Consider the following 113786-nt stretch of genomic DNA (forward strand, 5'->3'; position numbering starts at 1 on the left):
CCGTCCCCGGCTCCGGTGACACGGACGGAACCAAGGCCGTCCCCGGCTCCGGTGACACGGACGGAACCAAGGCCGTCCCCGGCTCCGGTGACACGGACGGAACCAAGGCCGTCCCCGGCTCCGGTGACACGGAGGGCGCGAAGACCCGCCCTGGGCCCGACGCGGGCGGCAGCAACGCCCGTCCCGGCGCCGACGCCGGGTCGGCCGAGGGGGGCCGGGCGGCCGACGCCGGGTCCGCCGAGGGAGGCCGCGCGCAGGCCGCCCAGAAGCCCGCCGGGACAGCCGGAGGTGGCCGCGCGCAGGCCGCCCGGAAGCCCGCCGAGGCGGCCGAGGTGACGCACATCGACGAGCTGGAGGGCGACGAACCGCTGCTCCCCGCGCGCGTGCACCGTCCCTCCGATCTGATGCGGCTGCTGGTGGGGGTTCTCGCCATCGCCGTACTGCTGGCGATCGCCGCGTTCGCCCACGGCACCACCTCGGGCCTCGAACAGGACATCAACAAGGGCACCGGGCAGGCACCCGACCTGCTCATCAAGATCGCCGGCCTGGCGTCCAGCATCGCGATCCTGCTCGTGCCGGTCGCCTTCGCGATCGAGCGGCTGATCAAACGGGACGGGCTGCGGATCGCCGACGGCGTGCTCGCGGCGGTCCTCGCGCACGGAGTGACTCTCGCCACGGACCTGTGGGTCGCCAAGGGCGCCCCGAACTCGCTTCAGGAGGCGCTCACCCAGCCCTCCCCCGGTGACATCCACGCCCTGACCGACCCGGTGCACGGCTATCTCGCCCCGGTCATCGCCTACATGACGGCGGTCGGCATGTCCCGCAGACCGCGGTGGCGCGCGGTGCTGTGGATCGTGCTGCTGCTCGACGCCTTCTCGATGCTGGTCACCGGCTACACGACACCGTTCTCGATCGTCCTGACGGTGCTGATCGGCTGGACCGTCGCCTACGGCACGCTGTACGCGGTCGGGTCGCCGAACGTCCGTCCCACGGGACGCACGCTGATGGCGGGCCTGCGGACCGTCGGCTTCCATCCGGTGAGCGCGGCCCGCGAGGAGGCGGCGGAGACCACCGAAAACGGCGACCGCGGGCGGCGCTACTTCGTCACCCTGGAGGACGGCCCACCGCTGGACGTCACGGTCGTCGACCGTGAGCAGCAGGCCCAGGGCTTCTTCTACCGCCTCTGGCGCAACCTGACACTGCGCGGCTTCGCCACCCGCAGCAGCCTGCAGTCGCTGCGCCAGGCGCTGGAGCAGGAGGCGCTGCTGGCCTACGCGGCCATCGCGGCCGGCGCCAACGCGCCCAAGCTGATCGGCACCTCCGAGCTCGGCCCGGACGCCGTGATGCTCGTCTACGAGCACACCGGCGGACGCACGCTGGACTCCCTGTCCGACGAGGAGATCACCGACGAGCTGCTGCGCAACACCTGGCAGCAGGTACAGGCCCTGCAGTCCCGGCGCATCGCGCACCGCAGGCTCGCCGGCGACGCGATCTTGGTGGATCGTTCCGGCAGGGTGATCCTGACGGAACTGCGCGGTGGCGAGATCGCGGCCGGCGATCTGCTGCTGCGCATGGACATCGCACAACTGGTGACGACGCTCGGCCTCCGGGTCGGCGCCGAGCGAGCCGTGGCCTCCGCGGTCGGCGTCCTCGGCCCGGACGCGGTCGCCGTCTGCCTTCCGATGCTGCAGCCCATCGCGTTGACCCGCTCCACGCGGGCTACCCTGCGCCGGCTGGCCCGGGAGCGGGCCCAGCGGGAGCGCGAGGCCGTCCTGCAGGCCTCCCGGCAGGCCAAACAGGCCCGCCTGGAACAGGCCTCGGATGACGACGGCGGACCCGTCGCCCTGGAAAAACCCGACAAGCCCGACAAGCTCGACAAGAAGGCCGTCCGCGCGCAGGCCCGGGCGGAGAAGCGAGCCATCGACGAGGCCCTGGACGAGGCGCGTGAAGAGGACCTGCTCACACAGATCCGCCACCAGGTACTGCGGATCAGGCCGCAGGCACCGGTGGAGCCGGCCCGGCTTGAGCGGGTGCGGCCGCGCACGCTGATCAGCTTCATCGCGGGCGCCATCGGCGCGTACTACCTGCTGACCCAGCTCACCCATATCGAGTTCGGCACGCTGTTCTCGCACGCCCAGTGGGGCTGGCTGGTGGCCGCGGTGCTGTTCTCGGCGCTCAGCTACGTCGCGGCGGCCATGGCCCTGCTGGGGTTCGTGCCGGAGCGGGTGCCGTTCCTGAGGACGGTGGCGGCGCAGGTCGCCGGGTCGTTCGTGAAGATCGTGGCGCCCGCCGCGGTCGGTGGCGTGGCCCTGAACACCCGATTCCTGCAGCGCGCGGGAGTGCGGCCCGGTCTCGCGGTGGCGAGCGTCGGCGCGTCACAGCTGTTCGGGCTGGGCTGCCACATCCTGATGCTGCTGTCCTTCGGCTACCTGACCGGCACCGAGAAGACGCCGTCGCTTTCGCCGTCCCGTACGGTCATCGCGGGTCTGCTGACCGTCGCGGTGCTCGTGCTCGTGGTCACCTCGGTGCCGTTCCTGCGGAAGTTCGTCGTCACCCGCGTGCGGTCGCTCTTCGCGGGCGTCGTGCCGCGCATGCTCGACGTGCTGCAGCGGCCGCAGAAGCTCGTCACCGGCATCGGCGGCATGCTCCTGCTGACCTTCTGCTTCGTGATGTGCCTGGACGCGTCGATCCGGGCCTTCGGTGACAACTCGACCTCGCTCAGCATCGCCAGCGTCGCCGTCGTCTTCCTCGCCGGCAACGCGCTCGGTTCCGCGGCCCCGACCCCGGGCGGCGTGGGGGCGGTCGAGGCCACGCTCACCGTCGGTCTGATCGCCGTCGGCCTGCCCAAGGAGGTGGCCGCACCCGCGGTGCTGATGTTCCGGCTGCTCACGCTGTGGGTGCCGGTGCTGCCGGGCTGGCTGGCGTTCAACCACCTCACGCGGAAGGGTGCCCTGTAGGCCGGGTGCCGGGCGTACTTCCAACGGTCCACGCCCCGCGCGGGTTGCCGCGTACGGCGTGAGGATGGAGGTATGCAGAATCCCCCCGGGCTGCGCGCCGCCTCCCTGACTGCAACCGCTCTCCTGCTGTCCTCCCTGTTGGCGAGCTGCGGGGGCAGCGCAACGCCCAGAGACGGGGATCTGTCCGCCCAGAAGCTGAACTGGACGGACTGCCCGGCTCCGTCCGAGTCGCAGGGCGGCGGGGCCGCGCCGTCCCCACTGCCGAACGGTGACAAGTGGCAGTGCGCCACCATGAGGGCGCCCCTCGACTGGAACAATCCCAAGGGCGACACGATCGGCATCGCGCTGATCCGGGCGAAGGCCACCGAACCCGGCAGGCGCATCGGTTCGCTGATCTTCAACTTCGGCGGCCCGGGCGGCTCGGGCGTCACCACGCTGCCCGCGTTCGGCCAGGACTACGGCGCCCTGCGCACCCGCTACGACCTGGTGAGCTTCGACCCGCGCGGGGTAGGACGCAGCGCGGGTGTCAGATGTGAGAGCGACGCACAGCTCGACCAGTACTTCCAGCAGGACGCGATCCCCGAGAACGCCGCCGAACGCGCCTCGTTCGTGAACAACACCAGGCAGTTCAACGCGGCCTGCGGGAGGAACTCCAAGGCGGTCCTTCCGCACGTGCGCACCACCGACGCGGCCCGCGACATGGACCTGATGCGACAGGTCCTCGGCGACAAGAAGATGCACTACTTCGGCATCTCCTACGGCACCGAACTCGGCGGTGTCTACGCCCATCTGTTCCCGACACACGTGGGCCGGGCCGTCTTCGACGGGGTCGTCGACCCCACGGAGGATCCCGAGCAGGGCGCGCTGGGACAGGCGAAGGGTTTCCAGCTCGCGCTCGACAACTTCGCTCAGGACTGCACCTCGAAGAGCACCGAGTGCCCGATCGGCAGCACACCGCAGGATGTCAAGGACCGCATCGCCAAGCTGCTCAAGGACCTCGACAGCAAGCCCATCCCCGGCGTCTTCCCGCGCCGGCTGACGCAGACCGCCGCGACCAACGGCATCGCGCAGGCCCTGTACTCCAAGGACTTCTGGCCGTACCTCACCGAGGGTCTGGAACAGGCCTACGCAGGTGACGGCAAGGTCCTCATGCTGCTGTCCGACTCGTTGAACGGCCGCAGCGAGAACGGCGAGTACAGCAACCTCACCGCCGCGAACGCCGCCGTCAACTGCTCCGACGAGAAGCCGCGGTACAGCCCCGCGTACGTGCAGCAGAAGCTGCCCGAGTTCCGCGCCGCCTCTCCGGTGTTCGGGGACTTCCTGGCCTGGAGCATGCTCAGCTGCACCGACTGGCCCGTGGCCGGTTCCGCCGACCACCCCGATGTGAGCGCCCCCGGTTCCGCGCCGATCCTCGTGGTCGGCAACACCGGCGACCCGGCGACGCCGTACGGGGGCGCGAAGAAGATGGTGGACGCCCTGGGCAACGGTGTCGGAGTCGAGCTGACCTACAAGGGTCAGGGGCACGGCGCCTACGACAGCAAGAACAAGTGCGTGCAGGCCACGGTGAACAGCTACCTGCTCGACGGAAAGGTCCCGCCGGCTGGCACGGTCTGCTCTTAGCCCACCGCGATCCGGCAGCAAAACCACAGGTCAGACGGTTATCCACAGGCTTCCGTGGGGTCGGCCGATCCTGCCTACCATGGCCTCAACGCTTCCCGCGACCGACGTGCGGAGCGTTCATGAGGGGGGTGCGCATGTCGCGTTTCGTACGGCTGACGGCCGCGGTCGCCGCCGCGGTGCTGCTGACCGGATGCAACAGCGGATCGTCCCGGGGAGGCGGGAGCGAGGGCAAGGGCCGGTCTGCTCCCGCGCCCACGCCGCCGACCGCCGGCGCCGCCGGGACCTCGCCCGCCCTGCCGTCCTCGCTCACCTCGCAGCGGCTCGACTGGGGCCGCTGCAAGGCCACTTCGAACTCGCCCGCGCCGGGCGGCGACTGGCAGTGTGCCACGCTCAAGGTGCCGCTGGACTGGGCACGGCCGGACGGCGGGACGATCGGCCTCGCCCTCGTCCGTGCCAGGGCCACCGGCGGCGACCGTACGGGCTCGCTGCTGTTCAACTTCGGCGGCCCGGGCGGCTCGGGCGTGGCCGCGATGCCGTCGTACGCCACCACGGTCGCCGCCCTCCGGCAGCACTACGACCTGGTGAGCTGGGACCCGCGCGGGGTCGCCTCGAGTGAAGGAGTGCGCTGCCGCAGCGACCGGCAGATCCAGGCCGCCGAGAGTATCGACGCGACGCCGGACACCCCGGCCGAGGAGCGGGCGTATCTCCAGGACGCCACGGAGTTCGGCAAGCAATGCCAGAAGGCCATGGGCAAGCTGCTGGCGCATGTGTCGACGACCGACACGGCCCGCGACATGGACCTGATGCGACAGGTCCTCGGCGACACGAAGACGCACTACTTCGGCATCTCCTACGGCACCGAACTCGGCGGTGTGTACGCCCATCTGTTCCCCACACACGTGGGCCGGATGGTACTGGACGCGGTCGTCGACCCGACCGCCGACTCGGTGGGCCACGCGCTGAACCAGACCAGAGGCTTCCAGCGGGCGCTGGACGACTACCTGACGTCCACCGGGCAGGACCCGAAGCAGGGCTCGCAGAAGATCGCGGCCCTGCTGAAGAGGATCGACGCCGAGCCGCTGCGCACCTCGTCCGGGCGCAGACTGACGCAGACGCTGGCGCTCACCGGCATTGTCCTGCCGCTGTACAGCAGGGACAGCTGGCCCACGCTCACCAGCGCCCTGGCCGCCGCGCAACGCGGTGACGGCACCCAGCTGCTGTCCCTAGCCGACACCTACAACGACCGCGACGCCTCGGGGCACTACGGCACGACGACCCAATCGCAACGAGTCATATCGTGCCTGGACGACAAGCAGCGACCGACGCCCGCCCAGGCGAGGCGACGACTTGCACAGTTCGAGAAGATCTCACCCGTGTTCGGCGACTTCATGGGCTGGGACACGGCCGGCTGGTGCCACGACTGGCCGGTGGCCGGTCAGTACGACACTCCGGAGGTCAGTGCGCCGGGTGCGGCGCCCATCCTGGTCGTCGGCAACACCGGCGACCCGGCAACCCCGTACGAGGGCGCGCGGAAAATGGTCGACGAGTTGGGCAGGGGCGTCGGCGTGGAGCTCACCTGGAAGGGCGAGGGCCACGGCGCTTACGGCAGCGGGAGCGACTGCGTCGACTCCACGGTCAACGCCTATCTGCTCAAGGGGGCGGTCCCCCAGGACGGCAAGGTCTGCTCATGACAGCGGGACGGACAGTCGGCGTCCGCTGCCGGCGCACCAATTGGACGGACCCTGGCAGGACGCCAGGGCACAACGCTCGACGTCAAGTGGCGTGCGCGGCGCGACCTTGCAACCGCCCTCGGCTGCCGCGGCAGCCGTCACCCTGCTCGATGTGCAGATGGATCGGACCGCGAAGAACGGGACTGGGCCGGTACGGCGGCGGGTCGGCGACCAGCCGGGGTCGCTCGAGCCGGCGTACCAGCTCGGTCAGCGCGATCTGGGTTTCCCGCCGGGCCAGCGGCCCGCCGAAGCACAGGTGGATGCCGCTGCCGAACCCGAGGTGCTGGTTGTCACGCCGATCGGGGTCGAAGCGGTCGGGATCGTGGAAGCGCTTCGGATCGCGGCTGCCCGAGGCCAGCATGAGGATGATCCGCGAACCCTTGGGAATGACGGTGTCGGCGACGGTGATGTCGCTGTAGGCCGCTCGCCAGGGAATGATGTGCACGGGGGGCTCGTAGCGCAGCAGTTCCTCGACCAGCGGCACGATGAGGTCCGGTTCGTCGCGCAGTCGCTGCAGCACCTGCGGGTGGCGCAGCAGCGTCAGCATGCCGTTGGTGATGAGGTTGACGGTGGTCTCATGGCCGGCGATGAGCAGCAGTCTGGCGGTGGCGACGATTTCGTCGTCGGTCATCCGACCGTCGGGCCCGTCGTCGTTGGCCAGTCGGCCCAACAGATCGTCGCCCGGCCGGCCGTGGCGGTGTTCCACCAAGCCGCCGAGGCACTGGCGCAGGTCCTCGCGGGCCTGTACGCCCTTGTCCAGTTTCTCCTTCGGGTCGGTCTTGGGGTTGTAGTCGTTCGAGTTCATGATGTCGTTCACCCAGAGGTGGAACCTCGGCTCGTCCTCGCGTGGCACGCCGAGCAGGTGGCAGGTCACGGTTACGGGGAACCGGAAGGCGAAATCGTCGACGACGTCGATCTGCTCCTTGCCCGCCAAATCGTCGATCAGGCTGCCGACGGTGGCGGTCAGGAAGCCTTCCAACCCGGTCACCAGCCCAGGGGTGTGCGGGGGGCCGAAGTGACGCATCGCCATACGCCGCAGGCGATCGTGCTCGGGCGGGTCCATGTGGATGAAGGACGACGTGGGCTCGGCTGAGGGCGGACGCAACAGGTTGCGCAAGTCGGAGCTCAGATGGGGGTCATTCAGTATGTCCGTGATCTCACGATGGGTACTGATGACGTAGCTGCCGTCCTCCTGCCGGGCCACCGGCATCCGGCGCAGTTCGGCATACAGCGGGTACGGGTCGGCCCGGGCTGAGTAGTCGAAGATTCGTTGCAGCGTGCCGGGCGTCTCGGTCGTGGTCGTCTGGCCTTCCTCCTGTCGATGCCGGTGCACGGCCGTGACGCGGCGCTCACCCGGGGCATGGCCTGTGACGACCACGGTGGCGCCCTGATCGAGCAGGGTGGTGCTGGGGAAGTCGACGGGCACCGGCTTCGTGTCGGCCGACTGGTCCGGCGTGGGGCAGGGGGGCGGGAAAGGCGCGGCCGTCTCGATCAACCGTCGATAGTGGCCCAGCCACTTGGCGTTGTTGAAGCTCACGGCAGCCGTGACGCGGCCCCTGAAGCCGTATGCGGTGACGAAACGGTGGTCGTCCAGCGATCCGTGGGTGACGACCACCTCGTCGGCGAAGGTCGGCACGCCGACGGACTTGATGTTGACACCGAACTGGATCGACCAGAACAGCGGGATGGACAGGTGGGGCCGGCGGTCCGCCTGGGCGCTGACCATGTTGTGCGCCGCGACCTCGGCCTGCTCCACGGCGTTGACCCAGTGTTCCATCGAGATGAGCCGGTACTCGTAGATCGGGTTCGGGTAACGTGCCACGTCTCCCGCGGCGAAGACGTCGTCGGTGACGCGGCCGTTGATGTCGAGGGCCCGGCAGCCCGTGTCACAGGTGATTCCCCACACGCCCGCCGCCAGTCCCGACTCCCGCAGCCACTCGGTGTTGCGGATGCTCCCGAGTGCCACCACCGCCACGTCGGCGTCGACCGTGCTGCCGTCGTCGAAGTGGGCACGGCGAAACCGTCCCTGCGCGTCGCCCTCAAGCCGGGTGACCTTGACGCCGCAGCGCAGGTCGACGCCGTGAGCGCGCTGCATGTCCGCCGCAACCTCACCGATCACGGCACCCAGCGCCCCGGCCAGCGGGGCCGCCCCGAGTTCGGCGACGGTCACCGGGATGTCCCGCTCGCGGCAGACGGAAGCGATCTCGGAGCCGGTGAACCCCGCGCCGATGACCAGGACCCGGGAGGGCCAGGCTGCCAGGGCCTGTTGCAGACCCTCGGCGTGCTCGCGCGTACGCACGACGAACACTCCGTCCAGGGCCGCCTCGCTCTCGACGAACCAGGGCCGCGCCCGTACCCCGGTGGAGATCAGCACCCGGTCGAAGGGAACCTCGCGTCCGTCGGCGAGACGCACGTGGTTCGTCGCGAGGTCCAGCCCGCCGGCGGGCACGCCCAGCAGCCACTCCGCATCGATCTCACGACGGCGCGGCAGCGTGGTGCCGTCGGCCGGCACCCACCCGGTCAGTACCTGCTTGGACAGAGGAGGCCGGTCATAGGGTTCGCCCAGCTCGTCACCGATCATGGTCAACGATCCGGCGAAGCCCTCGTCGCGCAGAGCCTCCGCGGCCCGCAGCCCCGCCAGTGACGCCCCGACGACCACGATGCGGCCGTCGCGCTTGAACGCTCGCAGATCGTCGGCGCTGGTCATGACGGCGACGCCTCCACCGGTACGTCCCGCCCCTCCAACCGGTCGACGAGAATCGCCTGGACCGGGCAGGCCGCCGCGGCACGCAACACCTGGTCGCGCTGGGCGTCGTCAGGGTTCGGGTCGTACATCAGCGCTTCCTCGCCGTGCATCCGGAACACGTCCGGAGCCAGAAACGCGCACTGCGCATATCCCTCGCATCGGGAAAGATCAACGACCACTTTCACCCCGACCTCCGCAGGGAGTGGGAGCTGTAGACCCTCAAGCCGGCGCCACTCCGGCGCGCAACGAAGGGGGATTCGGCCGCTGCCCACCCCTGCGAAGTGCGAGGGGGTGCACCGCGCTCGTCGGGTCCCTATGGAAAGAATCAATATCGCGGCCAAGGCGATCGGCGCCTGCCAAGGGCGATCCTTGGTTGCGGCTGCATTTGGTTACGTAAGCGGCGCTCTTTTGGATTGCCGTTTCAAGGAAACCGTGTGGCGCGGTGCGCCGGAATGCCGTCAGGGAATCGGCGGTGCACCCTCCGTCGTGGCCGGCTGTCGTCGGCTGCGGCGCAGCGAACCTCGTTCTGGGCCGTGCGAGGCCAGCCGACGCCGACCGGCAACGACAGAAGCCCACGGCATCCGAGCAGCTCAGAGCCGTGGGCTTCGGCAGTCCCGCTGGTCAGCGGGACCCGTGCTTAGTAGACCGGCTTGTGCGGTTCGATCTGGTTGACCCAGCCGATCACGCCACCGCCGACATGGACGGCGTCCGCGAAGCCGGCGGACTTCAGCACGGCGAGGACTTCCGCACTGCGGACACCCGTCTTGCAGTGCAGGACGATCTTCTTGTCCTGCGGGAGGCCCTCCAGGGCGGTGCCCATGAGGAACTCGTTCTTCGGGATCAGCCTGGCGCCCGGGATGGAGACGATCTCGTACTCGTTCGGCTCGCGGACGTCGATGATCTCGATGCTCTCGCCGTCGTCGATCCACTCCTTGAGCTGCTTGGGAGTGATCGTGGAGTCGGCGGCCGCCGCCTGGGCCTCTTCGGAGACGACGCCGCAGAAGGCCTCGTAGTCGATGAGCTCGGTGACGGTCGGGTTCTCGCCGCAGACCGCGCAGTTGGGGTCCTTGCGGACCTTGACCTGGCGGTACTGCATCTCCAGGGCGTCGTAGATCATCAGACGGCCGACCAGCGGCTCACCGATGCCCGCGAGGAGCTTGATCGCCTCGTTCACCTGGATGGAGCCGATGGACGCGCACAGCACGCCCAGCACGCCGCCCTCGGCGCAGGAGGGGACCATGCCGGGGGGCGGGGGCTCCGGGTACAGGCAGCGGTAGCAGGGTCCGTGCTCGGACCAGAAGACGGAGGCCTGGCCGTCGAAACGGTAGATCGAGCCCCACACATAGGGCTTGTTGAGCAGCACGCACGCGTCATTGACCAGGTAGCGGGTCGCGAAGTTGTCCGTGCCGTCGACGATCAGGTCGTACTGGCCGAAGATGTCCATCACGTTGTCGGCTTCGAGCCGCTCCTCGTGAAGGACCACGTTCACATAGGGGTTGATGCCCTTGACCGTGTCACGTGCGGACTCGGCCTTGGAGCGGCCGATGTCGGCCTGGCTGTGGATGATCTGGCGCTGCAGGTTCGACTCGTCGACCTCGTCGAACTCCACGATGCCGAGGGTACCCACGCCCGCCGCGGCCAGGTACATCAGCGCCGGCGAGCCCAGGCCGCCGGCACCCACACAGAGCACCTTGGCGTTCTTCAGCCGCTTCTGCCCGTCCATCCCGACATCCGGGATGATCAGGTGGCGGGAGTACCTGCGGACCTCGTCTACGGTGAGCTCGGGGGCCGGCTCGACCAGGGGTGGCAACGACACGGGGACTCCGTTGGTCGGTCAATCACTACAGTTGTTCTCCTGGTAACACTGCCACGGCCTTCTTCATTCCGAGACACCCGTTCCGACCCGCGAGACGATCTCGTCCCAGTAGCCGGGCAGGGCCTCCCAGGGGTCGGCGCGGCCGCCCCGGGAGGTGCGGTCGGTGAACCAGATCGTGGCCGCGCCCTGCCAGCGGGCGATCCGCAGCGCCTCGTCGAGATGCCCGCGCGGGACGCCGTGCACGAAGTGGCAGAACCGCTGGGGCGGGTGGTCGGCGGTCCACTCGGCGACCTGCGACCAGCGGTAGTCGCTCCACGGGCCGGAGTAGGTCACCAGCTGGTCGGCGTACTCGGCGTAGCCCGGATGCGGGTGGATGCCGTGGCCGAGCACGACATGGGCGTCGTCGCACAGCGTGCGGAGCGTGGTGATCACGCTCCGGGTCCCGGCCAGGGCCGCGCGGTCGGCAGGGCAGCGGTCCAGGAGGAAGCCGTCGACCTGATACCACTCGGCATACCGCCGCGCCTCACTGATCAGGTCGCTGCCGACCCGGGCGCCGCGCGCGGTGTCGAGGCGGCCGAGGACCCGGATGCCCCCGTTGCGCAGCCGCCCCGCCGCCTCCAGGCAGTGCGGGTCGAGTCGGACCCCGGGGCCGTCGGCGACGTCGAGGACGACCCAGTGCAGAGGTGTGCCCGGATGCGTGAGCTCCGCCCACTCCGCCTGGGCGACCAGGGGGTGCGCACAACCGGGAACACCGAAGCCGGTGCGGACGTCGGTGCCCGGTGTGCCCGTCGGCGTGCCGGTCAGATACGGCATGCCGCCTCCATCCAGATGTCGGCGAGGGACTCTTCGAGGTTGATCCGGGGCCGCCAGCCGAGCCGGTCGCGGGCGGTGCGGACGTCGGCCTGCTGCCAGTTGCCGCAGCCGTCGGGGTAGGGGTAGGCGACCGGGGCCGGGTGGTCGGAGTCGGTGCGGGGATGCCCGATGACGGGCCTGAGGTGGCCGCCGGGCGGTCCGTCCAGCTCGTTCAGGGCGCCCCCGTATCCGGCGACGCGTGCGAGGACGGCGGCGGCGTCGCGCAGGCGGACGGCACGGCCCGAGCCGATGTTGATGACGCCCTGCGCCGCCGAGAGGGAGGCGGCATGGACGGCGCGGGCCACGTCGCGGACATCGACGAAGTCGCGCTGGATGCCTAGGCCCCCCAGCTTGAGTTCGCCGTCGCCGGACTGCATGGCGCGGCGCATGGCCTCGGCGAGCCGGCCGAGCGGGGAACCGGCCGGTGTACCGGGCCCGGCGGGTGAGAAGATGCGGAGCACCACGGCGTCCAGGCCCGAGCCGAGGACCAGCTCGGTGGCGGCGAGCTTGCTGACCCCGTACGGGCCACCGGGGCGGGGCACCGCGTCCTCGGCCGTGGAGGACCCGGGCTGGCTCGGGCCGTACTCGGAGCTGCACCCGATCTGCACCAGGCGGGCGCCGCAGCCGCTGCGGCGCAGGGCCTCGCAGACGGTGGCCACGGCGACCGTGTTGTGCCGGGTGAGTTCGCGGGCGCCGCCTCGGGTCGCCCCCGCGCAGTTGATGACGACGCCGGGGTGGACCGCGTCGAGGAACCGGGTGAGCGCGCCGGGGCTGCCGGTCGCGAGGTCGAAGCGGACGTCGGCGTCGTCGCCGCGGCCGAGCGCGGTGAGCTGGACGGCCGGGTCGGCGAGCAGGCGGTCGGCGACGAAGCGGCCGAGGTATCCGTTGGCTCCGATCAGCAAGACCCTCATCGGGCGGCTCCCGGGGTGTGCGCTCCGGTGGCTCCGGATGCTCCGGATCGGGAGGTGGTCATCTGGTGTTCTCCTTCAACGGGGTGTTGCGGTTGGCTCCGGCGGTGCGGCCGGGTGCCTGCGGCCGGTCGGGGCCCGGCTCTGCCCGCGACTGCGGCCCTTGGAACGAGCGCGTCGCGTGGCCCGTGGCCCGCTCGGGGGGCGCGCCGCGGGCAACTTCGGGGACGCCGGGGTCGGCGGGTGTGTGTCACTGCCGCCCCTGCGCGTGGGCCGAGGCCCTGGTCAATGTGCGGGTCGCGGGGATCAGGAGGGCCAGGGCCGCCGCTCCGCAGGCGAGGGTCGGGACCCCACCCGGGCCCACGGCGCTCGTGACGGCGCCGACCGGCTCGGCCAGGAAGCCGCAGCCCGGGAGGCGGGCGGAGAAGACCGTGGCCAGGGCTGCCGCCTCGATCCCGGCCGCCACGGCCAGGGCGGCGGCCGGGGCGCGGGTGGAGCCGTGCAGGGCGAGGAGGCGGGCGAGCAGCAGCAAGGCCCCCAGACTGAGAGTCCGGGCATAGCCCGCGGGCTGGTGCAAAGCCGCGCCGCACACGGCGGTCAGCACCGCCAGCGCGGCCAGGAACAGGGCGAAGGTGGCGAGCAGGAGCGGCCGTACGGAGGCGGCGAACTCCTCCAGGCCGCGGCTGACCGCCAGCCTGCGCCGGGCGCCCGCGGCCAGGAGGTGGGCGGTCCAGGCCGCCGGCGCGCAGGCAAGGGCGAGGGCCAGTACGGGTGCGGTGGCCACGGGCCAGGGGCCGGTCGGATCGCCGTTCGGCGGCGCGTCGGGGCCGCCGCCGAGGGCCGCGGCGAGCAGGCCGTCGCCGAGGAGGGCATAACCGAGGAGGGCGTAGCCGACCAGCCAGCACGTCCGGGTGCGGGCGCCGGGTGCGGGGAGGCGGGACGGCGCGCGTCCTGCGGTACTCAGCGGACCGTGGCGAAGCACGGCGCGCACGCCAAGGGCCAGGCCGAGCAGACCGGCCGCGGCCACCGCGGCGCGCGGGCGACCCTCGGTGAGGCGCAGCCCGGTCACGGCCGCCGCGCACAGCGCGCCGGGGAGCAGGCCGATCAGCGCCCGGTGGGCGTGGACGTGGGACGGCGCCACGGACTCCGGGGGCGGTGCCGTCTCCGTGTCCCGGGGAACCCGGGCGTACATCTCCTCGGCCAGGGAGAAGACGTCACGGTGGCGGAAGCGGGCGGCGGTCCGGTCGGTGACTCCGTGTGCCTCCAGGGCCGCGGCGATCTCCAGGGGGTCCACGGCCCGTTCGCACAGGAGCCGGTGGCGGTGCATCAGGGTCTTCACGGGGTCCACGCCCCCGCGTCGGACGCCGGCGGCGGGCCTCCGAACGCCATCGGCGGGCGATCGAGCTCCCTGGGTGACATCGGGCTTCTGCCCGGCGCCGGCCCCCGGCGTGGCGCCGGCCCCCAGCATGGCGCCGGCCCCCAGCGTGCCGTCGGCTCCCGGCGTGGCGTCGGGGATTCGGGGCGGTTCCGCGCACCACTCCTGGGAACATGCGTCTCGTGCGCCGGGGCTGATCGGGGCCCCGGGACGGTCCCGCTCCTTCGGGGCGCTCATCGGGCGGCCTCCGAAGCGGTCACGGGGGCCGTGGACCGTGCCGATAACGCGTCGGCCGCCCGGCCGGGGCCGCCGCGGGCCACGACGTGGGCGCCGGGCACCGCCCAGCGGCCGGGTACGTGGGCCTCGGCCGGGGTGGCGAACGGGAGAGGTTCACCACTGTCGTCGAGGACGACGCGCCGGACCGGGCAGTGCGAGACGATCTCCAGGTAAATGCCGTGAAATGCCGTGATGTTCTGCTCGACGGTGAACAGTTCGAGCGCGCGGGCGCGGGCGGCGGCGCCCAGGCGCATACGGCGCTCGGGGTCGCGCAGCAGAGACACACACGCCTCGGCGAGCGCCCGCGGGTTGCGCGGCGGCACCACGAGTCCGGTGCCGCCGATGGCCTCCACGACCGCGCCGACGTCCGTCGAGACGGTCGCGCGGCCGCAGAACATGGCCTCGACGAGGCCGACGGGAAAGCCCTCGACGACGCTCGACAGGACTACCACGGCGCCCGCGGCGTACGCCTCGGCGAGGGTGGGGATCTCCGGGCCGCCGATCTCGTCGAAGGACACCGGGTTGCGACCGACGGAATGCGGGCTCTCGGCCTCGTCCGGGAAGAGCTGGGCGGCCAGCGCCCTGCAGTGGTCCAGGTAGGCCGCACCGTCGGAGTCCGCCGCCGAGCCCATGATCCGCAGCCGCGCCTTCGGCTCCTCCCTGCGGATCTCCGCGAAGGCGTGGAGCAGGGACATCAGGTCCTTGGCGGGTTCGACACGTCCGACCCACACCAGCGTGTGGGGGTCGGACGCCTCCGGCGACTCGCCGACCTCGGTGAAGGGGGAGGCGTCCATGCCCGGGTGGACGGTGCGCAGTTTGGCGCGGTCGGCCCCGCAGTGTTCCTGCCAGCGGCGGGCGTGCGCGTTGCCGGGGGTGAGGACGGCGGCCTGCCGGTAGGTCTCGGCCGCGAGTCGGGTGTGGAAGGCGGCGAGCAGGGCGCGGGCGGCCGGTGCGGTGCCGTCGGCGCCGGAGGTCAGGTAGTGCGAGCGCAGCGGTACGCCGTACTCGGTGACGAGCAGGGGGACACCGCAGAAGTGGTGGGCGAGCAGTCCGGGCAGCGCGGCCGTGCCGCCCGCGGCCGTGTGGCAGAGGTCGGCCGCGCCCAGGCCGTCGTCCTCGTACCAGTCGAGCGAGAGGGGGCGCAGCGCTCGTTCCAGGTGCGTGGCGACCACGAGCAGGTCCGGTACGCGCGCCTCGCGCACCGCGCGCCGGGCACCGGGCGCACGACAAGCGCGTTCCAGCGCGCGGACGGCGGATTCCGAGCGGGGGGCGCCGGCCAGTCCGCCCTCGTCGCGGGCGAGTTCGGCGAGCGCGTACAGGGCGCTGCCGAAACGGTCCGCCTCACCATCCGGGCCGCCTCGCCCGACGGTGTCGCCGGGATCGACGCCGCTTCCGGCGCAGAGCACCGCCGCCAGTTCGGCGTAGCACTCGGCGAAGCGCCGGCGCGCGCGGCGCCCACGCAGCCATCCGTCGCCGGTCACCGCCCCTGCGACGCCACCCTTCGGACGGCCTCGCCAGATGTCGTCCTCGGCCGCCCACAGGGGTGCCGTACGGATCCGGCTGACCTGCGGCGGGAGCGGGACCCAGCCCTCGTCCTCCTGCTGCCGGCTGCGGCTGAGCGCGTAGATGTCGAACTCGTGCCGCCCGAGCCCGCGCACGAGCCGGTCGCACCAGAGTCCGGCGTCACCGCGCACATACGGATAGCCACCCTCCGTCACGAGTCCGATGCGCACGAGCACACCCCCGATCTGTCCCGAATGGGAGCCGCCGTCGCACCGGCGGCTCGCAGCGGGACGAACGTATGCGGACATGAGGGTGGCGCGACGGACGGTTGTCCATCGCGCCACCAAAAGGGGTGAACGGTCGTAACTTTCCCGCGCAGGCCGCGTTCCGTCGCACTAGAAGATCATTTGGACACGGGACGTCACGTCACGGCCGACTCCCGCCGGCCAACTCCGGCCGGGCAGCGCGCCGCAGGGCAGCTCACCGCTGGGTGCCGACCTCCGGATCAGGGGCCGGTACGGCGGCCAGGAGCTGCCGGATGCACGGACAGCGGTCGGAGTGCGCCCCTTGGAGCCCCACGTGCTCCCAGCAGCTCCAGCAGCTCCAGTAGCTCCAGCACGCGCCCTGAACGCGCTGGGCGATCAGGGCGCGTCCACCCGTGGAACGCGACCCGGGTGGCCGGGCGTCAACTGCTGGGGTAGGGCCAGGCGTTGGGCAGACAGTGGATTCCGTCGTGGTCCAGGAACTTCGTCTGCTGCTGCATGACCGGCGCCAACTCGCCGTTCTTGTCGCAGGTGACGTGGCCGTGACCGAGCCGGTGGCCGACCTCGTGGTTGATCAGCATCTGCCGGTAGGCGTACATCTTGTCGCCGTAGGTCTTCGAGCCCTGCGCCCACCGGTACGCGTTGATCATCACGCGCTCGGTGGCGGCGGAATCGCACGAGACGTTGTCCTCGGTGGTGTCCAGGCCGGACTTGGCGCACCACTTGGCGGTGGTGCCGGGGCTGGCGAGGGTGATCACGAAGTCGGGTTTGCCGGAGTAGATGCGTTCGAAGGTGCGGGCGCCGTCGTGGGCCCAGCTGCGGTTGTCGTTGAGGGTCTTCTGCACGGCCTCGGCGAAGAGCTCGCCGTCGAGGCCGAGCCCCTTCTCGACGTCCACGCGGTAGGTGTACTTCTGCCCCTTGCCGGGCGCCCTGTCGAAGCCGGGCACCGCCTCGAACTCTCCCGACCCCATGAGGCTCGGGCTGAGCGGGTACTTCGTGTTCATCTTCTGCGCGTACGACAGCGTCGACAGGCCCGGCGTCGCGGACGGGGCCGCTTGGTCGTCCGTGCCCGCGGTGCCGCGGGCCTGGTCGGTGGCGGGGTGCGACTGCACGCCGGTGCCGGTACGGCCGTCGGCGACCTGGCCGGCGACGACGACGGCGAGCGCCGTGGTGACGGCGGCCGCCGCGATGCCGGTGAAGGTGCGCCCCTTGACGCCCTTTTTCCGCTCCGGTTCGCCGGCCGGCGGCGCGGTGCCGCCGGCTTCCACTTCGGCGTCCCGTTCGAGGACGTGCGGATCCGCGGAGTGCACGGCGCCGCGTGAGCGGGGCGCGAAGACGTCGTCGTCCTCGTCGAAGGCGTTGAGGTAGTCCTGCCGGGGGCCGGTGCCGGTGGGCGATGCCTGCCGCTGCCGGGGTATGGAGGGACCCGGTCCCGCGGGACCGGTGCGGGCGGCACCGGACCGGGGCGCCCCGAGCCCGCCTGCGCCGCGCGCCCCCGACTCACCCCAGCCGCCCCCTGCTTCCCGCTGCTCCGGATGCCCGCCACGGGCATTCGGAAGACCCCGCGCGGGCGTGCCGTCGGGCAGCCGGGGAATGCCATGGGCGGGGGTGCCGTCGGACAGCCGGGGAATTCCATGGGCGGGCGTGCCGTCGGGAAGGCCGACAAGCCGCGGCATGCCGTGAGCGGGCGTGCCGTCCGCCGGGCGCGGCACCCCACGGGCAGGCGTGCCATCGGCCAGGCGCGGCACCCCCTGTGCGGGCATGGCGTCAGGCCGGGTCCGTGCCGGTCCCGGCAGTGAGCCCTTGCGTTCTGCGGTCGCGTCCGCGGTGTCGCCCTTGGGGGCGGGCCCGCGACGGCTGTGGCGTCCCACCTCGCCCCTCAGCCTCCCGTACCCACGCCGGAGGTCCCGTCATCGGACTCCGTACCGGCAGCCCCGCTGCCCGCCCGCGCGGTCGCGGACCGGCCGTCGTCCCTCACCCGGGCGCCGAGGGCCTCGGCGTCCTTGGCCGCCCGATCGTCCAACTCGCCCGTCTCCGCCAGGAGTTCCCGGAAGGCGGTCGCCACCGTGTCCGAGTACTCCATCATCGCCACGTGGCCCGCGTCCGGCAGGGTGAGCAGGCGGGAGTCGCGGAAGGCGCGGGCCGCCCGGTGGGCCATGCGGAAGCCGACGAGCTGGTCACGGCCGCCGTAGATCAACAGTGTCGGCGCGAGAACCCGCTCGGCCTGACGCCACAGCCCGTGCTGGCCGCCCAGCGTGTACGCGTTCACGATGCCGCGCGCGGAACGGGCCATCGCGTCCCAGAAGTAAGGCAGCTGCAGCCGCCGCTCCATCTCCTCCACGGCGTGACGGAAGCCCTCGGGCGTGACCCGCCCCGGGTCGCCGTAGCACAGCGCCATGACCCCGCGGACCCGCTGCTCGGCCGTCCACTCCCTGGTGAGCCGGGTGAAGAGCGGGGCCACGCCCGGCACCGAGAGCAGCACCGTCGGCACGGCGGAGCGCTGCACGCGAAGCTCGGGCAGTGCGGGCGAGACCAGCGTGAGCGTCCGTACGAGGTCGGGCCGCAGCGCGGCGACGCGCGTCGACACGGCGCCGCCCAGCGAGTTGCCGAACAGGTGGACCGGTCCGCGCTGCGAGGCGTCGAGATAACGGATGACCGCGCGCGCGTGCCCGGTGACGGAGTAGTCGCCGTCGTCCGGCGGCGGGGAGTCCCCGAAGCCCGGCAGGTCCACGGCCTCGCCGTCGACGGTCCCGTCGAGCAGCGCCATGAGAGCCGACCAGTTCTGCGAGGAGCCGCCGAGCCCGTGGACGTACAGCGCGGGCGGCAGCCCCTCCCGCGCGGGGGGCCTCGACCGCACCGTCAGGGAGATGCCCGGGAGTCCCATCGACCGCAGCTGTTCGCCGTCCGCGACCCTGACGGGTGCCACCCTGGGGAGAACATTGGCGGGCGACACGGAGGGCAGCTCGGTCGAAGACATGTGCCAATGTTACGAGACGATCACATAGTGGTTCATGTGTTCGCCGTCACAGACGATGCGCGGTCAAGGCCGGGGAACCCGGCCCGCGACGCCGTCGGAAGACGCGAAGTTGCCGTACCGGATCGCATAGCGTCCAGATCGGGTGTCTCCTACGCTCATACAGAGGGCACCCGCATGTAGCCCCTGCTTTTCCAGGGACGTTCGTAGGAAGGGAGCCCAGCATGGCACTCGACCCCACCGATCGTCGGCTCGAGACCCCCGATCCCGAGCTGGCCGAGGAGCTCGAAGACAACGACACCACCACGGAGATCGACGTCGAGGCCCCCGAGAACGACGTTGCCGAACAGCATGCGGACATCGCGCCGCAGGACCGCGACGACCCCCTCGAGAACCTGGATCCGGCCCGCGCGAACGAGGCCGACCTCATCGAACAGGCGCGCGTCGTGTCCCTCGACGAGGACGACTACCTGTGAGGCACCGGGTGATGTCCGCGATCGCCGTACAGGAGGGACCACTGGTGAGCAAGAGCAGAATGCCGGTATGCCCGGCTTGGGTATGTTTGAAACTTTCTGTGCCGCTTTCGCTGCTGTCCGGTCCGTGAAATTCTGCGCTCGCACCGCGCACACCACGGTTACCGAAAAGTACGATGGCGGCGCGGCGCACACCGCATGTGGACGACTTTGGGAGGCGGCGTGACAGCCATCGAGCAGACAGAGGCGGCACGCCCGCGGGGTACGCGCCTGCCGCGCCGTGCCCGACGGAACCAGCTGCTGGGCGCCGCCCAGGAAGTGTTCGTGGCGCAGGGCTACCACGCGGCCGCCATGGACGACATCGCCGAGCGCGCCGGCGTCAGCAAACCGGTGCTGTACCAGCACTTCCCGGGCAAGCTCGACCTCTACCTGGCTCTGCTGGACCAGCACTGCGAGTCGCTCATCCAGGCCGTGCGCAACGCCCTGGCGTCGACGACCGACAACAAGCAGCGCGTGCGGGCCACCATGGACGCGTACTTCGCGTACGTCGAGGACGACGGCGGGGCGTTCCGGCTGGTCTTCGAGTCGGACCTGACGAACGAGCCCGCGGTGCGCGAGCGCGTCGACAAGGTGACGAACGAATGCGCCGAGGCGATCTGCGACGTGATCGCCGAGGACACCGGTCTCTCGCGCGCCGAGTCGATGCTGCTCGCCTCCGGCCTCGGCGGCCTCGCCCAGGTGGTGGCCCGCTCCTGGCTGCACAGCGACCGCAGTGTCCCGCGCGACCAGGCGGTGCAGCTGCTGACGTCGCTGGCGTGGCGCGGCATCGCGGGCTTCCCGCTGCACGGCAGCGAGCAGCACCACTGAGTCCGCCCGGCCGACGGGTTTGTTCGCGTGGGCTGCCCGCTCCACGGGTTTGTTCCCGTGCGCTGTTCGCTCCTGGCGTTCCCCGCCGCAGCGTGTACCTCCCCTCACCGGGCTAATGTGTGCTGGGTACGGCGCGGAAGGTCGCGCACTTCACTGACCGTCGGAGGGACATAGCCGTGGAGGTCAAGATCGGCGTGCAGCACGCGCCCCGCGAGATCGTTCTGGAGAGCGGTCAGAGTGCCGAGGAGGTCGAGCGGGCGGTGGCCGAGGCGCTGGCCGGGAAGTCGCAGCTGCTGACCCTGGTGGACGAGCACGGTCGCAAGGTGCTGGTCCCGGCCGACCGTCTCGCGTACGTCGAGCTCGGCGAGCCGGCCCCGCGCAAGGTGGGCTTCGGCGCGCTGTAGTCGCTGCGGTCAAGGACGAGGAGAGGGGCCCGGCGGTCGCGACCGCCGGGCCCCTCCCGCTTCCCTTCACAGCCGGGGCACAAACGGCCCACAGGCGAGGGTTGCATTCCGCAGGTCAGGGGTATGACGCGCTTGGACCGTCAGGCACCGGCCGACCGTGTGGGAGGGACCCAACATGTTCTTGGAAGCGATCGGCTCCGCCGTGCTCGGTCTGCTGCTCGGGTGGGCGGCGCTGCACCGCCTGTCCCACCGCCTGCCGTCCCGCCCGCTGGTGCTTTCGACCGGCGTGGCCGGCGCCCTCTTCGGTGACTTCGTCACGCACAGCGCGCTGGGTGCCGGCAGTCTCCTGCCGAGCCTGCTCGGCGCGGCGGTCGTCTCGGCCGCGTCCCTCTCCCTGCTGCTGCGCCCCGCGGGAAGACTCCGCCGACGATCGGCACCGGCCTGATCCGGCGCCGATCGCGGCGTCGCCCCTGATCCCGGCCGATCCCGGCCGATTGCGTCCGATTCCGGCTGGTCCCGGTTGATCCCGCGTTCCGGACCCGAGCAATCCGATCCGCCGGAGCGGCCCTGGCCCTAGGCGGCCAGCCCCAACGCGGCCATCCGCTTGGTGTGCGCCTCGGTGATGCGGGAGAACATCCTGCCGACCTCGGCGAGGTCGAAGCCGTCCGCGACGCCGCCGACGAGCATCGTGGACAGCGCGTCGCGGTCGGCGACGACCCGCTGGGACTGCGACAGGGCCTCACCCATCAGCCGCCGCGCCCACAGCGCGAGCCGACCGCCCACCCGCGGGTCGGCGTCGATCGCCGCGCGCACCTTCTCCACCGCGAATCCGGCGTGTCCGGTGTCGTCGAGGACGGCCAGGACGAGGTCACGGGTGTCGGAGTCGAGGCGGACCGCGACCTCACGGTAGAAGTCGCTCGCGATCGAGTCGCCGACGTACGCCTTGACGAGTCCCTCCAGCCAGTCCGAGGGCGCGGTCTGTTTGTGGAAGCCGTCGAGGGCGGCGACGAATGGCTCCATCGCGCGGGTCGGTTCCTCGCCGATCTCGGTGAGCCGGTCGCGCAGCCGCTCGAAGTGGTGGAACTCCGCCGAGGCCATCTTGGCCAGTTCCGCCTTGTCCGCGAGGGTGGGTGCCAGCTTGGCGTCCTCCGCGAGCCGTTCGAACGCGGCCAGCTCCCCGTAGGCCAGCGCACCGAGCAGGTCCACGACCGCGGCGCGGTAGTGCGGGTCGGCGGAGGCCGTCGCCCAGTCGCGGGCAGCGTCCCCGGAGCGTTCGGCGGATGCGTCGGAGGCGTTGGCAGGCTTGTCAGAGCTCGTCATGAAGCGCACAATAGCCCGCTCGCCGCGCCAGGGAAGGACCTGGTCAACCAGTGTGACGGCGACTACGTGACCAAATCGGCCATCGCATGTGCGCGATTCCGAGGTATGGTGGTAATGCGCCTGCTGGGTGGGTCGATAGGTTTCGACGTGCCTCGACAGGCCGCACGCATGAGGATGCCCGGTCGGTGGCCCGATCGGCTCCGACCCGACAGCCCTCCCCGGCCGTACGCCACCGTGCGTAGGACGACCGGAGGGACACCCTCAGCGGTACGAGCGCTAGAGCGTCGGCAGAGGTCCCGTGCCATACGGCTTGCCCGAGCGGTTTGCCCGTACGGCCGCCGACGTCCCCCCGGCACGGTCAGACACGACCCCCGCGCTCGCCTCGCGCCGCACACACAGAAGAGGCAGCACCCTGACTACGACTTTCCGACAGCTCGGAATCCTTCCGGAGACCGCCGAGGCCCTCGAAGCCGTCGGCATCACCACTCCCTTCCCCATCCAGGAGATGACGCTGCCCGTGGCCCTCTCGGGCACGGACGTCATCGGCCAGGCCAAGACGGGCACCGGCAAGACGCTCGGCTTCGGCCTTCCGCTCCTTGAGCGCGTGACCGTTCCCGCCGACGTGGAGGCGGGCCGCGCCCGGCCCGAGGCCCTCACCGACACCCCGCAGGCGCTCGTCGTCGTCCCCACGCGCGAGCTGTGCACCCAGGTCACGAACGACCTGCTGACCGCGGGCAAGGTGCGCAACGTACGCGTCACCGCGATCTACGGCGGCCGCGCGTACGAACCCCAGGTCGAGGCCCTGAAGAAGGGCGTCGACGTGGTGGTCGGCACCCCGGGCCGCCTGCTCGACCTGGCCGGCCAGAAGAAGCTGAACCTCAAGCACGTCAAGTGCCTGGTCCTCGACGAGGCCGACGAGATGCTCGACCTGGGCTTCCTGCCCGACGTCGAGAAGATCATCGACATGCTGCCGGTCAAGCGCCAGACCATGCTGTTCTCGGCGACCATGCCCGGCGCAGTCATCGGTCTCGCGCGCCGCTACATGTCCCGGCCCACGCACATCCGCGCCACCGCGCCGGACGACGAGGGCGCGACGGTCGCGAACATCAAGCAGTTCGTCTACCGCGCGCACAACATGGACAAGCCGGAGATGGTCGCCCGCATCCTTCAGGCCGACGGCCGCGAACTGGCGATGATCTTCTGCCGCACCAAGCGCACGGCCGCCGACATCGCCGAGCAGCTCCAGCGGCGCGGTTTCGCCTCCGGCGCGGTCCACGGCGACCTCGGGCAGGGCGCCCGCGAGCAGGCGCTGCGCGCCTTCCGCAACGGCAAGGTCGACGTCCTGGTCTGCACCGATGTCGCCGCGCGCGGCATCGACGTCGAGGGCGTGACCCACGTCATCAACTACCAGTCCCCCGAGGACGAGAAGACGTATCTGCACCGGGTCGGCCGTACGGGCCGCGCGGGCGCCAAGGGTACGGCGATCACGTTCGTCGACTGGGACGACATCCCGCGCTGGCAGCTGATCAACAAGGCGCTGGAGCTGGACTTCAACGACCCGGTGGAGACGTACTCGTCCTCCCCGCACCTGTTCTCCGACCTCGGCATCCCCGAGGGCACCAAGGGCACCCTGCCGCGCTCGGAGCGTACTCGCGCCGGACTGGACGCGGAGGAGCTGGAGGACCTCGGCGAGACCGGTGGCCGCGGCGCACGCGGTCGCGGTGGCCGGGGCGACCGGAGCGAGGAGCGCACCGCCGACCGTGAGCGCCCGGCGCGCACGCCGCGCCGCCGACGCCGGACGCGCAACGGTGCGCCGGTGGACTCGGCGTCCGGCGAGGCGTCGGTGGAGTCCACGCCGACGACCGGTGAGACCGGGGCTGTGCAGGAGCCGGACGCGACCCGCACCCCGCGCCGCCGTCGGCGCATCCGCGGCGGAGTGCCGGCTCAGCCGGTGGCCGCCGAGGCGGTGCCGGCCGAGGCCACGTCCGTCGTCGAGCCGGTCACGGCACCCTCGACCGGGGACGAGCGGTCCGCGCAGACCGCACAGGCCGCGGTGACGACGGCGGAGGGCCCGGCCCTCGACGCCCCCGAAAGCCCGGCGAAGCCGCGCCGCCGCCGTACCCGCAAGTCGGCGGAGCAGGTGGCCGCGACGCCGGAGGCCCCGGCGGCGGCCGCGGCCGAGGCCCCGGAGCCCACGGAGACGGCGGTTGCCGAAGCGACTCCGCGCCGTCGCACCCGTAAGACGTCGGAGCCCGCCGAGGCCGCCGTCGCAACGGCCGAGGGCGCGGAGGACTCCGCACAGGAGGCGAAGCCGCGCCGGACCCGCAAGAGGGCAGCGGCTGCCGCCGAGGCGGCGGCGGACGCGGTGGACACGGTGGAGACCGCCACCGAGGCCAAGCCGCGCCGCCGTACCCGCAAGGCGACCGCCGAGACCGTCGTCGCCGACACCACGGCACAGATGGCCGAGGAGACCGACGCCGCCGCCCGGTCGGCCGCCGATCCCGCGGCGACCGCCCAGGCCCAGCCGCGCCGCCGCACGCGGAAGGCCGCTGAGGCGCCCGCGCCGACGGAGGTGGCAGAGGCCGCCGTCGACACGGCGGAGGCGGTCGAGGCCAAGCCGCGCCGCCGTACCCGCAAGGCCACCGTCGGGGCGCAGGCCCCGGAAGCCCCGGGTGCTGCGGACGCCGCGGGCGCTGCGGAGACCTCGCTCGCCAAGCCGCGCCGCACCCGCAAGACGGCTGCCGCCGAGGCCGCCGCCGACACGGCCGAGGCCGTGGAGGCCAAGCCGCGCCGCACCCGCAAGGCCACGGCGGAGACCGCGGTCGAGACGGCCGAGGGTGCCGAGGCCAAGCCGCGCCGCCGGACCACCCGCAAGACGGCTGCCGCCGAGGTCGCCGTCGACACGGCCGAGGCCGCGGAGGCCAAGCCGCGCCGCACCCGCAAGGCCGCTGCCGCGCCCGAAGCGGCGGCGGACGTTGCTGACGGTGCCGCTGAGGCCAAGCCGCGCCGCCGTACCCGCAAGGCGACCGCCGAGACCGTCACCGCGGAGATCCCGGCGCAGACCACCGGGGAGCCGGAGACCAAGCCGCGCCGCCGGACACGCAAGGCCGCGGAGGCGGGCGAGGCGAGCGGCGATGCGGTGGAGGCGAAGCCCACGGCGCGTCGGACCCGGAAGACGGCGGCCGCGGTGGAGTCCGCGGAGGCCTGATCCGGCACCGTACGGCTCCGGAACTCGCACGACCGGACGGCCCGGCCCACCTCAAGTGGGCCGGGCCGTCTGCGTATCCGAGTCCTGCCCCGCATGCCGCCCGGCGCCCGGTTGTCGGCCGCACGGCCCCGCCGCCCCCGGGGCATGAGCCATACGACGCATGAGCCATACGCGGCATGAGCCATACGGCGCACCAGGCACACCCCGGTTGCCCCCGCCCCAGCCCGATATCCACCCCGTCGCCCGCACCGCCCCACACCCGTCGCCCGCACCGCCCCACACCGTCAACACCCGCCGGACGCGGGCTCGGTCACCTTCCGGCCAACGTGCCCTCGCCCTCCCCCGTGTGCCGCCCCGACACCACCCGGGCGCCCGGTGCCCGATAGCCTCGACACATGAGCAGGCCGCCGACCTTCGTTCCGCCGCCCGGTGCCCGGGCCTACCGTCTGCGCACCGCCCGGGGCGAGTTCGCCGTGGTGGACGCGCCTGTGGCCGCCGGTGCCGAGCCCAGGGGCACCGCGCTGCTGCTGCCGGGTTTCACCGGCAGCAAGGAGGACTTCAACCCGCTGCACGGACCGCTGGCGGCGCGCGGGTACCGGACCGTGGCCGTGGACGGGCGCGGGCAGTTCGAGTCGGACGGTCCGGCGGACGACGAGTCCGCCTACGCGCAGGAGGAGCTCGCGCGGGACGTGCTCGCGCAGGTCGAGGCGCTCGGTACTACCGTGCACCTGCTGGGGCACTCGCTCGGCGGGCAGATCGCCCGTGCGGCCGTGCTCGTCGACCCCTCCCCCTTTCGCTCCCTCACCCTCATGGCCTCGGGACCGGCCCAGATCTCCGTGCCACAGCAGCAGCGCGTGAAACTGCTGCGGGACGCGCTCGCCGTGATGTCGATGACCGAGGTGTGGGAGGCCATGCAGGCCATGGAACCTCCGGAGGAGACCGACACCGGCGCCGAACTCGACGCCGGCCTCGACGACCGGGAGGACCTGCGCCGCCGCTGGCTGGGCAACAAGCCCGCCCAACTCATCGCCACGGGCCGACAGTTGTGCACCGAGCCGGACCGGATCCCCGAACTCGCCGCGGTTGCACTGCCGTTCCATGTGCTGTCGGGAGCCCGGGACGACACCTGGCCGGTGCCGGTCCTCGACGACATGGCCCTGCGGCTCGGGGCGCGGCGGACCCTGGTCGAAGGGGCCGAGCACTCCCCCAACTGCGACCAGCCGCTCACCACGGCCCGGTCCGTGGCCGACTTCTGGGACAGCACCACCGCATAGCCCGGACCGGCACTGCCTCGGCGAGTCCCGCGGAGGCCGGTCTAGTGTCCTGCGCCGGAAGTTCCCAGGCAGTTCCGGCTGAGCCGCGGACGGTCAACGCGCCTGGTCGGCAGCGTGAATCCGATCACCGAGACGAGGGAGATCCACCGACGGACTTCAGGCGCAGGACACTAGTACTGCGTCTGCAGGTGCTCCCAGAAGCCGTCGCGCAGCGCGCGGCGCAGGTCCGCCTGGCCGCGCAGGGAGTACTGCAGGATGCCCTCGGCCTCCACCAGCAGGTCCTGGTCGACGGAGCCGGGCAGGTAGGGGTGGCCGGGCAGCAGCTCCACCAGCGCCTCGCGGCCGCGCGCCGCCAGCCACTTCGCCGCGATCTGCGCGCCCACGAAGCGGACGTCCTCGCGGGTCGGCCGGGCCGCGCCCGTCGCGTCGTAGGCGGGGGCCGTGCGCCGGGAGACGTACGGCTTGAAGAAGTCGAGGTCGAGGGTGCGCTGGCTGTCGACCTCCCACAGCAGCGGCTCGGCCTGGTTGCGGCCCTCGGGCGCCTCGATGCCCCACAGGTGGACCCGGGCTCCGTAGCCCTGGGCTGCCTCCACCGCCGACACCAGGTCCTCGTCGCCGCCGAGCAGCGCTGCGTCGCTGATGGCACGGTGCCGGGCCAGTGACTCCAGATCCGAGCGGATGAGGGAGTCGACGCCCTTCTGCTGGTTGTTGGCGTTGAGGTTGCCCAGGCGGACCTTCACGTCCGGCAGTTCGGCGATGGACTGCTGCTCGGCGGTGTGGATGCGGCGCCGGGCGCCGTCGTACCAGTAGACGCGCAGCAGCCGGCTGTCGGCGAAGACCGTGCGGGCCCGGTCGATGAGCGCGTCGATGAGCCCCTCGGCGTCCAGGTCGAAGGCGCGGCGGTCCTCCGTTCCGGCCACCAGCCGTCCCGCGGCCGCGTAGAGATAGCCCGCGTCGACGAAGATCGCATGGGTCGAGGGTGTCTTCGCCACCTCGGCGAGCATGCGCTCCAGCAGCTCGTTCGTGCGGTCGATGCGGGCACTCAGCGCCGCGAGGTCGTCGTTCATTGCCTCTATTGTCCCGGCGGTCACGCTGCGAACACAACCGGTCCCGGTCGGTCCCGCCAGCCTCCCCTACCGGTCGGTAACTAGATGTTCGAGAATTTTCATTAGCGTAGGGAATGTTTGTAACACTCAGCCCGTTGAATACGTACGGAACAGGGGGCACCGCCGCCCCGTGCGCCGTCCACTCAGTAATTCTCCTCAGGAGGATGACCAGACGAAGGGAGAAGCCATGCGCTTCGAAATCATGCGACTCGACGAGGTCGACGGTACCCCCGTGGACAGCACCGTCGTGGACGCCGCCTCCGTCAACCGGATCGTTCAGCAGGCCGCCGCGGTCGGCCAGCGGCTCTGGATCCGCCCGGCAGAGGCCTCGGCCTCGTAAGGAGCGGTTCCCCCCACACGCTTCACAGGCCCCGTACGGCAGTGCTGCCGTACGGGGCCTGTGCGTATACGGAGTTCAGGAGCCGTGGACGACCTGCAGGACGCCGTTGATGATCTGCTGCACGGCGATCGCGGAGAGCATCATGCCGGCCAGCCGTGTCACCAGGACCACGCCGCCGTCCTTGATCACGCGGATGATCAGCAGCGAGTACCGCATCACCAGCCACAGCACGACGTGGATGGCCACGATCGCGGACCACACCGACACCTGCGTGCTGACGCTGTCGGCCTTCTGCACGGCGAGGATCACCGAGACGATCGCGCCGGGTCCCGCCAGCAGCGGCATGCCCAGCGGGACCAGGGCCACGTTGACGTCCTTGGTCTGCTTCGGCTCGTCGGTCTTGCCGGTGAGCAGGTCCAGCGCGATGAGCAGGAGCAGCAGTCCACCGGCGATCATCAGGGCCGGCACGGACACGCGCAGGTAGTTCAGGATCTGGTGGCCGAGCACGCCGAACACGGCGATCACACCGCCCGCCACACAGACGGCCTGGAACGCCATCCGCTTCTGCATCTTGGCAGGGCGCCCCGCGGTCAGCGCGAGGAAGATCGGGGTGATCCCGGGGGGATCCATGATGACAAAAAGGGTGAGGAAGAGAGAGCCGAAGACGGCAACGTCGAACATGGGTGAGGTAAGGCCTTGCGCGTGAGGTACGGGAGGTGGGAGTGGGCGGGGTGCGGCTCAGGCTCCGCCGGCCCCCGGGACGGGAAACGCGCCGGTCGCCCGCCGGGTGATCTCCCCGTACACCTCGGGGTCCGTCGTGAACTCCCCGAGCGAGACGGTCTTGCGGCTGCCGTGGTAGTCGCTGGAGCCGGTCGCGAGGAGTCCGAGCTCCTTGGCCAGCCCGCGCAGCCGGGCGCGCGTGTCGGGCTCGTGGTCCATGTGGTCGACCTCGATGCCGTCGAGACCGGCGGCCGCCATCTCGGCGATCGCGGACTCCGGCACCGTACGGCCCCGCTTGGCGGCCGCCGGGTGCGCGAACACACAGACCCCGCCGGCGCCCTTGACCAGCCGGATCGCCTCGAAGGGATCCGTCTCGTGCTTCTCCACGAAGGCCCGGCCGCCGTCGGCCAGCCACTGCTCGGTGAAGGCGTCGCCCACCGTCGGTACGACGCCGAGCTCGACGAGGGCGGAGGCGACGTGCGGCCGTCCGACCGAGCCGTCACCGGCGATCCGGGCGACCTGCTCCCAGGTCACCGGCACGCCCAGCGCGTTCAGCTTGGCGATCATGCCCTTGGCCCGCGGCACCCGGTCGTCCCGGACCAGCTCGCGCTCGGCGAGCAGGGCGGACTCCTCGGGGTCGAAGAGGTAGGCCAGCATGTGCATGCTGATGCCGTCGATGCGGCAGGACAGCTCGGCGCCGGTGACGAGGGTGAGCCCCTCGGGCAGCGCGGCGATCGCCTCGGCGTACCCGCGGGTGGTGTCGTGATCGGTCAGCGCGACGACGTCCAGACCGGCCGCGGCGGCGTGACGCACCAGCTCGGCCGGGGTGTCCGTACCGTCGGAAGCCGTGGAGTGGGTGTGCAGATCGATGCGCACGACGCTGACTCCAGGCGGTGACGGGACGGGAGGGGACACCCAAGGATAACGGGAAACGGGGGATGCCCTGTCACACCCGCCCAGGCCGTGCGCCCCCTACACCGCGACCTGCCATGCACTCCTACGTCGCGACCGGCCACGCACCCCTGCACTGCGACCCGCCACGCGCTCCTGCACCGCGACCCGCGATGGGTCCCTGCACGGCGACCCGCCCGGCCCTCGACTCCCTACGGATGCAGCAGCCGCGGCGACAGTGCCCCGAACGGCACCAGCTCGACCTCGGCGCCCGCCTCCCGCAGGTCCGCCAGGACCAGTTCGTCGTACATCAGCAGACCCGACTGCTCCGGCCACACCACTGCCCACAACCACAGCCCGCGCGCCTCGCCCGCGAAGACGGCGCGGTCGTTCGGGGTGCCCGACACATGCCAGAGCGGGGTCGGACGGCCACCGGCCAGCACCTTGGCGTCCGGCGGCTTCTCGACGTTCAGATACGGGCCGGGATCCGGGCCGTCGAGGCCCGCATAGCGTGCGCCCAGTCCGACACCGAGTTCCTCGGCGACCAGGATCAGCTCGCCCATGCCACCGAGCGGGCCGGGGCCGGAGCAGGCCACGGCCGTGGCCCGGCCCCCACTGCGGTCGTCACCCGCACTGGCCACCCCCGTGAACAGCCAGCCCACCGGGAGCGGCCAGGGCATCCACACCGGCACGTGAGTGCGATGCACCACGACACTGAGCGCCTCGACGCTGGGCGGGATCACGGGCTGCACCGGGTGCACGGTCCCGTGCACATCGCACTGCCAGGAATCGCTGAAGAGTCCGGGAGCCCTGACCCGGCCACCACACTTCGGGCAACTGGGTTCGCCCCTCATAGGGCCCCACGGTCCTACCCCGACTGCGCCACGTCAAGGACGATCACCCGTCCGGACGGAACGGTCCCGCCATCCCCTGCCGGACAGGACTGGATGTATGTTGCATTAATTAGCTGCCCTAACTTACTATTTGCATGCACCAACTGTCGTCCGGCCGGATGGGAGAACGCATGGACACGGACCCCTTGGACGCGGGCGCCGGCGGCATCCTGCGACAGCCGAAGGCTGTCTGGGCGACGGCCGGCGCGTCCGTCGTCGCCTTCATGGGCATCGGACTCGTCGACCCGATCCTGCCCTCCATCGCCAAGGGCCTGAACGCCACGCCCAGCCAGGTCTCGCTGCTCTTCACCTCGTACTTCCTGATCACCGCCATCGCGATGCTGGTGACCGGCTTCGTCTCCAGCCGGATCGGCGGACGCAGGACCCTGCTGCTCGGCCTCGCCTTCGTGGTGGTCTTCGCCGGTCTGGCCGGCACCTCGGGCTCGGTCGCGCAGCTCGTGGGCTTCCGGGCCGGCTGGGGCCTCGGCAACGCGCTCTTCGTCTCCACGGCGCTCGCGGTCATCGTCGGCGCCGCGGCCGGAGGCAGCGCGGCGGCGATCCTGCTGTACGAGTCCGCGCTCGGCCTCGGCATGGCGTGCGGTCCTCTGCTCGGCGCACTGCTGGGCAACGTCAACTGGCGCTACCCGTTCTTCGGCACCGCCACGCTGATGGCGATCGGCTTCCTGTGCATCACGGCGTTCCTGAGGGAGCAGCCCAGGCCCGCCCGCAAGACCTCGCCGCTGGACCCGATCAGGGCGCTCGGCCACGGCGGCCTGGCCTCCGCGGCCGTCTCGGCGTTCTTCTACAACTACACGTTCTTCACCGTGCTGGCCTTCACGCCCTTCGTGCTGGACATGACCCCGTACAAGTCGGGAGCGGTGTTCTTCGGCTGGGGCGTGCTGCTCGCCGTCTTCTCGGTGCTCGTGGCGCCGCGCGTGCAGAAGCGGTTCGGGTCGCTGAAGGTGCTGGGCGGCTCGCTGGTGCTGCTGGCCGTCGACGTCGTGGTCCTCGGCTACGGGGACCACACCACCGCCGTGGCCTGCACGGTCCTGTCCGGTGCCTTCATCGGGGTGAACAACACCGTCTACACCGAACTGGCTCTCGGGGTCTCGGACGCGCCGCGCCCGGTGGCGAGCGCGGGCTACAACTTCGTGCGCTGGTTCGCGGCCGCGGCGGCGCCCTGTCTGGCGCCGAAGATCGAGGAGTGGAGCGACCCCCACATCCCCTTCGTGGTGGCGGGGGTCACCGCGGTGCTGGGCGCGCTCGTCGTGGCCGTACGGCGGAAGGCCCTGAATCACGAGGCGGAGGAGCTGCAACCGCGGCACGCTCTCGAGGACGGCGTCGCGGTCTTCGCCAACTGAGCCCACGGCGCGGCCGGTTGGTGAGATCGGTCACTCCAGCGGGACGGATCTGCGGGTGGGATCCCTCAGGTCCGTGCCGTTCGACAGCCAGCGCTCCTGGAGCGCCTGCGCGCCGTGCACCCGCTTCCAGGCGGCCTCGTTCCCAGTCATCGGGAGCAACGGCAGGAAGCGCACGGGATCCAGCGGCTCGTCCAGCTCCAGGTCCTCGACCAGACCGCCCGGCTCGGCCACCAGCACCGAGGTGAAGGCAGCGCCGGGCCACAGCGGCTCGCCCACGTCGAGCGAGCTGCCGGGAGCCACCACCAGGCCCTCGACCTGCGGGGACGCGGCGAGAACGGCGAGCGGACGGAGCACCTTGTCGGTGTCGGCGAGACCGGCCCGGACGGAGAGGACGAGCTCCGCGCGGGGGCCCTTGACCGGGTCGGCGAGCATCGCCGTCGGGTCCGTCATGGGCTGCGCGGACATGCCGAGGGTGGCGTACCGGACGATTCCCCCCTGCTCCGACGCGCTGAAACGCTCGCTGAAACGGAGCACCTCGATGCGGTCCGTACCGAGGAAGGTGACCGCGGCGCGCGCGTCCGGCTCGCCCAGCGCGGAGCGCAACCGGGCCTCGACCAAGGGAAGAACATCAACCATGTGGCGAGCATAGAACTCGTCAGTACCGGGCAAAGCGGCGCCTTGACACGTCAGTCGGCTGATACTCTTGGCCGGTGGTTCGGGGCAGCATGCAGAAGCATCGCGAATCGGGTCCCGACGCCGATGATTTTCCCCTGACGGGGCACCCTTCAACAAGGGTATCGATCGTCCCTCACGAGGGACCGGCCGGAGGAGGTGGGGCTGCGATGGACCGAAGTCGACCGTGCAGTACCGCCCGCTCTTCCGCCCGTTGATGTAGCTGCTCTGGCTCTGGCCGGCTGCCGCCTCTCATTTTCGTGCTGTCATGCCGTCATGCCGTGATACGGAAGAGCGCTTCGTTTCGTTTGCCTGATCTGCCTGATCTCAGCCGGTAGCTGACTCAGCAGCGAAACACGCCATCGCGACGGTGCGGTGCTCCCCGCTTTGTGGACGTGCCAAACATCCGCAGTCAGGACGTCCTCATTCCGGGCAGTTCCAGTCGTCGTAGCGACCTCTCGTTTCGTTGCTCGTCGCTCGTTGCGAAGGAGCCCTGCCATGTCGATGATCCGTGACCTGCGTGCCGTGGTCCGCCCGTCCCGCCCGGAGCCGCGGAAGGACAACGGCACGTACGACACCACGCGCGACCCGTCGACGCCCTCCGCCGTCGTCGACTGCGCCGTCTACCGCGACGGCGCCCGCGTCGAGACGCCGGGGCCGCTCGGCCCGCACGAGGCGATGCGCCTGGTGCGGCGCGACGGGGGCTTCGTGTGGATCGGCCTGCACGAGCCGACCGATGACGAATTCGCCGGTATCGCACGGGAGTTCGGACTGCATCCGCTGGCCGTGGAGGACGCGGTCCAGGCACACCAGCGCCCGAAGCTGGAGCGGTACGACGACTCCCTGTTCACCGTCTTCAAGACCATCCACTACGTCGACCACGACCAGCTCACCGCCAACAGCGAGGTGGTCGAGACCGGTGAGGTCATGTGCTTCACCGGCCGGGACTTCTTCATCACCGTCCGGCACGGCGGCCAGGGCTCGCTGAGGGCGCTGCGGCACCGGCTGCAGGACGACCCCGAACTGCTGGCCAAGGGGCCCTCGGCCGTGCTGCACGCGATCGCCGACCACGTCGTCGACGGCTACATCGCGGTCGCGGACGCGCTGCAGGACGACATCGACGAGGTGGAGACGGAGGTCTTCTCGCTCGGGCGGAAGGGCACGCCGCGCGGCACGGACGCCGGCCGGATCTACCAACTCAAGCGGGAGATCCTGGAGTTCAAGCGCGCGGTGGCGCCTCTGCTGCGGCCCATGCAGCTGCTGAGCGAGCGGCCGATGCGGCTGATCGATCCGGACATCCAGAAGTACTTCCGGGACGTCGCCGACCACCTGGCCAGAGTGCAGGAGCAGGTCGTGGGCTTCGACGAACTGCTGAACTCGATCCTCCAGGCCAACCTCGCCCAGGCGTCCGTGGCGCAGAACGAGGACATGCGCAAGATCACGGCCTGGGCGGCGATCATCGCCGTTCCGACGATGGTGTGCGGCGTCTACGGCATGAACTTCACGTACATGCCCGAACTGCACTGGAAGTACGGCTACCCGGTGATCATGGGGATCACGGTCGTGATCTGTCTGGGCATCCACCGCACACTGAAGCGCAACGGCTGGCTGTGAGCGGGCTCGCTACCCTTCTGCCATGACTAGCGAGCTGCTCGACCAGGCCCTCGTCGAGGAGGCCACGAAGAAGTCCGGCCTCATCTGGGTCCGGGGTGCCGGTGCCCCGGCCGCCCGTGCCCTGTGGCATGTCTGGCACGAGGGCGCGGCCTGTCTGGTCGGCGACGGGCCCGGCGAGCAGCCGCTGCCCGGGCTGGCCGAGGGGGCCACGGCCGAGGTGACGGTGCGCAGCAAGGACAAGGGCGGTCGGCTGGTCACCTGGACCGCGAAGGTGGTGGAGCCGGCGCCGGGGTCCGAGGCCTGGGAGTCGGCCGTCGCCGAGCTGAAGGGCAAGCGGCTCAACGCGCCCGACGGTGAGGCCATGACGCAGCGGTGGGCCCGTGAGTGCCGCGTGCTGCGGCTGGAGCCGACGGGTGACCTCGCGCCGCTGCCCGACGGCTCGCTGGCCGAGCCGCCGCTGCCGACACCGGCGACGACCCGCCGGCCGATCCCCGCGGGGCTGCCCCGGCTGCTGCTGAAGAAGCGGCGGCGGAAGTAGCCCGAGGGGCCGGAGGACGCCGCGGCAGGCAGACGGGGGCGGTGGGAAAGAACGCGGCAGGCCCAAAGGGGCGATCGGAAAGGGCGCGGCAGGCACAAGGGCCCAGTGGGGAAGGGCCCAGTGGGGAAGGGCGCGGTGGGGAACGGCGCGGTGGGGAACGGCGCGGTGGGGAACGGCGCGGCAGGCAGAACGGCGTGGTGGGAAAAGGGGCGGCTATGACGTCGGCAGTTGTCTGCCGTAGTCGACCGTCTCACCCTTCTCCGGCTCCGCCAGGGGGAAGTCCTTACCCCAGTCCGTAAAGCTCAAAGTCCCGGCGCCACCCGCCCGTACCAGGCGGACGGGGTAGGGCCGGCCCTCCAGGGACACGTCGAGGGTGCCGCCGGAACCCTTGTCGCCGGTGATCCGGATGGTGCGGATGCCGGACTGCTCGTGATGGCCGTCCGTGGCCAGCGAGCCGTGCAGCGTCAGCAGTCCGTCGAGGAGGACGTTCTTGTCCGTGAAGCCACTGAACCGCTTGTACGAGGGGTCACCCTGGGGCACCTTGACGTACTTGCCGTCGAGCTTGTCGGCGGCCCCGGTGCCCGTCCCCTTTCCGTCGGCGTGGTCCCAGAACTCGGCGTCGGCCTTCAGATACAGCTGCGCCCCGATCCGCAGCAGTCCGAAGGTCACCCCCTGCGAGGTGACCGATCCGGAGCCGCCGTCGGGCTTCAGGCGCATGTCGAGCGCGTACGTGCGGCCGTTGCTGACCACGTTCCCGGACAGGTGCACGGTGTCGGCGGAGTCCGCTGCGGCCCGGGTCCGGGACTGGATCTGGGCGGCAGGCAGCTTGCCCACCCCGTTCGTGCCGGCGTCGGGGTCGCCCGCCGAGCACGCCGTCAGACCTGTCCCCGTGACGGCCAGCGCGCACAGCGCGCTCGCCAGCGCGGCCCGGCGGATACGGCCCTGGGGAATAGCGGTCACAGGCGGCGCTGCCTTTCTGACGGACGTCCTGAGCGGCGTACGGCAGCGTACCGGGGCTGCCCGGTCCCAGCGGAGCCAGTCGGTCCGCAACGCTCACCAGGACGTATACGAACAGGACGGGCTAGCCTGAAGCCCACCTGAGCGGGCAATCGGGAAAAGACCCCCACCGGCACCACCACACATCTCGCACATCACCGAGCACGCAAAGGAGGCGCAGCCATGGCAGCGGGCGCCCCCCGGATCTTCGTCTCGCACCTTTCCGCAGTCGCCGTCTTCGATCCGACCGGCGACCAGGTGGGCCGGGTCAGAGATCTGGTCGTCATGCTGCGCGTCGGGCGCCGACCGCCCCGCCTGCTCGGGCTGGTCGTCGAACTCGCCACCCGGCGCCGCATCTTCCTGCCCATGACCCGGGTGACGAGCATCGAGTCGGGCCAGGTCATCACCACCGGCGTGCTGAACGTCCGGCGCTTCGAACAGCGGCCCACCGAACGGCTCGTCTTCGGCGAACTGCTCGACCGGCGGGTCCAGCTCGTGGAGACCGGGGAAGAGGCGACCGTGCTGGACATGTCGGTGCAGCAGTTGCCGGCCCGCCGGGACTGGGAGGTCGACCGGGTCTTCGTCCGGAAGGGGAAGAAGGGCGGGGCCTTCCGGCGCAGCAAGGGCGAGACCCTGACGGTCGAGTGGTCCGCCGTCACCGGCTTCTCCCTGGAGGAGCACGGGCAGGGCGCCGAGAACCTGCTCGCCACCTTCGAGCAGCTGCGCCCCGCCGACCTCGCCAACGTGCTGCACCACCTCTCCCCCAAGCGACGCGCCGAGGTCGCGGCCGCCCTCGACGACGACCGCCTCGCCGACGTGCTCGAAGAGCTCCCGGAGGACGACCAGATCGAGATCCTCGGGAAGCTGCAGGGGGAACGCGCGGCCGACGTCCTGGAGGCGATGGATCCCGACGACGCGGCCGATCTGCTCGGCGAGCTGCCCAAGGAGGAACAGGAGCGGCTGCTGGGGCTGATGCAGCCCGCCGACGCGGCCGACATGCGCCGGCTGATGTCGTACGAGGAGCACACGGCGGGCGGCCTGATGACGACGGAGCCGATCGTGCTGCGCCCGGACTCGACGATCGCCGACGCCCTGGCCCGCGTCCGCAACGCCGACCTGTCGCCCGCGCTCGCCGCCCAGGTCTACGTCTGCCGTCCGCCCGACGAGACCCCGACCGGCAAGTACCTGGGCACGGCCCACTTCCAGCGCCTGCTGCGCGACCCGCCCTACACCCTGGTCAGCTCGGTCCTGGACGACGACCTGCAACCGCTGGACCCCGACGCCCCGCTGCCGGTCGTCGCCGGGTTCTTCGCCACGTACGACATGGTCGCGGCGCCCGTCGTCGACGAGGCCGGGTCGCTGCTGGGCGTGGTGACCGTGGACGACGTACTGGACCACATGCTGCCGGAGGACTGGCGGGAGACGGAGTTCCACCTGGACGACGAGGGGGCGGCCACCCATGGCTCCTGAGCGCGAGAGCACCCGAGAGCGCCTGCCGGCGGGCGCCACGGCCGCCCCCCGGCCCCGGACGGCCCGGCTGGACCAGCCGCGCCCGCCGAGGCGCCGGATCCTGCCGGAGTGGGACCCGGAGGCCTTCGGACGCCTGTCCGAGCGGATCGCCCGCTTCATCGGCACCGGGCGGTTCCTCGTCTGGATGACGGTCGTGATCATCGTGTGGGTGCTGTGGAACATCGCCGCTCCACGCCACCTGCGCTTCGACGAGTACCCGTTCATCTTCCTGACCCTGGCCCTGTCCCTCCAGGCCTCCTACGCCGCCCCGCTGATCCTGCTCGCGCAGAACCGGCAGGACGACCGGGACCGGGTCAACCTCGAACAGGACCGCAAGCAGAACGAGCGGTCGATCGCCGACACCGAGTACCTGACCCGCGAGATCGCCGCGCTGCGCATGGGTCTGGGCGAGGTGGCGACCCGCGACTGGATGCGCTCGGAGCTGCAGGACCTGGTCAAGGAGCTGGAGGACCGGCAGGTCGACGGACATCGCCGGCACGGCGTATTCCCGGCAGAACAGCCCCGCGGACGTGACATGGGCGACCGCTGACGGGGGTCCCGGGTCCGCCGCGGGGCGCCGTACCATCGTCTTTATGGCTACGGAAGACGCGGTGCGCGAAGCGCTGGCGACGGTGAACGACCCCGAGATCAACCGACCCATCACCGAGCTCGGGATGGTCAAATCGGTGGAGATCGGCGCGGACGGTGCGGTCGCGGTCACGGTGTACCTGACGGTCTCCGGTTGCCCCATGCGCGAGACGATCACCCAGCGCGTCACCGAGGCGGTCTCCCGCGTGGAGGGCGTCACCCGCGTCGACGTCGCGCTCGACGTGATGAGCGACGAGCAGCGCCGGGAGCTGGCGGCCGCCCTGCGCGGCGGCCAGGCCGAGCGCGAGGTTCCGTTCGCCAAGCCGGGCAGTCTGACCCGGGTGTACGCGGTCGCCTCCGGCAAGGGCGGGGTCGGCAAGTCCTCGGTGACGGTGAACCTGGCGGCGGCCATGGCGGCCGACGGCCTGAAGGTGGGCGTGGTCGACGCCGACATCTACGGCCACAGCGTGCCGCGCATGCTGGGCGCCGACGGCCGCCCGACCCAGGTCGAGAACATGATCATGCCGCCGTCCGCGAACGGCGTGAAGGTCATCTCCATCGGCATGTTCACCCCGGGCAACGCGCCGGTGGTCTGGCGCGGCCCGATGCTGCACCGCGCGCTCCAGCAGTTCCTCGCGGACGTGTACTGGGGCGATCTGGACGTGCTGCTGCTGGACCTCCCGCCGGGCACGGGCGACATCGCGATCTCCGTTGCCCAGCTGGTCCCCAATGCCGAGATCCTGGTCGTGACGACGCCTCAGCAGGCGGCCGCGGAGGTGGCCGAGCGGGCGGGCTCCATCGCGGTTCAGACGCATCAGAAGATCGTGGGCGTCGTGGAGAACATGTCCGGTCTCCCCTGCCCGCACTGCGGTGAGATGGTCGACGTCTTCGGCACCGGTGGCGGCCAGGCGGTGGCGGACGGGCTGACGAGGACGACGGGCACCTCCGTCCCGGTCCTCGGCAACATCCCCATCGACGTCCGCCTGCGCGAGGGTGGCGACGAGGGCAAGCCGGTGGTGCTGACCGATCCTGACTCCCCGGCGGGCTCGGCCCTGCGCGCGATCGCGGGGAAGCTGGGGGGACGGCAGCGTGGGCTTTCGGGGCTGTCCCTCGGGATCACCCCGAAGAACAAGTTCTGAAATCGCGCATCTGTGAACTGCGGCTCCGTCGCCGGCCAACCCGCTGACCAGCGACGGAGCCGTCGTCGTCGGTCATCGTTGGTCATCGCTGAGCTCCGTCGCACGGCCCGCAGACTGCCCGGAGACCGTGGTCGCTTCGTGGGTCTCGTGCGCTGGGTAGTCCCGCACTTCATAAAGTGAGCCACGACCCCGAAGGGCCGGCGGCCGCGGTGGGGCAGGTCGTCGAGCGCTACGACGACTCCGCCGACGGCCGCCCGTAGCGGATGGTCGCCCTCGGCCACCCGGCTCCCGCCGTGACAGAAGGAGGATCGGATGATGGAAGACCGCGTACGCAGATAGCCGCGTAACTGGCTGGTGGAGGGGTGCGAGGAGAGAAACCCGCCCGAGCAGGTTTCCGTGCAGGACGTCGCTCTGGCCCGGGAACCAGAGGGCCACTAATGGTTCAACGCGGTGCGCGCCGCGCGTCTGGCTTTCTGCTTCGGAATTGCAGCCAGCGGCGCGCTCGTATTCCTGGACGGGCGCGGCGCCTGGAATTGGATGCGCATCCAGTACGAACCCACCAGGATTCCGGAGCTCGTTGGGTGCCGCCGTACTGATCCGGCAACAGCTAGCCAAGATCAAGGAGGTGCCCAGGCGCCTCTCACGCCTGGGCACCTCCTTCGCCCTAGGCGTATGCCGCGATGTCCTTGATCATGGCGAAGCCGAGACCGTACGCGCTCATGCCTCTGCCGTACGCCCCGACGTGCACGCCCTCCTGGGTCGACCCGGCGAGCACCCAGCCGAACTCGGACTCGCGGTAGTGGAAGGGCGCGAGGACGCCGTCCACGGGCAGGGAGAGTGACGACCACGCCGGGCCGGACAGGTCGTCCGCCAGGGCCCACGCCGTCTCCGTCTGCTGATCCAGCCAGTCGTCCCGCAGGCTGTGGTCCATCTGCCCGGGCCAGGTGAAGGACAGCAGTCCCACCCCGGCGAGCCATGCCGCCGAGGACACCGAGGTGGCCTCCAGCAGGCCCGTGCCGTCCGCGCTGCGCCGGTCGGGGCTGGCCGCGACGGTCACCACGACCGCGAACTTCTCCTTGGGCTCGTCCAAGGACCCCGACACGAACTCGTTGCGTACCGAGGGCTCGTCGCCGTGGCCGATCGACCCGTGTTCGACGGATCCGTCGGCCGAGGTGCCGACCTGCATCAGCCAGCGCGGCCCCGTGAAGGCCTCGTCGAGGCCGTACCACGGGAAGGGCGCCAGCAGGTAGCCGTCAACCGTACGCCGGGCGGAGGGGACCTGTTGTCCACCCTCCGCTGCCGGCGCCTGTGCGACTGCCCGACTTGTCGTCTCCATGTGCCCGGACGCCTCCTCGCTCTCGTCGGACCGGGTCGGCCCGCCCCCCTTCGGGCGTACTCGTCCGGTCCGCACAACAACTCGGCAGCATATCGACCCTGCTTCGGGCAACCGGGAAACCACCCGGCGCGTGGGTCGCGCGGACAACGGGTTCAGGCCGCCCACGGCGTGCGAGTGGTATGAAACGCGTCACGTTCACGACCGCCGCACGCCCGCTGACGTGCGGCTCACCGCCCTGCGTCACTCAGGTGGCGTCCGCGTCGAAGGGAGGGCGCTCGTCGTGGTCCGTGCCCTCGGGCTTCTTGGTCATGTCGACCCGATTGCCGGAGCCCGCCGCCCCCGAGGACGACGAGGCTGCCGACGAGGAGGCCGGGGAGTCGGACTCGCGGCTGTACACCGCGTCCGTGACCTCGGCCATCTCCTTCTTCAGGTCGAAGCCGTTGCGGATCTCCTTGAGCCCCAGGTCCTCGTTGTCGAGCTGCTTGCGGATGAACGTCTTGGGGTTGAGGTCCTCGAACTCGAAGTCCTTGAACTCGGGGCCGAGTTCGCTGCGGATGTCGTGCTTGGCGCTCTCCGAGAACTCACGGATCTTCCGGATCGTACGCGTCACGTCCTGGATGACCTTCGGGAGCTTGTCCGGACCGAACACGAGCACCGCCAGGACGATGATCGTCACCAGCTCAAGCGGTCCTATGTCATTGAACACCTGAAGCTCCTTGCGATGTCCTCGGTCCTCGGCCCTCGGGTGGTCGGTGCGGGTCTTCCGTGGTCCGGGCCGGGTCCACGGTACCCGGCGTACGTGTCCGACCGGTACCGTCCCGAGGTGTCCGTGTGCGTGTACACGGCGGGTTTTTCACCTTGTTTGCCATGCGTGGCAATGCCTTGGGGCCTTGCCCGTGAGGTTTCCGTCAATCGCCGCCGAACGGGGCGTTTCCCCCGGGTGGCCGTCCGGGTGGTCGCGCGGGGCGCCGGGCGAGTCACCCGCTGCTCGAGGAGCCGAGCACGAGAAACACCTTCCGCTCCAGTCCGCCGCGTTCGACGGTCAGTTCCAGGCGGTCGCCGGGACGGTGCGCGCGGATCCTGACGATCAGCTCCTCGCCGGACTGGACACGCCGGCCGTCGACCGCGGTGATGAGGTCGCCGGCCTTGATGCCGGCCTTGGCGCCGGGGCCGCCCGGGGTGACCGGGGAGCCGCCGCTGCGGCCCTTGGTGCCGACCCTGGCGCCGTCACCGGTGTAGTTCATGTCGAGGGTGACGCCGATCACCGGGTGGTCGGCCTTCCCCGAGTTGATCAGCTCCTCGGCGACGCGCTTGGCCTGGTTGACCGGAATGGCGAAGCCGAGGCCGATGGAGCCGGCCTGGCCGGTCTGCAGGTCGGAGCCGCTGTCCGCGGAGCGGATGGCGGAGTTGATGCCGACGACACGGCCCTGCGTGTCCAGGAGCGGGCCGCCGGAGTTGCCGGGGTTGATCGGGGCGTCGGTCTGCAGGGCGTCGACGTACGACACGTCGCTGCCGTCGCCCTTGTCGCCGCCCGCGGTGATGGGCCGTTCCTTGGCGCTGATGATGCCGGAGGTGACGGTGTTGGCGAGGTCGAAGGGGGCGCCGATGGCGACGACCGGGTCACCGACCTGAACGTTGTCGGAGTTGCCGAGCGGCATGGGGGTCAGGCCCCGGACGCCGTGCACCTGCACGACGGCGAGGTCGTAGCCGGTGTCCCGGCCGACGATCCTGGCCTTGGCGGTCTGGCCGCCGCTGAAGGTCACCGATATGTCGCCGCCGGAGGCGGCGGGCTCGACGACGTGGTTGTTGGTGAGGATGTGGCCCAGACGGTCGAGCACGAAGCCGGTGCCGGTGCCCTTCTCGTCGGAGCCGCTGACATGCAGGGTGACGACGCTGGGCAGCGCGCGGGCGGCAATTCCGGCGACGCTGTCCGGGGCGCGTCCGGTGGGTTCCTTTCCTGCCTGCGGCAGCTGCACGGCGCCCACCCCGCCGTTGCGTTCAATGTACGCCCCCAGGAGTCCGCCGAGCCCGCCGGACACCAGCGCGAGTGCGAGGGCCCCGCCGAGGAGGACCCGCCTGACCCGCCTGCGCCGCTGCGCCCGCGTGAGCACCCGGGCCCCGCTCTGCTGAAGGGGGGCGGGCAAGGGGGTGGCGGCCCAGGGGTCGTACCGCTGCCAGGGATCGGTAGTGGGCGGGGTGTCGGCGGTGGGGACGGAGTCGGAAGCAGGCACAGCAGGTGACGGCCCCGACGCCAGCGGGGCTGCGGGGGGCGGAACGGGGGTTGAATGCGCCGCGGGCGGCGGGACCGGGGCGGTCGGCACCGCGGGCGGCGGAACAGGAACCGACGGCACCGCAGGCGGCGGAACAGGGGTGGACTGCGCATCGGGGGGCGTCGCGGCCGTTGTGCCCGGCGAGGACGTCACCGCGGGGTGCTGCACCGGCGGGGCGGGCGCCCAGGGGCCCGGCTCGCCGTAGGGCGGGGTGTTGTACGGGTCCGGGTCGTGCAGGGGCCTGGGCGGCTCGGCGGGCGGTGCGACGGAGCCGGTGGCACCGTCCAGGGGCTCGACGGAGCCCGGCCCGGCGGCGTCCTCAAGGGCGCCGGCCGTCCCGGAGTCATTCCCGGTGCCGCCGACCACCGCACCGGGCTGCGCAAGCTCGAAGTCACCGTCGGCGGACAGCGCATCGCCGCCCGGGCGCCCCGCAGGCCGTTCGAGCTCGTAGTCGCCGTCGGCCCCGACATCGGAGCCACCGGCAGCGACATCCCCGGCCACCGATTCCGGGCCGGAACCCGGAGCGGCCGGCGCCCCCTCGGCCACCGCCGAACCGGACACGGCACCCTCGGCCACGGACGGACCCGGCACGGCACCCTCAGCCACCGCCGAACCGGACACGGCACCCTCGGCCACGGACGGACCCGGCACGGCACCCTCGGCCACCTCGGCCACGGACGGACCCGGCACGGCACCCTCGGCCACGGACGGACCCGGCACGGCACCCTCGGCCACCTCGGCCACGGACGGACCCGGCACGGCACCCTCCGCCAGGGACGGACCCGGCACGCCGGATGTGGTGCTCTCCGTCTCGGCGGGAGGGACCGGCCTGGGTCGGCTCCACCACTTCGGCCGAGTGGACTTGGTGGGCTTGCCCTCGTTCATGCTCTCCCCGCAGCTGGCCTCGGCACGGCTGTTCGGCGGATGCCGCGCGTCGTCGACTCCGCGCCCACCTGTGTCATGGGCGCAACCTCCCTGGATTCAACCAGGTTCCCGGGCCGCCGCGCAGAGGCCGGTCAGTGCGCCGTGCGCGAGGAGGCCGAGGAGGTGGAGGTGGCTGAGGAGGTGGCAGCCGGTGTGACGGCGGGAACGGGTACGGCCAGGACACCGGGCGCCGTGATCACCGGTGTCGAGGACCAGGACGTCAGGTTGATCGGTGAATTCGCCGTGAGCGGTCGTATCAGCGGGGACACCAGCGCGGCACCGGCGACCACGGGGGTGGTCAGCGTGCTCATGATGTCCTGGGTCTGCCCGGCGCCGCGGGACGGCATTCCGGGCAGCAGCGGTGCGGACAGGGCCGTCGGCGCCGCAGGGATGCCACCCGAGGACCGCTGCCCCTGTGCCAGCAGCGGGCCACCGGAACGGCGCCGCAGGGTCTCGGGGGACGTCGCCGCCCCACCGCCTGCCGTACGCGCCGGAGTGACGTTGCTGCCCCCGGTGCCGCTTCGGGTGTCCGCGCCCGCGTCGCCCGGCATGCCTGTGGTCACCCCGCCGAGGGCGATTGCGGCCAGGGACACCGCACCGGCGGCGACGAAGGCGAACCGCATCCCGCGCGAGGCCGACCGCTCACCGTCGCCGCGGCCGACGGGGTGGATCCGGAAGCCCGCGTCCGAGGAGACCGCCGTGGCATCGGCGCCGTGCGGCCCGGCGGGAACGTAGCCGAACTCGAACCGCTCGTCCCGCCGTACTCCGAAGATGCCGGACCGCCCCGGGAGCGGGCCGGAGAATCCCGCGCCGTCGAGCGGCGAGCCCCCGCCGTCCGGGTCGTCCCCGGGGAGCCCCTGGAGGCGGGCCAGGAGGCTCGCGGAGGGGGGTGGTGGGGCGGCCTCCGCGAAGACGTTCTTCAACCGTCGCTGCGCGTCGACCTCCGCCTTGCACTTCGGGCAGGTGGCCAGGTGCGCCAGGACGCGCTCACGCGTCTCATGACCGAGCTCTCCGTCCACCAGGGCGGAGAGGCGGTCTCCCAGATGCTGTTCCGCGAGGCGGCTCGCGGCCGGGTTCGGTCGTGATCCACTCACGCGCTCGCGCCCCCTCCCCCCAGTGCGGGCACGCGGGGCACGAAGGTGCGCCGCTCGGCGCGGGCCTCGGCGCGGGCCTCGGGCGATCGGTGCGCCAGGGCCTTGCGCAGCTGGGAGCGGCCGCGGTGGATGCGGGAGCGGACCGTGCCGAGCTTGACGCCCAGGGTCGCGGCGATCTCCTCGTACGACAGTCCCTCGATGTCGCACAGGACGACCGCGGCGCGGAACTCCGGGGCGAGGGTGTCCAGGGCCTGCTGGACGTCCGCGTCGAAGTGCGCGTCGTTGAAGAGCTGCTGCGGGGTGGGTTCCCTGCTGGCCAGCCGCTCGGCCGCGTCCTCGCCGAGCGCGTCGAAGCGGATGCGCTGCTTGCGGCGGACCATGTCCAGGAAGAGGTTGGTGGTGATGCGGTGCAGCCAGCCCTCGAAGGTGCCCGGGGTGTAGGTCGACAGGGAGCGGAAGACGCGGACGAAGACCTCCTGGGTGAGGTCCTCGGCGTCGTGCTGGTTGCCGGTGAGGCGGTAGGCCAGGCGGTAGACGCGGCCGCTGTGGGTGCTGACGATCTCCTCCCAGGTGGGCGGAGTCCACGCCTGCCCGTCCGCGTCGGTGGAGAAGGTCGCGGTCTGGGCGAAGCCGGCGGCGTGGCTCGGGTCAGCAGCGGTGTCGTTCACGGATTTCGGCCTGCCCGCCGATCCGAGAAAGCGCCTTAGCACTCCTCCCCGATCCACAGGCGCAGCCGCACCTCCCCTGTCGGCTCTGGTGGTGTCCAGTGGAGCCCCTACCATAGCCACCTCGCCCGTTAGCTCCGGATAAGCGGTTTTACGAGAAATTGATACGCGCTGGCACGGCTCGTACGGCTGCGTCAGCACTTGCTCGGCGTCCTGATCCATCTCATACCCCCCGTCGCGTCCCCCCACCACTCGCTCACCCCTTCAAACGACCGGTCCCATCTGCGGGTTCCCGACGCCAACGGATACAGTCACGCCCAGGCAACCATGGGGACGGGAGAGGGCCATTACCGGCAACCGGCAGACGAGCTGGGCGTTCGCCGACGCCTATGTCGCCGAGGACGACGCGCTGCGCTGGGCCCGTGACCGGGCCCGTGAGTCAGGGCTGCGCTCGGTGTCGCCCGGCGCGGGCGCCGCGCTGCGGATGCTCGCTGCCACCGTGGACGCCAAGGCGGTCGCGGAGATCGGTACCGGTACCGGCGTCTCCGGGATCCACCTGCTGCACGGCATGCGGCCAGACGGGGTGCTGACCACCGTCGACCCCGAGCCGGAGCACCAGCAGTTCGCCCGGCAGGCCTTCCGCGCGGCCGGCTTCGCCAGCAACCGCGCCCGCTTCATCCCGGGCCGCGCCCTCGACGTCCTCCCCCGTCTCGCGGACGCGGGCTACGACCTCGTCTTCTGCGACGGCGACCGGCTGGAGTTCCCCGACTATCTCGCTGAATCGTTGCGCCTGCTGCGCGCCGGAGGCCTCGTGGTGTTCGAGGGTGTCTTCGCGCACGGGCGCACGGTGGACTCCGGGCCGCAGCCCACGGAGGTGCTGCGGCTGCGGGAGCTGCTGCGCACTGTCCGGGAGAGCCCCGACCTGGTGCCGTCACTGCTGCCGGTGGGCGACGGGCTGCTGTGCGCGGTCAAGCGCTGATCCGGGCCTGCGCGCGACCCGCACCGCGGCCCCGAATCGCAGTCCGGCCGCAGCCGTGAACGGCAGCTCGGAGAACCGCTGTGAACAGCCGGGGCACGGCACGCGTATCCCTGAAAAACAGCAGGCCCCGGCACCGCGTACGATGCCGGGGCAGCTGAAAGGGTATGGTCGCTTGCGCGTCAGCCGACGACCTTCTTGAGGGCGTCGCCGAGCGCGTCGGCCTCGTCAGGGGTCAGCTCGACGACGAGTCGACCGCCGCCTTCGAGCGGAACGCGCATGACGATGCCCCGCCCCTCCTTGGTCACCTCGAGCGGGCCATCACCCGTCCGCGGCTTCATGGCCGCCATGCTCGTTCCCCTTCCTGAAACCCAGCTCATCGTCAAAGCCGACGGCCCACTGAGAGGGCACGCGATCCTTGCCCAGGACACGCGACACCGGCATCGAACACATTGCTTCCAAGCCATTATCCCGCATCTCAGGACCCGATGACCAACATCAGTCGGCATCGCTTGGGCAACGCGCGCGAGCAAAACCACTCAATTCGGCGATGGGGCTGCGATACTGCGCGACCGCGCGGACGTCCGCCGGACGGAAACGGGTCCGGATTCTTTGACGCAGGTCACATGTCCGGTCCGACCCTTCGCCGGTGATCTCCGCCATGCTGGCCTTCACACGAGGACGTACCGAGCGGTACGCCGGAGCCGCACACAGAGGGGACGCCATGGCCGACACCGTGCTGTACGAGGTGAGCGACGGGCTCGCGACGATCACGCTGAACCGCCCCGAGGCGATGAACGCGCTGAACGTGGCGACCAAGGTCGCCCTCCGGGACGCGGTCCAGGACGCGGCGTCCGACGACGGGGTACGGGCGGTGCTGCTGACCGCCGCCGGGGACCGGGCGTTCTGTGTGGGACAGGACCTCAAGGAGCACATCGGGCTGCTGGCCGCCGACCGGGAGAGCGGCTCGGGACAGACGATGAGCACCGTACGGGAGCACTACAACCCGATCGTGCGGGCGCTCGCGGAGGCACCGAAGCCCGTGGTGGCGGCGGTGAACGGGGTCGCGGCCGGGGCCGGCTTCGGCTTCGCGCTCGCGGCGGACTACCGGATCGTGGCCGACACGGCGGCCTTCAACACGTCGTTCGCCGGTGTCGCGCTCACCGCGGACTCGGGCATCTCCTGGACCCTGCCGCGGGTGGTCGGGCCGGGGCGGGCCGCCGACCTGCTGCTCTTCCCGCGGAGCATCTCCGCGCAGGACGCCTACGAGCTGGGCATCGCCAACCGGGTCGTGGCGGCGGACGGGCTGCGCGCCGAGGCCGAGAAGGTGGCGCGGGCGCTGGCGGAGGGGCCGACGGTGGCGTACGCGGCGATCAAGGAGGCCGTGGCGTACGGGCTGACGCACTCCCTGGAGGAGACGCTGGAGAAGGAGGACGAACTGCAGTCGCGGGCGGGGGGCTCGGAGGACCACGCGATCGCGGTGCGGGCGTTCGTCAACAAGGAGAAGCCGAAGTACCTGGGCCGGTAGTCGTCGCCGCAGGCAGACGTCGCGCCGTCGCGCGCAAGCAGTCGTCGCGCGGTCGATGGGGGTGCGGTCCCCTGGAGCTGCACCCCCGGACCCCCATCGGGGCTACGGGCTGTTTCTGACGGCGCAGTCCTCCAGGTGATCATTGACCAGTCCGCACGCCTGCATCAGCGCGTACGCCGTGGTCGGGCCGACGAAGCGCAGGCCCCGCTTCTTCAGCGCCTTCGACAGCGCCGTGGACTCGGGAGTGACCGCGGGGACGTCGGAGAGGGTCCTGGGGGCGGGGCGGGTGGCCGGGTCGGGGGCGTGGGACCAGATCAGGGAGTCCAGCTCGCCGGGGGACCACTCGGCCAGCACGCGCGCGTTGGCGAGGCTCGCGTCGATCTTGGCCCGGTTGCGGATGATGCCCGGGTCGGCGAGGAGACGCTCGCGGTCGGCGTCCGTGAAGGCGGCCACCGCGGAGATCTTGAAGTCGGCGAAGGCGACGCGGAAGCCGGGGCGGCGGCGCAGGATGGTGATCCAGGACAGACCGGACTGGAAGGCCTCCAGGCTGAGGCGTTCGTAGAGCGCGTCGTCGCCGTGGACCGGGCGGCCCCACTCCTCGTCGTGGTACGCCACGTACTCCGCGGCGGACAGGGCCCACGGGCAGCGCAGGGCGCCGTCCGGGCCCGCGACGGCGGCGGTCACTGTTCGTCCTCCTGCGCGGGCTTGTCCAGGCGCGCGTGGGCCGCGGCGGCCTGGGCGCCGGCCAGCGCGGACTCAAGGTCGGCGATGCGCGCGTCACGCTCGGCGAGTTCGGCTCCGAGGCGGCCGAGGGCGTCGTCCACGTCCGCCATGCGGTAGCCGCGGACGGTGAGCGGGAAGCGGAGGCTCTCCACGTCGGCCCGGCCCACCGGGCGGTCCCGCGGCAGCGGGTCCTGGAGGCGCTCGGGCGCCGCCTCCGGCAGCGGGCCGGTGCCCTCGCCGCCGCCCACCACCGCGAGGGTCACCGCGGCGACCACGACGGCGAGCGCGACGACCAGGAAGAAGAACATAACCATCGCTGGGGTCCCCACGGAGTCTGTCGTATGTGTCAGGGTCCGATCGTGCCATGCGAGGCTGACAGTCAGGGTCGCAGGCGGCCCAGGACCGGGACGGACCCGGGACGGACCCGGACGGACTAGGAGAGGTCACAGGGGATGCTCAGGCTGGGCAGGCGTGAATTCGGCGCGCACGAGCCGGTGATCATGGCGATCGTGAACCGGACCCCCGACTCCTTCTACGACCAGGGGGCGACGTTCCGTGACGAGCCGGCCCTCGCGCGCGTGGAGCAGGCGGTCGCCGAAGGGGCGGCGATCATCGACATCGGCGGCGTCAAGGCCGGCCCCGGGGAAGAGGTGACGGCCGAGGAGGAGGCGCGGCGGACCGTCGGTTTCGTGGCGGAGGTCCGGCGGCGCTTCCCGGACGTCGTGATCAGCGTGGACACCTGGCGGGCCGAGGTCGGCGAGGCGGTCTGCGAGGCCGGGGCGGACCTGCTCAACGACGCGTGGGGCGGGGTGGATCCGCGGCTCGCGGAGGTCGCGGCCCGGTACCGGGTCGGTCTGGTGTGCACGCACGCGGGAGGGGCCGAGCCACGGACGCGGCCGCATCGGGTGACGTACGACGACGTCATGGCCGACATCCTGCGGGTGACCTCGGGGCTGGCCGAGCGGGCGGTGGCGCTGGGGGTGCCGAGGGAGTCGGTGCTGATCGATCCCGGGCACGACTTCGGGAAGAACACGCGGCACAGCCTGGAGGCGACGCGGCGGCTGGGCGAGATGGTGGCGACCGGGTGGCCGGTGCTCGTGTCTCTGTCCAACAAGGACTTCGTGGGCGAGACCTTGGACATGCCGGTGAAGGAGCGCGTGCTGGGGACGCTGGCCACGACCGCGGTGTCGGCGTGGCTGGGGGCGCAGGTGTACCGGGTGCACGAGGTGGCGGAGACCCGGCAGGTGCTGGACATGGTGGCGTCCATTGCGGGACACCGGCCCCCGGCGGTCGCCCGGCGGGGCCTCGCCTAGCCAGGCCGATGCCCTGCCGTCCCAGGGGCTTCGCCCCTGGGATCCCGGCTTTCGGTCGGGCGTGGCCCGGAGGTCCGTGTCAGCGGCCCGCCTCCTTGGACATCAGGGCGACGGCCTCGTCCACGTCGTCCGTGACGTGGAACAGGGTCAGGTCGGCCTGCGTGGCCTTGCCCTGGGCGACCAGCGTGTTCTTCAGCCAGTCCACCAGGCCGCTCCAGTACTCGCTGCCGAAGAGGACGATCGGGAAGCGGGTGACCTTCTGGGTCTGGACGAGGGTCAGGGCCTCGAAGAGTTCGTCCAGGGTGCCGAGGCCTCCGGGCAGCACCACGAACCCCTGGGCGTACTTCACGAACATCATCTTGCGGACGAAGAAGTAGCGGAAGTTGAGGCCGATGTCGACATAGGGGTTCAGGCCCTGTTCGAAGGGGAGCTCGATGCCCAGGCCCACCGAGGTGCCACCGGCCTCGCACGCGCCCTTGTTCGCCGCCTCCATCGCGCCCGGCCCACCGCCCGTGATCACCGCGAAGCCCGCCTCGACCAGGCCCCGGCCCAGCCGGACCCCCGCCTCGTACTCCGGTGAGTCCACCGGCGTCCGGGCCGAGCCGAACACACTGATCGCGGGCGGGAGTTCGGCCAGGGTGCCGAAGCCCTCGATGAACTCCGACTGGATGCGCAGGACGCGCCAGGGGTCCGTGTGCACCCAGTCGGTGGGAGCGCGCTCGTCCAGCAGTCGCTGGTCCGTGGTGCCGGCCTGGACCTGCCTCCGCCGCCGGAGGACCGGCCCCAGGCGCTGTTCCTCCGGTGGCTGCTTCTTGCCCTCCGGGTTGCCGGTAGCCATGTGCGCTCCCTCCGTTTGCGGTGTTTCCGCCTCAGCGTAGATCCGCGCGGGTTACGGAGGGGGGACCTGCGCATGTCCGCCGTGGAGCGCCACGTCCCAGCCCTGCACCGGTCGGGCTCCGGTCAGCGCGTGAGCCAGGTCCTCAGGCGCTCCTCCCCCGCCAGGATCACGGCGGTCTCCACCCGTTCGTCCCGTTTGTGCGCCAGGAGCGGGTTTCCGGGACCGTAATTGACCGCCGGGACGCCCAGCGACGAGAAACGCGCCACGTCCGTCCAGCCGTACTTCGGCCGCGGGGTGCCGCCGACCGCCTCGATGAACGCCACCGCGGCCGGGTGGTTCAGGCCCGGCAGCGCTCCGCCGCTGTGGTCGTCCACGACGAACTCCGCCACCCCGCAGTCCGCGAAGACCTCGCGGACGTGGGCAATGGCCTCCTCCTTCGTACGGTCCGGGGCGTAGCGGAAGTTGACGGTCACGACGCACTCGTCGGGGATGACGTTGCCCGCCACGCCGCCCGAGATGCCCACCGCGTTGAGGCCCTCGCGGTACTCCAGGCCGTCGATCACCGGGTACCGCGGCTTGTAGTCCGCCAGCCGGTCGAGGATCGGGGCGGCCGCGTGGATGGCGTTCGAACCCATCCAGCCGCGTGCCGAGTGGGCCCGCTCCCCCTTGGTCCGCAGCAGCACCCGCAGCGTGCCCTGGCAGCCGCCCTCGACCTGGCCGTCGGAGGGCTCCAGCAGGACGGCGAAGTCGCCCCGGAGCCATTCCGGGTGTGCCTCGGCCACGTACTTGAGGCCGTTCAGCTCGGCCGCGACCTCCTCTTTGTCGTAGAAGACGAAGGTCAGGTCGCGGTTGGGAGCCGGGACCGTGGCCGCGATGCGCAGTTGCACCGCGACGCCCGACTTCATGTCGCAGGTGCCGCAGCCCCACAGGACCCCGTCCTCGTCCAGCCGCGAGGGCACGTTGTCCGCGATCGGCACGGTGTCGATGTGGCCGGCGAGGATCACGCGCTCGGAGCGGCCCAGGTTCGTGCGGGCGACGACGTTGTTGCCCAGGCGGTCGACCGTCAGGTGCGGGAGCGCGCGCAGCGCCGTCTCGATCGCGTCGGCCAGTGGCTTCTCGCTGCCGCTCTCCGAGGGGAAGTCGACGAGCTGCGCGGTGAGGCGCGCGGCGTCCAGGGTGAGGTCAAGCGTGGTATCGGCCATGGCGTCGACCCTAACGCGCCGAACCTTCCTCAGGCCGCCGCGCATTGTCCACACCGGGCTCAACCGCCCCAGCAGCCTCCAGTACCTTGTAGGCGTGCCAGAGCCGTCCCCCACCCCCAAGCGACACGGCCGCCTCCTCCGGTTCGGGGCGGCCCTCGTGGTCCTGCTCGCCGTCGCGGGCTACCTCACGGTGCAGTACCTCACCGGTGGCACGGGAGCTCCGGGCTGCAAGGTCGTCTCCGGCAAGGGCGACGGCGCGTCCTACGAGTTCACCCCGGAGCAGGCGGTGAACGCGGCGACGATCGCGGCCGTCGGCACCGGGCGCGGCATGCCCGAGCGGGCCGTGACCATCGCGCTGGCGACCGCCCTGCAGGAGTCGGGCCTGCGCAACATCCAGCACGGCGACCGGGATTCCCTGGGTCTGTTCCAGCAGCGGCCGTCACAGGGCTGGGGCACGCCGAAGGAGATCATGGACCCGACGTACGCGTCGGGCGTCTTCTACGAGCACCTGGCCAAGGTGCCCGGCTACTCGCGGCTGCCGCTCACCGTGGCCGCACAGCGCGTGCAGCGCAGCGGCTTCCCGCAGGCGTACGCCAAGCACGAGCCGGACGCCGTGCTGCTGGCCGCGGCCCTCACCGGGCGCTCCGCGGCGACGCTGACCTGCTCGGGGCGACCGGCCGCGACACGGGCCATGGGTGCGGACGCGGTGCGGGCCGCGCTCGTACGGGACTTCGGACGGGACGTGGTGCAGGAGGCCGGTGCGGAAGTCGGGGACGGCGCCTCGCCGACGCCCACGACGAGCACGGCCTCGGGCGCCGAGGAGCGGACGGTGACGCTGCCGGTGCCGGCCGACACCGGGACCGCCGGTGCCGGGCGCAGTGCCGGGCAGCGCGGCTGGCAGCTCGCGCACTGGGCGGTGGCCAATGCCACCGCGCTGCACATCCAGCGGGTCTCGTTCGCGGGGCGGGAGTGGACCGCCGGCATCACCGACAGCCGGTGGCGCGCGACCGGAGCCGACAGCTCCGGCGGGGCGGAAAGGGACTCGACCGCCGTCCGTATCGTCACCGCGCATTAGTGCGGGCTTTCACCCGGCGGGGTTATGTGCGGCATGCCGAGTCGGCCATGCGGGCAGGTATTCGCGGGGTCCCCCGGTCGGCGCCGAACCCTTGGGAAACAAGGGGCCGTAAGGATTCGGCAGTCTTTCACGCCGGGTATTGTTTGCCCGTTTTTATCCACAGCCGATAATGCGACGCATTGCCAACTCTTTACGCTGGTGCGCCGCAACCTTCGCGGGCTTCGAGCGGTAGTCACTGCGTCCGAGCCCGGTCGAGCAACTTCCGGGCAAGGCAGCACACTTCACGTTCCCTCCGTCGAAGGAGCAACATGTCCCTCCCCCTGACCCGTCGGATCGCCCGTGCCGCGCTGCTCGTCGCTGCGGGAGCGGCCGCCGGGGTCGGTGCGGCCGGCTCCGCCAGCGCGGCCACCGAGCTGCCCGCCACCCCGAACCTGAGCGGGCTGTCCGCCCTGGACGGGGCCAGCGTCGGCAACAGCGTCGACGGCACGGCGCAGCACGTCACCGGGGTCGCGGGCGACGCCGGCGGCAAGGCGGTCAAGCAGACGCTGCCGACCGCGGGCAAGACCGGTGGCAAGGTCGTGAAGAAGGCGGCGCCTGCCGCGCAGAAGGCGGCCGGGGACACGGCCGGGGTGGCCGGGGGCATCCTCGGCGACACCGCCCAGACGGCGACGCAGAACGCACTGCCGGCGGACCCGATGGCCAAGCACGGGCTGCCGACGGACTCGGTGGCCAAGCACGGACTGCCGGCGCAGAATCTGCCGGCGCAGGCTCTGCCGGTGAAGGGTCTGCCGGTGAAAGGTCTGATCGGCTGAGGCCGACCGAGGCAGCGGACGGGGTCCAGGGTGCACCTGGGCCCCGTCGGTCTGTCCGGGCACCTGCGCCTGCCGGCGCGGGGCCCGCGCCCGCGCCGGCAGGCACAGGACCCACATCCGCATCGGCAGGCGCGCGGGGCCAGGCCCGCGCCGGCAGACGCAGGGGCCAGGCCCGCGCCGGCAGACGCAGGGCCCATGCCCGCGCCGGCAGGCGCGCGGGACCCATGCCCGCGCCGACCAGCGCAAGGCCCGCGCCCGCGCCGGCAGGCACAGGACCCACGTACGCATCGGCAGGCGCAGTGCCCACGTCCGCGCCGACCAGCGCAAGGCCCGCGCCCGCGTCAGCAGGCGCAGGCCCCATGTCCGCATCGGCAGGCGCGCGGGGCCGCGGGCCGTGCGGCACGGCGGGTGCTGGGGTGGCGGGCGGCGGTTACGCCAGCCTCTCCACCGCCGCCCGGATCCGCTCGTCCGTCGCGGTCAGGGCCACGCGTACGAACTTCTCGCCCGCCTCGCCGTAGAAGTCGCCCGGAGCCACCAGGATGCCGCGTTCGGCCAGGTCGGCGACCGTGGTCCAGCAGGACTCGTCCCTCGTGGCCCACAGGTAGAGGCTGGCCTCGCTGTGCTCGATGCGGAAGCCCTGGCGGAGCAGGGCCTCGCGCAGGGCCGTGCGGCGGGCGGCGTACCGGTCCCGCTGCTCCCGGACATGGGCGTCGTCGCCCAGGGCCGCCACGACCGCCGCCTGCGTCGGCGACGACGTCATCATGCCGCCGTGCTTGCGGATCTCCAGCAGGGGCCCCAGCACGGCCGGGTCGCCGGCCAGGAAGGCGGCGCGGTAGCCGGCCAGGTTCGAGCGCTTGGAGAGGGAGTGGACGGAGACGATGCCCTCGTACGAGCCGCCGTTCACGTCGGGGTGAAGGACCGAGACCGGGTCCGCCTCCCAGCCCAGCTCGATGTAGCACTCGTCGGAGAAGACCAGGACACCGTGCTCGCGCGCCCAGGCCACGATCCGGGTCAGCTCCGCCTTGCCCAGCACGCTGCCCGTCGGGTTCGACGGGGAGTTCAGCCACAGGAGCTTCAGATTCGTGGGGTCCAGCTCCGTCGGGTCGTCGTAGACCTCGTGGTCCGCCCGGGCCAGGCGGGCGCCGACCTCGTACGTGGGGTAGGCCAGGCGCGGGTAGGCGACCTTGTCGCCGGGGCCGAGGCCCAGCTGGGTGGGGAGCCAGGCCACCAGTTCCTTGGAGCCGACGATCGGCAGCACGTGGCGGTGGGTGACGTTCCGGGCGCCAAGGCGGCGCTCGACCCAGCCGGTGATCGCGTCGCGCAGTTCGGGCGTCCCCCAGACGGTCGGGTAACCCGGGGAGTCGGCCGCGGCGATCAGAGCCTTCTGGATCAGCTCGGGGACCGGATCGACCGGGGTCCCGACGGACAGGTCGACGATTCCGTGCGGATGTGCGGCGGCCGTCCTCTTGTACGGCTCCAGCTTGTCCCAGGGAAAGGTGGGAAGCCGGTCGGAGACTGCGGACACGGGAATCAGGCTCACTTTCTGGTACGGCAAACGCCTCGGTCCCGTGCGGCCGTCGGAGCGCTCGAAGGCGATCAGGCCGTACGGGACCGAGGCGGCGCGGTGTTGCGGGCCGCTTACGGGTTACTCGCCCTGCGGCGGCAGCGCGGCGATCAGCGGGTGGTCGCGCTCGATCAGGCCCAGCTTGCTGGCACCGCCCGGCGAGCCCAGCTCGTCGAAGAACTCGACGTTCGCCTTGTAGTAGTCCTTCCACTCCTCCGGGACGTCGTCCTCGTAGAAGATCGCCTCGACCGGGCAGACCGGCTCACAGGCTCCGCAGTCGACGCATTCGTCCGGGTGGATGTACAAGGACCGCTGGCCCTCGTAGATGCAGTCGACCGGGCACTCCTCGATGCACGCCTTGTCCTTCACGTCGACACAAGGCTGCGCGATGACGTAGGTCACGCTGTCGTTCCTCCTCGATAGGGCGCTGGCGGGCCTCCACAGGCTCCGCCGCCTGGCGCGCGGGAGCGCGGCGTCGTCGATGCCCGCCCCTAGTATCTCCGTTCTTGGGCATGATCCGAACAGGAGGGGTGAACTGACCTGTGGAAATCTCTGCGACGGGGCGCCTTGAGGTCCGTATCACCGCTGCTGACGTGGGCAAACGAGTCTCCGTACGGCGCTTGAGCGAACCTGGAGCACCGGGTGAGAAGTTCACCGACACGGTGGGTGTTCTCACATCATGGAACGACGGTGTGCTGCTGATCACACAGAAGAACGGGGAGGTCGTCCAGATTCCGGAATCCTCCCTGGTCGCGGGCAAGGTGGTGCCCGCGGCCCCGGCGCGCCGCCGGGGGCCGGCCGCCTCGTACGAGGAGCTCGCGCGCGTCGCCGCACGGGCCTGGCCGCCGGTGCGGAGCGAGCGGCTGGGCGAGTGGGAGCTGAGGGCGGCCGGCGGGTTCACCCGGCGGGCCAATTCCGTCCTGCCGCTCGGCGATCCCGGGCTCCCCCTCGACGAGGCGCTGGTCGCCGTACGACGCTGGTACCGCGAACGCGGGCTGCCCGCGTACATCCAGACCGCCACCGGCGCCGAGGGCACACAGGAACTGCTGTGCGCGGAGCTGGAGCGGCGGGGCTGGGTGCGCGAGGTGACCGCGGAACTGTGGATCGGGGCACTCGCACCGGTCGCCGACCGGGCCGGGGGCTCCGGGGTCGTGCTGTCCCGCACGGCCGACGAGGCGTGGCTTGCCCGGTACCAGCGCAAGGGGGTGAGCGAGGTGGCCCTCAAGGTGCTGGCCGGCGGTCCCTCGGTGTGGTTCGCGACCGTGCCCGGTGCGCCCGGGCAGGCGCCCACCGCGATCGGGCGGTGTGTCGTCGACGGGCGGTGGGCCTCCTTCGCCGCGGTCGAGGTGGATCCCGGACAGCGTCGGCGGGGGCTGGCCACCGAGGTGATGGCCGCACTCGCCCGTCAGGCGCTCGACGAAGGCGCGTCGGCCGCCTGGCTGCAGGTCGAGACGGACAACGCCGGGGCGCGGGCGCTGTACGCCGGGATGGGCTTCGCGCCGCACCACACGTACCACCACTACCGCGAACCGGGGACGAATCCGGGGACGGAACCCGGAACCTCCGGCGCCGACCGGTAGTAGCGATCGCCGTGAAAGGGCACGAGCCAGATATGCGTCGCCCCTGTCCCCCATCGCCCGAGCGGTCCGCCGAGCTGCGCCGGCGGTTCGCCGAGGAGGCGCGCTCGGAGCGGCCCGACCTCTCGGCGCTGTGCCTGCTGGTGGGCGCGGAGGCGGACGGGACGCTGGACGAGGCGGGCATGGACGCGGCGCAGATGGAGCTGGACCGGCTGGCGGGGCAGTTGCCGTACCGGCCGGGCGACCCGCGTGCCTGGGCGCAGGCGCTGTGCGAGCTGCTCGGCGAGCGGTACGGGTTCCGCGGCTGTGCCGCGGACTACCAGCGCCTGGAGTCCTCGCTGCTGCACCGGGTGCTGCTGCGTCGGCGCGGGCTGCCCATCCTGCTGTCGGTGGTGTGGATGGAGGTCGCGCGGCGGGCGGGGGCGCCGGTGTACGGGGTGGCACTGCCCGGGCACTTCGTGATCGGCTTCGGAACGGCGGAGGAGCAGGTGCTCGCCGATCCGTTCGACGGCGGACGGGTGCTGACGGGAGCGGACGCGGAGCTGCTGGTCGTGGGGGCGACCGGCGCGCCGTTGCATCCGTCGATGCTCGTGCCCGCCGCGCCGCTGGAGGTGGTGCTGCGGATCCTGAACAACATCCGGGCGTGGGCCACGGCCCGGCCCGAGCGGTCGGACGTGGCGCTGTGGGCGGTCGAGCTGTCACTGCTGCTGCCGTCGCACCCGGCGCGGTTGCGCTACGAGCGGGCGCAGGTGCTGGTGCAGCGGGGGAACTTCGTCGAGGGGGCCGCGGAGCTCGATGCGTACGCCGAGGTCGTGGCGGAGGTGGATGTGATGACCGCCGAGCGGGTGCGGGGGATGGCGCGGGCGGCGCGGGCGCGGCTCAACTGAGGGCTGCGTTCGCCCCAGCGCCGTAGGGGTTCCGCCGGTCGGGCGGGTGCGGGGTGCGTCGTGGCTTTTCGCGCAGTTCCCCGCGCCCCTGCAGGGCAGGCTAGAGCCACCCCTTCTCGCGGGCGATCCGTACCGCTTCCGTTCGGTTGCGGACCGCGAGTTTCTGGATGGCTGTCGAGAGGTAGTTGCGCACCGTGCCCTGGGACAGGTGGAGGGCGGCGGCGAGTTCCGCGTTGGTGGAGCCGTCGGCCGCGGCGCGCAGGACCTCGCGTTCGCGGTCGGTCAGGGGGTTGGCGCCCTCGGCCAGGGCCGCGGCGGCCAGGGTGGGGTCGATGACCCGCTCGCCCGCGAGGACCTTGCGCACCGCTTCGGCGAGTTGGGCGGCCGGGGCGTCCTTGACCAGGAAGGCGTCGGCGCCCGCCTCCATGGCGCTGCGCAGGTAGCCGGGGCGGCCGAAGGTGGTCAGGACGACCAGCTTGACGGCGGGCACCTCCTTGCGGAGCCGCGCGGCCGCCTCGATGCCGGTACAGCCGGGCATCTCGATGTCCAGCAGGGCCACGTCCACGCCGTGCGCGCGTGCCGCCGCCAGCACCTCGTCCCCGCGTGCCACTTGGGCGACGACCTCGATGTCGTCCTCGAGGCCGAGCAGGGCTGCCAGTGCCTCACGGACCATCGACTGGTCCTCGGCGAGGAGGACCTTGATCGTGCTGCTCATGCCCGGGATCCTATGTGGACCGGGACACCGGTTGGGACGCGGGCGACGAGACGGAAGCCCTGCCCGGCCCGGCCGGCCTCCAGCATTCCGCCCGCCTTCTCGAGGCGTTCGGTCAGGCCGGTCAGGCCGTTGCCGGGTGCGCTGCCGGAGCCGCCCGAGCCGTTGTCCTCCACGGACAGTTCCAGCACCGGCCCGTCCAGGGTCTGGCGGCGCACCACCTCCACGACGCAGCGCCGGGCGCCGCTGTGCCGTACGACGTTGGTGACCGCCTCGCGCAGCGCCCAGGCCAGGGCGGACTCGCTCTCCTGCGGGATGCCGGTGAGGTCGGGTTCGGTGGGCAGTTCGGCGGTGACCCCGGCGGCCGTCAGGGCGACCTGGGCACCGGCGAGTTCGGCGGACAGGCGGGGGCGGCGGTAGCCGGTGACGGCCTCGCGCACGTCGACGAGGGCCTGACGGCTGACCTGTTCGATGTCGGCGACCTGCTGGGCGGCCTTGTCGGGATGGCCGGGGAGCATCCGGCCGGCCAGCTCGCTCTTCAGGGTGATCAGGGAGAGCGAGTGGCCGAGGAGGTCGTGCAGGTCACGGGCCAGGCGCAGCCGCTCCTCGTTGGCGGCGAGCTGGGCCACGGTGGCCCGGGCCTGGCGCAACTCCACCGTGGTCCGCACCAGTTGGCCCACGCCGGTCATCGCGAAGCCGATCAGCACCACCAGCAGGAACAGGCTCTTCGCCTCCTCCACGTCGGTGCGCAGGCCGACCAGCATCAGCACGGCGCCGGTCGCCGGGACCGCCCAGTACGCCGCCCGGACCGGCAGGGTCGCCCCGCAGGCGACGGAGACGTAGCAGAAGAGGCCGAGCCAGGCCGGTCCCAGCGTGAGGCACAGGACGACGGCCAGTACCCCGAGGAAGGCGACCAGGACGGCGATCACGGGTCCCGGGAACGGCCTGCCCATGTTCCTGAAGACCAGCGCCAGGTAGGCCCCGACGAAGACCGCCAGGCCCACCGAGCCGGCCGCCGTGCCCGCGGGCGTGTGGCGGCCGGCGACCAGGTCGTGGACCGGGGCGCTGAGGAAGACCAGCCACACACCGATCCAGATCAGCTTGCGCAGCAGTTCCCGCCGGTTGCTCGGGGGCTGCCCCATGCGCATCAGGTGCTGGGGGTCTTCCGACTCGTCCTCGGTCATGGTGCTCACGCCTTCAGCGTGTCCTTCCGGTACAGCCAGGCCGCGCCGCCCGCGAACAGGGCGAAGAAGACGGCGAGGATGGCGATGTCCTTGGCGTGCGGGGCCTGGCTCTGTTCGATGGCCTGCCCGAGAGCAGCGTACGCGTGCGTGGGGAGCCACTTGGCGATGTTCTGCAGCCACTGCGGGAAGGTGGTCGCAGGCATCCACAGGCCGCCGAGCATCGACAGGCCGAAGTAGATGATCATCGTGATGGGGCGGACCGCGTCGCCGGTGGCGAGGTAGCCGATGGCGACGCCGAGTGCGGCGAAGACGAGGCTGCCGGCCCAGATCGCCCCGGTGAGGGCGAGCCACTGCCAGGCGTCCAGTCGTACGTGCTTCACGGCCGCGGCGACGACGAAGACGATGACGATCGACGGCAGACTGACCACGGCGGCGCTGGCGGTCTTGGCGAGGACGTAGCCGCGGCCCGGCAGGGTGGTCAGGCGCAGCTGCCGTACCCAGCCGCTCTCGCGCTCCTTGGCGATGCGCTCGCTGTTGCCCATGAGCACGGCGGTCAGGGCGCCGAAGGAGGCCATGGAGACCATCATGTACGTCGGGATGGTCAGACCGGTGCCGTCGACCTTGGTGACGCTGTCGGCCTTGCCGGCGATGAGCAGGAACAGGACCGAGGGGTAGAGCACGGAGAAGATCAGGAACTTGCGGTTGCGCAGGGCGCGGGCGAGTTCGAGCTTGATCAGGCTGTTCACGACTGCTTGGCCTCCTCGGCCTCGGTGATGGCGACGAAGGCCTGCTCCAGGCCGAGCCCGGCGACTTCCAGGTTGCGGGGGTAGACGCCGAGCCCGTAGAGGGCGTGGACGGTCGCGTCGGCGTCGGCGGACTGGATGCGGACGGTCTGGCCGGAGACGTCGATCGAGCTCAGGAAGGGCAGGCCGCGCAGGGCGGTCTCGTCGATCCTGCCCTCCAGGTCGAAGCGGACGCTGCGGGCGCCCGCCTTCGCCTTGATCTCGGCGGCCGTGCCGTCGGCCAGCAGCCGGCCCCGGTGCAGCACCAGCACGCGGTCGGCGATGGCGTCGGCCTCTTCCAGGTAGTGCGTGGCGAACAGCACCGTACGTCCCTGGTCGGCCTGTTCGCGCATGGTGGCCCAGAAGGCCTGGCGGGCGGAGACGTCCATGCCGGTGGTCGGCTCGTCCAGGACGATCAGGTCGCTGTCGCCGGCGGTGGCGAGGGCGAAGCGGACGCGCTGGGCCTGGCCGCCGGAGAGCTTGTTGACCTTGCGGTCGGCGATCTGGGAGATGCCGGCCCGGGCCAGCACGTCGGTGACCTTGTACCGCTTGGGGTGCAGGTCGCAGGCGAGCCGCACCAGCTCGGCGACGGAGACGTCCTCCATCAGCCCGCCGCTCTGCAGCATCGCGCCCACGCGGCCGGCGACGATCGCCTCGCGCGGGCTGGTGCCGAAGACGCCGACCGTGCCGCTGTCGGCCTGCTTGAGGCCGAGCAGCAGGTCGAGGGTGGTGGACTTGCCGGCGCCGTTCGGTCCCAGCAGGGCCACGGTCTCCCCCGGGTGCAGGGCGAGCGTCAGCCCGTCCACGGCCCGTACGTTTCCGTAGCTCTTGGTCACCTGGTCGAACCCCACCACCGTGGTCGCGGTGGTGGTCTCCGCTGTCGTTGTCATGACCCCCATCCTGGCCGCGCGGCCGGGATGCCCGGCAGTGTCGGCGGTCCCGACTGCCGGATGACAGATGTCATATGCGCGACATGACACGCGAGAGGCCGGCCGGTACGGCACCGGCCGGCCTCTCGTGTGCGGTGTTACTGGCTTGGGTTGTCTGCGCCGATGACGCCCACGCGGTTGGTGGTGCTCTTCAGGGCCGTACGCAGGGCGTCGATCACGTCGGTGACCGTGACGGCGGTCTTCTGGCCGGTGCCCCGGGTGAGGAGCACGCCGTCGAAGGTGCTGCCGTAGAGCTCCTTGAGGGCCGCCTGGTTGTAGTACTCGACGAGTTTGCCGTCAATGGCCTTGACGCCGAGGAACTTCCACAGCGACTTCTGCGGGCTGAACGCCACCGAGTGCAGCCCGTCGGCGGTCTTCACCGTGACCTTCCCGGACATCGCCGGTTCGGCGAACGTCTTCATCATCCGGTCGACCTCCGCGTTGGAGACCGTCGGCTGACGGGTGGTGGTGGGCAGGCTCACCGGTCCGGCCGTGCCCGTCTCCACCTCGGTGCGGTACGCCTGCTGGACCGTCTTGACGGACTGGGCGACGTCGATGCCCTTGCCCGTCCTGCCGTAGACGGCGACGGCCTTGCCGGGCTGGAACTTGATGGTGCCGTCGGACGTCGAACCGCCGCCCGGGACGTTCTGCAGGGCGACCTGCAATTTCTCCTCGTCGGTCGGCATGACCGGGTCGACCGCCCGGTGGTTGCCGAACAGCGAGCCGATCACGGAGATCGGGTTGTAGTCGCTCTTCGCCGCCGCGCTGGCCGTCTGCTGGGTGTCGAACTGGAGCCCGGCCTGGTTCGGCTTGAGTGTGACGGTCCTGCCCTCGACCGACAGCTTCAGCGGCGCGTTCACCCGGCCGCCGAAGGCGTCGTCGAGCTTCTTGACCGCGTCGTCGCGGGTGCCGCCGCCGATGTCGACACCGAGCACCGTGGTGCCCTTGGGCACGTCGGAGTGGTTCATCAGCAGCCCGGCGCCGTAGGCGACACCGGCGACGATGATCACGCCGCCGCCGAGCAGGGGCAGCTTGCCGCGGCCCTTCTTTTTCTTCGGCGCCCGGGCGGCCGCGGTGCCGCTCTTCGGGGTCGGCTCGGGCAGCTTCGGGGGTGTGTGCGGCACCGGCCCGTCGGTGCCGGCGCCCGCCCCGAACGGCGAGTTGGTGCCGGACGGGATGACGGGGATGCCGCTTGTGACGGTGTGCCCGGAGATGTTGTCCGGACGGGCGCCGTAGCCGGGCGTGCCCGGCTCGGGGGCCGGCTGCTGCGGGGTCAGGACCGCGGTGTCGTCGCTCATGCCGCCGGGACGTGCGGTGGGCGCACCGGGAGCCCCGCCCGGGCCGCTCGCGGCCGCGCCGCCGACGGGCGGCAGCAGCGGCCCGTCGCCGGTGACGGGACCGCCGGTCGGTCCCGCGGGTCCCTGCGGGCCGCCCGGACCGCCGTGGGCCCCCGGCCCGTTGAAGCCGCTGGGACCGCTGGGGCCGCCCTGACCGCCGTAGCCGCGCTGGTCGTTCTGGCCGGCCCGGCCGTGTCCGCTCTCCGAGAAGTACGGCAGGTCGTCGCGGCGCGGCTCGCCACCGGAGCGCGAGTCGTCGGCACCCGGGCCGTCGGAACGCGACCGGCCGGAACGCGGGCCCGCCGCCAGCGCCTCGGTGACGTCGAAGGAGCCGGTGCCGCCGCCGTGGCCCGGGGCGACCGGGCCGCCGGTGGCACCGGGCAGCCCGGCGCCGTTGGTCGAGCCCGTCCGGGCGCCGCCCGGCACGTTCATGGCGCCGAGCACGCCTCCGGGGCGGCCGGCGCCCGGACGGGTACCGCCGGAAGCGCCCGTGCCGGAGGAGCCCGGGCCCAGGGAGCCGGAACCGGCACCCGAGCCGGCCGCAGGTGTGCCCGAAGCGCCGGGCAGCCCGGCGCCGTTGGTGGAGCCGCCGCCCTGGCCGCCCTGGCCCGGCGTCGACTTGCGCGGCGCGAACCAGTCGCTGGTCGGCTTCTCCTCGGCGGGTGCCGCGGGCTCGGCGGGCGGCTCGACGGTGCCGGTGGAGCCGGTGGCGGCCGGCGCCTGCCGGTCGCCGCCGTCCTCACCCGCGCCCTCGGCGTCCGTCACGGGTTTGCGCACGACGACCGGCGGAATCGGCCGGGATCCCGGGATGTTGATCCGGATCCGGGTCGTCAGCGTGGTCTCGGTCTTGCGTTCCTCCGGCTGCGTGGCCGAACGCCCGGCGTCCGTACCGCCGTCGGAGACCGCCGGGATGCCGTACGGCGGGGTCCCCGAGGGGTAAGCGGCTCCGCCGCGCCCGTTGGGCCCGGAGGACGGAGTGTCAGTTTCACGACTCAAGGCAGGTTCTCCCGGTTGGCTCCGCCGCCCGACACGACCTCAGACGGTGGGGTTCCCCCCGGCGCTCGAGCAGAGCCGAGAGCCAGGGGGAGGCTCGGCGGCGCGCACCACCATACTGGCCGTATCCGGCGCGTATCCCAGGACCGCTGGGGAAAACCGCACCGGACCCGCACGCGCAAGGTGGGCAGAAGTGGTACGTCACTTGCCAAGTCGGGCGTCGTCGCCACCGGGTCGCCGCCCCGCACCCAGGGTGGCGCAGATCACAGCGACGGCCATGCCGCCGAGCAGGAAGAGATAGGAGCCGCCGGCGGCGGCGAAGAGGAAGTCCCCTTCGGGGCGGCTGGCGGTGAGCAGGACGACGGCGATCACCCACCCGGCGGCGGGCGCCACGGCCCCGCCCCGGCTGCCGGCCGCCCGGGCGCCGCCCAGGAAGAGCCCGGCGGCACCCGCGAGGGCGAGCAGCAGCCCGCCGGGGAACCACGCGCCCTGCACCAGCGCCCCGGCGACGGCGACCGCGGCACCGAGCACGAAGAGCGCGAAGTAGCCGGCGACGCGCCCGGCGGAGGGCGGCTTCAGCGGCTGGGCCACCAGGGGGCCGCGCTCTGCCGGGCTCACGGCGCCGCTCCGGTTCCGGCGAACAGGTCGGTCTCCTTCTCCCGGGGCTTCCCGGGCTCCCCGGGCACGCCGGACTCCCCGGCGCGTGCTCCGCGCACCAGCTCGTAGTACTCGGTGGTGAAGACCGGCTGTGCCAGCTCGTTGGAGAGCGCGAAGTACGATCCGGCGATCTCGATCTGCGTGGCGTGCGCGCGCATCGCGGCGGCCTTGGCGGCGGCGTGGGCGGTGCCGTCGATCTCGGTGGTGACGCGCTCGTCGTCCACCACGCCGGGGACGTCGTCGACGGCGGCCGCCTTGGCGAAGGGCAGGCCGGGCAGCTCGTCCTGGAGCCGGGCGAAGGCGGCCTCGGCGACGGAACGCGGCATGCGGTTCCAGTAGACCTTGGCGATGGGCCAGGGCTCGCCGAGGTCGGGGCGGACGGCGGCGTCGGCGGCCAGGTCGACGGCGCGCATCGCGATGCGGTGGGCCTGGACGTGGTCGGGGTGGCCGTAGCCGCCGTGGTCGTCGTAGGTGACGAGGACCTGCGGGCGTACCTCCCGGATCACGGCGACGAGGTGCTCGGCGGCCGTGCCGGCGTCGGCCTGCCACAGGCAGTCCGGGTCGTCGTTGTCGGGCAGGCCCATCATCCCGGAGTCGTGGTAGCGACCGGCTCCCCCGAGGAGGCGGAAGTCCTCGACCCCCAGCTCGCGCATCGCGGCGGCGAGCTCCTGCCGGCGATGGGCGCCGAGCGCGGCTCCGGTCAGGTGACGCAGCTCGGGCGGGATGACCTCGCCCCGCTCACCGAGGGTGCAGGTGACCAGGGTCACCCGGGCGCCCTCGGCCGCGTACCGGGCCATGGTCGCGCCGTTGTTGATCGACTCGTCGTCCGGGTGCGCGTGCACCAGGAGCAGACGCCGGTCGGGCAGTTCCGTCATGGGTCCCACCCTACGAGGAGCCGGGCCCGCATCCGGCACGTCCGCAACTCCCTCCCGGACGAGTTCAGGCTTCGGGGTCCTGAGCTCTCTCGTCCCGGTATCGCGGAAGACCGTCCGTCGGAATCGTCCAGTCGGCAATGGTGACGTCCTCGCCGTAGACGAAGTCCTTGCGGGTGGCGTAGCGGGGGCCGTCGGGGGTGGGGTGGATCTCCGTGAAGACGGCGCCGGTGCCGGTGCGGGGGTCGAAGACCGCGTAGGCCGGGACACCGATCAGCGGGTAGTCGCGCGTCTTGCCCACCCAGTCGTTGTCCGGGTTGGAACGGGAGACGACCTCGATGGCCGCGATCAGCGTGTGCGGGTCGAAGCTGCCCGGCACCTCCATGTCCGCCAAGGCGATCACCATCACGTCGGGGCGGCGCATGATGCCCTCGGACTCGTCTTCGACGTCGGGCTCCCCGGTGTGAGCGACGATCTCCTCCGGCATCACCTTTTCGAGGCGCTTGCGCAGGTGCAGAGTGGTCAGCTCGTGCGGACCGATGGGCGCCATCATGTCGTGGACGATCCCCTTCTTGGTGATCTCGAACTTGCCCGGACAGGTGTCGGTGTCGTCCATCGACCGGACGACGTCCCGCATGGCCCGGTAGATGTGCGAGGCGCCCTGGCGCGCGTCGTCCGGTGCGATGGTCATGGGGCTCGCTCCTCGTCTGTGCCCAGGGGCAAGGATCGTCGCTCTCATGCTAGGCGGCCTCCGGAAGGTCGGTTCGGCAGTCGCGGCAGCGACCGGGTTCGGGCGCGCGGAAGGCGCGGTCGCAGCCGTCGCAGGGCTGGAGCGGGTGCCGCACGGGCGGCGGGGCGGCGGGTGCGCGGAAGGGTGGTGGGGGCGGCAGCTGGGTGCTGAGGCGGTGGGCCAGGAGGGCGGCGGGCCGCCGTAGTCCCCCAGGGGGGAGGTCGGCGGTCAGTGCGTGGCGTACGGCCGCGGGTCCGGCCTCACGCTCCAGCCAGGCGGCGACGCCTGGGGCCAGGTGTGTGGTGTCGCACGTGGAGAGGAGCAGCCGGGAGTCGTGACGGCGCGGGTCCGCGAGGAGGTCGGTGGCGGACTGGAGGAGTGCGGGGGCAGCGTACGCGGGGCGGGGTACGGCCGGGAGGGGCTTGCGGGGTGCGCCGGGCGCGGGCTTCTCCGGGGTCGCCGCGCGGCGAGCGGCAGCGGAGCATTCGGGCCCGGCCTCGCGGCGGTGTCCGGGTGCGTTCAACGGCCGTCCGACCTCCGATCCGAAACAGGGGCGGATCCTCGAACTGCGTTATGGCACCATCCGGGCGCAGGCTCTCCCGCCTGGGGAGTCATTGGCCCTCATCGAGCAACTGCTGGGAGAGACATGATCCGCAAGGCCTCCGCCGGTGTCACCCACGAACTGGCTTGGTTCAAGAGCAGTTACAGCGACGGCCCTGAGGGCGACTCCTGCGTAGAGATCGCCCCCACCCCCACCACCATCCACGTCCGCGACTCCAAGAACCCCGCCGGTCCCCGGCTCGTGCTGACGCCGGAGGCCTGGGGCGCCTTCGTGCCGTACGCCAAGCGCTGACGTTCGTTCAGGGCCCCCGTCAAGGCCGGTAATCTTTACCGATCTTCACATGGGGGGTTTGGTGGGAACGAAAGCGACCGTTGCGAAGGCTGCGCTGGTCTGCCTGGCGATGGGTGTCTCCGTGGCCGGCTGCGCGAACGACACCACCGCGGAGAAACCCTCCGCCGGACAACTGCTCGACAACGCGAACCACACGATGAGTGCGCTCAGGTCGGTGACCATCGACACGCACACCGGCGCGACCGCCATGGACGGCTACTACAACCATGTGACGACCGACCTCAAGAGCACGTGTGCGTCCACGACGACCTGGAGCACGGGCGGCGCCCGCTTCGACCAGATCCGGATCGGCGGGACGGACTACATCCGCCCGAACCGCGCCTATCTCGAACTGGCGGGCAAGAAGATGGCCGGTACGAAGGAACAGAGCCGCTGGATCAGGACCCCGGCCGACGAAGCCGACGAGAAGGACGGAGTCACCGACTGCAAGTGGCCCTTCGCGTCCTTCGGTACGGCGACGAAGGGCGAACCGACGAAGGTCGACGGCAGCCCGGCGATTCCGTTGGTGGTGACCGACAAGGCGGACGAGGGGGGCTCCTACACCTTCTACGTCGCCACCGAGGGCAAGCCGTACATCCTCAAGGTCGACTACAAGAGCGCCGCGCGTCGGAGCACCACCTCGTTCAGCGCCTTCGACAAGCCGTTGGAGGTGCGGCCTCCGGCCAGGGCCGACGTGTTGGACGGGAGCGCCGCCGGACACTGAGTCCGGCGCCCGCCGGCGCTGTCGGGCGCGGCGTCAGAACTTGATGCTGCCGATCATCCCCGCGATGTTCGTGGTCAGCTGGTGGATCGTGGGAGCGACCGTGGAGGAGGCCAGGTAGAACCCCAGGAGCATGCACACGATCGCGTGCCCGGCCTTCAGCCCGGACTTCCTGATCAGCAGGACGACGATGATCGCCAGCAGCACCACCGCCGAAATCGAGAGTGCCACGGCGGCTCACCTCCAAAGATCCCAGGACGCGGGGGTGTCGGGGGTCGGACGACGGGGGCAGATGATTCCACACGGATGAATCAACACAACGGGCAGCAGGTTCTTACCCACTATGCGCTATTGATCATAACTATCCGTACGTGCGCATCGGTCGGCGCACTGCCGCACAAGGGGGCGCATGGCCAATATGGTCGGGGCATGACGACCGAGCCTGTCTCCTTCCCCCGCCGGCACGCACGGACGCAGCGGTTCACGCTCGGCGCGCCGCGCGCGTTCACCGTGGCTCCCGACGCGTCCCGTGTCGCGTTCCTGCGCTCGAACTCCGGCACGGACCGGGCGAATGCGCTCTGGGTCCTCGACCTCGAAGACGGCCGGGAGCGCGTGGCCGCCGACCCGCGCGCCCTCCTCGGCGGCGCCTCGGAGCACCTCCCGCCCGAGGAGCGGGCGCGCCGTGAGCGCAGCCGCGAGGGCGGTGCCGGGATCGTGGGCTACGCCACCGACGCGGCCGTCGAGTTGGCGGCCTTCGCCTTGTCGGGGCGGCTTTTCGCGGCGGAACTGAGGGCCGGGACGGCCCGCGAACTCCCGGTCCCCGGGCCGGTGATCGACCCGCGCCCCGCCCCGGACGGACGGCACGTGGCCTATGTCACGCAGGGTGGGCTGCGGGTGGTGGGCGCCGAGGGCGACGGCGACCGGGCGCTGGCGGAGCCGGAGTCGGACCAGGTGTCCTACGGGCTGGCCGAGTTCGTCGCGGCCGAGGAGATGGACCGGTCGCGGGGCTTTTGGTGGTCGCCGGATTCGGACCGGCTGCTGGTGGCGCGCGTGGACGAAACGCCGGTCGAGCGGTGGTGGATCTCCGATCCGGCGCATCCGGAGCGCGAGCCGCAGCGGGTCGCGTACCCGGCGGCGGGCACCGGCAACGCGGACGTACGGCTGTTCGTGATCGGCCTCGACGGGATGCGCACGGAGGTTTCCTGGGACCGCGCCCGCTACCCGTATCTGGCACGAGTGCACTGGTCAGCGGCGGGTGCGCCGCTGCTGCTCGTGCAGGCCCGGGACCAGCGCAGCCAGCTGTACCTGGCCGTGGAGCCAAAGTCGGGTGCGACCCGGATGGTGCACGCCGACGAAGATCCAACATGGCTTGAACTTTTCCCTGGGGCGCCCTGCTGGACCCCGTCCGGACAGCTGGTGCGGATCGCGGACGAGGGCGGCGCGCGGGTGCTGGCGGTCGGCGAACGCCCGCTGACCGGGCCGCAGTTGCACGTCCGCGCGGTGCTCGACGTCTCGGCCGAGGACACGCTGGTCTCCGCCTCGGCGGGCGAGGAGGCGGCCGACCCGGAGACCGGCGAGGTGCACGTCTACCGGGTCAACGAACTGGGCGTGGAGCGCGTCTCGCAGGAACCCGGCGTGCACTCGGCCGTGCGCGCCGGGGGCGTGACCGTGCTGGTCTCCGCCGGCCTCGACCGTCCGGGCGCCCGGGTGCAGGTGCTGCGCGGAGGCGCACCGGTGGCAGCCATCCCCTCTTACGCAGAAGATCCCGGTTTGTCCCCGCGCGTGACGCTCACCCAGGGGGGCGCACGACGAATCCCGTGCGCCGTGCTTATGCCTACGGACTACCCCGGTGACACTCCTCTCCCGGTCCTCATGGACCCCTACGGTGGTCCGCACGGCTCCCGTGTGGTGGCCGCGCACAACGCGCATCTGACCTCGCAGTGGTTCGCCGACCAGGGCTTCGCGGTGGTGGTCGCCGACGGCCGCGGCACTCCCGGCCGCTCCCCCGCCTGGGAGAAGGCGGTCCACCACGACTTCACCGTCAGCCTCGACGACCAGATCGAGGCGCTGCGGGACCTCGCCAGGACCTACCCGCTGGACCTGTCCCGGGTGGCGATCCGCGGCTGGTCCTACGGCGGCTATCTGGCGGCCCTGGCCGTGCTGCGCCGCCCGGACGTCTTCCACGCGGGCATCGCGGGCGCCCCGGTCGGCGACTGGCGGCTGTACGACACCCACTACACCGAGCGGTACCTGGGCGACCCGGCCGCCGAGCCGGAGTCGTACGCGAGGAGTTCCCTCGTCACCGACGAGGGGCTGTCCCTCCCGGCCGGCCCGCACCGCCCGCTGATGATCGTGCACGGCCTCGCCGATGACAACGTCGTGGTCGCCCACGCCCTGCGCCTGTCCTCCGCCCTGCTCGCCGCCGGCCGCCCGCACGAGGTGCTGCCGCTGTCCGGGGTCACCCACATGACCCCGCAGGAGCAGGTCGCGGAGAACCTGCTGCTGCTCCAGGTGGAGTTCCTCAAACGCTCACTGGGACTCGGCTGAGCCCGCGCACGGCAACGAGCCGGGGCGACATTCGTCGCCCCGGCTCGTCCACGGCACCCGCACGGCCGTACGCTGTTCAGCCTGGCGCGTCCGTATATCGGTACCGCTTCGGCCGAGTTGCCTGTTTGTTAACGCAGTTGCTCCGCATTTGCCTGGCTACGGCAGGCCGCTGTTGTGCTCCTCGGGGGGCACCACCTGCTTCTCCTCCGCGAAGTGGCACGCCGAGTCGTGCGCCGCGGGCCCGGTGGTGAACCGGAACTCGGCCGGCACCGCCAGCGCCGGCACCTCCAGCGCGCACCGCTCCCGCGCCTTCCAGCAGCGGGTGCGGAAGCGGCACCCGGAGGGGATGTTGGTCGGGGACGGCACGTCCCCCGAGAGGATGATCCGCTCCCGGCGCTCCCGGGCCTCCGGGTCGGGCACGGGCACGGCGGACAGCAGTGCCTGGGTGTAGGGGTGCGTGGGATGGTCGTAGATCTCGGTGCCGGTGCCGGTCTCCACGATCCGCCCGAGGTACATGACCCCCACCCGGTCGGAGATGTGCCGCACGATCGACAGGTCGTGGGCGATGAAGACGTAGCTCAGCTCGAACTCCGACTGCAGCCGCTCCATCAGGTTGATCACCTGTGCCTGCACCGACACGTCCAGCGCGGACACCGGCTCGTCGGCGACGATGATCTCGGGGCGCAGGGCGAGCCCGCGGGCGATGCCGATGCGCTGGCGCTGCCCGCCGGAGAACTGGTGCGGGTAGCGGTTGACGTACTCCGGGTCGAGGCCGACCACGTCCAGCAGTTCCCGCACCCTGCGGCGTCTGTCGCCCTTCGGGGCCACCTCCGGGTGGATCTCGTACGGCTCGCCGACGATGTCGCCCACCGTCATACGCGGGTTGAGCGAGGTGTACGGGTCCTGGAACACCATCTGGATGTTGCGCCGCACCGCCTTCAGCGCCCTGCCGGACAGGTTGGTGATGTCCTCACCCTTGAACCTGATGACGCCCGCCGTCGGCCGCTCCAGGTGGCACAGCAGCTTGGCGACGGTGGACTTGCCGCAGCCGGACTCCCCGACGATGCCCAGGGTTTCGCCCCGGTCGAGGGTGAAGTCGACGCCGTCGACCGCCTTCACCGACCCGATCTGCTTCTTGAACAGGATCCCCCGGGTCAGCGGGTAGTGCTTGACGAGCCCGCTCACCTCCAGGATCGGCTCAGCCATCGAGGCACTCCCTCCAGAAGTGGCAGGCGCTGCCGCGACTGTCGGAGACGTCGTACAAGGGCGGTACGTCCGTGCGGCACACGTCCCGGGCCATCGGACAGCGCGGGTGGAAGGCGCAGCCCGGCGGGATGTGCACGAGGTTGGGCGGCAGACCCTTGATGGCGTAGAGCTCCCGGCCCCTCAGGTGCAGGCGCGGGATCGACTCCAGCAGGCCGCGCGTGTACGGGTGCGCGGGCCGCTTGTAGATGTCGTGGACCGGCGCCGACTCCACGATCCGGCCCGCGTACATGACCGCGATCCGGTCGGCGACGTCGGCGACGACGCCGAGGTCGTGCGTGATGAGGACCAGGCCCATGCGGTACTCGCGCTGAAGGTCCGCGAGCAGGTCCATGACCTGGGCCTGGACCGTGACGTCGAGGGCGGTGGTGGGCTCGTCGGCGATGATGAGCGCCGGTTCCAGCGCCATCGCCATGGCGATCATGATGCGCTGGCGCATACCGCCGGAGAACTGGTGCGGATAGTCGCGCACCCGCTGGGCGGCGGCCGGGATGCGCACCCGGTCCATCAGCTCGACGGCCCTGGCCCGCGCGTCCCGGCGCGACATGCCCCGGTGCACGACGAACATCTCGCCGAGCTGGTCGCCGACGCTCAGCACGGGGTTGAGGGCGGACAGCGCGTCCTGGAAGATCATCGCCATCCCGGCGCCCCGGATCCCGCGCCGCTCCTCCTCCTTCAGCTTCAGCAGGTCCCGGCCCTGGAAGAGGATCTCGCCGCCGGTGATCCTGCCGGGGGGCGTGTCCAGGATGCCCATGACCGCCTGCGCGGTGACGGACTTGCCGGAGCCGGACTCCCCCAGGACGGCGAGCGTCTCTCCGGCGTCTACCTGGCAGGTGACGCCGTTGACGGCGTGGGCGACCCCGTCCCGGGTCCGGAACTCCACGTACAGGTCGCGCACTTCGAGCAGCACGGCGGTTCACCTCAGCTTCGGGTCGAGGGCGTCGCGCACCGCGTCGCCGAGCATGATGAAGGCCAGGACCGTGACGGCGAGCGCGCCCGCGGGCCACAGCAGCGCGTGCGGGGCGTTGCGGACGTAGGGCGAGGCGGCGGAGATGTCGATCCCCCAGGACACGCTCGGCGGCTTCAGTCCGACACCGAGGTACGACAGGGTCGCCTCCAGCGCGATGTACGTGCCGAGCGCGATGGTCGCCACGACGATCACCGGTGCCACCGCGTTGGGCGCGATGTGCCGCAGCAGGATGCGGGAGTTGGAGGCGCCCAGGGCCCGGGCGGCCTGGACGTAGTCGTTCTGCCGGGCGGTGATGACCGAACCGCGGGCGATGCGGGAGATCTGCGGCCAGCCGAGCAGCACGATGAACCCGATGACCGGCCAGACGGTGTTGCTGGGCACCACCGACAGCAGGACCAGACCGCCGAGGACGACCGGGATGGCGAAGAAGATGTCGGTGGTCCGGGACAGCAGGGAGTCCGACAACCCGCCGAAGAATCCGGCCAGGGCTCCAAGGACCGAGCCGAGCAGGGCGACGCCGAGGGTGGCGCAGACGCCGACGGTCACGGACGTACGGGCGCCGTAGACGGTGCGCGTGTAGACGTCGCAGCCCTGGCCGTCGAAGCCGAACGGGTGGCCGGGCTGGGGGCCCTCCTGGGACTTGGCGAGGTCGCACTGCAGGGGGTTTCCGGAGGCGATCAGGGACGGCCAGACCGAGATGACGACCAGGAAGCAGATCACCAGCGCCGAGACGACGAAGACGGGGTTGCGGCGCAGGTCTCGCCAGGCGTCGGACCACAGGCTGCGGGGCTTGCCCGCCGGACCCGTGCCCTCCGGGCCGCCCGGGGTCCGTTCCAGAGTCGTCGCCTCGCTCGCCGCGAGGTCCATCGCACCGCCCATTCCGGTCCCGGCGATGGCGCCTTCGGGCTCGTACGGCGGCTGCTCAGGCATAGCGGATCCTCGGGTCGAGTACGGCGTAGAGGAGGTCGACGAGCAGGTTGGCGACCAGGAAGACCAGCACGAGGATCGTCACGAAGCCCACCACGGTCTGCGTGTTCTGGCGGAGGATGCCCTGGTAGAGCTGGTAGCCGACACCGTGGATGTTGAAGATGCGCTCGGTGACGATGGCGCCGCCCATCAGGGCGCCGATGTCCGTGCCGATGAAGGTGACCACGGGGATGAGCGAGTTGCGCAGCAGGTGCCGGACGACCACACGGCGCCTGGGCAGGCCCTTGGCGACGGCGGTACGGACGTAGTCGGAGCGCCGGTTCTCGGCGATGGAGGTGCGGGTCAGGCGGGTGACGTAGGCGAGGGAGACGGAGGCGAGGACCAGGCCCGGCACGATGAGCTCGCCGAAGGTCGCCGCCGGGGAGACCGACGGTTTGATCCACCCCCACTGGACACCGAGCAGCAGCTGGAGCAGCAGGCCGGTGACGAAGGTGGGTACGGAGATGACGACCAGGGTGAGGACGAGGACCGAGGTGTCGACCGGCCGGCCGCGGCGCAGCCCGGTCAGCACACCCAGGGTGACACCGATGACGATCTCGAAGACGATCGCGACGATCGTCAGCCGGATGGTGACGGGGAACGCGGTCGCCATCAGCTCGGTGACCGGCTGGCCGTTGAACGCCGTCCCGAAGTCGCCGGTGAAGAGGTTCCCCATGTAGGTCAGGTATTGCTGCCAGAGCGGCTTGTCGAGGCCGAACTCCCTCCTCAGCTGGGCGGCCGTCGCCGGGTCGCAGGTCCGCTCGCCGCACAGGCCCGCGATGGGGTCACCCATCACGTTCACCATGAGGAAGATCAGCAGCGTGGCTCCGACGAACACCGGGATCATCTGCAGCAGCCGCCGTGCGACGTAGCGCCCCATGGCGGCTCAGCCGACCTTGATCTCGTTGTAGACGGGGACGCTGAAGGGATTGAGCGCCACGTGCGATAGCCGGTCGGAGTAGCCCGCGCTGCCGTTCTGGTACCACAGCGGGATGGCGGCCATGTTGTCCCTGACGACGCCCTCGGCCTGCTGGAAGAGCCTGATCGCCTTGGCCTTGTCGGACTCGGCGTTGGCCTCGTCGACGAACCTGTCGAACTGCTTGTTGGACCACTTGCCGTCGTTGGAGGAGGCGTTCGTGTAGTACAGCGGCTGCAGGAAGTTCTGGATGAGCGGGTAGTCCATCTGCCAGCCGGCCCGGAAGGGACCGGACATCTTGTGCTGGGAGATCTGGTTGCGGAAGTCGGCGAAGGTGCCGATCGGGTTGCCGACGCAGGCCTTGTCGTTGCCGAGTGCGTTGTTGATGGAGTTGCACACGGCGTCCACCCACTGCTTGTGCGAGCCCGAGTCCGCGTTGTACGTGATCTTCAACTGGCCGCCGGGAATCCCGCCGCCCTCCTGGATCAGCTTCTTGGCCTGGGCCGGGTGGTACTCGCAGGCGCTGCCGCACAGGCCGGCCTGGTAGCCGCCGTCGGTGCCGAGGACCGGGGAGGTCCAGTCGGTGGCCGGGGTGCGGGTGCGCCGGAAGATGGTGTCGGTGATCTGCTTTCGGTTGATGGCCATGGACAGGCCCGTGCGGACCTTCTGCGCCCCGCTCGTGTTCCACTTCGGGTCGTAGTACGGGAAGGCCAGCGTCTGCAGGATGCCGGCCGGGGTGTTGATGTAGCGGCCGTCCAGGTCGGTCTTCACGTTCTTGAGCTGGGTGGCGGGCACGTCGTCGACCAGGTCGAGGTTGCCGGCCAGTACGTCGGTGTAGGCGGTGTTGCTGTCGGTGTAGACCAGGAGGCTCACACCGTCGTTGCGGGCCTTGTCGGCGCCGGGGTAGCCGTTCCACTTCTTCAGGGCCATGGCGGAGCCCTTGGTGTACGAGTCGATCAGGTAGGGCCCGTTGCCGATCGGCTTGTCGATCCAGGCGGAGTGGTGGGTGAAGAAGGCCGTGGGCAGGGGATCGAAGGCCGCGTAGCCGAGGGTGTCGGGGAAGGTGGAGAACTTCTGGTTGAGCCTGACGGTGAAGGTCCTCGGGCCGGTGACCTTCAGGCCGGACAGGGTGTCGGCGGTCTGCGGGCCGCTGTCGGGGTGGACCTTGTCGTAGCCCTCGATGTAGCCGAAGAAGTACGCGTTCTTCTGGTTGTTCCTCAGGCCGGCGCCGTAGTTCCAGGCGTCCACGAAGGACTTGGCGGTGACCGCCTCGCCGTTGCTGAACCGCCAGCCGTCCCTGACGGTGATGGTGAAGTTGCGCGAGTCCGTGGTCTCGATCTTCTCCGCGAGCATGTTCTGGGCCTTGCCGGTCCTCGGGTCGTACCGCTTCAGGCCGCGGAAGACCATGTCGAGGACCTTGCCACCCTGCACCTCGTTGGTGTTGGCCGGCTCCAGCGGGTTCTGCGGGTCGCCCCAGGAGGATGTGAGCACCCCGGCGCCACCGCTGCCCGCGCTGGTCCCGCAGGCGGTGGCCACCAGCACCGCGGCCGCCGCACAGGCGGCCCGCCTCGCGTGCATGGCTCCACGCATGGGGTGCCTCCTCCAGGTGCGCTGCCGCCGGCGCCGCGACACCGATGCCTTACGGTTACATATCAGCACATAAGCCGCACATCGCATCGCTGCCCCACCGGAGTGGGCGCCACTCCAGCCGGATGGAGGCCCCTGCCGGAACACGACGAGGGGCGCCGCGGGCCGTCTCCGGCTCGCAGCGCCCCTCGGTGTCGGTCGTACGGGTTCAGCCCGCGTGGACGACGTCCTTCTCCTCGGCGAAGTGGCAGGCCGACTCGTGGGCCGCCGGGGTGTCGGCGCCCTTGAAGCGCTCGGGGACGGCGAGGAGCGGGACCTCCTCGGCGCACCTGTCCTGTGCCTTCCAGCAGCGGGTGCGGAACCGGCAGCCCGAGGGCGGGTTGGCCGGGGACGGCACGTCGCCGGTGAGGATGATCCGCTCGCGGTGCTCGCGGGCGTCCGGGTCCGGCACGGGGACCGCCGACAGCAGCGCCTGGGTGTAGGGGTGCGTCGGGTGGTCGTAGATCTGCTCGTCCGTGCCGATCTCGGCCATCTTGCCGAGGTACATCACGCCCACGCGGTCCGAGATGTGCCGGACGATCGACAGGTCGTGCGCGATGAAGATGTAGGAGAGGTTGAACTCGTCCTGCAGCCGCTCCATCAGGTTGATGACCTGCGCCTGGACCGACACGTCCAGCGCGGAGACCGGCTCGTCGCAGATGATGATCTCGGGGTTGAGCGCGAGGCCGCGGGCGATGCCGATGCGCTGGCGCTGACCGCCGGAGAACTGGTGCGGATACCGGTTGATGTACTCGGGGTTGAGGCCGACGACGTCGAGGAGCTCCTGGACGCGCTTGCGGCGGTCGCCCTTCGGTGCCACCTCCGGGTGGATGTCGAACGGCTCCCCGATGATGTCGCCCACCGTCATACGCGGGTTGAGCGAGGTGTACGGGTCCTGGAACACCATCTGGATGTTCCGGCGCACGGCCTTCAGGGCGCGTCCGGACAGCCGGGTGACGTCCTGGCCCTTGTAGAAGATCTCGCCGGCCGTGGCCCGCTCCAGGTGCATCAGGAGCTTGGCCACCGTCGACTTGCCGCAGCCGGACTCGCCCACGATGCCCAGGGTCTCGCCCTGGTAGAGGTCGAAGGAGACACCGTCGACGGCCTTGACCGCGCCGATCTGCCTCTTGAACAGGACGCCCTGGGTCAGCGGGAAGTGCTTGACCAGGTTGCGCACCTGAAGGATCGGCTCACCGCGCTCGACCGGCGCCTCGATGGCGGCGACCGCCTCCTCCTCGGAGTGCGCGTCCACCACCTCGACCTCGGAGACGTTCGGCGTGGCGTCGGCCGGCTCTTCCGTCTTGCTCGGCTCAGCCATGGATCGTCTCCTTCCAGAAGTGGCACGCCGAACCGCGTCCGGGCAGTTCGGTGCCGTCCGGCTCGGTGACCGGATGCAGGGCCGGAATCTCCGTACGGCAGATGTCCTGGGCCTTGGGGCAACGCGGGTTGAAGGCGCAACCGGCGGGAATGCGCAGTAGGTTGGGCGGCAGGCCCTTGATCGCGTACAGCTCCTGGCCCTTCTGGTCCAGGCGCGGGATCGAGTCCAGCAGACCACGGGTGTACGGGTGCGCGGGGCGCTTGTACAGCTCGTGGACCGGGGCGGTCTCCACGATCCGGCCCGCGTACATCACCGCGATCTTGTCGGCGACGTCGGCGACGACCCCGAGGTCGTGGGTGATGAGGATCAGGCCCATGTTGTACTCGCGCTGAAGGTCCGCGAGCAGGTCCATGACCTGGGCCTGGACCGTCACGTCGAGGGCCGTGGTCGGCTCGTCGGCGATGATCAGGTCCGGCTCCAGGGCCAGCGCCATGGCGATCATGATGCGCTGGCGCATACCGCCCGAGAACTGGTGCGGGTAGTCGTTCACGCGGGCGGCCGCGGCCGGGATCTTCACCCGGTCCATCAGCTCGATCGCCTTGGCCTTGGCCTCCTTCTTGGACAGGCCGAGGTGGATGCGGAACATCTCGCCGAGCTGGTAGCCGACGGACAGCACCGGGTTCAGCGAGCTGAGCGCGTCCTGGAAGATCATGGCGATCCGGCGGCCGCGGATCTTGCGGCGCTCCTCGGCGGACATCTTGAGCATGTCCTGGCCGCGGAAGAGGATCTCGCCCTTCGGGATCTTCGCCGGCGGCATGTCCAGGATGCCCATGATGGCCTGGGCGGTCACGGACTTGCCGGAGCCGGACTCGCCGAGGACGGCGAGCGTCTCGCCCGCGCTCACGCTGTAGTTGACGCCGTTGACGGCCTTGGCCACGCCGTCGCGGGTGTGGAACTCGACGTGCAGGTCGCGCACTTCGAGCAGCGGTCCCTCGTGGGCCTCGCCCTCGCGCGGGGCGGGGACGGGTGATGTGTCTTCGATGATCGTCACGTACGCCTCCCTCAGCGCAGCTTCGGGTCGAGGGCGTCGCGGACCGCGTCGCCGAGCATGATGAACGCGAGCACGGTGAGGCTCAGCATGGCGCTGGGGAAGAACAGCACGTGCGGCGCGGTACGGATGACCGTCTGCGCGGACGAGATGTCGTTGCCCCAGGAGACGGCGCTGTCCGGCAGACCGATGCCCAGGAAGGACAGGGTCGCTTCCAGCGAGATGTAGCCGCCCAGCGCGATGGTGGAGACGACGATCACCGGGGCGACCGCGTTCGGCAGGATGTGCCGCAGCAGGATCCGCCAGGTGCCGGCGCCGAGCGCCCGTGCCGCCTGCACGAAGTCCTGCTGCTTGACGGTGATCACGGAGCCGCGCATGACGCGGGTGATCTGGGTCCAGCCGAGGAAGACCATGGCGGCCACCACGGTCCACACCGTGCGGTGGGTGAAGGCGTTCAGGACGACGATCGCGCCGAGCAGCAGCGGGATGCCGAAGAACACGTCGGTGACGCGGGACAGCAGCGAGTCGAGCCAGCCGCCGTAGTAGCCCGCGAGCATGCCCGTGACGCTGCCGAGGAGCGCGACACCGAGGGTGGTGAAGGTGCCGACGATGATCGAGGCGCGGGCACCGTACATCGTGCGGGAGTAGACGCTGCGGCCCTGGCCGTCGTAACCGAACCAGTCCGCCTGGCCGATGTGGCTCCAGTTGGGCCCGGTCAGGTAGTGGTGGACGAGGTCCGCGTGCTTCGGGTCCACCGAGGTGAACAGGCCGGGGAAGGCGGCGATCGCGATCAGCAGAAGGATCAGCACCGCCGAGATGACGAAGAACGGGTTGCGGCGCAGATCCCGCCAGGCGTCGGACCAGAGGCTGCGCGGCTTGTCCTGGGAGGGGTTGGGGGCCGCCGCGGTGGCGACGGCGTCCTCCAGGGCCGTTTCGGTCGTGAGTGCCTCAGACATAGCGGATCCTCGGGTCCAGGACGGCGTAGAGCAGGTCGACGAGGAGGCTGGAGACCAGGTAGACGATCACCAGGACGGTCACGATGCCGACGACGGTCGTGTTGTCCGACTGGTTGATCGACCGGTACAGCGTGTTGCCGATGCCGTGCACGTTGAAGATGCCCTCGGTGACGATGGCGCCGCCCATCAGGGCGCCCAGGTCGGTGCCGAGGAACGTGACCACGGGGATCAGCGAGTTGCGCAGCAGGTGGACGCCGATGACGCGGCGTCGCGGCAGGCCCTTGGCCACGGCCGTGCGCACGTAGTCGGCGCGCAGGTTCTCGGCGATGGAGGTCCGGCTGAGCCGCGCGACGTAGGCGAAGGACAGCGAACCGAGGATGACACCGGGCAGGATCAGCTGACTGATGTCGTTGGAGTCCTGCACGGTCGGGGTCACCCAGCCGAGCTGGTTGCCGAAGACCGTCTGGGCGACGTAACCGAGCACGAAGATCGGGATGGAGATCAGCAGCAGCGTCAGCACCAGTACGATCTTGTCGTAGAACTTGCCGCGGTTGAGGCCGGACACCAGGCCCAGGACCAGACCGACCACGATCTCGATGGTGAACGCGACCAGGGCCAGCCGGATCGTCACCGGGAAGACCTCGGACATGACGTCCACGACCTTGCGCCCGGTCACGAAGCTCGTGCCGAAGTCCCCCTTGAACACGTTGCTGATGTAGTGCCAGTACTGTTCGAGGACCGGCCTGTCGAGCCAGTACTCGTGCTTCAGCCGTGCCATCGCCTGAGGATCGGCCGGTCTGTCGCCCCACAGCGCCCGGACGGGGTCACCGGGCAGGGAATACACCATCAGAAAGATGAGCAGAGTGGTCCCGAAGAAGACCGGGATCATCTGGAGCAGTCGCCGCGCGACGTAGCGCCCCATCGAGCCTCCATTGTGAGCCGCTCCGGCGGCCGCCCCCGCCGCGTTCTCCTTGTGGGGGGTGCGGGGCGGCCACCGATTGCGAACGGTGGGGCGCCCGCGGCCTGCGCGGGCGCCTCGGTGAATCGACCGTTGCGGCCTGTTACTTCTTGTAAACCTCGACGTCCGCGAACACCGGCTTGGCGAAGGTGTCGTAGCTGACGTTCGTGACGTTCTCGGAGTAACCCGCGTTCGTCTTGTAGTACCACAGCGGGATGGCCGGCATGTCCTTGTACAGGGCCGCCTCGGCGTCCTGGTACAGCTTCACCGACTCCTCGAGCGAGGAGGCCTTGTCCGCCTTGGCCGCCAGGGTGTCGAACTCCTTGTTGGAGTAGCCGCCCTCGTTACCCGCGGCGGTGGTGCCGTACAGGTCCTTCAGGAAGTTGGCGTTCAGCGGGTAGTCCTGCACCCAGCCGGAGCGGTAGAGGCTCTGGACCTTCTTCTTGGTGCGGACGTCCAGGGCCGTCTTGAAGTCGGCCTTCGCGTCGCCCTCGCACTTGACGCCGGTGTTCTGGGTGATGTTGGCGCACACGGCCGTCACCCATTCCTTGTGGCCGCCGTCGGCGTTGTACAGGATCGAGATGCTGGCGTTGGTGCCGCCCGCCTCCTGCACCAGCTGCTTGGCCTTGGCCGGGTTGTAGGTGCAGGCATCGCCACAGGCGTTGGGCTTGTAGCCCTCGACGGTCGGCGGGACGAAGCCGGTGGCGGGCTCACGCGAACCGGCCAGCACCGTCTTGGTGATGGTGTTCCGGTCGATGGCCATGGACAGGCCCTCGATGAACTTCGCGCGGTCCTTGATGTTCTTGATCGTCGGCGCGTACTCGGCGACGGCGATGGTCTGGATCGCGCCCTGCGGGGCGTCGACCGCGCGCTTGCCCAGGTCCTGGTGGTACTTGGTCATGTCGGTCGGCGCGACCTGGTCCAGCACGTCCAGGTTGTTGGAGACGGCGTCCTGGTAGGCGGCCTCGGAGGTCGTGTAGAACTTGAAGTCGATGCCGCCGTTCTTGGGCTTGGGGCCCGCGTAGTTGGCGTACGTCTTCACCAGGAAGTCCTGGTTGTGGTTCCACTTGACGAACTTGTAGGCGCCGTTGCCGACGGGCTCCTCGCCGTACTTCTTCGGGTTCGTGTAGAAGACCTTGGGCAGCGGGTAGAACGCGCTGTAACCCAGCTTGTAGGTCCAGTACGGAACCGGGGTGGCCAGGGCGACCTTGATGGTGGAGTCGTCCGGGGTGGTCAGACCGGACATCTTGTCGGTCTTCGGGGCGCCCTTGTCCGGGTGGACGTCGGTGTAACCCTTGATGTCCGAGAACCACGAGGCGTTCTGCTGCGCGTTCTTCGGGTTCGCGCCCCAGTTCCAGGCGTCCACGAAGGAGTGCGAGGTCACCTTCTCACCGTTGTGGAAGGTCCAGCCCTGCTTCAGCTTGATGGTGTAGTGGCTGGCGTCGTCCTGCTTGATGGACTCGGCGACGAGGTTCTCGAGCTTGCCCGTCTTGGGGTTGTAGTCGGCGAGGCCGCTGAAGAGGGCGTCGGTGATGTGGCCACCACCGGTCTCCATGACGTTGGCCGGCTGGATGGGGTGCTGCGGCTCGCTGCTCTGATAGCTGAACACGCCGTTGGGGTCGACTGCCTTCGACTTCCCGCTGTCCGAGCTGCCCCCACCACCACAGGCCGTCGCGCCCAGCGCCACAACCGCGGCTATCGCAACCCACTTGGCGCTCTTGGCACCACGCATGGGGCTCCTCCTCATGAGTCCATTGGTTCACCGCATAGGGGGACACATGACACATCACCGTCACCGGTGCCTGAAATGGTCAGGTGTCCCCCACGCTCGTGAGTCGGCGCCTCCAGTAGCGCGTGACCCGTCATCCGAGCTCTACGCGCCTAACTATCTGCCATGCGAACCGGAGCGAACCACACCTGCAAGGTCTCGGTTCGATCACACCTGCCGCGTACTTCTTCCAAAATCCGGACAAAGGGTTTGGTGAAAGATCCCTGCGAAACGGACTTGTTACACAACTATCGGGCAGGACTGTCCGAATAGCGGACGGAGCGGCGAAAAAAATCAGTTGCGCTCAGGGGCGGAGCATGCTCTCTCGACGCCTCGGCGCAAGGACAGACCGTCGTGATGGATCGGTAAGCCGCAGATTCCGGTCACTGTAACAACGCCACATGGCCGGGCAGAGGCCTGCGAGAGAGCTGACACACGGTTATAGGGAAAACCCTGTGCGGCTTTTCGGCCCGCCGACGAGAGGGGGCCCACCCGGCGTGCTGCCAGGAGGGCCCCCCTCGTGTCGGCCGCGCGGCGGCCGTGCGTCAGCCGTGCTTGGCGCGGCTGGCGGCGCGGGCGCGCTCACGCTGGTCGAGGGCGACCTTGCGGATACGGACCGCCTCCGGGGTCACCTCGACGCACTCGTCGTCCCGGCAGAACTCCAGGGACTGCTCCAGGGAGAGCTTGCGCGGCGGCACGATCGACTCGGCCACGTCGGCCGTCGAGGACCGCATGTTGGTGAGCTTCTTCTCCTTGGTGATGTTGACGTCCATGTCGTCGGAGCGCGAGTTCTCGCCGACGATCATGCCCTCGTACACCTCGGTGCCCGGCTCCACGAAGAGCACACCGCGCTCCTGCAGGTTGGTCATCGCGAACGCGGTGACGGCACCGGAGCGGTCGGCGACCAGCGAGCCGTTGTTGCGGGTCTGCAGCGGGCCGAACCACGGTTCGAAGCCCTCGTGGATGGAGTGGCCGATACCGGTGCCCCGGGTCTGGGTCAGGAACTCGGTGCGGAAGCCGATGAGGCCGCGGGAGGGCACCACGAACTCCATGCGGACCCAGCCGGAGCCGTGGTTGGACATGTTGTCCATCCGGCCCTTGCGCACGCCCATGAGCTGGGTGACGGCGCCCATGTGCTCCTCGGGCACGTCGATCGTCATGCGCTCGACCGGCTCGTGCACCTTGCCGTCGATCTCCTTGGTGACGACCTGCGGCTTGCCCACGGTCAGCTCGTAGCCCTCGCGGCGCATGGTCTCGACGAGGATGGCCAGCGCGAGCTCGCCGCGGCCCTGGACCTCCCAGGCGTCCGGACGCTCGGTCTCCAGCACCCGGAGGCTGACGTTACCGATGAGCTCACGGTCCAGGCGGTCCTTGACCTGGCGGGCGGTGACCTTGCGGTCCTTGACGACGGCCTTCGCGTCGGCGCCCTTGCCGGTGCCGCCGCGGCCGACCAGCGGCGAGGTGTTCGTACCGATGACCATGGAGATCGCGGGCTCGTCGACCGTGATCAGCGGCAGCGCGACCGGGTTCTCCGGGTCGGCCAGCGTCTCGCCGATCATGATGTCGGGGATGCCGGCGACGGCGCAGATGTCACCCGGGCCGGCCTTCTCGGCCGGCTTGCGGGTCAGGGCCTCGGTCATCATCAGCTCGGAGATCCGCACGTTCTGCACGGAGCCGTCACGCTTGATCCAGGCGACCGTCTGGCCCTTGCGCAGCTCGCCCTGCTCGACGCGCAGCAGCGCGATACGGCCGAGGAAGTTGTCGGCGTCGAGGTTGGTGACGTGGGCCTGGAGCGGGGCGTCCGCGTCGTAGCTCGGGGCCGGGATGTGCTCCAGGATGGTGGAGAAGAACGGCTCCAGGCTGGTGGAGTCGGCCGGAACCGTGCCGTTGTCCGGCTTGGTCAGCGAGGCGATGCCGTCACGGCCGCAGGCGTAGACGATCGGGAACTCGATCTGCTCCTCGTCCGCGTCCAGGTCGAGGAACAGGTCGTACGTCTCGTTGACGACCTCGTCGATACGGGCGTCGGGACGGTCCGTCTTGTTGATGCAGAGAATGACGGGCAGCCGGGCCTGGAGCGCCTTGCGCAGCACGAAGCGAGTCTGCGGCAGCGGGCCCTCGGAGGCGTCGACGAGCAGCACGACGCCGTCGACCATCGACAGACCGCGCTCGACCTCGCCGCCGAAGTCGGCGTGGCCGGGGGTGTCGATGATGTTGATGGTGATCGGGTCCCCGCCGGCCTTGGGGTGGTACTTCACCGCCGTGTTCTTGGCGAGGATCGTGATGCCCTTCTCACGCTCCAGGTCGTTCGAGTCCATGACGCGGTCGTCGACCTGCTCGAGCTGGTGGGCGGCGAAGGCACCGGCCTGCTTCAGCATGCCGTCGACGATGGTCGTCTTGCCGTGGTCGACGTGGGCGACGATAGCGACATTGCGGATGTCGTGACGCGTAGCAGTCACAGCCATATTGCGGCGTACTCCCGGAGTGTGAGGAAGGCTCCGCGTACGTCCTCGGTACGCGCGCCCTGCCGGGCTTGACATGCCACGGCCTCACCCCATGGTACGGGGCTGCTGCCACTGAGGCCTGCCGGGTGGTGTCGGGGCAGGTCAGTAGGGCTTCAGGGCAGGTCAGTAAGGCTGGTGGGAGGGGCTCGGGGACGGCTTCGCCCCCTTCTTCAGGAAGCCCATGTCCTCGAAGACCGGAGTCTGGAAGCCGAAGGCGCCCACGTTCGCCAGGGTCCTGCGCACGGCGACGAGCTGGGGGCGCTGGTAGAGGGGGATCGAGCCGGCGGAGGCCCAGATGCGGGCGTCCGCCTTGCGGATCAGGTCCCGCTCCTCGCCTTGGTCCAGGGTGGCGACGGCCTGGTCGAAGAGCTGGTCGACCTGGTCGGTGCCGACGCGGGTGTAGTTCTGCTGGACGCTCAGGGAGCCGTCGGCGGCCGGGACCGGCTTGGCGTAGATCGGGCGGGCGTCGGTGGCCGGGAAGGCGCTCGCGGGCCAGGAGTACAGCGCCAGGTCGTACTGGCCGGAGGCGATGTGGTCCTTGAAGTAGCTCTCGTCCGCGACCTTGGAGATCTCCGTGCCGATGCCGACCTTGGCCAGCATCGCCGAGATCCGGTCGGCGACCTTGCGCAGCGTGTCGGAGCCGGGGCCGGAGGGGAGCACGAAGCGGAGCGCGAGCGGCTTGCCGTCCTTGGCCAGCGGGCCGACGGCCGGGCCGCCCGCCGGAGCGGCGGTGCCCTTCGGGGCGTACGCGCCTGGGACCCCTCCGTGTGTCAGGTGGTCCTTGGTGTACTGCTTGCCGTCCTGTGCGAGCTGCTTGGCGCCGCCCTCTCCGGTGGCCTGCCCCTCCTCGCTCTCGTCCCGGCCCGGCTTGCCGGGGTGTTTGCCCGTCCCGTCCTTGTGGTCCCGCGCTTCCTTCTGCCCGTCGGCGTCCCGGTGCGCCTTGTCGTCGTCCTCGCCGACGATGTACGTGCCGTCGTCGCCGCCGTCGGACTGGTCCTTGGCCGCGTGTCCCTCCGGGCCGGCCGCCTTCTCGCCCTTCTTCTGCTGCTTGATGGGACCGCCGGCGACCCAGCCGGCGTCCGCGAGCAGCGCCCGCGCCTGGCCGGTGTCCTGCCCGCCGAGCGCGCCGCTGTTGTCGGCGTAGGCGGCCTGACCGGGCATGGCCAGGTGGTTGCCGACCGGGACCGCGGGCAGGCCCAGCGGCTTCAGGACGATCTGGGCGAGCTGCGCCCGGTCCAGGGCGCGGGCCACCGCGTGCCGTACGCGCTCGTCGGCGAGCGGCCCGTCGGAGCCGTTGAGGGCGAGCTGGGTGTAGGCGGGCGCCAGGGACCTGCGCACCTGGACCTCGCGCAGCGCCTGCTGCTGCCGCAGCAGCTTGGTCAGCTCCTTCTGCTCCTTCTGCTCCTTCTTACGGGCGCCGAGCTCGAGGTCGGCGGCGTCCTCGTCGGAGCCGTGCACCAGGGCCCAGGAACGCAGCGCCCTGGCCGCCTGGCGGCCACCCGCGCCCTTGAGGGGGGAGCCTCCCTGCGGGCCGTCGGCAAGAGTGATGCGGTCGGCGTCGGCGGGTTCGACGTCGGCCACGTCCACGGTGCCGTCGGCGAGCGCGGTGATCCGCTTGTCGCGCGGAACCGCATGCAGCACGATCCCGGACAGCTTGGCCGGGTGGCCCCACCAGCGCGGGTTGCGGGCGAGGACGACGTCCTTGGCCTTGGTGTCGATCTTCTGCACCGTGAACGGGCCGGCGGTGACCTTCAGCTTCTTGCGCGCCCCGTCGTTGAAGGCGTCCGGGGTGCCCATGACGTCCTTGGGGTACAGCGGCGAGAACAGCGCCTGCCAGTCGGCGTAGGGCCGGCTGAAGGTGACCCTGACCTCCAGGTCGTTGGCCCCGCGCTCGATCTTCTCGATGCGGTCGTAGCCGGCGTTGTGTGCGGTCCAGTAGGTGGAGTCCCGGCCGGACAGGGCGCGCCACTGGGCGGCGAAGTCGGCGGCGCCGATCTCACGGCCGTCGCTCCACACGGCCTGCTGGTTGAGCCGGTAGACGACGACCTGCTTGGGCTCGGTCTCGACCACCCGGGCGGACTCCAGGTAGTCGGGGTCGCGCTGCGGCTGCCCGGTGGCGTCGAGCCGGTACATGGTCGGCAGCACCGCCTGGGCGACCCGGGTGGTACCGCCGTCGGCGTCCGCCTGGAAGGTGTTGAGCGTCTCCGGCATGGCGTCCACGGCCCAGCGCAGTGTGCCACCGTCGGCGACCAGATGGCGGGCGGCGGACGCGACGTCCTGACCGGCCGGCGGCTTGGTTCCCTCGTCGTCGGAGCCGCAGCCGGACAGGAGGGGCACCGCGAGCGCACCCGCGGCGAGGAAGGCGAGCGAGCGCGTGACCGCGCGCGGTCCGACACCGTCGTGGGACATCTGTGCTACCTCCGAGGAGCCGCTCCCGCCGGTTGACACGGGTGCAGTCTGATCACATTTGGCGGTATTTTGGAGTTGATCAGATCTATGGCCCCACTGAAGAGGAAAGGGTTCGCCAGCCGAGGGCGACACGGCGGCCCGGGCCCGTAAGGTCACCCGTGCGGCGCAACGTGCGCCCCCGGCGCGCACAGAGCGCGTGCGGGCGTGCGTACTGGGTGTGCAATCCGCCAATCGCTGCACATCCTCTTCCCACCGGCAGGTGTGACGCGCAACACTCGCAGGCGCATGAACGTTGCCGCTTGGGCCTGTGTGGCCCGTGGAAGTGAGGTCACGTCATGTCCGTGCACGACGACCTGACGTCAGTACAGCGCGCCCTCGATGATCTGTTCCGGTCGGTGGGACGGCTGGAGCAGCAGCTCGGCGGCGGGCTGGAGATACGCCGCGTACGCACCGACGCCGATCACCTGCGCGAGAGCGTCGCCCTGCTGCGCGAGGTCTCCGAAGGCCCGGGCGCGGCGAAGCGTCCCGCGCTCGTCACCATCTCCGACGCGCCCTACGACATCTCCCTGTGGACGGACTCGGACGACGAGGGTCTCGGCGCCCGCGACCGCCACGCACCCTGACCCGACCACGAGTGAGCCGACGGGGCGCGCCGGAGGCGAGGGGCCGGGCGCGTGGAGGCCCGGCCAAAGTGCGGTGAGCACGGCCGGCCCCTCGACACCGGCTTCGGCGCCCCGGCGGCGAGTCCCCAGAGGAAGGTGCGCATTGGCCACTGGTACGGAACCACCCGGCACAGAACCCCATCCGCTCCGCGGCGGCGTACGGTCCCCGGCGCGCGCCGCGATCGAAGCTCCGCACCTGCGGACCGACCGCTGGTGGCTGGCACCGGCGGCCACCGCCGCCGGCCTGCTGGCCTTCGTCGTGTACTCGACGTGGCGGGCCTTCGCGAACGCGGACTACTACGCGGCGCCGTACGTCTCGCCGTTCTACTCGCCCTGTCTGGCGGAGAACTGCCGGACCATGCACGCCGGCCCGAACGCGGCGCTCTTCGGCAGCTGGTGGGCCATCTCCCCGGCGATCATCATCCTGATCTTCCCGCTGGGCTTCCGCCTGACCTGCTACTACTACCGCAAGGCCTACTACCGCGGCTTCTGGGCGTCTCCGCCCGCCTGCGCGGTCGCCGAGCCGCACCGGACGTACACGGGTGAGACCCGCTTCCCGCTGATCCTGCAGAACGTCCACCGGTACTTCTTCTACGCGGCGATCCTGGTCGCCGGCGTGCTGACCTACGACACCGTGCTGGCCTTCCGCGACCCGCACTACCGCTGGGGCCACATGGGCCTGGGCACCCTCGTCTTCCTGGTCAACATCGTGCTGATCTGGGCGTACACGATCTCCTGCCACTCCTGCCGGCACATCGTGGGCGGCAAGCTCAAGCACTTCTCGAAGCATCCGGTGCGCTACCGGGCCTGGCAGTTCGTCGGCAGGCTGAACGCCCGCCACATGCTGCTGGCCTGGTCGTCGCTGGTGAGCGTGGCGCTCGCCGACTTCTACGTCTACCTGGTCGCCTCCGGCGCCTTCGACGATCCCCGTTTCTTCTGACGAGTTCTGATGAGTGAGGCCTTCTGATGTCCGTGGTCGATCGGCAGGAGTGGGACGTCGTCGTGGTCGGCGCGGGCGGCGCCGGACTGCGCGCCGCGATCGAGGCGCGTGAGCGCGGGGCGCGTACGGCGGTGATCTGCAAGTCGCTGTTCGGCAAGGCGCACACGGTGATGGCCGAGGGCGGCATCGCGGCGGCGATGGCCAACGTCAACGAGCACGACAACTGGCAGGTCCACTTCCGCGACACCATGCGCGGCGGCAAGTTCCTCAACCAGTGGCGGATGGCCGAGCTGCACGCGCAGGAGGCGCCGGACCGGGTCTGGGAGCTGGAGACCTGGGGCGCGCTGTTCGACCGGACCGGGGACGGCCGGATCTCCCAGCGCAACTTCGGCGGCCACGAGTACCCGCGTCTGGCGCACGTCGGCGACCGCACGGGCCTCGAGCTGATCCGGACGCTGCAGCAGAAGATCGTGTCCCTGCAGCAGGAGGACCACCGGGAGACCGGGGACTACGAGTCCCGGCTGAAGGTCTTCCAGGAGTGCACGGTCACCCGGATCCTCAAGGACCAGGGACGCGTCAGCGGGGTCTTCGCCTACGAGCGCGAGACCGGACGGTTCTTCGTGCTGGAGGCACCCGCCGTGGTGATCGCCACCGGTGGCATCGGCAAGTCCTTCAAGGTGACGTCGAACTCCTGGGAGTACACCGGCGACGGGCACGCCCTCGCCCTGCTCGCCGGGGCCCCGCTGCTGAACATGGAGTTCGTGCAGTTCCACCCGACCGGCATGGTCTGGCCGCCGTCGGTGAAGGGCATCCTGGTCACCGAGTCGGTCCGTGGCGACGGCGGCGTGCTGCGCAACTCCGAGGGCAAGCGGTTCATGTTCGACTACATCCCCGACGTCTTCAAGGAGAAGTACGCCGAAACGGAGGACGAGGCGGACCGCTGGTACGACGACCCGGACAACAACCGGCGTCCGCCGGAGCTGCTGCCGCGCGACGAGGTCGCCCGCGCGATCAACTCCGAGGTGAAGGCGGGCCGCGGCTCCCCCCACGGCGGGGTCTTCCTCGACGTGTCGACGCGGATGCCCGCCGAGGTCATCCGGCGCCGGCTGCCGTCGATGTACCACCAGTTCAAGGAGCTGGCCGACGTCGACATCACGGCGGAGGCGATGGAGGTCGGGCCGACCTGCCACTACGTGATGGGCGGCATCGCGGTCGACTCCGACACGGCGGCGGCGCGCTCGGTGCCGGGGCTGTACGCGGCCGGGGAGGTCGCGGGCGGCATGCACGGCTCCAACCGGCTCGGCGGCAACTCGCTGTCGGACCTGCTGGTGTTCGGCCGCCGGGCGGGCCGGCACGCGGCCGAGTACGCCCAGTCACTGGCGTTCGCCCGGCCGCCGGTGGACGACACCCAGGTCGACACGGCGGCCGCGGAGGCGCTGCGGCCGTTCTCCGCGGAGAGCGAGCAGCCGGCGGGCGGGCCGCCGGAGAACCCGTACACCCTCCACCAGGAGCTCCAGCAGACCATGAACGACCTGGTCGGCATCATCCGCCGCGAGGGGGAGATGGAGCAGGCACTCCACAAGCTCGCGGAGTTGCGGGTACGGGCGCGGCGGGCCGGGGTCGAGGGCCACCGCCAGTTCAATCCGGGCTGGCACCTCGCCCTGGACCTGCGGAACATGCTGCTGGTCAGCGAGTGCGTGGCGCGGGCCGCGCTGGAGCGCACCGAGTCGCGCGGCGGGCACACCCGGGAGGACTTCCCCTCGATGGACCGCACGTGGCGCCGGGTCAACCTGCTGTGCCGGCTGACCGACCCCACGGGCGGCCTGGCGGCCACGGACCCGGTCCGCGGCCAGATCACGCTGTCCCGGGAGACCACCGAACCCATCCGCTCCGACCTGCTCGCCCTCTTCGAGAAGGAGGAGCTGGTCAAGTACCTCGCCGAAGAGGAGCTGTACGAGTGACCAGCTACGAGGCCCGCTTCAAGGTGTGGCGGGGCGACGCGCAGGGCGGGGACCTGGAGGACTTCCGGGTCGAGGTCAACGACGGAGAGGTGGTGCTGGACATCATCCACCGCCTCCAGGCCACCCAGGCGCCGGACCTGGCGGTGCGCTGGAACTGCAAGGCGGGCAAGTGCGGGTCGTGCTCCGCCGAGATCAACGGGCGGCCGCGGCTGATGTGCATGACGCGCATGTCGGTGTTCGGCCGCGAGGAGACGGTCACCGTCACCCCGTTGCGGGCCTTCCCGGTGGTCCGGGACCTGGTGACGGACGTCGGCTTCAACTACCAGAAGGCCCGGGAGGTGCCCTCCTTCGTGCCGCCCGCCGGTGTGGGCCCGGGCGAGTACCGCATGTTCCAGCAGGACGTTGACCGGTCGCAGGAGTTCCGCAAGTGCATCGAGTGCTTCCTGTGCCAGGACACCTGCCATGTGGTCCGCGACCACGAGGACAACAAGACGGCGTTCGCGGGCCCGCGCTTCCTGATGCGGGTCGCGGAGCTGGACATGCACCCCCTGGACGCCGCCGCCGAGACCGGCCTCGACCGCAAGAGCACGGCCCAGGACGAGCACGGCCTCGGCTACTGCAACATCACCAAGTGCTGCACCGAGGTCTGCCCGGAGGGCATCAAGATCACGGACAACGCGCTGATTCCCCTGAAGGAACGCGCGGTGGACCGCAAGTACAACCCGCTCGTGTGGCTGGGGTCCAGGATCGGGAGACGGCCGTCGTAGCGGAGGGCCGACCGGTCAGGACGCGCGTCCGGGGCGCTGGGACATCCACTGCAGGGCCAGCCCCGCCATGAACGCGACCCAGCCGAGCAGCGGCAGGGGGCCGAAGGCCCGGGCGAGCGGGCCCAGGAACATGTAGAGGGCGAATCCGGCCGCGCCCAGCAGCGCACCGTATCCCCACAGCCTCGGCCGCAGAACCCTGCTCCGGGCCCACGGCGGCACCCAGCCGTACGCGATGTTCGCAATGCCCGCCAGAGCCAGCAATGTCGCGAGCACCGCGGCCGTCACCACCATGAACATGTGCATGAAGAACATGGTCCCACGCAGGCAGGCGTCATGACGATGCGACCCAGCCTTTGCGGTACGCGGTCCAGTCGTCCTCCGTGGCGGCGAAGTCCACGTACAGGGCGACGCCGAAGCGTTCGCGGTCGGCGGCGGTGCGGGACAGGCCCAGCCGGACGCCGCGGACGGCGGCCGGGACCGTCTCGGCCGCGGCGCGACGGCCGAAACGGTTCTCGTGGTAGAAGGGCAGGCCCATGAGCAGGTCGGTCGAGGGCGGGGTGACCTCCAGCGCGAGCGAGGTCTGCTGGGCGACATAGCCGCCGTACAGGCTCTGCAGCGGCTGCATGGTGTCGTACGACATGACGGCGATCTGGTCGACGCGGCGGGCGACCTGGCCGAAGTACGCCTGCGACCACCACTTCGGGTGTCCGGTGAGCGTGCCCCAGAGGGAGTGGAACGCCGGGAGCGGGTCGATCTGGTGGGCGGCGACCGACAGCGGCACGCCGTGCGCCCGGGTGACCTCGTGCAGGGCGTCGAGCAGGGCGAGGTAGCCGGGGTCGCCGGAGTGCAGCGGCTCCAGGTCGAAGTGGGCGCCGTCGAAGCCGGCGGACAGCACCTGGCGGGTGGAGGCGACCACGGCGGCACGCGTCGCGGGCCGCTCCAGACGCAGCCCGTCGGGGCTCTCGCTCGCCAGCCTGTCGCCGAGCCAGGCCTGCACGCGCACGCCGGGCAGCGCCCGGTGCACGGCCGGAATCAGCCAACGCGCCTGCCGATAGGCCGACTCGGGCAGCGTGCCGTCGTCCTCCAGCGGCCCGGCGTGCACATACAGGTCCCGTATCCCGGTCTGCCGCAGGCGTGCCGCCAGCGCGGCGACATCGCCGTCTCCCTTCCGGCCGTCGACCCAGGCATGTCCCAGCCAGATCGCGTCCCGGCTCCTGGTGTACGTCCCGTCGGCCGGGTCGCCCGTGTAGTTCACGCGCAGTGCGGCCTCACCGGCGAGCAGCGGGACGAGCAGCACCAGAACGAGCCCGAGGGCGACGCGTCCCGCCCGGCGCAGACGCCGACGGCGGGCCGGCCCGCGCGCCGCGTCCGGACCACCGCCGTCCCGCCGCTCGTCGCCGGTCCCCGCGCCGGGGTCCGGCGTGCCGCCGCCGGTGGCGGATCCGTCGGGCGCGGGCTCCGCCTGCGGCTCCGTGTCCGTGGTGTTTTCCATCCCCTTGTCCCCTCGCACATCGCCGTGTCCCGCCCGCCCCACCGCTGACGCGGCCCCGGTCGCGTTGCCGCCCGGGCCGCCATACGCTCCCAAACGTGACGTCATCCCAGTTCCGGGCGCCCCGGCGGCGGCGCGTGACCGCACCCATGGCGGTGCGGGTGGCGCACACCGTGCTGGGCGGAGCGGCCGGGATCGTGTGGCTGGTACTGCCGGGAGTGACGATCGACGCCGAGGCGGCGGTTGCGTCCGCCCGGGCCGGCCCGGCCACGTGCGCCGCCGCACCGCAACAGGACGAGACGTCGACCACCGACCTCGTCCTGCCGCTCGTCGCGGTCGGGGCGGCGGGCGTGCTCGCCGGGTACGGGTACGTACGGCGGACCCGGCGGGCAAGGACCCGTACGACTCCGGGCGGCGGACCCGCACCGCCGCAGGCACCCTCGCCCGACGGGGAACTGGACCAGCAGGCACGGGAGTTGCTGGTCCGGGCCGACGACTGGGTGCGCACCAGCCGGGAGGAACTCGCCTTCGCCGAGGCCCGGTTCGGCGCCGCGGCCGTCGCACCGTTCGCTCAGGCGGTGCGGGAGGCCGAGGCGGAGCTGGCGGCGGCCTTCCGGATGCGCCGGCGATACGACCAAGGCGTTCCACGGGAGGCGACGGCCGGGCGGCAGATGCTCGCCGGCATCGTCGGCCGCTGCGAGGAGGCGGGCCGGCGGCTGGACGCGCAGGCCGCGGGGTTCGACCGGCTGCGTGACCTGGAGGGGGCCGGGGGCGAGGCGCTGGACATCGCGGAGTCACGGTTCCGGGAGCTGGCCGGGCGGACGGGGTCGGTGGAGTCGGCACTCGCCTCGCTCGGCAAGCGGTACGGGTCTTCGGCCGTCACGTCCGTCGTGGGACACGGCGAACAGGCCAAGGAGCGGCTCCTGTTCGCCACGGCCTGCCTCAACCGGGCCCGGCAGCGGGCCGATGCGGGAAGCGGCCGCGCGGCCGCCTCGGCGCTGCGTGCCGCCGAGGGTGCCGTGGCGCAGGCCGCCGTGTTCGTGGCGGGCGTCGACCGGCTCGCCACGGAACTCGCGGCGGCCACGGAGTTGGTGCCGGCCGCACTCACCGGAGCGGAGGCGGAGCTCGCGGAGGTCCGCAAGGGGACCGAGGCCACGGCGGTCGCGTCCGGTGGGGCGCCGGCCGTGGTCGGCTCGGCCGATGTGCCCGTCGGCGAGCTGCTGGCCCGCGCGGCGCACGCCGACCTGGTACTGACCGCCGTACGGGAAGCGCTGACCGCCAGGCCGTACGACCCGCTGGACGCGCTGCGCCGGATCGTGCGGGCCACCGCCCCACTCGGCGTGGGCGGGACGGGGGTCCTCGCGGCGGCCTCGGCGCTCGTCGCCCGCAGTGCCGCCGAGGGCGCGGACGACTTCGTCACCACGCACCGGGGCGCGGTCGCGGACACGGCCCGTACCCGGCTGGCGGAGGCGCTGCGGCTGCTGGCGACCGACCCGGTGGCCGCCGACGCCCTCGCCGGTCAGGCCCGCGAACTCGCCGAGCAGGACGTACGGGTGCACGGGAATCCGTACGCCGGAGCGGCCGAGCCCGCGATCGGGGTGGCCGCGGCGATCCTCGGCGGAGTGCTGCTGGGCGAGGACCCCGACGGCGGACCACCCGCCGGCTTCGGCGGCCCCCGCACCCGAGCCCGCCGACGCGCGCACCCGCTTTAGACACCGCCCACCGCCCGCAACCGCTGTGGACACCCCCTCACCCGCAACCGCTTGGGCACGCCGAGGTCCGCGAGCCCTTCGACACCGCCCGCGATCACGTTGGACGCGGCGACGCAGACAACCGCTCGGGACACCGGCGACCGGAAAGCCCGCGCGGACCGGACCGGCCCGGCCGCAACCGTCCCGGCCGACCGCGCGAGCCCCGCCGAGCGGCCGGGGACGCCGGGTCAGAAGAGGCTCAGCAGAGCCTCCGCCGGGTCGGTGAGGCCGGTCTCCCCGTCGGGCAGGGGCAGCTCGAACCACACCGTCTTGCCTCGCGGGGTGCGCCGGGAACCCCAGGCGGCGCTGAGCAGACCGACGAGCTGGAGGCCGCGGCCGCCCTCGTCGGTGTCGCGGGCGCGGCGGCGGCGCGGCTGGACGAGCCCGGAGTCCCACACCTCGCAGACCAGCGTCCGGTCGAGCAGCAGCCGGAGTCTGATCTCGCCCTCGCCGTATCGCAGGGCATTGGTGACCAGCTCGCTGACGAGGAGCTCCGTCGTGTCGACCAGCGGCTCCAGGTCCCAGCTCAGCAGTTGGGCGCGGGCCTGTTCGCGGGCGCGGCCGACGCTGCGCGGCTCGCGCGGCAGGGTCCAGTCGCCGACGGACTCGGCGGGCAGGCCCTGGACGCGGGCCATCAGCAGCGCGATGTCGTCCTCGCCGTGGTGCGTGTCGAGGGTGTTGAGGACGTGGTCGCAGACGTCCTCCAGGTCCCGATGGGTGTCGGCGCGCGCCGCCGTCCTCGAGGAGTGGCGGTCGGGCGACGGGCGGCCGGGATCGGTCAGGGCGCCGACGAACGCCTGCAGGCCCTCGTCCAGCGGGTGGTCACGGGACTCCACCAGGCCGTCGGTGTAGAGGGCGAGGAGGGCGCCCTCCGGGAGTTCGACCTCCACCTCCTCGAACGGCTCCCCGCCGACGCCGAGCGGCATGCCGGGCGGGACGTCCAGCATCAGGGCGGCCTCGCCGGGTTCGACGAGCACCGGGGGCAGGTGGCCGGCGTTGGCGAAGGTGCACCTTCGGGTGACCGAGTCGTAGACGGCGTAGACGCAGGTTGCCAGGTAGACCTCGGAGAGGTCGGCCTCGCGTGGTCTGCGGGCCGCGCGCGTCGCCTGCTGGACGCCTCCGGGCGCGCCGAGCCCGCGCGCGATCTCGTCCAACTGGGAGAGCACCTCGGCCGGTTCCAGGTCCAGCAGGGCCAGCGTCCGCACCGCCGTGCGGAGTTCGCCCATGGCCACGGCGGCGCGCAGACCGCGGCCCATGACGTCGCCGACGACCAGGGCGGTGCGGTGGCCGGGGAGTTCGATGACGTCGAACCAGTCACCGCCGACCTCACTGGGCCGTGCGGTGGCCGAGTTGCCGGGCAGGTAGCGGCAGGCGATGTCGAGGCCGGAGGCCTCCGGGTCGCCGGGCGGCAGCAGGGACCGTTGCAGTATCAGCGCCCGCTCGTGCTCACGCCGGTACAGGCGGGCGTTGTCGATGCAGACGGCGGCGCGGGCGGCGAGCTCGACGGCGAGGCCCCGGTCGCGCTCCCCGAACGGCTCGCTGCCCTTGGTCCGCGCGAACTGCGCCAGTCCCACGACCGTGTCGTGGGCGACCATCGGCACGGCCAGCGTGGACTGCACCAGGCCGCCGTCCTCGCCGGGGACGGCCTGCGGGCGCGCGGTGCGCAGGGCGTCCGCGCAGGGCGAGTTGAAGGGGTAGTGGTGCACGGCGCCGACCGCCACGGACGCGCCGACGCCGGTGAACGGCGCGTCGGAGACGGCGCTGGCGAAGGCGACCCGGCGCAGTTCGGCGCTGCCGTCGGCCAGCCCCTGCGGGGTCTCGTCACCGACCAGCAGCCCCTGGTACAGGTCGACGGTGGCGAGGTCGCAGAAGCCGGGGACGACCACGTCGAGGAGTTCGCGGGCGGTGGTCTCCAGGTCCAGGGAGTTGCCGATACGGGCGCCGGCCTCGTTGAGGAGGGCGAGGTTGCGCCGTGCGGCGGCGGCCTCGCGGGCGGCGGCGCGGCGGGCGGTGATGTCGGTTCCGAGCCAGGCGATGCCGATGGGGCGGCCGGATCCGCTGTGCACCCGGTAGAGGTTGACGGACCAGTGGCGGCGCTCCTCCGAGCCCGGTACGAAGCCCGTCACGTGCATGTCGGTGATGGACTCGCCGGACTCCAGGACCCGGCGCAGGGTCGCGGCGACCCGCTCGGCCTCGGCGCGGGGCAGGTAGTCGTGCACGCCCTTGCCGCGGTGGTCGTCCGGTGTGCCGCCGAAGGTGGAGGCGAACCGCTGGTTGGCGCGGCGCACCCGCAGGTCGGGGTCGATGAGCAGGAAGCCGAACGGAGATTGTCCGAAAATTGCCTGCGATGCGGCGAGATCGGTCTCGATGCTGCGCAGGGTGCGGACATCGACGACGATACAGACTGCGGCCTTGTCGCCCTCAGCCGTCCGGGTCGGCATCACGTAGACCTCGGCCAGTGCCCGTGCGCCGCGTACGCCGTCCTCGGTGGCCGGCATCCGGAAGGGGACCACGCCGGTCCACTCCCGGCCGTCCAGGATCTCGGCCATCTTCCGCTGGCCCCGCTCGCGAAGGTCGGGGTCGATGAAGGACTCGATCGGGTCCATGCCGACGGCGCGTTCGGCGGGGATGCCGAAGAGCTGCTCGGCGCGCAGGCTCCACTGGTCGACATGACCGTCGGAGCCGATGGAGAAGGACGCGAGCTTGATGTAGTCGTACATGGAGCCGGGCGGACTGCTCTGCCACATCGCGTCCACGGGCGGCACCTCGTCGGCGGCAGTACCGACCGCGGTGTCCGTCCTCGCGCCGTCCGACGGGTCCTCGGACTCCGTGGCCTTCGCTGGTATCTCGCTCACGCGAACCGTCCCCTCCAGCTCACCGCGCCCGGCACCGGTCACCTGGGGCGGCTGCCCACAGTATCCAGCACTACGGTGCCGCACAACACGGTGTTCACGATCACAGGACCATCCCGATGTCTTTCGGTCCGGCCGTGGCAACACAACCAGTCTTCTAACCAGGCAAGACCCGGTCGAATCACGCCCGTCGGCAACCGGCACCGACCAGAACCGGCCGTACGCCGGTACGGCCGGGCGGCTGGGCCCCCCGTCACCGCGGCACTGCCAGTTCGAACCAGACCGTTTTGCCGGCCGCGCCCGGGCGGCTGCCCCAGCGGCGCGAGGAGGAGGCCACCAGTTGCAGCCCGCGGCCGCTCTCGTCGTCGGGGCGGGCGGGGCGTTCGCGGGGCGGATCGGGCAGCGAGTCGGAGACCTCCACCACCAGCACGTCCGGCAGCCCCGCGGGTCGCACCAGCCGAACTCCGATGGGACCTTCGGCGTGCCGCAGGGAGTTGGTGACCAGTTCGCTCACCAGCAGGGCCGCGGTGTCGGCGACGCCGTCGAGGTGCCAGGTGTGCAACTGGCTGCGGACGACGGCGCGGGCAGCACGCACGACGCCGGGATGCGCGGGGAACGTCCACTCGGCGCAGTCTTCTTCGGTGTCGATCACGCCGATCACTTCCCAGGCCAGCGAAGCCGCCCATGTCCTGTTTCATGGGGTTAATGGGCACATACCCGGTATCAGGGAGCCAGTACCGCGCGGGACCCCGCGCAGTGGCACGAATGGCGCACGCGCGCCCGGCACGAATCCTCACGCGCCCGGCGCGGATCCTCACGCAGCCCGGCGAGACGAGCCCTACGCGTCCGCCCCGGAAACGTGAGCCCTACGCGCCTGGGCGACGCGAGCCCTACGCGCTCCGGGCCTCCCCCGGGCCGCCGCCGAGGCGGGTGAGCGTCGCGCGTACCGCGGGGACGTCCTGGTCCAGCCAGGGCACGTCCCAGATCTCGGCGGGGGCGAGCCAGCGCAGTTCGTCGTGGTCCTCGAGCGGCCGGGGACGGGCGGAGCCGGGGCGCAGACGGGCGGTCCAGACCTGCAGTTCGTACGGGGGCCGCAGTGGCCAGCTGCCCGGAACGCGCTCCACGGGCTCGGCGTCCACGCCGAGTTCCTCGCGCAGTTCGCGTACGAGGGCGGCCTCGGGGCGCTCACCGGGCTCCACCTTGCCGCCCGGCAGCTCCCAGCGACCGGCCAGTTCGGGCGGCGCGCTGCGGCGCGCGGCGAGCAGGCGGCCACCGTCGAGCAGGGCGGCACCCACCACCACGGTCCGTTCGGTCATGCGCCGGAGCCTACGGCAGAGCGACCGGGGCGGGCGAAGGGGTTCGCAGGCGGGCCGGCGGCGAGCTCGGGGGCGTAGGCCGACGGGTTCCGCAGAAGATGACGAGGAGTTCGAAAAGACGTAGGCAAAGGAGTCAAGCAGCTCTGAAGCGTTGACGCGGGGATCGGCCAGGAGTCCGAAAGGGGCCGCCGAAAAGCCGCAACAGGAAACTCACAACGGGAGCGAGAGAGGGTCAGTCGGCGGTGCTCCTGCCGTTGCCGTTCTGGCCGAGGTGCTCGACCCAGTAGAGCTGCTTGCGGCCCTGACCGTCGAGGCTGTCCGCTATCTTCTGGGCCTCGGCGCGGGTGGCGTACCGGCCCACGCGGTAGCGATTGCCGTTGTCGTCCTGCCGTATGACGAGCCAGGGAAGAATGACCGTGCCGTCGTTCATCGTGCCCCACCGCTCCTTCCCGCCCCGGCCCGGCCGCTTCCCGCTTCCGGACCCCGCCGCGCCCCGCCCGCTAAGGAAACCGCAATTCGCATATGCCCGAGCCTACGCCTAACCTTCACGCACCGAATACGCCTTTTCACAAAGAGGTACACAACCAGCCGGTAACCAGCCAGTACGCAGGGGGCGCACGGTGACGAACGCGCCGTCCGTGGGCACCCGGGGGTCCGGTCGGGGGCATGCGGCAGCCGCCGGGGCGACCTGCGAAAACGGCCAGAATCGAGCGCCCGCACGGGGCGGGCGCCCGGCGGACGGCACCGGCGACCGCCTCGGGGGCGTGCACGGGCGTGCACTACCTCACCGGCAGCGACACCCGTCCCTTCACTTCACCGGCAGGTGGTACGCCATGCGGTAGCGGTCGGCGGGGACTACCACGTCCGCGGTCTCCACGGGGCGGCCGGAGGCGTAGAAGGTGCGCTGGATGACCAGCACGACATGGCCGGGGACTCCCCCCAGGGCGAGCAGTTCCTCGGCGAGACCGGGACGGGCGCCGACCTCCTCGGTGACGTTGTCGACGATGACGTCGATGGCGCGCATGCGCTCGACGACGCCCATGCCGCCGAGCGGGCCCTCCTCGGGCAGCATGACGGGAGTGCGGCCGGTCACGGCAAGCGGTTCCCAGGAGGTGGAGAGCATCATCGCCTCGCCGGCATCCCGGAACACGTACTTGGTGCACATCACGCGGTCGCCGGGCCGGATGCCGAGCCGCTCGGCGATCGCACCGCCGGCCTCGGTCTGCGCGCTGCTGGACTCCCAGGTGCCACGCGCCTCGGCGTCCGTCTGCTCCTGCCGGAAGGGGGTCGCCCCGCCGGCCGGGCGGAATCCGGAGCGGGAGATCCGGCGGGGCACGGGGCGCTCGCGCACATACGTCCCCGAGCCGGAGCGGCCCTCGACGAGCCCCTCGGCCATGAGCACCTTGCGCGCCTCCAGGGCGACCGTGTCCGAGACGCCGTACTCCTCGCGGATTCTGGCCTGGGAGGGCAGGCGGGTATGCGGGGGCAGCAGACCGTCGACGATCTTCTTGCGGAGATCACCCGCGACGCGCAGGTACGCCGGCTGCTCACCGAAAGTCACTGGCCGCTCCTATCAGGTTGTACAGACAGCAACAGCCTGGCAACCGTAGGTTGTGACACGCAAGCAAAGGCCAGACAATCACTCGATGTGATGACATGCGGTGTCGGGGGGATTACCCAGGCACTTTCTCCCCGCCATGGCCGACGCCACACCTCGGCGCCGCTCACCGGCCCCTCCCCGCCCCGCGGTGCCGGACCCCGCCAAGCGACGGCCGGGCCCAGAGCCTTGCACGCGGTGACCGCTTCCCGACGGACCGGGAGGCGGCCGCGGCGCCGGGGCCGAGCAGATCTTCCGATGCGGGCGACGATAGCCTTCGCGTGGGATTTTGCGGCGCGGCGGGGGGACGGAAACAAAATGCAGGCGGGCGTGGGGACGGCCGACGCGATCGGCGGGGCGACCCCTGAAATCGACGGGACGGTCCGGGCCGTCAACGGGCTGACCGCCCGCTGGGCGGAAGCGACCACGGGCGGCACCGTCCACTCGGCGGCCGGGGTCTGGCCGCTGCTGGCGTTCCTCGCCGACGGCGCGACGGGACCGGCGCGCACCGAGCTGGCCCGGGCGGTGGGGCTGCCCGCCGGCCAGTCGGCCGCCGCCGCACGGGAGTTGCTGGCAGCACTGCGGACCGTGCCGGGGCTGGGCGCGGCCCTCGGGCTGTGGACCAGGCACACCCTTCCGCTCCGCGAGGAGTGGCGGGCGGGGCTGCCGGCCGAGGCGCACGGCGTGCTCGGTGACGACCCCGAGGCCACCGGGCGGGCGCTGGACACCTGGGTGGCGGAGCGCACCGGCGGGCTGATCGGACGTATGCCGGTCGCGCTGACGCCGGACACCGTACTGGTCCTGGCGAGCGCGCTGGCCCTGCGCACCGACTGGCAGCGCCCCTTCGACGAGCGGATGCTGCAGCCCGACGCCGGACCTTGGCGGGGCCGCACCCTGCTCGGGCTGCACCGCAGGAGCATCCGGCTGGACCGCATCGGAGCGACCGACACGCCCGCCGGGTACGTCACCAGGCTCACGGTGCCCGGCGACAACGGCATCGACGTCCATCTGCTGCTGGGCGAGGAGCGGATGACGCCCGGCCAGGTGCTGGGGGCGGGCATCAACCTGCTGGGCGGTGCGCACCGGCCGGTGTCCGGCGCCCTGCTCCCGCACGGAAACGCCGGCCCCGGTCTGCGCGTCGAACAGGAGCCCTGCACCACCCCCCAGCCACCGCTGCTGGACGTCACGACCGTGGCGTACGAGGTGACGGCGCACCACGATCTCGCGGCCCTGCACCAGCTCTTCGGGCTGAGCGCGGCCACCGACCCCGGACAGGGGCACTTCCCCGGCATCAGCGACGCCCCCCTGGCCCTCGGGTCGGCCCGGCAGTCCGTCGTCGCCCGGTTCGGCGCCCTCGGCTTCCGCGCCGCCGCGGCGACGGCCGTCGCCGCCGTGCCCGGGGGCGGCCCGCCCCAGTACCGCCACACCACCACCGTCGTCCGGGCCACGTTCGACCGGCCCTTCGGCTTCCTCGCCGTCCACCGTCACACGCGCCTCGCCCTCGTGGCCGGCTGGGTCACCGACCCGACGCCGTACGCGCACTCGGCGGCCTACGGCCCTGGGTGACCTGCAGAACCGCGGCGCCGCTCTAACCTGCGCTCATGACACCTCTGCCGGACCGCTACTGCCCCGTCGACGGCGTCCGCATCCCCGGCGACTCCCTCGCCTGGTGCTGCCCGTCCTGCCATGGCCCCCTCGATCTCGACTTCGCCCCCACCCCGGCGCCGTTGAAGTCCCTCACCGGGCGGGTGAACTCCCTGTGGCGGTACACCGAGACGCTGCCGCTGTCGGCGCCCTCGGTGTCGCTCGGCGAGGGCCGCACCCCGCTCGTCCCGCTGACCGACGGCATCTCGGCGAAGCTGGACTTCCTGATGCCGACGCTGTCGTTCAAGGACCGGGGCGCGGTGATGCTGGCCGAACTGGCGCTGCGTGCGGGGCCGCGCCGGGTGGTCGCGGACAGCAGCGGCAACGCCGGTACGGCGGTCGCCGCGTACTGCGCCCGGGGCCGGCTGCCGTGCACGGTGTACGTGCCCGAGGGCACGTCGGCGAAGAAGCTGGAGCAGATCGAGGCGCACGGCGCGCGGGTGGAGGTGGTCGACGGCGGCCGCGAGGCGGCGGGTGCGGCCGCCCGGCGGGCGGCGAACGAGCCGGACACCTTCTACGCCTCGCACGTCTTCAACCCGTACTTCCTGCACGGCACCAAGACCTACGTCCACGAACTGTGGGAGGACCTGGGCGGACGGCTGCCGGAGGTCCTGGTCGTGCCGGTGGGCAACGGCACGCTGCTGCTGGGCGCGGCGCTGGCGGTCGCCGAGCTGTACTCGGCCGGCCTGCTGGACCGGCGTCCGGCGCTGTGGGCGGTGCAGGCGGCGGCGGTCGCTCCGCTCGCCCGGGCGTGGGAGGAGGGCGCGGAGGACGTGGCCGAGCCGATCGCCGCGGCCCCCACGTTCGCCGAGGGCATCGCCATCGCGCGACCGCCCCGGGCCCGTCAGATCCTGCGCGCGGTACGCAACTCGGGGGGCACCTTCCGGACCGTCACGGAGGACCAGATCCGGCACGCCCAGCTGGACCTCGCCTCCCGGGGCCTCTACGTGGAGTCGACGGCGGCCGTCTGCTGGGCGGCGGTGCGCGAGGGGGCGCTCGGGGGCAAGTCGGCGGTGGTGCCGCTGTGCGGGGCGGGGGTGAAGTCCGGGCTGGCGCGGGCGTAGACCGAACCGCCTGGCCGGCCCGGCGTCCGGGCCGGCCGGGCGGTGCGTTGGCTCGGGCGCGGGGCCTCGGATGCGGGGCCTCGGGCGCGGGGCCTCGGGCGCGGGGCCTCAGGTGCCGCGCCTCAGGTGCGTTCCTTCTCCAGCAGGGCCACGCAGCGGCCCAGGAGTCCGGTCAGTGCCGTGCGTTCCTCGTCCGTGAACTCGGCGGCCAGGGCCCGCTCCACGCGTACCGCGCGGGCGTCGGCGCCGGCCATCACGGTGCGGCCCGCAGTTCGACAAGGGCGGCCCGATGGGCCCGGGGACACCGGAGACACCGTTCACGGTGGCCTGGGTCAGCGGGATCTGACGGGCCGGCGGGCACGGCGCTGCCGGCGCGCGCCCGCGGGTGCCGGAGGGACGCAGGCCGCGGCGGCCGTGCGGGAGGCCTGCGCGGCCCGGCTCAGCACCTGGTGCTGGGCACGATGAGCACAGGTGGGGCTACGCCGTGGCCGCAGCCGCCAGTTGCCCGTCCGGCACCGCCGGTGACGAGGGCTCCGGTTCCTCGACCGGCAGGTCGAGCGTGCAGTCGCGGATCAGGTTGTGGAAGGAGAACCGGGCCGGGGTGTCCTCCCGGATGAGGTTGTTGTCGATCAGTACGTCGAAGTGGCGCTCCACGTCGCCGACCGGCAGCCCGGTGACCGCGGCCGCGTGATCGACGTCGTACGACGGGGACGGGTGCCGGCTGATGAGCCGGCTGAACCACCGCTGGGAGGGGTTCAGATGCTGGTAGGACGTGCGCAGCATGGACATCAGGTCGCGGTCGGCGGTCTGCAGGCAGCGGGTCCGCTGCGGGGTGCTCGCGAGCCGGTCGACGAGGTCCGCGATGGCCCACGCGGGCCGGCCGCACAGCCGGGTCGCCGCGATACGGATGGCCAGCGGCAGCCGGCCGCACAGCTCGACGGCCCGGTCGACCTGCTCGGGCTCACGGGCGGCGCGCTGCTTTCCGGCGATGCGGACGAACAGTGACACCGCGTCCTCGTGCGGCAGGACATCCAGCCACAGCGGCAACGCGCCGTCCAGCGCGGTGAGTTTGCGGCGGCTGGTCACCAGGACGAGCGCGCCGCCGGTGCCGGGCAGCAGCGGCGTCACCTGGGCGGTGTCCGCCGCGTCGTCCAGGACCACCAGGCACCGCTCGCCCGCCAGCCGCGACCGCCACAGGGCGCTGCGCTCCTCCAGGCTGCCGGGGATCTCCTCGGGGGGCACGCCGCTCGCCTGGAGGAGGGTGGCGAGCGCCTGTTCGGGGGGCAGTGGCGGCCGGTGCGCGCTGAAGCCGTGCAGTCCGATGAAGTACTGGCCGTCCGGGTAGCGGGTCGTGACGCGGTGGGCGACGTGGACGGCGAGGGTGGTCTTGCCCACGCCGCCCATCCCGTCCACCGCGATCATCAGGGGCGACTCGCCGTGCTCCTGTCCGGCCGCGTCCAGCAGGGAGTCCAGCTCGTCGGCGCGGCCGGTGAAGTCGGTCAGGTCATGGGGCAGGTAGTTCACATAGTTCCCGCACCGGCCCGAGGCGGGCGCGGCCAAGCGGTGTGCGGGGCGCTCCTCGCGCTGCGTCCGCTCCGGGCTCACCGCGAGGCCGGCCGCGCCGGGGCCGTGCGCCGCCGGGGAGTCGGCGAGGATCTCCGCGTGCAGCGACCGCAGGTGCTGGCTCGGCTCCAGGCCGAGTTCCTCCGCCAGGAACCGCCGGCCGACGTCGTAGACCGCGAGGGCGTCGGCCTGCCGGCCGCTGCGGAAGAGGGCGAGCATCAGGCTGCCGCGCAGCGAGTCACGCAGCGGGTACTCGGCGAGAAGCGCGTGCAACTCCCCCACCAGCGAGCTGGTTTCGCCGTTGCGCAGCCGCAGGGCCATGAGGTCCTCGAGGGCGGTCAGCCGCTGCTCGTTGAGTTTGACCGCGGCCGAGGCGACCGCCGGGCAGGGGATGCCGGCGAAGGCGTCGCCGCGCCAGAGATCCACCGCCGACTGCAGTATCCGGACGGACTCGGTGAGCCGTCCTTCCCGCTCGGCCGTCTTGGCGGCACGGACCCGTTTGGCGAAGCGGTGGGCGTCCACGGCGTCGTCGGGGACCATGAGCCGGTACCCGACGTCCATGGTCACCAGGCTGGTGTCCTCGGCCGCGGACAGGATGCGGCGCAGGTCGCGGATGGCGTTGTGGACCTGCGGGCGTGCCGACGGCGGCGGGTCCTCCCACAGCTCGTCCACCAGCACATCCACCGGCACCACCCGGTTGGCGTTCAGGAGCAGCAACGCCAGGAGTTTCTGCTGGCGCCTGCCCCGCACGCGGACCGGTTCACCCGCCTCGCGCGTCTCCAGCGAACCCAGAACGAGGAATTCCATTTCTTCTGTCCCCCGATGTGCTTCGGCGGTTCAGCACCGGATCCGCGGGATGCTCACTTTCCCCAGGTGACGTCGTCCGGGGTCTCGACCGTCGTGGTGGCACTTTGCTCGGCCTCGACTACTCCGGGAATGTGCTGAACGTGGTCCACGAAGCTCACCGTCAATGTCATTCCGGCCGCGGCGAGAAGGGCGGAGGCGACGATTCTGGAGACACGGGTAGCCGGCACGGAATTATCTCCTTCGGTGACGAGCGGATTTCAGGGGCGATTCCCTGGGGTTCATCGGCTGCTCTCGTTTCCGCCGATGTCTCCACTGTGCTCGACCGCCGGGCCGGAGGGAACAGAGATCGACTGGACGGAACATGCACTGTCCTAAGACGTCCACCGCGACCTGCGGCGACGGACGGCTCAGGTGTCCCACCAGGGGCCGGGCACCAGGACGGCCTCGGCGGTCACGACCTGGAATCCGCGCAGGTCGGGGTGGTGCGCCACGGCCCGTTCCGCGAGCCGCCCGGCGCTGTCCTCGGCCGCGGCGAGACTGCCGGCGAGCAGGAAAAGGCCCAGCGTGACCTCTCCGCGAGGGCCCTTGTGGACCGTGACGTGCTCAAGGCCGTCCTCTCTTTCCGCGCACGACGTGACGATCGCGGCCAGGTCGGGCCGATCCGCTGTGCCGTCCGGGCCCTGAAGGCGCACGTGAATCAGATACATGTGTTCATCTTCTGCGCTGGAATTCCGCAGGGCAGCAGGTCGGGGTGGACGGTTTGTGCCATGGCATAAAAAGTCACTCGTGGCGCCGGGCCGGAGGGCATAAATTGGCCAGGATGTGAGGGTGCCGGCCACCGGGGCCGGTGCATTCACCGGCCAAGGACCGCCCGGCCGCCACCCGGCCGCCACCTGCCGTGGGCAGGCGTATGCCACCCCCCGACGGCCCTCGCGTACGCGGTGCGCGGGCCGCGGCGCAGTTGGTTGAACGTTGGCCAAATTGGCCGGAACCGGCCGCACCGTCATCTCCGGAGCATCGGGAGTTCAACATCAGTAAGCTCAGGGGCACTAAGTTTCGAACTCAGTGAGTTTGATGATGCCAGGGGGACTGCATCATGTTGGACGTTCTGGGACTCGATGCTGAAGCCGAAGCCATCTACCGGGGGATGCTGACCAATCCCCTGGACGGTGTGGCGGCGCTCGCTGCCCGGCTGGGCCTGACGGAGGAACGAATACGAAGAGGACTGGACCGGCTCAGTGAACTGGCGCTGATCCAGCCTTCGGGCAGGGAGGGCATAGGGTTCCGGGCGATAGACCCGGAGACGGCGATGGAGGTGCTGCTGGCCCGCCAGCAGGCGGAGTTGGCGGCCCAGCAGATGCGGGTGGAAGCCTCCCGTGCCGCGGCCGCCCAGCTGATCGCGGAGTGTTCGGCGCTGCGCCCGCGCGCCCTGGACCAGACCTCCGAGCAGTTGCTGGGGCCCGACGCGATCCGGGAGCGGCTCGCGCAGCTCGCCGGTTCCGCGCGGACCGAGGTCACCACCTTCGCTCCGGGCGGCGCGCATTCGGCCGAGGACCTCGCGGCCAGCCGCAGGCCCAACGCCGACCTGCTCGGCCGCGGGGTGCGGATGCGCACCGTCTACCTCGACAGCGTGCGCAACCACGCGCCCACGCTGGAGCACGTCAGCTGGCTGCACCAGCACGGCGGGCAGGTCCGCACCGTGCCCGACCTGCCGATCCGCATGATCATTTTCGACCGGAGCCAGGCGGTGCTGCCGATCGACACCAGCGACGCCCGGGCCGGCGGGGTGGTGCTGCGCGGCGCCGGGACGGTCGCGGCGCTGTGCGCCCTGTTCGAGAGCGTGTGGAGCACGGCGATCCCGCTGGGCAGCACCCCCAAGTGCGGGGCGAAGGACATGCCGCCGCAGGAGCGCGCGGTGCTGAAGATGCTCGCCCAGGGCTACACCGACGAGGCCATCGCCAAACGCCTCGGCGTCTCGCCCCGCACGGCCCGCCGGATCGCCGCCAATCTGATGGAACGCCTGGACGCCCGCAGCCGCTTCGAGGCCGGAGTCCACGCCGTGCAGGACGGCTGGCTCCCCTCCTCGCGGTGACCGCGGGCGCCCCGGTCGCACCGGTCCCTCCCCGTCAGGCCGCGGCCGCGCTCCGGCGGGCCTCGCGACGGTCCGCGGCGAGCAGTGCCAGGGCGGGGAGCAGTGTGACGGCGTAGACGCCGAGGAGCCAGGCGAAGGAGTGCGCGAAGGCGCCCGGCACCAGCCCGTGGCGCTGCCGTGCCGCCGCGTCCAGGATCACCGTCACCACGGCCAGGGCGACGGCGCCACCGATCCGCTGGATCAGGTTGAGCTGCGAGGAGGCGTCCGGGATGGACTGCGGCCGGATCGACTGGAACGCCCGGGTCATGGCGGGCACGATGGTCAGGCCCGTGCCCAGGCCGCGGACCATGAGGCTGGCGCACAGCAGCGGATACGGCGTGTGCGCCGACAGCCCGGTCAGGGGCACGGTGGCCAGCATGGTGAGCGAGATGCCGACGACCACGGTGCCGCCCCCGCCCAGCCGCTTCATCAGAACGCGGCACAGCCAGGCCGCGGAGACCACGCCGAGACCTCCGGTGGACATCAGCAGACCGGTCGTCACGGCGCTCTCGCCGCGCGCGGACTCGAAGTACAGCGGAATGAGCATCATCGGCGAGTAGAGAACGAAGCCCAGGCAGAAGATGTTCACCGCGGCCGTGCGGTAGACGCGGTGGGCGAACAGGCGCAGGTCCAGCAGCGGGAAGCGGGCGCGCAGCTGGCGCACCACGAACACGGCGCCGCTCAGCACGGCGAGGGCCAACGGCAGCAGCAGGGACGGCCGGGCGTGCAGGCCCACGCCGGAGAAGGCGTGGACGGCCAGCACCGTGCTCACCGTGCAGGTGGCCGAGGACAGCAGTCCCACCACGTCCAGCGGCTTGGCCTCGTTGCCGGCCGGGGTGTCCTTGCGGACCCAGCGCAGGGTGACGGCCAGCAGGGCCGCGCACAGCGGCACGTTGACCGCGTACACCGCGGACCATCCCCCCGCCTGGACCAGCAGGCCGCCGATCGTGGGCCCGAGCAGCGGGCTGATCAGCATGACACTGCCGTTCAGTCCCTGTACCCGGCCCAGGTGTTCGCGCGGTACGCCGGTGGTGAGCAGGATCGTCGAGACGGGGGTGAGCACACCGGCGGCGGCGCCGGACACACCGCGCGCGGCGATCAGCTCGGGAAGCGTCTGGCTGAACGCGCAGGCCGCCGAGCCCAGCGCGAACAGCACGGTGGCACCGGCGAACACGCGCTTGACGCCGAACCGGGTGGCCAGCCAGCCGGTGGCGGGCATCAGGGCCGCCAGGGCGATCAGGTACGTGGTCACCACCCACTGCACCTGGTTGATGGCGCCGAAGCGGGCGGTGGTGTCCTGCAGGGACACATTGACGATGGTGGTGTCGAGCAGGGCGAGGAACCCGCCGGTGATGGCGGCGGCGATGGTCAGGGCGGTCGGGCCGGACGGGCCCGAGGACGCGGCGGGCGCGGCGGGCGCAGTGGACGGGGAGGGCTCGGCCTGGGCCTCCTCGGCCTCGGCCGGTGCGGGGGCCGCTTCCGGCTGCTCCGAGTCCGCAGCCGGGGCCTCAGGGCTCTGCGGAGGACTCGGCGCCTCTTCGTTGGTCGGATTGGTCAGCGACATGTGGGCGCATCCTTAGGAAGTCAACAGGTGGGAAAGCCGGTTCAGTCCGCCGACATGAGCGCGTGCTCGATCCCGTCGAGGACCGCCTCGCCCGCCGCGCGGGCCCCGGGGCGGTTGCGGCACGAGAGGGTCAGCTCGGTGGCGTCGTCGATCTGGCAGGCGCTCAGGAACATCTCGGCGTAGGGCACGAGCATCGGCAGCGTGGAGAACGCGGTGGGCCGGAACCGGTCGGTGCGCAGCTCGTCGGTGTCGATCCGGCCGTGGTCGGTGATGATCGCCGTACAGGGGAAACGGGTGCCGTCCAGCTCCTGCGCCTCGCGCAGCGAGTTGGCGAACGGGTTCTGGCGCAGGAAGTCGCGGCTGAGCGAGGCGACTTCGCGCCTCTGCAACAGCGCCCGCACGATCCGGCCGTGCAGCGACTTCCAGCTCTCGTCGCGCTCGAAGTCCAGCACCAGCTGGGAGGTCAGGTTGGCGCTGGAGCGCACCGAGCGGTCGTGCCGGCGCAGGTCCACCGGCACGACCAGGCGGCCGGTGCCGGTGGCCAGGTGCGCGGAGAGGGCGGCGGCCACGCGGGCGGTGACCGCCGACGGGCAGGCCCGCACGCGCCGCCGGATCCACAGCGGGGTGCCGTCGGCCGGACCGTCACCGAGCAGGGCGGGGAAGCCCGCGAGCCGGGCGGCCGGCTGGGCAGGGGGCACCTTTCCGGCCGCGGTACGGAAGTGGGTGTCGTCGACCACCGAGTCGGCACCGACCGGCTCCTCGCCGCGCAGCACCCGGAACACGTCGGCGGTCCACTGCCGCAGGCCCCGGCCGTCGGTGACGATGTGACTGGCGCGCACGAACAGCCGGGTCACCGCTCCCCCGCTGAGGCCGGCCTCGCAGACCGGGCCGGTGACGACGTCGAGGTCCCGGTGGAAGAACGGGTCGTCGAAGCCGGTGTCCTCGGGCAGTTCCACGACCGGCGGCGGGGGGCCGTCGGCGCGCCAGGCCGCGGCCCGCCGCCGTACCGCGAGGCCCGGGTTGGCGAGCGTGGCGGCTCGTACGGCCTCGCGCAGGGCGTCGGGGTCGATACGGCCCTCGCCCTCGACGACCATCTGGATCAGCTGCGGGGTGCCGGTCGCCGCCGCGTTCAGATAGCCGCGCTCGATCTGGGAGATGCGGCGGGTGTAGGGCCGCAGTGCCGTTGCCGTCGCTGTCATGCCGCCTCCTTCGGGGTCGGGGCGCCGGTACCGTCCGGCCGCCGCCGCACGTGCACGGGCACGGGCTCGTCGGCCGCGAGGGCGAGGTGCATCGAGGAGCCGAGCGTGGTCGAACGCACCGCGCAGCCCGGGACGTTGGTGGACCGCCAGCCCGGCCGCCAGGCAGGCAGCCGGACCCCGGCGAAGGTCTCCTTCGTGACGTGCGAGGCCTTGATGAGCGCCTCGCACTCGGCGAAGTCCCGGATGGTGGCGGGTTCGGGCCGGCCGAGCAGGGTGCCGAGCCAGCGCATGGCGTACGGCCGCTCGCGTTCGTCCTGGAGGTCCACTCCCACGTGCGGGCCGGTGGACAGGGCGACGGCACTGTACTCGTCGCAGTGCGCCACCGAGACGAAGAGGCCGTACGCCGGGACGCTCCAGCGCTTGTGCACGTCCCGGGCGAGGTCCCGGGCGGTGATGTCGAGCCCGTACACGCCACGGACGGCCTCGATGATCAGGGACCGGCCGGAGCGGCTGAGCCGGTGCCCCATCCGGTCGCGGGGGAGGTGGGGGTGGTGGGTGACCAGGCAGTCGATCACCGCGGGCCGGTGAGGGTGCCGGGCCCCGGGGGCTGTGCCCCCGGGACGGTCCGGCCTTTCCTCAGCCGCGTCCGTGCCCACGTCCATCAGCGCCGCGCCCATCACGCCTCCGCGTCGAACACGGCAGCCGCGTACGAGCCGCCGTAGGCGAAGCTGGACAGCAGCAGCCTGCCGTGCGGTGCGTCACCGCTCAGCGCGGCCACCAGACCGAGTGCCCCGGCGCTGCCGTACGTCTCCCCCAGCAGCGCCTTCGGTGCGACGGACGGGCGGTCGGCGAGACCGGCCAGGCGCAGCGCCCGGGCCTGGGCCAGGTCGACCAGGCTGTACCCGGAGGCGGCCGAGACGACGGTGCCGATCTCGTCGGGGGTGACCTCGGCCTCGGCCATCGCCGCGCGCAGGGCCCGTGCCCAGGCCTCTCCGTCGCGGCCGATGCGGCCGATGCCCGCCGGCTCGCCCGAGGCGCCGTATCCGAGGACCCGGGCCAGGACGTCCGCACCGCGGGCGGCGGCCGACTCCCGGCTCTCCAGCAGGATCGCGGCGGCCCCCTCGCTGAGCACCATTCCGGTACGGCCGCCGGGGACCACCCGCGCGGTGCGGGCGTAGCCGGGCAGCCCGGCCTGGGTGGCCAGCGCCTGCTCGGGGAACTCGTCGGCGATCACGACCATGATCCGGTCGCACGCGCCGCGGGCGATGACGCGGGCCGCGAGCTGGAGGGCCAAGACCGAGCTGGTGCCGCCGTTGGCGATGGTGGCGGTGTAGCCGCGGTAGCGGTGCAGCATCGCCACGTGTCCGGCGGCCGCGTTGACGACCGTGTTGGCGAACAGGGCGGGGTTGGCGCCGTTGATGCCCCGCTGGAGTACGCCCTTGTGGAACTGGAGGACCGAGGTGACCGGTCCGTAGCCGGTGGCGAACACGATGCCGGTGCCCTCGGCCTCGGTCCGCGACGGCTTGCCGTGCCGGCCGTACAGGTCGGCGACCGCGGCGGCGGCCAGCAGGCTCAGCGGGTCCATCCGGCGGGCGCGGCTGGGGTTGATGCCCCGGGAGGCGGACTTGACGTCGATCCGGCCGACCGGAACCTCGCCGATGCCCTCGACGTGCTCGACGCCGGTGAAGCAGGGGCGTTCGCCGTTCAGGGCGGCGACGAGGCCGGCGGTGTTGCCGGCCGCGCCCGCCAGGCCCGCCACGCCGGTGACGACGACGTCGTGGACGGACTCCGTACGACGCGGGGCCGAGCCGGGCCGGCCCGGCCGGTTGAGGACGACGGAGGCGTTGTTGCCGCCGAAGGCGAAGGAGTTGGAGAGCACCACCTCGGGCGCCGCCGCGCGCCCCGCGTCCGGGACGACGTCCAGGCCGAACGGCTGCTCCACGCCCCGGGTGTTGATCGTCGGGGGCAGCGTCCCGCGGTCGATCGCCAGGGTGCTGACGACCGCCTCCACGGCGCCGGCGGCGCCGAGGGTGTGCCCGATGATCGACTTGGTGGAACTGGCCGGCGGGACGGACGAGCCGAACAGCAGCTTGACCGCCTTGGGTTCGGAGGCGTCGTTGGCGGGCGTGCCGGTGCCGTGCAGGTTGAGGTAGTCGACGTCGTCCGGGCCGAGACCGGCGGTGTCCAGGGCCTGCGCCATGGCGGCGCAGGCACCCTTGCCGCTGGGGTCCGGGGCGGTCTGGTGGTAGCCGTCGCAGGACAGGCCGTATCCGCCGAGCTCCGCCAGCACCCGGGCGCCCCGCGCGGCCGCCCGGTCCGCCGGCTCCAGGACCATGAACCCGGCCCCCTCGCCGAGGGTCAGCCCGGTGGAGGCCGACATCGGCGAGCAGGGCTCCGGGTCCAGGGCCCCCAGGGCGCTGAACCCGAACGCCGACAGGGAGGCGAGCGGGTCGACGCCGCCGCAGATGACGTGGTCGACGTCTCCCTTCCACAGCAGCTCCGCCGCGTAGCCCAGGGCCACCGCGCTGGCGGCGCAGGCGTTGGAGAGGACCACGCGCGGCCCGCGCAGGTCGAACTCGGCCGCGATGTAGTCGCCGACACAGGGCAGTTGGGAGGCGGCCGCCTGCTCGGCGTCCAGTCTGCCCTCGTGCACAAGGCCCGCGTGGACGCCCTCCAGTGTCGGCATCGCGCCGAGGCTGGAGCCCACCACCACCGCGACCCGGTCCCGGTCGACGGTGTCGAGGTCCAGGCCGCTGCCCTGCAGCGCCTCGCGGATGGCGGTCGCGGCCAGGCCGTAGCAGCGGTCGAGGTCGGCCGGCTGTTCGGCGGTGACCATGCCCGCCCACTCGGTCAGCAGCTCGGAGGTGTCGAAGAGGGTGTTGGTGCGGATGCCGGACGCCCCGGCGGTGATGGACGACCAGCCCTTCTCGACGTCGTCCCCGGCCCCGGTGATCAGCCCCAGGCCGGTGAGGGCGATTCTCGGCGTGGTCATCAGGAGATCCTCGTGGTGAGCGAGCGGGCGATGACGCGGGGCAGGGTCACGGTGCGCAGCGGGCGCTCGGCGCCCTGCTCGTCCTCGGCGGCCAGCTCCAGACCGGGAACCCAGAAGGGGGCGTCCAGCAGCGCGAGGACCAGTTCCTCCTCCGGGTTGGCGGAGGGCGCCTGCCACAGGACGGTGCCGACCGTCTCACCTCCGGCCGTCACCTCGGATCCGGCGGTGAAGCGGCTCTCGGCCGGGGCGGCGAGGGCGGCCAGCCTGGCCGACTCGGGGGTCGGCTGCACCAGGTCGTCGGAGCCGTGGAACTCGCCGATGCGGTTCCAGTCGACCATCCAGGACAGGTCGGCCTCGTTCACCGTCAGCCCGGCGAACCCGGCCGCGTACACGGCCATCCCGGCCTCGGCCTGCACCCGGACCAGTCCCTCGGCGCCCACCGGCGCGCCGCCCTCCTCGGCGACGGCCGCGAGGACGGCCTCGTGGGCGGCCCCGGGGGCGTTGGACAGCAGGAGGTAGCCGTACTCGCCGGTGGTACCGACTCTCGCCAGGTGGGCCAGGGCGGCCGGCTCGTCGGGCAGCGCGGACTCGGTGACCGCGTGCAGGGTCAGGCCGGAGATGTCGAAGTCGACGAACTTGGCGGCCACGGACCAGGCGGTCGGGCCCTCGAAGGCGCTGGCGCCCCAGCCCTCCGGCTCGACCTCGATGGTGACGT

100 protein-coding genes and 3 pseudogenes (1 of these 103 running past the window's edge) are annotated in these 113786 nt (G+C 71.6%); 35 read left to right on the plus strand and 68 right to left on the minus strand.

Annotation, left to right across the window (positions count from 1 at the left end; all coding sequences use genetic code 11):
• From AB0A61_RS21010 to AB0A61_RS21020, 3 genes are all read left to right on the plus strand, one after another.
• Positions 1 to 2957: lysylphosphatidylglycerol synthase domain-containing protein (locus AB0A61_RS21010; RefSeq protein WP_361294023.1), on the plus strand; the 2957-nt coding region annotated here is incomplete at its 5' end.
• Between the two features lie 72 nt (positions 2958 to 3029).
• A complete protein-coding gene (locus AB0A61_RS21015) occupies positions 3030 to 4577 on the plus strand; it encodes an alpha/beta hydrolase (protein WP_361294025.1) in 1548 nt (515 codons plus the stop codon).
• 134 nt (positions 4578 to 4711) lie between these two features.
• Positions 4712 to 6268 (plus strand): alpha/beta hydrolase, encoded by a 1557-nt coding sequence (locus AB0A61_RS21020; protein WP_361294028.1) that lies wholly within the window; start codon positions 4712 to 4714, stop codon positions 6266 to 6268.
• 82 nt (positions 6269 to 6350) lie between these two features.
• Here the strand turns inward: AB0A61_RS21020 and AB0A61_RS21025 are convergent, their stop codons facing one another.
• The 10 genes and pseudogenes from AB0A61_RS21025 to AB0A61_RS21070 all read right to left on the minus strand — a co-directional run bounded on the left by AB0A61_RS21025 (position 6351) and on the right by AB0A61_RS21070 (position 19023).
• On the minus strand, positions 6351 to 7517 hold the full coding sequence (locus AB0A61_RS21025) for a cytochrome P450 (protein ID WP_361294372.1): 1167 nt from the start codon (positions 7515 to 7517) through the stop codon (positions 6351 to 6353).
• A gap of 126 nt (positions 7518 to 7643) precedes the next feature.
• A pseudogene (locus AB0A61_RS21030) lies at positions 7644 to 9014 on the minus strand (FAD/NAD(P)-binding oxidoreductase); the annotation flags it as partial.
• A complete protein-coding gene (locus AB0A61_RS21035) occupies positions 9011 to 9238 on the minus strand; it encodes a ferredoxin (protein ID WP_361294031.1) in 228 nt (75 codons plus the stop codon). The gene AB0A61_RS21035 and the pseudogene AB0A61_RS21030, both read right to left, overlap by 4 nt.
• Positions 9239 to 9690: 452 nt before the next feature.
• Positions 9691 to 10869, minus strand: a complete 1179-nt coding sequence (gene moeZ, locus AB0A61_RS21040) for an adenylyltransferase/sulfurtransferase MoeZ (protein WP_361294034.1) — start codon at positions 10867 to 10869, stop codon at positions 9691 to 9693.
• A gap of 63 nt (positions 10870 to 10932) precedes the next feature.
• Positions 10933 to 11682, minus strand: a complete 750-nt coding sequence (locus tag AB0A61_RS21045) for a spherulation-specific family 4 protein (RefSeq protein ID WP_361294037.1) — start codon at positions 11680 to 11682, stop codon at positions 10933 to 10935.
• Positions 11670 to 12632 carry an NAD-dependent epimerase/dehydratase family protein gene (locus AB0A61_RS21050; RefSeq protein WP_361294040.1) on the minus strand — a complete coding sequence of 321 codons (963 nt, stop codon included), beginning with the start codon at positions 12630 to 12632 and terminating at the stop codon, positions 11670 to 11672. Before AB0A61_RS21050 ends, AB0A61_RS21045 begins: the two co-directional genes overlap by 13 nt.
• A gap of 247 nt (positions 12633 to 12879) precedes the next feature.
• Entirely contained in the window at positions 12880 to 14241 is a 1362-nt protein-coding gene (locus AB0A61_RS21055; protein ID WP_361294043.1) for a hypothetical protein, read from the minus strand.
• A complete protein-coding gene (locus tag AB0A61_RS21060; protein ID WP_361294046.1) occupies positions 14238 to 16013 on the minus strand; it encodes a DUF3492 domain-containing protein in 1776 nt (591 codons plus the stop codon). Before AB0A61_RS21060 ends, AB0A61_RS21055 begins: the two co-directional genes overlap by 4 nt.
• A gap of 455 nt (positions 16014 to 16468) precedes the next feature.
• Positions 16469 to 17917 (minus strand): DUF3152 domain-containing protein, encoded by a 1449-nt coding sequence (locus tag AB0A61_RS21065; protein ID WP_361294049.1) that lies wholly within the window; start codon positions 17915 to 17917, stop codon positions 16469 to 16471.
• An 8-nt stretch (positions 17918 to 17925) separates the two neighbouring features.
• Entirely contained in the window at positions 17926 to 19023 is a 1098-nt protein-coding gene (locus AB0A61_RS21070) for an alpha/beta hydrolase (protein ID WP_361294052.1), read from the minus strand.
• A 221-nt stretch (positions 19024 to 19244) separates the two neighbouring features.
• Between AB0A61_RS21070 and AB0A61_RS21075 the strand changes: the two genes are divergently transcribed.
• The 4 genes from AB0A61_RS21075 (at position 19245) to AB0A61_RS21090 (ending at position 21209) form a co-directional block, all read left to right on the plus strand.
• On the plus strand, positions 19245 to 19496 hold the full coding sequence (locus AB0A61_RS21075) for a hypothetical protein (RefSeq protein WP_361294055.1): 252 nt from the start codon (positions 19245 to 19247) through the stop codon (positions 19494 to 19496).
• Between the two features lie 219 nt (positions 19497 to 19715).
• Positions 19716 to 20360: a TetR/AcrR family transcriptional regulator gene (locus tag AB0A61_RS21080; RefSeq protein WP_361294057.1), complete on the plus strand. Its 645-nt coding sequence runs from the start codon at positions 19716 to 19718 to the stop codon at positions 20358 to 20360.
• Positions 20361 to 20536: 176 nt separating this feature from the next.
• Positions 20537 to 20764 carry a DUF3107 domain-containing protein gene (locus AB0A61_RS21085; RefSeq protein ID WP_053758651.1) on the plus strand — a complete coding sequence of 76 codons (228 nt, stop codon included), beginning with the start codon at positions 20537 to 20539 and terminating at the stop codon, positions 20762 to 20764.
• 175 nt (positions 20765 to 20939) lie between these two features.
• Complete coding sequence (locus AB0A61_RS21090; RefSeq protein ID WP_361294061.1) at positions 20940 to 21209, plus strand: hypothetical protein; 270 nt, start codon at positions 20940 to 20942, stop codon at positions 21207 to 21209.
• 128 nt (positions 21210 to 21337) lie between these two features.
• Here the strand turns inward: AB0A61_RS21090 and AB0A61_RS21095 are convergent, their stop codons facing one another.
• Entirely contained in the window at positions 21338 to 22084 is a 747-nt protein-coding gene (locus AB0A61_RS21095) for a ferritin-like fold-containing protein (RefSeq protein WP_361294064.1), read from the minus strand.
• A 505-nt stretch (positions 22085 to 22589) separates the two neighbouring features.
• Between AB0A61_RS21095 and AB0A61_RS21100 the strand changes: the two genes are divergently transcribed.
• Entirely contained in the window at positions 22590 to 25292 is a 2703-nt protein-coding gene (locus tag AB0A61_RS21100; RefSeq protein WP_361294067.1) for a DEAD/DEAH box helicase, read from the plus strand.
• Between the two features lie 395 nt (positions 25293 to 25687).
• Positions 25688 to 26566, plus strand: coding sequence for an alpha/beta hydrolase (locus tag AB0A61_RS21105; protein WP_361294070.1), 879 nt, complete (start codon positions 25688 to 25690; stop codon positions 26564 to 26566).
• Between the two features lie 170 nt (positions 26567 to 26736).
• Here the strand turns inward: AB0A61_RS21105 and AB0A61_RS21110 are convergent, their stop codons facing one another.
• A complete protein-coding gene (locus tag AB0A61_RS21110; protein WP_361294072.1) occupies positions 26737 to 27633 on the minus strand; it encodes an NYN domain-containing protein in 897 nt (298 codons plus the stop codon).
• A 226-nt stretch (positions 27634 to 27859) separates the two neighbouring features.
• Here AB0A61_RS21110 and AB0A61_RS21115 point away from each other — a divergent pair, with 226 nt between their 5' ends.
• On the plus strand, positions 27860 to 28012 hold the full coding sequence (locus AB0A61_RS21115; protein WP_361294075.1) for a hypothetical protein: 153 nt from the start codon (positions 27860 to 27862) through the stop codon (positions 28010 to 28012).
• 75 nt (positions 28013 to 28087) lie between these two features.
• On the opposite strand, the gene AB0A61_RS21120 is transcribed toward AB0A61_RS21115, so the two are convergent.
• The 3 genes from AB0A61_RS21120 to AB0A61_RS21130 all read right to left on the minus strand — a co-directional run bounded on the left by AB0A61_RS21120 (position 28088) and on the right by AB0A61_RS21130 (position 30477).
• Entirely contained in the window at positions 28088 to 28693 is a 606-nt protein-coding gene (locus AB0A61_RS21120) for a MarC family protein (RefSeq protein ID WP_361294078.1), read from the minus strand.
• A gap of 57 nt (positions 28694 to 28750) precedes the next feature.
• A complete protein-coding gene (locus AB0A61_RS21125; RefSeq protein ID WP_361294081.1) occupies positions 28751 to 29608 on the minus strand; it encodes a PHP domain-containing protein in 858 nt (285 codons plus the stop codon).
• Between the two features lie 227 nt (positions 29609 to 29835).
• Positions 29836 to 30477: a DUF6758 family protein gene (locus AB0A61_RS21130; protein ID WP_361294084.1), complete on the minus strand. Its 642-nt coding sequence runs from the start codon at positions 30475 to 30477 to the stop codon at positions 29836 to 29838.
• Positions 30478 to 30647: 170 nt separating this feature from the next.
• On the opposite strand from AB0A61_RS21130, the gene AB0A61_RS21135 reads away from it, so the two are divergent.
• Positions 30648 to 31877 carry an MFS transporter gene (locus AB0A61_RS21135; RefSeq protein ID WP_361294087.1) on the plus strand — a complete coding sequence of 410 codons (1230 nt, stop codon included), beginning with the start codon at positions 30648 to 30650 and terminating at the stop codon, positions 31875 to 31877.
• A gap of 30 nt (positions 31878 to 31907) precedes the next feature.
• On the opposite strand, the gene AB0A61_RS21140 is transcribed toward AB0A61_RS21135, so the two are convergent.
• Entirely contained in the window at positions 31908 to 32513 is a 606-nt protein-coding gene (locus AB0A61_RS21140; protein ID WP_361294090.1) for a suppressor of fused domain protein, read from the minus strand.
• Between the two features lie 534 nt (positions 32514 to 33047).
• Between AB0A61_RS21140 and AB0A61_RS21145 the strand changes: the two genes are divergently transcribed.
• Positions 33048 to 34163 (plus strand): magnesium and cobalt transport protein CorA, encoded by a 1116-nt coding sequence (locus tag AB0A61_RS21145; protein ID WP_361294093.1) that lies wholly within the window; start codon positions 33048 to 33050, stop codon positions 34161 to 34163.
• A gap of 22 nt (positions 34164 to 34185) precedes the next feature.
• On the plus strand, positions 34186 to 34701 hold the full coding sequence (locus tag AB0A61_RS21150; protein WP_361294096.1) for a hypothetical protein: 516 nt from the start codon (positions 34186 to 34188) through the stop codon (positions 34699 to 34701).
• 213 nt (positions 34702 to 34914) lie between these two features.
• Here the strand turns inward: AB0A61_RS21150 and AB0A61_RS21155 are convergent, their stop codons facing one another.
• A complete protein-coding gene (locus tag AB0A61_RS21155; RefSeq protein WP_361294099.1) occupies positions 34915 to 35661 on the minus strand; it encodes a hypothetical protein in 747 nt (248 codons plus the stop codon).
• Positions 35662 to 35880: 219 nt separating this feature from the next.
• On the opposite strand from AB0A61_RS21155, the gene AB0A61_RS21160 reads away from it, so the two are divergent.
• Genes AB0A61_RS21160 through AB0A61_RS21170 form a run of 3 tightly spaced genes read left to right on the plus strand, consistent with a single transcriptional unit; the run spans position 35881 to position 38933 of the window.
• Positions 35881 to 37167 carry a CBS domain-containing protein gene (locus tag AB0A61_RS21160; RefSeq protein WP_361294102.1) on the plus strand — a complete coding sequence of 429 codons (1287 nt, stop codon included), beginning with the start codon at positions 35881 to 35883 and terminating at the stop codon, positions 37165 to 37167.
• Entirely contained in the window at positions 37157 to 37756 is a 600-nt protein-coding gene (locus AB0A61_RS21165; RefSeq protein WP_361294105.1) for a DUF1003 domain-containing protein, read from the plus strand. The genes AB0A61_RS21160 and AB0A61_RS21165 overlap by 11 nt, the downstream gene beginning before the upstream one ends.
• Positions 37757 to 37799: 43 nt before the next feature.
• Positions 37800 to 38933 carry an Mrp/NBP35 family ATP-binding protein gene (locus AB0A61_RS21170; protein WP_361294108.1) on the plus strand — a complete coding sequence of 378 codons (1134 nt, stop codon included), beginning with the start codon at positions 37800 to 37802 and terminating at the stop codon, positions 38931 to 38933.
• A gap of 664 nt (positions 38934 to 39597) precedes the next feature.
• Here AB0A61_RS21170 and AB0A61_RS21175 read toward each other — a convergent pair.
• The 5 genes from AB0A61_RS21175 to sigE all read right to left on the minus strand — a co-directional run bounded on the left by AB0A61_RS21175 (position 39598) and on the right by sigE (position 45267).
• Positions 39598 to 40269: a hypothetical protein gene (locus AB0A61_RS21175; RefSeq protein WP_361294111.1), complete on the minus strand. Its 672-nt coding sequence runs from the start codon at positions 40267 to 40269 to the stop codon at positions 39598 to 39600.
• Between the two features lie 244 nt (positions 40270 to 40513).
• Positions 40514 to 40975, minus strand: coding sequence for a sec-independent translocase (locus tag AB0A61_RS21180; RefSeq protein ID WP_361294114.1), 462 nt, complete (start codon positions 40973 to 40975; stop codon positions 40514 to 40516).
• Between the two features lie 271 nt (positions 40976 to 41246).
• Positions 41247 to 43424, minus strand: coding sequence for a trypsin-like peptidase domain-containing protein (locus tag AB0A61_RS21185; protein WP_361294117.1), 2178 nt, complete (start codon positions 43422 to 43424; stop codon positions 41247 to 41249).
• Between the two features lie 131 nt (positions 43425 to 43555).
• Positions 43556 to 44557, minus strand: a complete 1002-nt coding sequence (locus tag AB0A61_RS21190) for a zf-HC2 domain-containing protein (RefSeq protein ID WP_361294120.1) — start codon at positions 44555 to 44557, stop codon at positions 43556 to 43558.
• On the minus strand, positions 44554 to 45267 hold the full coding sequence (gene sigE, locus AB0A61_RS21195; RefSeq protein ID WP_361294123.1) for an RNA polymerase sigma factor SigE: 714 nt from the start codon (positions 45265 to 45267) through the stop codon (positions 44554 to 44556). Before sigE ends, AB0A61_RS21190 begins: the two co-directional genes overlap by 4 nt.
• Positions 45268 to 45502: 235 nt before the next feature.
• Between sigE and AB0A61_RS21200 the strand changes: the two genes are divergently transcribed.
• A complete protein-coding gene (locus AB0A61_RS21200) occupies positions 45503 to 46201 on the plus strand; it encodes an O-methyltransferase (RefSeq protein ID WP_361294375.1) in 699 nt (232 codons plus the stop codon).
• Between the two features lie 179 nt (positions 46202 to 46380).
• Here the strand turns inward: AB0A61_RS21200 and AB0A61_RS21205 are convergent, their stop codons facing one another.
• Positions 46381 to 46548, minus strand: a complete 168-nt coding sequence (locus AB0A61_RS21205; protein ID WP_003966491.1) for a DUF3117 domain-containing protein — start codon at positions 46546 to 46548, stop codon at positions 46381 to 46383.
• Between the two features lie 148 nt (positions 46549 to 46696).
• The gene (locus AB0A61_RS21210; protein WP_361294126.1) at positions 46697 to 46861 is read right to left on the minus strand and encodes a hypothetical protein; all 165 of its coding nucleotides are present in this window, start codon (positions 46859 to 46861) and stop codon (positions 46697 to 46699) included.
• A 61-nt stretch (positions 46862 to 46922) separates the two neighbouring features.
• Here AB0A61_RS21210 and AB0A61_RS21215 point away from each other — a divergent pair, with 61 nt between their 5' ends.
• Positions 46923 to 47726, plus strand: coding sequence for an enoyl-CoA hydratase-related protein (locus tag AB0A61_RS21215; protein WP_361294129.1), 804 nt, complete (start codon positions 46923 to 46925; stop codon positions 47724 to 47726).
• A gap of 102 nt (positions 47727 to 47828) precedes the next feature.
• Here AB0A61_RS21215 and AB0A61_RS21220 read toward each other — a convergent pair whose 3' ends face one another.
• Positions 47829 to 48410: a DNA-3-methyladenine glycosylase I gene (locus tag AB0A61_RS21220; protein ID WP_361294132.1), complete on the minus strand. Its 582-nt coding sequence runs from the start codon at positions 48408 to 48410 to the stop codon at positions 47829 to 47831.
• Positions 48407 to 48763, minus strand: coding sequence for a DivIVA domain-containing protein (locus AB0A61_RS21225; RefSeq protein ID WP_361294135.1), 357 nt, complete (start codon positions 48761 to 48763; stop codon positions 48407 to 48409). The genes AB0A61_RS21220 and AB0A61_RS21225 overlap by 4 nt, the downstream gene beginning before the upstream one ends.
• A 138-nt stretch (positions 48764 to 48901) precedes the next feature.
• Between AB0A61_RS21225 and folP the strand changes: the two genes are divergently transcribed.
• Positions 48902 to 49762, plus strand: coding sequence for a dihydropteroate synthase (folP, locus tag AB0A61_RS21230; protein WP_361294138.1), 861 nt, complete (start codon positions 48902 to 48904; stop codon positions 49760 to 49762).
• Between the two features lie 79 nt (positions 49763 to 49841).
• On the opposite strand, the gene AB0A61_RS21235 is transcribed toward folP, so the two are convergent.
• Positions 49842 to 50600: a TIGR00730 family Rossman fold protein gene (locus AB0A61_RS21235; protein WP_361294141.1), complete on the minus strand. Its 759-nt coding sequence runs from the start codon at positions 50598 to 50600 to the stop codon at positions 49842 to 49844.
• Between the two features lie 122 nt (positions 50601 to 50722).
• Complete coding sequence (gene dapE / locus AB0A61_RS21240) at positions 50723 to 51802, minus strand: succinyl-diaminopimelate desuccinylase (RefSeq protein WP_361294144.1); 1080 nt, start codon at positions 51800 to 51802, stop codon at positions 50723 to 50725.
• Positions 51803 to 51896: 94 nt separating this feature from the next.
• Between dapE and AB0A61_RS21245 the strand changes: the two genes are divergently transcribed.
• Together AB0A61_RS21245 and AB0A61_RS21250 are read left to right on the plus strand one after the other, a co-directional pair.
• The gene (locus AB0A61_RS21245; RefSeq protein WP_361294147.1) at positions 51897 to 52877 is read left to right on the plus strand and encodes a heavy metal transporter; all 981 of its coding nucleotides are present in this window, start codon (positions 51897 to 51899) and stop codon (positions 52875 to 52877) included.
• Between the two features lie 308 nt (positions 52878 to 53185).
• The gene (locus tag AB0A61_RS21250) at positions 53186 to 53689 is read left to right on the plus strand and encodes an ATP-binding protein (protein WP_361294150.1); all 504 of its coding nucleotides are present in this window, start codon (positions 53186 to 53188) and stop codon (positions 53687 to 53689) included.
• A 430-nt stretch (positions 53690 to 54119) separates the two neighbouring features.
• On the opposite strand, the gene AB0A61_RS21255 is transcribed toward AB0A61_RS21250, so the two are convergent.
• Positions 54120 to 55214 carry a bifunctional succinyldiaminopimelate transaminase/glutamate-prephenate aminotransferase gene (locus tag AB0A61_RS21255; RefSeq protein WP_361294152.1) on the minus strand — a complete coding sequence of 365 codons (1095 nt, stop codon included), beginning with the start codon at positions 55212 to 55214 and terminating at the stop codon, positions 54120 to 54122.
• Between the two features lie 120 nt (positions 55215 to 55334).
• Positions 55335 to 55655 (minus strand): ferredoxin, encoded by a 321-nt coding sequence (gene fdxA / locus AB0A61_RS21260; RefSeq protein ID WP_361294155.1) that lies wholly within the window; start codon positions 55653 to 55655, stop codon positions 55335 to 55337.
• 140 nt (positions 55656 to 55795) lie between these two features.
• Between fdxA and AB0A61_RS21265 the strand changes: the two genes are divergently transcribed.
• The gene (locus tag AB0A61_RS21265; protein WP_361294158.1) at positions 55796 to 56833 is read left to right on the plus strand and encodes a GNAT family N-acetyltransferase; all 1038 of its coding nucleotides are present in this window, start codon (positions 55796 to 55798) and stop codon (positions 56831 to 56833) included.
• A gap of 32 nt (positions 56834 to 56865) precedes the next feature.
• Complete coding sequence (locus tag AB0A61_RS21270; RefSeq protein ID WP_361294161.1) at positions 56866 to 57717, plus strand: transglutaminase-like domain-containing protein; 852 nt, start codon at positions 56866 to 56868, stop codon at positions 57715 to 57717.
• A gap of 100 nt (positions 57718 to 57817) precedes the next feature.
• Here the strand turns inward: AB0A61_RS21270 and AB0A61_RS21275 are convergent, their stop codons facing one another.
• From AB0A61_RS21275 to AB0A61_RS21315, 9 genes and pseudogenes are all read right to left on the minus strand, one after another.
• Positions 57818 to 58432: a response regulator transcription factor gene (locus tag AB0A61_RS21275; protein WP_361294164.1), complete on the minus strand. Its 615-nt coding sequence runs from the start codon at positions 58430 to 58432 to the stop codon at positions 57818 to 57820.
• Complete coding sequence (locus tag AB0A61_RS21280; RefSeq protein ID WP_361294378.1) at positions 58429 to 59613, minus strand: histidine kinase; 1185 nt, start codon at positions 59611 to 59613, stop codon at positions 58429 to 58431. Before AB0A61_RS21280 ends, AB0A61_RS21275 begins: the two co-directional genes overlap by 4 nt.
• 5 nt (positions 59614 to 59618) lie before the next feature.
• Positions 59619 to 60359 (minus strand): ABC transporter permease, encoded by a 741-nt coding sequence (locus tag AB0A61_RS21285; RefSeq protein WP_361294167.1) that lies wholly within the window; start codon positions 60357 to 60359, stop codon positions 59619 to 59621.
• Positions 60356 to 61285 (minus strand): ABC transporter ATP-binding protein, encoded by a 930-nt coding sequence (locus tag AB0A61_RS21290; protein ID WP_361294170.1) that lies wholly within the window; start codon positions 61283 to 61285, stop codon positions 60356 to 60358. Before AB0A61_RS21290 ends, AB0A61_RS21285 begins: the two co-directional genes overlap by 4 nt.
• A gap of 137 nt (positions 61286 to 61422) precedes the next feature.
• On the minus strand, positions 61423 to 63657 hold the full coding sequence (locus tag AB0A61_RS21295; protein ID WP_361294172.1) for a hypothetical protein: 2235 nt from the start codon (positions 63655 to 63657) through the stop codon (positions 61423 to 61425).
• 198 nt (positions 63658 to 63855) lie between these two features.
• On the minus strand, positions 63856 to 64272 hold the full coding sequence (locus AB0A61_RS21300; protein WP_361294175.1) for a DUF6113 family protein: 417 nt from the start codon (positions 64270 to 64272) through the stop codon (positions 63856 to 63858).
• Positions 64269 to 65186 carry an N-acetyl-1-D-myo-inositol-2-amino-2-deoxy-alpha-D-glucopyranoside deacetylase gene (mshB, locus tag AB0A61_RS21305; protein ID WP_361294178.1) on the minus strand — a complete coding sequence of 306 codons (918 nt, stop codon included), beginning with the start codon at positions 65184 to 65186 and terminating at the stop codon, positions 64269 to 64271. The genes AB0A61_RS21300 and mshB overlap by 4 nt, the downstream gene beginning before the upstream one ends.
• Before the next feature lie 64 nt (positions 65187 to 65250).
• The gene (locus tag AB0A61_RS21310) at positions 65251 to 65874 is read right to left on the minus strand and encodes a Uma2 family endonuclease (RefSeq protein ID WP_361294181.1); all 624 of its coding nucleotides are present in this window, start codon (positions 65872 to 65874) and stop codon (positions 65251 to 65253) included.
• Between the two features lie 49 nt (positions 65875 to 65923).
• Positions 65924 to 66352: pseudogene (locus tag AB0A61_RS21315) on the minus strand (helix-turn-helix domain-containing protein); the annotation flags it as partial.
• A gap of 73 nt (positions 66353 to 66425) precedes the next feature.
• On the opposite strand from AB0A61_RS21315, the pseudogene AB0A61_RS21320 reads away from it, so the two are divergent.
• The 3 genes and pseudogenes from AB0A61_RS21320 to AB0A61_RS21330 all read left to right on the plus strand — a co-directional run.
• Positions 66426 to 66563 (plus strand): annotated as a pseudogene (locus AB0A61_RS21320) (transcriptional regulator); the annotation flags it as partial.
• Complete coding sequence (locus tag AB0A61_RS21325) at positions 66560 to 66766, plus strand: DUF397 domain-containing protein (protein WP_361294184.1); 207 nt, start codon at positions 66560 to 66562, stop codon at positions 66764 to 66766. The pseudogene AB0A61_RS21320 and the gene AB0A61_RS21325, both read left to right, overlap by 4 nt.
• A 61-nt stretch (positions 66767 to 66827) precedes the next feature.
• A complete protein-coding gene (locus AB0A61_RS21330) occupies positions 66828 to 67529 on the plus strand; it encodes a hypothetical protein (RefSeq protein WP_361294187.1) in 702 nt (233 codons plus the stop codon).
• A 33-nt stretch (positions 67530 to 67562) separates the two neighbouring features.
• Here AB0A61_RS21330 and AB0A61_RS21335 read toward each other — a convergent pair whose 3' ends face one another.
• Complete coding sequence (locus AB0A61_RS21335; RefSeq protein WP_361294190.1) at positions 67563 to 67757, minus strand: hypothetical protein; 195 nt, start codon at positions 67755 to 67757, stop codon at positions 67563 to 67565.
• Positions 67758 to 67955: 198 nt separating this feature from the next.
• Between AB0A61_RS21335 and AB0A61_RS21340 the strand changes: the two genes are divergently transcribed.
• The gene (locus AB0A61_RS21340; RefSeq protein ID WP_361294193.1) at positions 67956 to 70073 is read left to right on the plus strand and encodes a prolyl oligopeptidase family serine peptidase; all 2118 of its coding nucleotides are present in this window, start codon (positions 67956 to 67958) and stop codon (positions 70071 to 70073) included.
• 156 nt (positions 70074 to 70229) lie between these two features.
• Here the strand turns inward: AB0A61_RS21340 and AB0A61_RS21345 are convergent, their stop codons facing one another.
• The 12 genes from AB0A61_RS21345 to AB0A61_RS21400 form a co-directional block, all read right to left on the minus strand.
• Positions 70230 to 71279, minus strand: coding sequence for a dipeptide ABC transporter ATP-binding protein (locus tag AB0A61_RS21345; protein WP_361294196.1), 1050 nt, complete (start codon positions 71277 to 71279; stop codon positions 70230 to 70232).
• Entirely contained in the window at positions 71272 to 72246 is a 975-nt protein-coding gene (locus tag AB0A61_RS21350) for an ABC transporter ATP-binding protein (protein ID WP_361294199.1), read from the minus strand. Before AB0A61_RS21350 ends, AB0A61_RS21345 begins: the two co-directional genes overlap by 8 nt.
• Positions 72247 to 72252: 6 nt before the next feature.
• Entirely contained in the window at positions 72253 to 73236 is a 984-nt protein-coding gene (locus AB0A61_RS21355) for an ABC transporter permease (protein WP_361294202.1), read from the minus strand.
• Entirely contained in the window at positions 73229 to 74152 is a 924-nt protein-coding gene (locus AB0A61_RS21360) for an ABC transporter permease (protein ID WP_361294205.1), read from the minus strand. Before AB0A61_RS21360 ends, AB0A61_RS21355 begins: the two co-directional genes overlap by 8 nt.
• Before the next feature lie 6 nt (positions 74153 to 74158).
• Complete coding sequence (locus AB0A61_RS21365) at positions 74159 to 75778, minus strand: ABC transporter substrate-binding protein (protein WP_361294208.1); 1620 nt, start codon at positions 75776 to 75778, stop codon at positions 74159 to 74161.
• 205 nt (positions 75779 to 75983) lie between these two features.
• Positions 75984 to 77132 carry a dipeptide ABC transporter ATP-binding protein gene (locus AB0A61_RS21370; RefSeq protein ID WP_361294211.1) on the minus strand — a complete coding sequence of 383 codons (1149 nt, stop codon included), beginning with the start codon at positions 77130 to 77132 and terminating at the stop codon, positions 75984 to 75986.
• The gene (locus AB0A61_RS21375; protein WP_361294213.1) at positions 77125 to 78183 is read right to left on the minus strand and encodes an ABC transporter ATP-binding protein; all 1059 of its coding nucleotides are present in this window, start codon (positions 78181 to 78183) and stop codon (positions 77125 to 77127) included. The genes AB0A61_RS21370 and AB0A61_RS21375 overlap by 8 nt, the downstream gene beginning before the upstream one ends.
• 11 nt (positions 78184 to 78194) lie before the next feature.
• Positions 78195 to 79136 (minus strand): ABC transporter permease, encoded by a 942-nt coding sequence (locus AB0A61_RS21380; protein WP_361294216.1) that lies wholly within the window; start codon positions 79134 to 79136, stop codon positions 78195 to 78197.
• Positions 79129 to 80058 carry an ABC transporter permease gene (locus tag AB0A61_RS21385; RefSeq protein WP_361294219.1) on the minus strand — a complete coding sequence of 310 codons (930 nt, stop codon included), beginning with the start codon at positions 80056 to 80058 and terminating at the stop codon, positions 79129 to 79131. The genes AB0A61_RS21380 and AB0A61_RS21385 overlap by 8 nt, the downstream gene beginning before the upstream one ends.
• A gap of 139 nt (positions 80059 to 80197) precedes the next feature.
• Positions 80198 to 81826, minus strand: coding sequence for an ABC transporter substrate-binding protein (locus AB0A61_RS21390; RefSeq protein WP_361294222.1), 1629 nt, complete (start codon positions 81824 to 81826; stop codon positions 80198 to 80200).
• A gap of 581 nt (positions 81827 to 82407) precedes the next feature.
• A complete protein-coding gene (typA, locus tag AB0A61_RS21395) occupies positions 82408 to 84324 on the minus strand; it encodes a translational GTPase TypA (RefSeq protein WP_361294225.1) in 1917 nt (638 codons plus the stop codon).
• Positions 84325 to 84486: 162 nt separating this feature from the next.
• Positions 84487 to 86772 carry an ABC transporter family substrate-binding protein gene (locus AB0A61_RS21400; RefSeq protein ID WP_361294228.1) on the minus strand — a complete coding sequence of 762 codons (2286 nt, stop codon included), beginning with the start codon at positions 86770 to 86772 and terminating at the stop codon, positions 84487 to 84489.
• A 335-nt stretch (positions 86773 to 87107) separates the two neighbouring features.
• Here AB0A61_RS21400 and AB0A61_RS21405 point away from each other — a divergent pair, with 335 nt between their 5' ends.
• The 4 genes from AB0A61_RS21405 to AB0A61_RS21420 all read left to right on the plus strand — a co-directional run bounded on the left by AB0A61_RS21405 (position 87108) and on the right by AB0A61_RS21420 (position 91102).
• The gene (locus tag AB0A61_RS21405; RefSeq protein WP_361294231.1) at positions 87108 to 87395 is read left to right on the plus strand and encodes a hypothetical protein; all 288 of its coding nucleotides are present in this window, start codon (positions 87108 to 87110) and stop codon (positions 87393 to 87395) included.
• Between the two features lie 142 nt (positions 87396 to 87537).
• The gene (locus AB0A61_RS21410) at positions 87538 to 88374 is read left to right on the plus strand and encodes a hypothetical protein (protein ID WP_361294234.1); all 837 of its coding nucleotides are present in this window, start codon (positions 87538 to 87540) and stop codon (positions 88372 to 88374) included.
• 26 nt (positions 88375 to 88400) lie between these two features.
• Positions 88401 to 90335: a fumarate reductase/succinate dehydrogenase flavoprotein subunit gene (locus AB0A61_RS21415; RefSeq protein ID WP_361294237.1), complete on the plus strand. Its 1935-nt coding sequence runs from the start codon at positions 88401 to 88403 to the stop codon at positions 90333 to 90335.
• Positions 90332 to 91102: a succinate dehydrogenase/fumarate reductase iron-sulfur subunit gene (locus AB0A61_RS21420; RefSeq protein ID WP_361294240.1), complete on the plus strand. Its 771-nt coding sequence runs from the start codon at positions 90332 to 90334 to the stop codon at positions 91100 to 91102. The genes AB0A61_RS21415 and AB0A61_RS21420 overlap by 4 nt, the downstream gene beginning before the upstream one ends.
• A gap of 15 nt (positions 91103 to 91117) precedes the next feature.
• Here the strand turns inward: AB0A61_RS21420 and AB0A61_RS21425 are convergent, their stop codons facing one another.
• Positions 91118 to 91405 carry a hypothetical protein gene (locus tag AB0A61_RS21425; RefSeq protein ID WP_361294243.1) on the minus strand — a complete coding sequence of 96 codons (288 nt, stop codon included), beginning with the start codon at positions 91403 to 91405 and terminating at the stop codon, positions 91118 to 91120.
• A 28-nt stretch (positions 91406 to 91433) separates the two neighbouring features.
• Entirely contained in the window at positions 91434 to 92594 is a 1161-nt protein-coding gene (locus AB0A61_RS21430; RefSeq protein WP_361294246.1) for a hypothetical protein, read from the minus strand.
• Between the two features lie 95 nt (positions 92595 to 92689).
• Here AB0A61_RS21430 and AB0A61_RS21435 point away from each other — a divergent pair, with 95 nt between their 5' ends.
• Positions 92690 to 94303, plus strand: coding sequence for a hypothetical protein (locus tag AB0A61_RS21435; RefSeq protein ID WP_361294249.1), 1614 nt, complete (start codon positions 92690 to 92692; stop codon positions 94301 to 94303).
• 227 nt (positions 94304 to 94530) lie between these two features.
• Here the strand turns inward: AB0A61_RS21435 and AB0A61_RS21440 are convergent, their stop codons facing one another.
• From AB0A61_RS21440 to AB0A61_RS21460, 5 genes are all read right to left on the minus strand, one after another.
• Positions 94531 to 97197, minus strand: a complete 2667-nt coding sequence (locus AB0A61_RS21440) for a SpoIIE family protein phosphatase (RefSeq protein WP_361294252.1) — start codon at positions 97195 to 97197, stop codon at positions 94531 to 94533.
• 250 nt (positions 97198 to 97447) lie between these two features.
• On the minus strand, positions 97448 to 97855 hold the full coding sequence (locus AB0A61_RS21445; protein ID WP_361294255.1) for an ATP-binding protein: 408 nt from the start codon (positions 97853 to 97855) through the stop codon (positions 97448 to 97450).
• 229 nt (positions 97856 to 98084) lie between these two features.
• Positions 98085 to 98510 carry a (deoxy)nucleoside triphosphate pyrophosphohydrolase gene (locus tag AB0A61_RS21450; protein WP_361294258.1) on the minus strand — a complete coding sequence of 142 codons (426 nt, stop codon included), beginning with the start codon at positions 98508 to 98510 and terminating at the stop codon, positions 98085 to 98087.
• Between the two features lie 232 nt (positions 98511 to 98742).
• Positions 98743 to 98940, minus strand: coding sequence for an SPOR domain-containing protein (locus AB0A61_RS21455; RefSeq protein WP_361294261.1), 198 nt, complete (start codon positions 98938 to 98940; stop codon positions 98743 to 98745).
• 378 nt (positions 98941 to 99318) lie between these two features.
• Entirely contained in the window at positions 99319 to 100071 is a 753-nt protein-coding gene (locus tag AB0A61_RS21460; protein WP_361294264.1) for a GntR family transcriptional regulator, read from the minus strand.
• Between the two features lie 354 nt (positions 100072 to 100425).
• Here AB0A61_RS21460 and AB0A61_RS21465 point away from each other — a divergent pair, with 354 nt between their 5' ends.
• Entirely contained in the window at positions 100426 to 101673 is a 1248-nt protein-coding gene (locus AB0A61_RS21465) for a serpin family protein (protein WP_361294267.1), read from the plus strand.
• Positions 101674 to 101708: 35 nt separating this feature from the next.
• A complete protein-coding gene (locus AB0A61_RS21470) occupies positions 101709 to 102815 on the plus strand; it encodes a pyridoxal-phosphate dependent enzyme (protein WP_361294270.1) in 1107 nt (368 codons plus the stop codon).
• Between the two features lie 122 nt (positions 102816 to 102937).
• Here AB0A61_RS21470 and AB0A61_RS21475 read toward each other — a convergent pair whose 3' ends face one another.
• The 4 genes from AB0A61_RS21475 to AB0A61_RS21490 form a co-directional block, all read right to left on the minus strand.
• A complete protein-coding gene (locus AB0A61_RS21475) occupies positions 102938 to 103069 on the minus strand; it encodes a hypothetical protein (RefSeq protein WP_361294273.1) in 132 nt (43 codons plus the stop codon).
• 223 nt (positions 103070 to 103292) lie between these two features.
• Positions 103293 to 105185 carry a BTAD domain-containing putative transcriptional regulator gene (locus AB0A61_RS21480; RefSeq protein WP_361294276.1) on the minus strand — a complete coding sequence of 631 codons (1893 nt, stop codon included), beginning with the start codon at positions 105183 to 105185 and terminating at the stop codon, positions 103293 to 103295.
• A gap of 53 nt (positions 105186 to 105238) precedes the next feature.
• On the minus strand, positions 105239 to 105412 hold the full coding sequence (locus AB0A61_RS21485; RefSeq protein ID WP_361294278.1) for a hypothetical protein: 174 nt from the start codon (positions 105410 to 105412) through the stop codon (positions 105239 to 105241).
• Between the two features lie 180 nt (positions 105413 to 105592).
• Positions 105593 to 105892 (minus strand): hypothetical protein, encoded by a 300-nt coding sequence (locus AB0A61_RS21490; RefSeq protein WP_361294281.1) that lies wholly within the window; start codon positions 105890 to 105892, stop codon positions 105593 to 105595.
• Between the two features lie 389 nt (positions 105893 to 106281).
• Here AB0A61_RS21490 and AB0A61_RS21495 point away from each other — a divergent pair, with 389 nt between their 5' ends.
• Positions 106282 to 107277 carry a LuxR C-terminal-related transcriptional regulator gene (locus tag AB0A61_RS21495; RefSeq protein ID WP_361294284.1) on the plus strand — a complete coding sequence of 332 codons (996 nt, stop codon included), beginning with the start codon at positions 106282 to 106284 and terminating at the stop codon, positions 107275 to 107277.
• Positions 107278 to 107311: 34 nt separating this feature from the next.
• Here AB0A61_RS21495 and AB0A61_RS21500 read toward each other — a convergent pair whose 3' ends face one another.
• The 5 genes in view from AB0A61_RS21500 to AB0A61_RS21520 are tightly spaced (at most 41 nt apart) and all read right to left on the minus strand, a layout consistent with a single transcriptional unit that may run on beyond the window.
• Positions 107312 to 108880 carry a DHA2 family efflux MFS transporter permease subunit gene (locus tag AB0A61_RS21500; protein ID WP_361294287.1) on the minus strand — a complete coding sequence of 523 codons (1569 nt, stop codon included), beginning with the start codon at positions 108878 to 108880 and terminating at the stop codon, positions 107312 to 107314.
• Positions 108881 to 108921: 41 nt separating this feature from the next.
• On the minus strand, positions 108922 to 110079 hold the full coding sequence (locus tag AB0A61_RS21505; RefSeq protein ID WP_361294290.1) for a hypothetical protein: 1158 nt from the start codon (positions 110077 to 110079) through the stop codon (positions 108922 to 108924).
• Entirely contained in the window at positions 110076 to 110756 is a 681-nt protein-coding gene (locus AB0A61_RS21510) for a hypothetical protein (protein ID WP_361294293.1), read from the minus strand. Before AB0A61_RS21510 ends, AB0A61_RS21505 begins: the two co-directional genes overlap by 4 nt.
• On the minus strand, positions 110756 to 113071 hold the full coding sequence (locus AB0A61_RS21515; protein WP_361294296.1) for a beta-ketoacyl-[acyl-carrier-protein] synthase family protein: 2316 nt from the start codon (positions 113069 to 113071) through the stop codon (positions 110756 to 110758). The genes AB0A61_RS21510 and AB0A61_RS21515 overlap by 1 nt, the downstream gene beginning before the upstream one ends.
• On the minus strand, positions 113071 to 113786 hold the 3' portion of the coding sequence (locus AB0A61_RS21520; RefSeq protein WP_361294299.1) for an aminomethyl transferase family protein. The gene runs 319 nt beyond the window's last position; only the last 716 of its 1035 coding nucleotides appear in the window; the start codon falls outside the window, past its right edge; its stop codon occupies positions 113071 to 113073. The genes AB0A61_RS21515 and AB0A61_RS21520 overlap by 1 nt, the downstream gene beginning before the upstream one ends.

Source organism: Streptomyces sp. NPDC046197 (genome assembly GCF_040646295.1).
Classification (GTDB): Bacteria; Actinomycetota; Actinomycetes; order Streptomycetales; family Streptomycetaceae; genus Streptomyces.

What these genes read in the sequence shown, in the direction of transcription:
- AB0A61_RS21015 (WP_361294025.1), top strand. Translation starts at nt 3,030, where the DNA reads ATGCAGAATCCCCCCGGGCTGCGCGCCGCCTCCCTGACTGCAACCGCT.
- AB0A61_RS21020 (WP_361294028.1), top strand. Translation starts at nt 4,712, where the DNA reads ATGTCGCGTTTCGTACGGCTGACGGCCGCGGTCGCCGCCGCGGTGCTG.
- AB0A61_RS21025 (WP_361294372.1), bottom strand. Translation starts at nt 7,517, where the DNA reads ATGCCGGTGGCCCGGCAGGAGGACGGCAGCTACGTCATCAGTACCCAT.
- AB0A61_RS21045 (WP_361294037.1), bottom strand. Translation starts at nt 11,682, where the DNA reads ATGCCGTATCTGACCGGCACGCCGACGGGCACACCGGGCACCGACGTC.
- AB0A61_RS21050 (WP_361294040.1), bottom strand. Translation starts at nt 12,632, where the DNA reads ATGAGGGTCTTGCTGATCGGAGCCAACGGATACCTCGGCCGCTTCGTC.
- AB0A61_RS21055 (WP_361294043.1), bottom strand. Translation starts at nt 14,241, where the DNA reads ATGAGCGCCCCGAAGGAGCGGGACCGTCCCGGGGCCCCGATCAGCCCC.
- AB0A61_RS21070 (WP_361294052.1), bottom strand. Translation starts at nt 19,023, where the DNA reads ATGTCTTCGACCGAGCTGCCCTCCGTGTCGCCCGCCAATGTTCTCCCC.
- AB0A61_RS21075 (WP_361294055.1), top strand. Translation starts at nt 19,245, where the DNA reads ATGGCACTCGACCCCACCGATCGTCGGCTCGAGACCCCCGATCCCGAG.
- AB0A61_RS21090 (WP_361294061.1), top strand. Translation starts at nt 20,940, where the DNA reads ATGTTCTTGGAAGCGATCGGCTCCGCCGTGCTCGGTCTGCTGCTCGGG.
- AB0A61_RS21095 (WP_361294064.1), bottom strand. Translation starts at nt 22,084, where the DNA reads ATGACGAGCTCTGACAAGCCTGCCAACGCCTCCGACGCATCCGCCGAA.
- AB0A61_RS21100 (WP_361294067.1), top strand. Translation starts at nt 22,590, where the DNA reads ATGACGCTGCCCGTGGCCCTCTCGGGCACGGACGTCATCGGCCAGGCC.
- AB0A61_RS21105 (WP_361294070.1), top strand. Translation starts at nt 25,688, where the DNA reads ATGAGCAGGCCGCCGACCTTCGTTCCGCCGCCCGGTGCCCGGGCCTAC.
- AB0A61_RS21110 (WP_361294072.1), bottom strand. Translation starts at nt 27,633, where the DNA reads ATGAACGACGACCTCGCGGCGCTGAGTGCCCGCATCGACCGCACGAAC.
- AB0A61_RS21115 (WP_361294075.1), top strand. Translation starts at nt 27,860, where the DNA reads ATGCGCTTCGAAATCATGCGACTCGACGAGGTCGACGGTACCCCCGTG.
- AB0A61_RS21120 (WP_361294078.1), bottom strand. Translation starts at nt 28,693, where the DNA reads ATGTTCGACGTTGCCGTCTTCGGCTCTCTCTTCCTCACCCTTTTTGTC.
- AB0A61_RS21130 (WP_361294084.1), bottom strand. Translation starts at nt 30,477, where the DNA reads ATGAGGGGCGAACCCAGTTGCCCGAAGTGTGGTGGCCGGGTCAGGGCT.
- AB0A61_RS21135 (WP_361294087.1), top strand. Translation starts at nt 30,648, where the DNA reads ATGGACACGGACCCCTTGGACGCGGGCGCCGGCGGCATCCTGCGACAG.
- AB0A61_RS21140 (WP_361294090.1), bottom strand. Translation starts at nt 32,513, where the DNA reads ATGGTTGATGTTCTTCCCTTGGTCGAGGCCCGGTTGCGCTCCGCGCTG.
- AB0A61_RS21145 (WP_361294093.1), top strand. Translation starts at nt 33,048, where the DNA reads ATGTCGATGATCCGTGACCTGCGTGCCGTGGTCCGCCCGTCCCGCCCG.
- AB0A61_RS21150 (WP_361294096.1), top strand. Translation starts at nt 34,186, where the DNA reads ATGACTAGCGAGCTGCTCGACCAGGCCCTCGTCGAGGAGGCCACGAAG.
- AB0A61_RS21160 (WP_361294102.1), top strand. Translation starts at nt 35,881, where the DNA reads ATGGCAGCGGGCGCCCCCCGGATCTTCGTCTCGCACCTTTCCGCAGTC.
- AB0A61_RS21165 (WP_361294105.1), top strand. Translation starts at nt 37,157, where the DNA reads ATGGCTCCTGAGCGCGAGAGCACCCGAGAGCGCCTGCCGGCGGGCGCC.
- AB0A61_RS21170 (WP_361294108.1), top strand. Translation starts at nt 37,800, where the DNA reads ATGGCTACGGAAGACGCGGTGCGCGAAGCGCTGGCGACGGTGAACGAC.
- AB0A61_RS21175 (WP_361294111.1), bottom strand. Translation starts at nt 40,269, where the DNA reads ATGGAGACGACAAGTCGGGCAGTCGCACAGGCGCCGGCAGCGGAGGGT.
- AB0A61_RS21185 (WP_361294117.1), bottom strand. Translation starts at nt 43,424, where the DNA reads ATGAACGAGGGCAAGCCCACCAAGTCCACTCGGCCGAAGTGGTGGAGC.
- AB0A61_RS21205 (WP_003966491.1), bottom strand. Translation starts at nt 46,548, where the DNA reads ATGGCGGCCATGAAGCCGCGGACGGGTGATGGCCCGCTCGAGGTGACC.
- AB0A61_RS21210 (WP_361294126.1), bottom strand. Translation starts at nt 46,861, where the DNA reads ATGGCGGAGATCACCGGCGAAGGGTCGGACCGGACATGTGACCTGCGT.
- AB0A61_RS21215 (WP_361294129.1), top strand. Translation starts at nt 46,923, where the DNA reads ATGGCCGACACCGTGCTGTACGAGGTGAGCGACGGGCTCGCGACGATC.
- AB0A61_RS21225 (WP_361294135.1), bottom strand. Translation starts at nt 48,763, where the DNA reads ATGGTTATGTTCTTCTTCCTGGTCGTCGCGCTCGCCGTCGTGGTCGCC.
- folP (WP_361294138.1), top strand. Translation starts at nt 48,902, where the DNA reads ATGCTCAGGCTGGGCAGGCGTGAATTCGGCGCGCACGAGCCGGTGATC.
- AB0A61_RS21235 (WP_361294141.1), bottom strand. Translation starts at nt 50,600, where the DNA reads ATGGCTACCGGCAACCCGGAGGGCAAGAAGCAGCCACCGGAGGAACAG.
- dapE (WP_361294144.1), bottom strand. Translation starts at nt 51,802, where the DNA reads ATGGCCGATACCACGCTTGACCTCACCCTGGACGCCGCGCGCCTCACC.
- AB0A61_RS21250 (WP_361294150.1), top strand. Translation starts at nt 53,186, where the DNA reads ATGTCCCTCCCCCTGACCCGTCGGATCGCCCGTGCCGCGCTGCTCGTC.
- AB0A61_RS21270 (WP_361294161.1), top strand. Translation starts at nt 56,866, where the DNA reads ATGCGTCGCCCCTGTCCCCCATCGCCCGAGCGGTCCGCCGAGCTGCGC.
- AB0A61_RS21275 (WP_361294164.1), bottom strand. Translation starts at nt 58,432, where the DNA reads ATGAGCAGCACGATCAAGGTCCTCCTCGCCGAGGACCAGTCGATGGTC.
- AB0A61_RS21280 (WP_361294378.1), bottom strand. Translation starts at nt 59,613, where the DNA reads ATGACCGAGGACGAGTCGGAAGACCCCCAGCACCTGATGCGCATGGGG.
- AB0A61_RS21290 (WP_361294170.1), bottom strand. Translation starts at nt 61,285, where the DNA reads ATGACAACGACAGCGGAGACCACCACCGCGACCACGGTGGTGGGGTTC.
- mshB (WP_361294178.1), bottom strand. Translation starts at nt 65,186, where the DNA reads ATGACGGAACTGCCCGACCGGCGTCTGCTCCTGGTGCACGCGCACCCG.
- AB0A61_RS21310 (WP_361294181.1), bottom strand. Translation starts at nt 65,874, where the DNA reads ATGACCATCGCACCGGACGACGCGCGCCAGGGCGCCTCGCACATCTAC.
- AB0A61_RS21325 (WP_361294184.1), top strand. Translation starts at nt 66,560, where the DNA reads ATGATCCGCAAGGCCTCCGCCGGTGTCACCCACGAACTGGCTTGGTTC.
- AB0A61_RS21340 (WP_361294193.1), top strand. Translation starts at nt 67,956, where the DNA reads ATGACGACCGAGCCTGTCTCCTTCCCCCGCCGGCACGCACGGACGCAG.
- AB0A61_RS21345 (WP_361294196.1), bottom strand. Translation starts at nt 71,279, where the DNA reads ATGGCTGAGCCGATCCTGGAGGTGAGCGGGCTCGTCAAGCACTACCCG.
- AB0A61_RS21355 (WP_361294202.1), bottom strand. Translation starts at nt 73,236, where the DNA reads ATGCCTGAGCAGCCGCCGTACGAGCCCGAAGGCGCCATCGCCGGGACC.
- AB0A61_RS21360 (WP_361294205.1), bottom strand. Translation starts at nt 74,152, where the DNA reads ATGGGGCGCTACGTCGCACGGCGGCTGCTGCAGATGATCCCGGTGTTC.
- AB0A61_RS21365 (WP_361294208.1), bottom strand. Translation starts at nt 75,778, where the DNA reads ATGCGTGGAGCCATGCACGCGAGGCGGGCCGCCTGTGCGGCGGCCGCG.
- AB0A61_RS21370 (WP_361294211.1), bottom strand. Translation starts at nt 77,132, where the DNA reads ATGGCTGAGCCGAGCAAGACGGAAGAGCCGGCCGACGCCACGCCGAAC.
- AB0A61_RS21380 (WP_361294216.1), bottom strand. Translation starts at nt 79,136, where the DNA reads ATGTCTGAGGCACTCACGACCGAAACGGCCCTGGAGGACGCCGTCGCC.
- AB0A61_RS21385 (WP_361294219.1), bottom strand. Translation starts at nt 80,058, where the DNA reads ATGGGGCGCTACGTCGCGCGGCGACTGCTCCAGATGATCCCGGTCTTC.
- AB0A61_RS21390 (WP_361294222.1), bottom strand. Translation starts at nt 81,826, where the DNA reads ATGCGTGGTGCCAAGAGCGCCAAGTGGGTTGCGATAGCCGCGGTTGTG.
- typA (WP_361294225.1), bottom strand. Translation starts at nt 84,324, where the DNA reads ATGGCTGTGACTGCTACGCGTCACGACATCCGCAATGTCGCTATCGTC.
- AB0A61_RS21400 (WP_361294228.1), bottom strand. Translation starts at nt 86,772, where the DNA reads ATGTCCCACGACGGTGTCGGACCGCGCGCGGTCACGCGCTCGCTCGCC.
- AB0A61_RS21405 (WP_361294231.1), top strand. Translation starts at nt 87,108, where the DNA reads ATGTCCGTGCACGACGACCTGACGTCAGTACAGCGCGCCCTCGATGAT.
- AB0A61_RS21415 (WP_361294237.1), top strand. Translation starts at nt 88,401, where the DNA reads ATGTCCGTGGTCGATCGGCAGGAGTGGGACGTCGTCGTGGTCGGCGCG.
- AB0A61_RS21425 (WP_361294243.1), bottom strand. Translation starts at nt 91,405, where the DNA reads ATGCACATGTTCATGGTGGTGACGGCCGCGGTGCTCGCGACATTGCTG.
- AB0A61_RS21430 (WP_361294246.1), bottom strand. Translation starts at nt 92,594, where the DNA reads ATGGAAAACACCACGGACACGGAGCCGCAGGCGGAGCCCGCGCCCGAC.
- AB0A61_RS21450 (WP_361294258.1), bottom strand. Translation starts at nt 98,510, where the DNA reads ATGACCGAACGGACCGTGGTGGTGGGTGCCGCCCTGCTCGACGGTGGC.
- AB0A61_RS21455 (WP_361294261.1), bottom strand. Translation starts at nt 98,940, where the DNA reads ATGAACGACGGCACGGTCATTCTTCCCTGGCTCGTCATACGGCAGGAC.
- AB0A61_RS21465 (WP_361294267.1), top strand. Translation starts at nt 100,426, where the DNA reads ATGCAGGCGGGCGTGGGGACGGCCGACGCGATCGGCGGGGCGACCCCT.
- AB0A61_RS21470 (WP_361294270.1), top strand. Translation starts at nt 101,709, where the DNA reads ATGACACCTCTGCCGGACCGCTACTGCCCCGTCGACGGCGTCCGCATC.
- AB0A61_RS21475 (WP_361294273.1), bottom strand. Translation starts at nt 103,069, where the DNA reads ATGGCCGGCGCCGACGCCCGCGCGGTACGCGTGGAGCGGGCCCTGGCC.
- AB0A61_RS21480 (WP_361294276.1), bottom strand. Translation starts at nt 105,185, where the DNA reads ATGGAATTCCTCGTTCTGGGTTCGCTGGAGACGCGCGAGGCGGGTGAA.
- AB0A61_RS21490 (WP_361294281.1), bottom strand. Translation starts at nt 105,892, where the DNA reads ATGTATCTGATTCACGTGCGCCTTCAGGGCCCGGACGGCACAGCGGAT.
- AB0A61_RS21495 (WP_361294284.1), top strand. Translation starts at nt 106,282, where the DNA reads ATGTTGGACGTTCTGGGACTCGATGCTGAAGCCGAAGCCATCTACCGG.
- AB0A61_RS21500 (WP_361294287.1), bottom strand. Translation starts at nt 108,880, where the DNA reads ATGTCGCTGACCAATCCGACCAACGAAGAGGCGCCGAGTCCTCCGCAG.
- AB0A61_RS21505 (WP_361294290.1), bottom strand. Translation starts at nt 110,079, where the DNA reads ATGACAGCGACGGCAACGGCACTGCGGCCCTACACCCGCCGCATCTCC.
- AB0A61_RS21510 (WP_361294293.1), bottom strand. Translation starts at nt 110,756, where the DNA reads ATGGGCGCGGCGCTGATGGACGTGGGCACGGACGCGGCTGAGGAAAGG.
- AB0A61_RS21515 (WP_361294296.1), bottom strand. Translation starts at nt 113,071, where the DNA reads ATGACCACGCCGAGAATCGCCCTCACCGGCCTGGGGCTGATCACCGGG.